Origin of the sequence: Desulfomicrobium macestii (genome assembly GCF_014873765.1) — a bacterium.
GTDB lineage: Bacteria > Desulfobacterota > Desulfovibrionia > Desulfovibrionales > Desulfomicrobiaceae > Desulfomicrobium > Desulfomicrobium macestii.
Genome location: NZ_JADBGG010000012.1, coordinates 1 through 113,585, shown reverse-complemented (window position 1 = coordinate 113,585; position 113,585 = coordinate 1). Strand labels below are relative to the sequence as shown.

The window sequence follows — 113,585 nt, the reverse complement described above, 5'->3', positions numbered from 1 at the left end:
GCGCCGAGCACGGCCACAAAAATTTGGGCCTCACGAACCTCGCCGCTGAATGGGTCTTGAATGGGGATGGTCTGGCCCGCGTAGTCGATGAAGGCTTTCTCTCCGGCCACGTGGACCTGGCGCATGGATGGCTTGAGTTTGCCCACGAAGGCTCGATAGCGAGCGCAGAAGCAACTGTATTGCAGGCCGTCAGGATGCTGCGCCTTGTACTCCTCCCAGAGCAGAAGCAGGGTCACGGAACGACGCTTGCGCTCTATGTGGACGTCGGCCCAGTTCGGTTCCGGTCGCTTCACGGAACTTGGCGGCAGGGATGGAAAGAGCAGGTTTTCAAGCTCTGAGTCGGACAGGCTTGGCGGCAACGGCCAACTGAGGTTGGCAGCCTGAGCCCTGCGTAGGTACTCGGAGGCGGTGTTGTGTGAGATCTTGAGACTGAGGCCGATCTGGCGTGCGGACAAGTCCCGGTCGAAATGCAGTCGTAAAACGTCTTTGATCTTGCGCATGGATAACCTCGAATTGGGCATGGGCACCTCCTGAAAAGGAGTATGCCCGATTTATCCAGCGCCGCATCCGCTGCGAATTTTCCACCGAGTCTGACGCCGTTGGGACTGGTCAGTTTGTTCCGGAATCGGTGGTCAGTTTGCCGTGGAATCCGTGGTCAGTTTCCCATGGAATCGGTGGTCAGTTTCCGCCGGAATCCGTGGTCAGTTTGGACCGGAATACGCAATCAGTTCTATTGAGGCAGATTCACTATTCAACATTGGATGTGAATTAATAAATGTATCTATATAGTTCATAACATCTATATGCTCATTATATAATGAATCAGAATAGCTTATTGAGTCAAAAGCACCAGGAGATGGCTCGATAGGCTTAATTGGGTTCGCACTAATAACACCAGATACTATCAAACTACTAATTACTGGTATTCGTTTAACCTCTTCATATATACAAGAAATTATTTTTACTGAATTTATCATTTTTGACAAATGCTTTGCCAATTTTGATTGTGCGCTAGTGATTTTTTCCCTTTCATCTGAATCAGAAGGAAATACGTTTTTCAGTATAGAGATATCTTGAATATCATTAGTTTTATCTTTGGGGTCACAAATTTTACTGATGTAATTCTGGTCGAGATAATGCGGATGCTGCCCGGTTGGATTATCGAGATATATATTTTCGACCTGGTACCCAGCATTAGTATATACACTACTAGAGAAGTCTTGAGATGTTGATCTCGCAATTGAGTCAACTAAAAGAGATTTACCACTTGATGAACCTCCTATCACAACGTTAAGACCAGGAGTAAACTGAACATCAATATCTATATTCTCGTTTTTTAAATACGCACTTCGAATATATTCAGCCCATAAATCGGGTTTTTTCCCATATTTTAATCTAGATGACTCCGATAATGACAATCTTAAGCCATCAAATGTCGGTCGCGCTAGCATCCATGTAGGAATAAACTCAGAAGCTGCCTCCCCTGCTTTACCATGTGGATAGTTCTCAGGTTGATAATTGTCTGTTGCTGTAACCAGATGAACGATCTCTTTGATTCCTAGTCTTTCGAAATATTCATATGTTCTTTCTAAGCTTTTATCGCTCCTTGCTGTAAACCCATCAAAATGATTATAATATATACTTCGCTCAAGAGTTTTGTCGAATTTTACGCCTTTGGGTATGGACTCATTAAAGGTTGAATGATTTTGACCTCCATGTGGTAAAAGTAAGGAGTCATAATCGTCAAAGCTATCCATTATATCTTGAAGCCTTGGAATACTATCAGCATTTGTTACTCTTTTTTTAGGGTATAGCTTATCTAATATCGTATTGATCTTCCTAATTTCATCTGTATTTATTGACTGAATGTTAAAGAGAATATGGCAATGATATGGCTGGGCATCAGGATAGTTACGAATATGGAGTTCAGCACCAAGAATCAAGTTTGAAAATAAAACGGTAGCATTTAAATATACCGTTTCATTTATGAAATTATGATCAGTAATTGAAATTAAATAGTCTCCTCCACACGCAAGACTTTCAACACCCGATTTTAGGGCCATAAGGTTGTAATTTATATTTGGCGAGTCGGGATCATCAGAAGTGTGGATATGCAAATCTAAATATATTGGGTTCATTTTTCCCTCAACTATTGATGATTATGTATCATAACGGCCATAATCAGCGGTGGTGGCTTCAATGTGCTTTCCGCGTCAGAGCCGCCAACGATAACGCCATCCGCTGAATTAATTTGTTAAGTGCTTGTCTGCGATATTACTTTTTCTATCATTAACTTCTTGGCTTCATTCAACAAGTGGTATATTTTCTCTCCTTCCTCTTTGCCTTTTGTCGATACTTCATACTCTTTAATTTCGAATTTGTTCCAACCAGCGACGCCAATGCATTCACTGATTTTTTCCTCAACTTCTTCTCCCAAAATAGCACCGTGGAGTGAAAGATATTTTTCTAACTCTTCTTCGATTTTTTGAGATGAAAACGCATAATGATCCACAACATCTTCCCAATCCATGTGGGCAAAATTTATTTGTGGGATAAAGCTACGTTGTAACGCTACTAACTCCGAAGCAGCCTCAAATTGTTTTTCAAATATCAGTTCTGATTTTTTTAGTTTTATTTTGTAACTTTCAGTTTCTTGGTGAAAGCTATTCTTGAGAGCTTCTAATGCACGTGAATGTTCATTTTTTTCATTTTCCATCAGCCTGTTAGCCCAGACTTTTCCTAACCAGGTTGAAAACCCAAAAACAATAGCTGTTGCCCCACCGATTGAGGTCAAAATGGCACCAGCAATTGCGAATATGTCGGATAATTGCATTTGTTTTATCCTGCACTTAACAAGTAATTAACAAGTTTTCTGATAATAACGACAACTCGTAAAAAAAATCTGGGGTCAGATCTTGAATCTTGAATCATCCAATTTTACAGATGATTTGACTCACTGTTGAATAGTACAATCCTAGATGGGGAAAAGGACCAAGCCCCGTTTTGGCTTTTTTTGTTATTGCCGCACCTTCTTCACGCTGATGGCGCAGTCAGCATTGTCTTTCACCTTTTTTGAGCGCGCTATTTCTTTTTGCATCTCCGCTACAAGAAAAGTTGCATCAACGGCAAGTTCTTCTTTTGTCATACATATTTATGCAGAAAGACGGCTGGGGCTGCGGCTGGGTCTCTGAGACCAAGAGTATATTGAAATAATTTATTTTTTCTTCCAAAAGTAGCCCTTTTTGAGCCTTAGAATGGATTGTATCTTTCAATAATCGAGCTTTTTTGTATCCATCTACTCGAAATATAAGCTTAAAACTTGTCAACAAGGTGACGAGTATGCTCATGCGAGCAAATTGGAGGGTTTGTCAGTAGTTGTGAGCAGCGACCTGGCGCCCAAGTCGTCATGACGATGCATCCTTACGTCCCGGAAATGTTTCCGTCAGGTTGAACGCCAAGCCCGGTTCGGTCTCGGCTGGGTCTCTGAGACCAAGAGTATATTGAAATATTTAATTTTTTCTTTCAAAAGTAGCCTTTTTTGAGCCTTAGAATGGATTTTATCTTTCAATAATCGTGCTTTTTCGCATCCATCTACTCGAAATATAAGTTTAAAACTCGTCAACAAGGTGGCGAGTATGCCCATGCGAGCAAATTGGAGGGTTTGTCAGTAGTTGTGAGCATCGACCTGGCGCCCCAGGTCGTCATGTCGATCATACTTGCGGCCCGGAAATGTTCCCGTCAGGTTGAACGCCAAGCCCAGTTCCGGCTGTGCCGAAGTGAGACGTGCGGAGAGGGCAAGTCTGCCGTTGGATCAATTTTCTAGCGACTGCTTCTGAACACCGAGCACCAATTCTTTTTGCGAAACCGCTACAAGGAAAGTTTCGTACACGACAATTTTTTCTTTTGGCATGGGTAATTATAAGGTCACAGCCAGCACGTACGTACATAAAACAAAAGCCACCCGTTGCCGGATGGCTTCATATTGAATGGTCGAGTCTTGGCCGCCGAATCCCATAAAGAAAAAAGGGATTTCAGCCTTTCGACTGAAATCCCTTACTTTCTAATGGCGGGGCCGATGGGACTCGAACCCACGGCCTCCGGCGTGACAGGCCGGCGTTATAACCGACTTAACTACGACCCCGCATTTGTTTTCGTGGTGGGCGGTACAGGGATCGAACCTATGACCCTCGGCTTGTAAGGCCGACGCTCTCCCAGCTGAGCTAACCGCCCAGTCCCGTCCAACGAGAAACAGTCTTTATAGAGCCACATGCCTGCTGTCAAAGACTTTTTTCAAGAAAATTGAAAAAAGTTGAAATTAACCTGAAAGCGCTCCGGGCAGGGGAGGGGAGAGCGGAAACTCGGGTAAAAAAAAGGGCCGTCCGTGAAGGACAGCCCTTAAGGTCTTCGAAAGCGAGAGTCTTAACCGCAGGATGTGCAGGAAGAGCATCCCGAAGAAGACGCCTTGAGCCCCGACTTGATGTTGAAGCCCATGTGCGGATGAAATTCCACGGAAATGGGTTTCGATTCTTCCATCAGAGCGGTTTCAACCAGGAATTTGTATCCGTCAATTTCGTGTACTACGTCGTTGTCTTTTTGCTCATCCAGAGCAAGCGCCAAGCGAGGCCCGCCTCAGCCGGCAGCCATGTAGACCCGGATTGGGGACACTTCTTTGCCAGCGAAGTGCATATCGAGCTGCTCTTTGGCAGCCTTTGTAAGTTCGAACATGGAATCCTCCTTTGATGTGGGAAAGGACGTAGTTATTGATTTTATCGATGTCAATGTCCGGAGCCGCGTGTTTTTCGTGATGGATCTTCGTGAAATCCCGAGAAACGCCGTCAGCCGGGAACATCGTCATCTCCGAAAAAGATGCTTGTGTCTTACAGTCAAGAAAGTTTACAGTGAATTCACTCTTGATCACCAGAACCCCGGTCCGGACATGTGCCCACAAAATGCCCGCATCCTGCTTGTCGACGACGAGACGACCCTGCTTGAGCTGCTCGGAGATTTTCTGCGCGAACAAGGTCACGAGGTCATCCTGGCGGACTCAGGCATCAAGGCCCTTGATCTCTACAATTCTGAACTTCCGGATCTTGTGCTTCTTGATCTGAAGCTGCCGGACCTGTCCGGGCTGGACGTGCTCAAGCATATTTCATCCAGGGATGACGAAACGGGCCTCATCGTCATTTCCGGGGTCGGCTCCACGGACGACGCCATCGAGGCCTTGCGCCGGGGAGCGTGGGATTTTCTGGTCAAACCCTTCCTCAATCTGGAGTTCGTACTCCATGCCGTGAACAAAAGCCTGGAAAAAGTGCACCTCAAACGGGAGAACAGGCTTTATCGTGAGCATCTGGAAGAAGAGGTACAGCGCCGAACCACCGAATTGCGGCAGGAGATCATCGCCCGCAAACGCATTGAGGAGGATCTGCGCCGCAGCGAGATGCGCTACAAGGAACTGAGCCTGACCGACGAACTGACCGGGCTCTATAATGCCCGCCATTTCTTCAGGCAGGTTCAGGCCGAGGTGGAACGGGCCATGCGCTACAAAAGCCCGCTGTCATTGTGCGTCCTCGATATCGACAATTTCAAGCAGTACAACGACACTTACGGCCATCTGAATGGCGACGCCGTACTCTCGGAGCTGGGGCGGATCATCCAGAAACTGATCCGCGATGCGGACTCGGCCTACCGTTACGGAGGCGAGGAATTCATCATCGTCCTGCCGGAGACCAATCGCGAAGAGGCCGCCCGCGTGGCGGAGCGCATTCGGATCAGCTTCTTCGAACACGCCTTCTATCCCAGAAAAGGGTCCGGTGTCCATGTTTCGATCAGCCTTGGCGTGACCAGCTATTGCCCGGGGGAAACCGTTTCAGACCTTGTCGACCGGGCTGATCAGAACATGTACGCAGCCAAGAAATGCGGCCGCAACACCACGGTTTGCAGATGATGCGCTAAAGCGCGCACATCCCGTAGCGGCCGCGGCAGCCTGTCCGCAGAAACTCCATCGTTCACGATGCCGAATCGGCATCGCCGTCAGTCCATCCTCATCGCAGACGCAATCATCCTTCGTCGTTCATAAGCGCGGTCAGACGACAATAGCCGCATTCACCGGCAGACGTCGGATAGCCGCAGGTCGTGCAGGGCTGGATGTCCACGCTTGTCTCGCCGCGCGGGGCAAAGCCTTGCCGGCCGTCCTTGAGGAACCCGTCATAAAAGCGGATCTTGCGGCCCGGCTGAATGTCTTCGAGGTCCGCCAGCAGATTTTTGTAGATGGGGAAGCTGGCCTTGGAGCTGTATGGGCACGGGGCGTAGCCGTAGTCGATCCCGGCCAGGAAACACAGGTTTGCGGTCTCGAACTCGGTCAGGCGGAAAAGTGGCTTGACCTTTTTGGCAAAACCCTTCTCGGCATGCATGACCGGCCCCTGGTCGCTCAGAAATTCCACATCCCAGCGCATGACATTGGCGAAAAGCCGCGAGGTCTCGTCATCAAGATTGTGTCCCGTGGCCAGCACCGTGAATCCGTTCTCCTGGGCGAACTTGTTGAACAGGTAGCGCTTGGTCTGTCCGCACACGGAGCAGATGGGGCGCTTGACCCGGCGTTTGACGTCGCACATGGCCAGTCCCAATTTGGCAGTCTCGATGACGTGCAGGGGGATCTCGCTTACCGTGCAGAAACGCTCGGCATAAGCCCGCGCGATGGGTGAGGATTCGGGGATGCCAAGATCGATGTGCAGGCCTTCGATGATGTAGCCGAGGTCCTTCAATTGCCAGGACAGGGCCAGGGAGTCCTTGCCGCCGGAGATGGCGACGAGGATGCGATCATCGAAGGTGAACATCGCGTGTTCCTTGATGGCCCGTTCCACCAGGCGACGGGCGAAAACAAGGAAGCAGTCCTTGCAGAAAGCGGTGTGGTGACTGGGCAGGGCGACCACGGCGGGGATCTGGCAGCGTTTGCATTTCATGAGGCTACCCCTTTGATCCGACGTCGCGCACAATGACGTGATCGCCGTACTTGAGGTTCAGATCCGGAGTGAGCAGGCCGCCGTCGCGGATGACGAGAGCCCGTCCGGGCTTGCGCCCGAGTTTGTGCAAGAGTTGCATGACCGTGGCGGCACGGTCGATGGTCAGTTCCCGATTTTCGGGTTCAAGGCGGACAGTTATCATGGTGCTCCTGTGCTTTTGCTGTCGGTGTCGGCAGGTGCGTGCCCTAAATCGATGCGTCGCAAAATTCAAGACCGCTCTTGTCCGATTTCAAGAACCAGAAAGCCGTCCTCGTCGAGCCTGCCCCGGTCCGTGGTGACGAACCAGCGGATGCCGTCCGTTTCGATGACGGCCTTTTCGGTCAGGTCATCCCGGCCCAGATAGCCCTGCATGACCTGGGTTCCGCCGATGAGGATGCGGCCGCTCTCGCCGTGGGGCAGGTCGGTCAGGGTTTGCGGATGCACGATGCGCAGGGCGGAGCCGGGCAGGGGCAGGCCCACGGTGCCGGGTTTGCGGCCCTGCTGCACGCTCAGGTCCAGGGGATTGAGCACGTCGGGGGCGTTGACGGTGGCCACCGGGGTGGTCTCGGTGGTGCCGTAGCCGTCATGGACTATGAGCCCGAACTTGTGGCGGAAGGCCTGCACGCAGTGATCGGAAAGGGCCAATCCGCCCGACAGGACGGAGCGCAGCGACGCGAACATGAGCGGATGCAGGACGGGACTGACTACGTACGCTTCCAGCATCGCGGGATCGGCGCAGAGCATGGTCGCCTCGAAATCGACGCACATGCGCCCCATCTTACGGGCCTCAAAAGGGTCATGGGCGCAGGCCATGGGTACGGATTCAAGCAGCGGCAGGAACATGGTCGTGGTCAGCCCAAGGGCGTCGTACAGGGGCATGGCGGTCAGCAGCACGTCGTCGCCCCGGGGCGGAAAGAGGGACGCTATCTGCCGGGCGTTGGTGATGATGCTGGAATGTCCAAGGCGCACGCCAACCGGCATCCGCTCCTCTCTCTGCACGAATATCATGGCGGCCGTGGCCTCCGGCTTGACGCGCAGGGGCAGGATGAAACGCAGCAACGCCACCGGCAGAAGGCGGATCAGGGCGCGCGCCGGAGCCGTGCCGCGCAGGTATGTCCGGCAGTCATCCACGAACATGAAGCTCATGTCGTCTCGAAGAGCGGCGCATCCCCGGCCGCGCAACCTTTCAAGGTGCTCGCGGGTGCTGAGCACCGTCTCGATCCCGGCCTGATGCAGGCAGCTCGCAAAGGCCTCGGCGGACAATCCCGGATCAAGGTTGACGGTCGTCTTGCCGGCCATGAGCACGGCCATGTTCGCCGCCGCGCCCCTGACACCCGGCGGCAGCAGGATGCCCACCGCCGTTTCGGGCAGGGTCTTGAGCTTGCTGGAAAGCTTCAGGGCGCAAAGAAACAGTTCTTCGCCCGTGGCCTGGGCTCCGCTGGAGTCGGCCACGGCCAGCCTTGCCGGGGCGCGCTTGACCGCGCGCAGCCATTTTTCCGGGATGGAGGTCTGGGTGCGGGCAAACTCTTGCCAGGCCAGGATGGACTGACGATGCACGGCGTCCTTGACCTCCTGGGGAGTGGCCGAGGCCGGCAGGGCGGGGCCGAAGCACAGGTTGACGTCCCGCGCCAGGACTCCGTTGGTGTTGCGGCGGAAATGCCTGCTCACGGCGGACCACCTGCTGCCCCACAGGCCGCGCAGGTAGAAGGGCACGATGACGCATTCGCTCTGGACCGCCGGAATGCAGTAGCCGCGCCTGAAGGCCCCGAGCTGGCCGTTGCGGCTGATGGCGCCCTCGGGAAACAGGACCACGCATTCCCCGGCCTTGAGATTCTCGGTGATCTTGCGCAGGGCCGAGCTGCTGGCGGCGGATGAGATGGGGATGACGCGGTAGAGGTCCAGAAACCAGCGCAGATACCAGCGGCTGTAATAATGACGCGACATGACGAAACGCACGGGCCGGGGCACGGCCAGGTGCAGCACGGCCCAGTCGATCCAGCTGGTGTGATTGCCAAGAAGCAGCACCCCGCCCTGGGACGGAATGTTCTCCAGACCGCTCACGACCAGCCGGTAACGCTGCGCAAAGACGATTCGCAGCAAAAAACGCATGAAGGCCTGGGGCAGCTTGCGCAGGGTGTGCACAGATCCAAGCCCCATGATCGCGGCCAGGGCCAGGATGATGGGCACGCTCGAAAGTCCGGTCAGGGAAGCCAGCACGGTCACGCACAGAAAGCACAGCATGAACACGTTCTGCAGAAAATTGTTTCCGGCCAAAATGGTGCCCAGGTCCGAATCCTTGGCATTGAACTGGATGAGCGCGTTCAGCGGCACCACGTAGAGGCCGCCGAAAAAGCCGTACACGGCCAGCAGGCTGCCCAGGGCCGGAATGTTGCTCATGCCGGGAATGATGGCCAGACAGAGGGTCATGCCCAGGGCGGCCAGCGGGATGATCCCGGTCTCGATGTAGGTCCGCGACAGCCGCCCGGCGGTGATGGAACCGGCGATGATGCCCACGCCCCCGATGGCCAGCAGCCCCTGGGCGACAACGGTGGAGGTCACGCCCGCGAAATCCTTGAGATGCGCGCCGAAGGCGGCAAAAAGGACCTGATTGACGGCCCAGAAGAGCGACAGGCCGAGCACGCACAGCCAGATGGTTTCATGGCCGTGAATGTTCTTCAAGTTTTCCTTGAGATATGTCCCTTTGGCATATGTCCTGAAATCGAGGCGCAGTGAGGCGTCGCCCGGCTTGTATTGCGGGATGCGCAGAGCCGTCAGGGTTTGCGCCACGGCCCCGGCGATGAGCAGCAGGCCGCTTGGAGCGATGGCTTGCAGGATGCCTTCCTTGGTCGTCGCGTCGCCGATGAGGGACTCGAAAAGCAGGGAGAAGAGCACCCCGCCGAGGAGTATGGCGACAATGGTCACGGCCTGGACCACGCCGTTGGCCATGCCGAGGTTGTCCTTGCCCGCCATCTCCTTGATGTAGCCGTACTTGGCAGGAGAATAGAAGGCCGACTGCGCGGCCAGGATCAGGGTCAGGACAAAGGCCGCCTCGAACCAGCCCAGCAGATAGCTGCCGTAAATGAGCACGGTCAGCGGTATGGCCAGGCCCGCGGTCCAGCGCATGACCCGGTGCTTGGAGAAGCGGTCGGACAGAAAACCGGCGGGAGTGAAGAACATGATGAAGGGCAGCAGGATGCAGGCGTTGACCAGGGCGGTCAGCGCGATCTGCGTGGACCCGTCATAGCATTTGAAGACCGTGTTCTGGATGATGATCTTGTGCCCGAGGTCGAGCATGGCGTTGATCAGAACGACCATGAGGTAGGGCATGAACCCACGGATTCCCAGAAGACGGCGATGGCTCGATTTGACGGCTTCCATGGCTCAGCACAGACCCAGCATGCGCAGGCAGGAGGTGGTGACCAGCGCGGGTGTTTCGGGGGTAAGTTCGAGCTTGCCGTAGCGGTGCAGAACCAGAGGCTGCAGGATGGCGCCCATGAGCAGCCCCGCATGCAGGTCGGCATCGCAGGGGGGAATCTCGCCCGCACCCACCGCCTGACCGACGAAGCGTTCGGCCATGGCCATGGGCTCGGTCTCGCGGCTCAGGAGCTTGTCCTCGGGAAAGCCGTGCTGGGTCAGCAGGATGAAGGCGAACTGGTCGCCATTGTATGTGTAATAGTCGTAAATGGTCTGGATCGCGAGCCCCAGCCGCAGATCGAAAGGCATGCGGTCGTCGAAGAGGACCTCGGAAACAAGATGGGTGAACTGGTCCAGCTCGCGGTTGAAAAGCTTCCAGGCCATCTCTTCCTTGCCGGAGTAATAGCGGTACAATGCGCCTTCGGTGACTCCGGCCTCGCCCGCGATATCCTTTATGGTCGTGCGGGCCAGCCCTTTGGTGGCAAAGAGGCGGATGGCCGAGTCTTCTATGGTTTCGCGCTTCATGACTGGTCGTGACATGGTGGTCCTCCTTTATCGTGTGAGTATTTATTTACTCATTCCGTGCTCAGGTCAAGAAAAAGGGCGTGCCCAAAAGGACACGCCCGCGAGGGAGGTGCGACCGGGGCCTGGGGTTAGTTGTGGCGTCCGGCGATCAGGTCCTGGATGACGGAAGGATCGGCAAGGGTCGAGGTGTCACCGAAGTCCTCAAGGGCCGTTGAGCCCGAGGTGATCTTGCGCAGCACGCGGCGCATGATCTTTCCGCTGCGGGTCTTGGGCAGGCCCACGGTGAACTGGATGACTTCGGGAGAGGCCAGCGGCCCTATCTCCTTGCGCACATGATTGCGCAGGGCTTTGATGAGTTCGTCGGATTCGTCCGCGTCGGCGCGCAGGGTGACGTAGGCATAGATGGCCTGTCCCTTGATCTCGTGGGGCATGCCGACCACGGCGGCCTCGGCCACGGCCGGATGGGAGACTAGGGCGGACTCGATCTCGGCCGTGCCCAGACGATGCCCGGAGACGTTGATGACGTCGTCAAGGCGGCCCATGATCCAGAAGTATCCGTCCTCGTCCTGGCGCGCGCCGTCACCGGCTTCGTATTTGCCGGGAAAGCGGTCGAAGTACTGCTGCTTGAAGCGCTCGGGATCTCCGAACACGCCGCGCAGCATGCCCGGCCAGGGGCGTTCGATGATCAGATGCCCACCTTCGTTGGCAGTGGTCGGATTGCCTTCGGCGTCAACGATGCGGGCATGTACGCCGGGCAGGGGGCGTGTGGCGGAGCCTGGCTTGAGCGGCGTGGCGAAGGGCAGGGCGGAAATGAGGATGCCGCCCGTTTCCGTCTGCCACCAGGTATCGACCACGGGCAAATTGGATTTGCCGATGTTCTCATGGTACCACATCCAGGCTTCGGGATTGATGGGTTCGCCGACGCTGCCCAGCACACGAAGCGAGGAGAGGTCGTTCTTTTTGGTCCATTCGGATCCGTCGCGCATGAGCGCCCGGATGGCCGTGGGGGCCGTGTAGAAGGAAGTGATCTTGAATTTTTCGACCAGTTGCCAGAAGCGCGACGGATCGGGATAGGATGGCACGCCTTCGAACATGACAGAGGTCACGCCCAGCGCAAGAGGGCCGTACACGATGTAGGTATGCCCGGTGATCCAGCCGATGTCCGCCGTGCAGAAATGAATGTCGTCGTCATGCAGGTTGAAGACCAGCTGCGTCGAGTGGGCCGCGTAGGTCAGATAGCCGCCCGTGGTGTGCATGACGCCCTTGGGCTTGCCCGTGGAGCCGCTGGTGTAGAGAATGAAGAGCAGGTCTTCGGAGTCCATGGGTTCGCACGGACAGGTCGGGGCGATGTTCGGATCGGCCACGACGTCGTGCCACCAGAGGTCCCGGCCCTCGACCATGTTGATGTCGATGCCGGCGCGCTTCAGGACCACGCAGCTGGTCACGGTGGGGCAGTCGGTCAGGGCGTCGTCGACATTGCCCTTGAGCGGAATCTTCTTTCCTGCGCGGAGCACCGCGTCGGCGGTGACCAGCACCTTGGCCTCGCAGTCCTGGATGCGGTTCATGAGGCTTGCGGCCGAGAATCCCGCGAAGACGATGGAATGGGTGGCGCCGATGCGCGTGCAGGCCAGCATGGCCACGGCCAGCTCCGGAACCATGGGCATGTAGAGGGCCACGCGGTCGCCGCGTCCGACACCGAGTTTCTTGAGGATGTTTGCGAAGCGGACGACATCGGCCAAAAGCTCGCGGTAGGAAATGTGCCGGACGTCCTCTTCGGGCTCGCCCTGCCAGATGATGGCGGTCTTGTCGCCCAGGCCGTTCTCCACGTGCCGGTCGAGACAGTTGTAGCTGACGTTGAGCTTGCCGTTCACGAACCAGTTGATTTTCGGAATGTTGAAATCGCAGTCCATGACCTTGTCCCAGGGCTTGCTCCAGCTGAGAAGTTCCTTGGCGCGGTCGGCCCAGTAGCCTTCGGGATCCTGGTCGGCGCGGCGATAGTGCTCCTCGTAGGTGGCCATGTCGGGGATATGGGCGCGCTTGGCGGCGGGTGGGGTGAAGAGGCGCTGTTCGTGCTGCAGGCTCTGGATATTGTCAGGTGTCATGGTGATTCCTCCTTTACTGTTGAATAGGCGGTGTCCTTGTCGAGGACTTCATCTGGCAATAGTGTGTAGAAGAAATGAATTTTGTTTTCCCCCCTTTTCTGGTAAATGGCTGATATTGGCGGTTAACGGAAACGCCACCACCTTCATGTCGGTAAACGGAGCTTTTCGGACGATGAGCGTCAAACACCTGGATCTGTTGTTCAAGCCCAATTCCCTGGCCATCATCGGTGCGTCCCGCGATCCGAATTCAGTCAGCGCCATCCTCATGCGCAACCTCATGTCCGGCAAGTTCCTCGGACCAGTGCTGCCTGTTTCCGGAGCGCAGGAGGCCATTTTCGGCGTCCTTTCATATGTTGACGTGGCTTCCCTGCCGCTGACGCCGGACATGGCCATCATCTGCTCTCCCGCGCACGAAATCCCGGATCGTCTCGTCGAACTGGCCGACAGCGGCACCCACGTAGCCGTGATCATGGACCCTGGTTATGCCTTGCTTGAAGCCAAAGAGCGAGCGCAAATGGACGAAAAGATCCGCACCGTGCTGCGAGAGAAAGACATCCGCGTGCTCGGCCCGGGCAGCCTGGGCATGATCGTCCCGGCGAGCGGAGTCAACGCGAGCCTGTCCCGGGTGGGGGCCAAGGAGGGACGCATCGCCTTTGTGACCCAGTCCGACAGCCTCTTCGAATCGGTTCTGGACTGGGCCAAGACCAACAACGTCGGCTTTTCCCACTGCATTTCGCTTGGCCGCCAGCTGGACGTGGATTTCAGCTGCGTGCTCGACTATCTTGGGTCCGATCCGGCCACCAAGGCCATCCTGCTCTATGTTGAAAACATCCAGGACGCACGCCGCTTCATGTCCGCGACCCGGGCCAGCGCCCGCAACAAGCCCATTCTGGTCATCCGTCCGCGCCGTCTGCCCTGCGACCTGCGCGACGCAGCCAGCGAACTCACGGAGATGGATCAGGATCAGATCTACGACGCCGCCTTCCGCCGGGCAGGCATGGTCCGCGTGGACGACATCGACTCCCTGTTCGAGGGCGCGCGCACCCTGGCCAACTACAAGCCGCTGCGCGGCAACGGCCTGGCCATCATGACCAACGGACAGAGCATCGGACTGCTGGCCGCCGACACCCTGACCAACGGCGGGGGAGAGCTCGCCTCCATCACCGAGGAAACCCAGCTCAAGCTGGAGGAGATCCTGGGCCATGAGCGCTGCTCCGACAACCCCGTGACCCTGCCCTACAATGCCACGCCCGACACCTACGCCCGGGTCCTGAGCGTTCTGGTCCGCGCGGCGGATGTCGGCTGCGTGCTCATTCTGCATGTTCCGTTTCAGGGCACTTCCAGCCTTGAAATCGCCCAGGCCGTGACCCAGGTCGCCAAGACCAGCCGTTGCCTCGTGCTCGCCAACTGGCTGGGCGAGGAGACGGTGCGCGACACCAAGGACGTCTTCGAGGAGGCGGCCATTCCGGTTTTCGACCGTCCGGGCAAGGCCATCATGGCCTACCTGCACATGCTGCGCTACAAGCGCACGCAAAAAATCCTGATGCAGACCCCGGATTCGCTGCCGGCGGACTTTTTTCCGGATACCGAACACGCCCTGAAGATCATCAAGGACGCCCTCGAAGATGGCCGCAACCACCTCACCGAGGACGAATCGCGTCAGGTCCTGGCGGCCTACGGTGTGCCCGTGGTCGAGACCAAGATCTGCAAGTCGGCCATGCAGGCCGTGGAGGCGGCATCCGAGATCGGCTTTCCGGTGGCGCTCAAGATCCGTTCGCCTCAGATCAGTCAGCCTTTCGACATTGGCGGCATCGCCCTGGACCTGACCACGCCCGATCTGGTTTTCGAAGCGGCCGCCAACATGTCCGCGCGCGTCCATGCCCAGGTCCCTAACGCCTACATCGAGGGCTTCACCGTCCAGAAGATGGGCCGCAGGCCCGGCGCCCACGAGCTTTTCATTTCCGTCTTCACGGACAAGATCTTCGGTCCGGTGCTGCGCTTCGGCCACGGCGGCGTCTCCGCGCCGGTCATCAACGACCACTCCGTGACCCTGCCTCCGCTGAACATGGGCCTGGCCAAGGAACTCATCTCCCGCACCCGCATCTATAAACTTCTGCAGGGCTCAAGGCGGCAGGCTGCGGCGGACATCGACGACATCTGCCTGGCCCTCATCCAGATCAGTCAGATGGTCATAGACCTGCCCCAGATCGTGACTCTTGAAATGAACCCGATCTTTGCCGACGACCTTGGAGTGCTGGCGCTGGGCGCCCGGATCTGGATTCAGCCCACGCAGGTCTCGGGCCCGGAAAGGCTGGCCATCCGTCCATACCCGCGCGAGCTTGAAGAGTGCGTGCGCCTGAAAAACGGCGAGCAGGTCCTCCTGCGGCCCATTCGCCCCGAGGACGCCCAGGCCCACCTCGATTTCATCCACAAATTGCCCGAGGAAGACCTGCGGCTGCGCTTCTTCGGCCTGATCCAGAACTTCGTCCTGAGCGACATGCCCAAATTCACCCAGATCGACTACGACCGCGAGATGGCCTTCATCGCCACGCAGAATGTCGACGGGGTGCCAAGGACGCTCGGCGTGGTGCGCACATCCACCAAACCCGACAATTCGTCGGCCGAATTCGCCATAATCATCAGCGCGGACATGAAGGGAACCGGCCTTGGCTCGGTGCTGTTCGAAAAGATGATCCGCTACTGCAAGGGACGCGGAACCCGCTACCTCGAAGGCCAGACCATGCCCCGCAACAAGGGCATGATCGGCCTTGCCAAACGGTTTGGCCTGACCATATCCCATAACTACGAGGAGGAGCTGGTCGAAATGCGCCTTCCCCTCTGGGAGTGGGAACCCGGAAGTTGAAATATTCCCGTTTTTTCAGCGCCTCGGGACATCTGGATAATTCAATCGATTTCCGTTAAACGATTTCTTTACGAGCACGAGCCTGTCCCCGCCTGAGCGAGGACAGGCTCGGAACGTGTTCAAGACTGGTCTTTTTCCTGGCGAGGGGAAAGATTGCAGGAGGATTCATGCAAAAAAAAGATACAGCCACTTTGACCATTGACGGCAAGTCCTACGAGCTGCCCATCGTGCGCGGCACCGAGGGCGAAGTCGCGGTGGACGTGAGCTGTCTGCGCAGCCAGGCCGGGGTCATCACCCTGGACCAAGGCTACGCCAATACCGGATCATGTTACAGCGCAATCAGCTTCGTGGACGGAGAGAAGGGAATTCTGCGTTATCGCGGCTACCCCATCGAGCAGTTGGCCAGGCAGAGTTCCTTTGTGGAAACGGTCATGCTCCTCGTTTTCGGCGAACTGCCGACCCGCGAGGAACGGGCCGCCTTCCGGACCATGCTCGGCGATACGGCACTGCTGCATGAGGATCTCATGCACCACTTCGAAGGTTTTCCACCCAACGGGCATCCCATGGCCATCCTCTCGGCGGTCATCAATTCCCTGGGGGCCTACAACCCTGATCTGCTGGACATCCAGACCGAAGCCGTGTTTCGCAAGGCCGTGGCCAAGCTCGTCAGCAAGGTGCGCACCATCGCGGCTTTCAGTTATCGCAAGTCCGCAGGGCTGCCCATCATCTACCCGGACCCCAGCCGCTCCTACTGCGAAAACTTTCTGCACATGATGTTCTCCGTGCCTTACAAGGAGCACGTGCCCACTCCCGAAGCGCAGAAGGCCCTGTCGCAGTTCCTGATGGTGCACGCCGATCACGAGCAGAATTGTTCCTGCTCCACGGTGCGCATGGTCGGATCGAGCGAAGCCAACCTTTTTGCCTCGGTTTCCGCCGGAATCTGCGCCCTGTGGGGCCGGTTGCACGGAGGGGCCAACTCCGCCGTGGTGCACACGCTTGAAAACATCCGCGACGGGGATCTCACGGTCAAGGAGTGCATCGAGAAGGTCAAACGCAAGGAATTCAGGCTCATGGGCTTTGGGCACAGGGTCTACAAGAACTTCGACCCCCGGGCCAAGGTCCTGAAGGAATGCGCCACGAACCTGCTGGCCTCCCTGCACATCAAGGACCCGTTCCTCGACATCGCCCAGGAACTTGAAGAGATCGCGCTGCATGACGATTATTTCGTTTCGCGTAAGCTCTATCCCAACGTGGACTTCTATTCCGGGCTGATCCTGCGCGCCCTGAACATCCCGGTGAACATGTTCCCGGTCATGTTCGCCATCGGCCGCCTGCCGGGCTGGATCGCGCACTGGCACGAACAGCATCTGGAAGAGAACACCCGCATCCATCGCCCTCGCCAGGTTTACGTGGGGCCGAACATCCGGGATTACATACCGATGAAGGATCGTTGATCAAGAGGGCGGCCACGCAGGGCCGCCCCTACGGAAATGGTGTGGTCCATTGAACGATGCGTCGCCACACCGCCCACCACGGCACGATATGGTTCATTGAACGATGCGTTGCCACACCGCCCAATCTTAGGGGCAGGCCTTTTGTGCCTGCCCCTTTTTTTGGTTCCTGCGGCTGGCGTTTTTATGGTGTGTTAAGAGGGCGGCCACGTAGGGCCGCCCCTACGATTTCTGGGTCATGAGGACCGAGAAGAGGACCACGCAGGCCGCGGCCATCTGCAACGGGTTCATGGTTTCGCCCAGAAAGGCGAATCCGCAACCCACCGCGACCACGGGAATGAGATTGATGTGCGCCGAGGCCGTGCTCGCGGGCATGCGGGTGATGGCCCAGTTGTAGAGGGAAAAAGCGCCCAGTGTCACGCCCGCGCCGAGAAAGACGAGGATCAGGATCAGCTGCATGTCGAAAGTGCCCGCCGGAACATCCAGCAGGTGAACGATGCCCGGTGAAAAGAAAAGACAGCCCGTGACGACCTGCATGACCGTCAGCGTCCAGGCGTCATAGCGCCTGCCCAGAATGCGGATGATGATCATGTTCGCGGCCGCGCAGACCATGGCCAGAAATTCCATGCTGTTGCCAAGAAGCGGAGAAGGGGCGGACACGGTGGCTTCCCCGCCGAGGGTCAGGACCGCGACACCCGCCACGGAGAGAAGCAGGCCGCCGACGACGCGCGTGCTCAGGGGCTCTTTGAGGATCATCCAGGCGGCCACGGCCACGAGCAGGGGGACAGAGGCGGAGATGATCCCGGCCTGGGCCGAACTGGTCAGGCCAAGGGCCGCGGATTCGAGCCAGAAGTAGAGGCAGGGCTGAAAAACGACGGCGGCCAGGAGCAGTTTCCAGTCGCCCTTGCGGTATGCGGACAGGCTCACCGTCCGGTACAGCGGCAGGATGCACGCAAGGGCGATGATCATGCGCAGCCACATCACGCTCATCGGATGCAGGTCCTGCAGGGCGATGCGCATGGTCGAGAAGGATGCCCCCCAGAGCACCACCGCACCCAGCACGGCCAGACGAGGCAGAAGGGCGATGGGGCTTACGGCGGTCATGGAAAGGGATTCGGATTTCATGCAGGCTCCTGAATTGATGAAGATGAGCGGACCGGAAAGCCTCAGGGCAGAAGCGCGTACTGCCCCGGCGTGGCTGCGGTATAGAGCTTGAACGTGTTGCTGAAATGGGATTGATCGGCAAAGCCCGTGACCTGGGCCACTTCGGACAGTACCATGCCTTGCCGGATCAGGGACTTGGCTCGTTCCACGCGCTGCTGGGTGCGGAAGACATGGGGAGGAATCCCGGTCTGCCGCTTGAAGGAACGCAGCAGGTGGTACTGGCTCACCCCGAGCACGGCCGCCATGTCCCGCAAGGTTAATTTATGGTCCAGATTCGAGCGCAGCATCTCCTTGGCATGCCGGACGAGCATGGGAAGAGCCGGAGACTCGCTTTTCACTCCGCAGTGCGCCCCCAGAATGTCCCCCAGGGTTCTGACCAGCGCCGATTCCCGCGCCAGTCCGTGACTCGCGGTCAGGTTCTGCGCCAGCCTGTACAGGGACATGACAAGATCCGGGCGGTCGCAGATCAAGATCGTGAATTCGGGAGCCGCTTCGGGCCGACGGCTCATGTCTTCCGCCATGCTCCGCACCAGATCCGCGCGCAGGTAGAACATGGTGTAGGATATGGTGTCGTCCGAAATCGGCACGCCGGAGTGGACCTGCCCTGGATTGATCAGACATGCCTGTCCCTGCCGCACGGTGGCTTCGGAATGCGACGGGCCGAGGCAGTAGCTTGCTCCCTGATGCATGAGTCCTATGGCGTAAAGATCGTCATGGAAATGGCGGGGGAAGACATGGCTGCTGCGCGCGACCTGGCTCATTTCAAGACCGGGCTGGACATGAAGGAAATTGATGGACGGGCAGGACATGGGCAAGCTGATAGACCACAGAGGGGGAGGCCGTCTTGGAAAAAATTGCGCCTTCTCCCGGATTTTTTTTCAAGCCGAAATCATGCGTGTGTTCGCAGCACTGTCACCCCTGACAGGAAATTCAAACGATCCAGGGTGAAGAGCCCCGGACGCAATTTCGACCTTCGGACTTGGCCCGGTACAAGGATGCATCGGCCAGACGCAAGAGTTCGGCCGGGCCCTGATCCTTGCCTGGCGTGCTCGCCGCCACCCCCAGGCTGACCGTGACCCTGCCGAAGTCCGACTGCTCGTGCGGCATGTTCAGCTCTTCCACTTCACGCCGCAGCCGTTCGGCGATCTCAAATGCCCCGTCCAGGCTGGTATCGGGCAGGATCATGCAGAATTCCTCGCCACCGTAGCGCGTCGCAAGATCCCCCTGACGGCGTGCGCCCGCCCGCAATACCTCCGCCACCCGCTTGAGACAGTCGTCGCCCTGCTGGTGACCGTAATGATCGTTGTACTTCTTGAAGTGATCGATATCGAGCATGACAAGCGCCAGTGTCGATCCCGCGCGTACAGCCCGGGTCCATTCCTCGGCCAGCACGACATCGAACTTGCGGCGGTTGGCGATGCCTGTCAGCCCGTCGGTGACGGACAGTTCGGCCAGCCTCTTGTTGGCCTCTTCGAGCTCAATGGTGCGCTGCAGGATCTTGGCTTCGAGCTGTTCGTTCAGATGCACCAGGGCGTTCTGTGAAACCAGAAAGCGCGTCAGGTCGCGCGCCATGCCCCAGATATGCGTGATGTCGCCGGTGTCGTTCTTCACCGGCACGAGCAGTGTTTCAAACAATCGCCGGCTGCCTTGCAGGAGGGGGCGCTGTTCGAAGGTCACGGCTTCGCCCGAGAGCATGCACTGGTGATATCCGGAAATGAGTTCGTCGCCCTCGGGGCCGTACCCGACGATGGTGCGCACCGTGTTTCCGGCGATTTGCCTGGCGTCAAGGCGCAGGGCGGCATCGTTGGCCAACAGCAATTCATAGTCGTCGCCAGCGGGCGTGCAGATCCAGAACGGATCGCTGGAATGTTTCCAGAGCTGCTCAAAAACATGCACCAAGGCCTTCGTGTCGAGGGGCGGTGCGGAGGGCTGGGCCGATTCCGGAGAGTTCATCTGCACTCGTGTTCAATGAAAAAATGTTATCCGTCCTATTCCGGACGAGAGGCCGGGATGCGCCCGGGGCCAGACAATACGGAAAAGAGCCTCGCCTTGAAAGAGGAATCTGGCCCACCCCTTGCCCTTGACCTGGACGTTTTAAATCAATATTTGAGCAACTGTTCAACTATTGACCGGATTATTGACCCAACATTGATCCAATGAAGAGCCGCTTAGTCCGAACATAAAGGGAGTTGCCATGAAGGATGTCTGCGAAGTCCGCTGTATCCATGAAGAAAATGTAAACAGAGCGCTGCTGGGCAGGACCGACGATGGCGTGCTCGAAGAAGCCGCCGGGCTTCTGGGTGTCATTTCCGACCCGACGCGGCTCAAGATCATGGACGCCCTGCGTCTTGGGGAGCTGTGCGTGTGCGACCTGGCGGCGGTGCTGGGCATGACCATTTCGGCCGTGTCCCACCAGCTGCGCCTTTTGCGCACGGCCAGGCTTGTGCGCGGCAGGCGGGCGGGCAAGGTGATTTTTTACACGATCCATGACGAGCACGTCGAAAAGCTCATGGACATGGCCCTTGATCACTGTCGGCAGAGGTGCGGGGAATGAACGAATTCTTGTGGGCATGCTGGGACATCCTGGTCGATTCGTCGCTCTGGATGCTGTTCGGTTTCTTCATGGCCGGACTGCTGCGGGCCTTTGTGCCGTCCGATCTGGTGGCGCGGCATCTGGGCAGGAATCAGTCCGGAAACATCTTCAAGGCGGCGCTCTTCGGCGTGCCCCTGCCTCTGTGCAGCTGCGGGGTCATCCCGGCGGCGGCGGGGCTCAGGCGACAGGGAGCCGGCAAGGGGGCCACGGCCTCGTTTCTCATTTCCACACCCGAGACCGGCGTGGATTCCATGGCCGTGAGCTGGGCGCTTCTCGATCCGCTCATGACCGTGCTGCGCCCCGCTTCGGCCTTTCTGACGGCCATGGTGACGGGCGTGCTTATCGACGCGGCAGACAAGGATCCAGGCAAGGAACCAGTCAAGGAACCCGGCAAGGATGCTGAGCATGGCATCGGCAAGGGCGCGCTTCAGGATCTCCGGACGACTCCGGACCTTACGCCCCTCGGCGCCGCGTCGGCCTGCGCTTCCGGCTGCTGTTCCTGCGGCGGCGATCCGGCCGCGCCATCGCGCTTCAGGCGTTTTCTGGGCGGCCAGCGCTTCGCCTTCGACGATCTGCTGGCGGACATCGCGCCCTGGTTCACGCTTGGCATCCTGCTGGCGGGCGTCATCACCGTCTACCTGCCCGACGACCTGGGACGCATGTTGCCGGGCGGCGGGCTGACCGCCATGCTGGCCATGCTGGCCGTGGCCCTGCCCATGTATGTCTGCGCCACGGCCAGCACGCCCATCGCGGCGGCCCTGGCCCTCAAGGGTTTCTCGCCCGGCGCGCTGCTGGTCTTCCTGCTTGCCGGACCGGCCACCAACGCGGCCACCATGGTCATGGTCGGCAGGATGCTGGGCAAGAAATCCGCCATCATCTACGTAGGTTCCATCATCGCCGTCACCCTCGTCTGCGCCGTGGCGGCCGATGCCCTCTATTTTTGGCTCGGCTACGAGGTGCACGCCTGGCTCGGTGACTTGGGATCCGAGGAGGGCGGTCTGCTTTCCGTCGTGGCCGCCCTGGTCATGCTCGCGATCCTGGGGCGCGCGCTTGCGCTGATGGCGATGCAGAAATTCGGGCGGCGCGGTTGAAAGGTCGCATGGCTTGAAAGATCCCATGGACGGGAGCAAGGGCATGGACTGTCCACATTCATCTTCCGCCCGGCCCTCCTGAATAAGCTTTCCGCGCTTTCACAAAAAAATCCCCCCGGCCGCCTGAAGCTGCCGGGGGGATTTTCATTCAAGCCGCAAGGCTATTTCTTCAGTCGGCCGATGCACGCCAGCCCATCCTCTTCCAACGCCACAAGGTCGTTGTAGACCTCGCGCTTGCGGATAACCACGTGCTTGTCGCCCTCGACCATGATCTCGGCGGCGCGAGCCCTGGAATTGTACTGCGAGGACATGACGAACCCGTAGGCTCCGGCCGAAAAGGCGGCCAGCAGATCGCCCTGGCCGACCTTGGGGAAGGTGCGGTTCTTGGCCAGAAAATCGCCGGATTCGCAGATGGGGCCGACCACGTCGGCGGTCATTTCCTCGCCGTTTCCTTCACGCACCGAAGCAATGCGGTGGTAGGAACCGTACAGGGAGGGACGAACCAGGTCGTTCATGGCCGCGTCGACGATGACGAATGTCTTGTCTTCGTTGGTCTTGGTGTACTGCACTTCGGTCACGAGGATGCCGGTGTTTCCGGCGATGACACGGCCGGGCTCGAGGATGAGGGTCACGTCCAGATCCTTCAAAGACTCGACCAGAGCCTTGCCAAGCTCCTCGGGGTGGGGCGGGGTTTCCTCGTTGTAGGTGATGCCAAGGCCGCCTCCTAAGTCCATGTACTTGATCTTGATGCCCATCTCCAGCAACTGGCCATGAAACTCCTTGAGCTTGTCCAGCGCTTCCATGAAGGGGGAAAGCTGGGTCAGCTGGGAGCCGATGTGGCAATCCATGCCGATGGGTTCGACATTGGGCAGGCTCTTGGCCAGGGCGTAGGCTTTCAGGGCATCGGGGCGGGACAGGCCGAACTTGTTTTCCTTGAGGCCGGTGGAGACGTAGGGGTGGGTCTTGGGGTCCACGTCGGGGTTGATGCGCAGGCTGACACGCGCGACCTTGTCCAGCCCGGCGGCCACTTCGTTGATGCGCTCAAGCTCCTGCACGGACTCCACGTTGAACATGAGGATGTCTGCGAAGAGGGCTTCCTGGATCTCGACGACCTTCTTGCCCACACCCGAATAGACGATCTTCTTCGGGTCCACTCCGGCCCTGAGCGCCCGGAAAAGTTCGCCCCCGGAGACGATGTCCGTGCCCGCGCCTTCCTGGGCCAGAATCTTGAGGAAGCTCAGGTTGGAGTTGGCCTTGACCGAGTAGCAGGTCAGGTGGTCGATGCCCTCGAAGGCGGAATCGAAGGCCTTGTAGTGGCGCTTTAAAGTCGTCGCGGAATAGATGTAGAGCGGAGTGCCGTATTCATAGACCAGATCGGCCACGGCGATGTCCTCGGCGTGAAGTTGACCATTCTTGTATTGAAAATAGTGCATGTATGTTCTCCTTTGGGGGATTAGGGGGCGGATGGGGTCAGGGTGATGATTTCGGACAGCGCCGGGGAGATGATCTGGTGCGTGTTGTCCGCCTTGAGGCGGATGCGCAGGGTCTGGCCCGGCAGCGGTTCGCAGATGGTGAAGATGTAGCTGTTTTCCTGGCGGTACACCCCGGAACTGTAGGGGTAGTATTTGCGCACGAAGGACGGGGTGAACGGGCAGGTGGGGCAGCCGTCCTGCTCGATCTCGACCATGAAATATTCGAGGTTGACCAGCCGTCCGCCCAGCTTGGCATTGATCAGCACGCAGCCCTCTTCCATGCGGGCCTCCATGTGATTGATCTGGATCATCTCATCGCTGACGATGGGCTGCGGCCATTCCTTTTTGCCGCAGGCGGCGAGCACGAGAACAAGAAACAGGAAAAGAGTGCGTTTCATGACAATCCTGCCATTGCTTTCCACTGGTGGAGCAGGGTGAGTGCGTCCAGGGGGGAAAGCTCGTTGACGTTGAGTTTTTTCAGGGCCTTCAGAACCTCGTGTTCCTCGGGCTGTTTTTGTGGAACCGCCGCCTTGGTCAGGCCGGGCAGGGAGACCTGCCGACTGATGAAGTCGTTGCGTTTGGCCCCGCCGGGAGCGTGTCGCTCCAGCACCGCCAGGATCTCCTTGGCCCGGGTCACGACCGAGGCCGGGACGCCTGCCAGCCGGGCAACCTCGATGCCGTAGCTGCGGTCCGCGGGCCCCGGGACCATGCGGCGCAAAAAGACGATGTCGCCCTTCCATTCCTTGATGGCGATATTGTAATTGCGCACCCCGGGCAAGCGTTCCTCAAGGACGGTCAGCTCGTGGTAATGCGTCGCGAAAAGGGTGCGGATTCCGCCCTGACGACGGGCCAGCTCCTCGGCCACGGCCCAGGCCAGGGACAGACCGTCGAAAGTGCTCGTGCCCCGTCCGATCTCATCCAGGATGACCAGGGAGCGCTTGCCCGCCTGCCGCAGGATGCGTGCCGTCTCCGTCATTTCGACCATGAAGGTCGATTGGCCCATGGCCAGGTTGTCCGATGCGCCAACCCGGGAAAAAATGCGGTCGCAAAGTCCAAGCCGGGCCTTGGCGGCGGGAACGAACCCGCCCATCTGGGCCAGGATGCAGATGAGCGCCACCTGCCTCAGCACCGTCGATTTACCGGCCATGTTCGGTCCGGTGATGAGCAGCACCCGGCCCGAGTCGTCCAGGGTCAGGTCGTTGGGGATGTAACCCGAGCGGCCCTGCACCGCCTCGACCACGGGATGGCGTCCGCCTTTGACGGCGATTTCAAGCCCGTCGTGCAGTTCGGGCCTGCTCCATTCCCATTTGCGCGCGGCATGGGCGAGCCCCTGGGCGCAATCAAGCTCGGCCAGAATTTTGGCCATGTGCATGAAACGGGAGCGGTGTCCGGCCACTTCCTCGCGCAGGGCGAGAAAAAGCTGGTATTCGTAGGTCTTACGCCGGTCAGAAGCGCTCAGGAGCTTCTCCTCCAGGAGTTTGAGCTCCTCGGTGATGTAGCGCTCGGCGTTGACCAGGGTCTGGCGGCGTATGAAGTGGGCAGGCGGTTCAGCCGCCACGGCCCGGCTCAGTTCGAAATAGTACCCGAAGACCTTGGTGTACCCGAGCTTGAGCTTGGGGATGTCGCAGGCCGTGCGCTCGCGTTCGAGCATGTCCGTCAGCGCCGTCTCACCGTGATCGGTCAGGTCCATGAGCTCGTCGAGGGCCGCGTCATAGCCCGGCCTGAAGAGCCCCCCTTCGGTGATGACCGGCGGCAGGGAATCGGCCAGCGCGCGGGCCAACAGAGCGTGCACGTCGTCCAGATCATCCCAGTCGCGCAGCAGTGCGCCAAGGCGTGGCGGCGGGGACTCAAGTTCAAGCAGAGCCTGATGCAGACGCGGCAGCACGCCCAGCGACGCCTTGAGCGCGGCGAAATCCTTGGGTGTCGAGCGGTTGACGACAATGCGCGTGCACAGGCGCTCCAGATCGTAGACCTTGTCCAGCGCCCGGCGCAGATCCTCGCGGATCATATCGCCGTCGTGCAGATAGGCGACCAGCTCCTGCACGGGCAGGATGCTTCCGAGATCCTTGAAGGGCTGGTGCATTCTGGTTTCCAGCAGCCTGCCACCCATGGGGGTCTGGGTCTGGTCCAGGACCTGCCACAGGGTGCCGCGTCCCTTGCTGCCGTCCATGGTTCTGAAAAGCTCCAGATTGCGCTCGGTGACCTCGTCCAGAAGCAGGGTGGCGGAGAGATCCAGAGGGGTGAAGGGCGCAAGATGGCTCAGGTCGCGCTTCTGGGTCAGCTCCAGATAGGTCAGCAGCGCGCCGCAACAGCGGATCAGGGCGGGCTTGTCGTCAAGGTCGAGGGTCTGCAGGGTTGGGACGGCCTGCGCGCGCAGGATCTTGTCCCGGGCCCCGCGCTCGTCGAAATAGGATTTTTGCGGATAGCGCGAAAGCTTGGCCTGCCACTGCTCAAATCCCTTGGGCAGGGCCTGGGTTTCGGTCAGGAGCAGTTCGCGCGGGTTCATCTTGACCAGCCACTGCCAGAGCACGGCCTCGCTTTTGGTCTGGATGCCCGACCAGGCCCCGGTGGAAAAATCGACCCAGGCCAGTCCGCCGCCAAGGTCGGCTTCCCAGTACAGGGCGCCCAGAAAATTGTGGCCTTTGGCGTCGAGGTTCATGTCCTCGACCACGGTGCCGGGGGTCAGCACCCGGGTCACTTCGCGCTTGACCAGTCCCTTGGCTTGCTTGGGGTCCTCGACCTGATCGCACAGGGCCACCTTGTAGCCCTTGTCCAGCAGCTGGCGCAGATATTCGTCGATGGCGTGGTGGGGCATCCCGCACATGGGCACGGGATTTTCCGCGCCGGGGTTGCGGCTGGTGAGCGTGATCTGCAGCTCCCGGGCCGCGATTTCGGCGTCCTCGAAGAAGAGTTCGAAAAAATCTCCCATGCGGAAAAACACGAGGGTGCCCGGATATTCTCCCTTGACCCGCAGGTACTGCTCCATCATGGGCGTGACCTTGACCGTGTTCATGACGCTTCGTCGCTGAGGAGCTGGCGGATGGTTATGGAGTGCCAGGACATGCACTTGGGACAGCAGAAGAAGATCTGGCCGCGTTTCAATCCGCAGCGGGCGCAAACAAAGCGTTTCGCCTCGCGTGCGCGGCGCAGCAGGAATTCCAGCTGAAACTCGAACACCGGAGTCATCTGCTGCTCGGGCAGGGACATGGTCAGAAGCTCCAGGCGGGCAGGCCAGAAGGCCGGACTCATGAGCAGGGTTTTCTCCTGCCAGGTCTTGGCCTCCTCGACGCGGCCGTGGGCGCGCAGCAGGCATCCGGCGTAATGCAGCGGGGCAAGTTCCGGAGGGTGCCTGTCAATGACGGCCAGCAAGGCGTCCAGATGCGCCGCGGGCAGGATGGCCTTCACCGGCACGCCCGAATCCTCGTAGTCGAGCAGGGGATCGAGCAGCACGAAGCCCAGATGCGTGCCGACCGATCCCAGTCCCTGGTCGAGCAGCGCGATGACATCGTCCCAGGATTCGCGGCTGATCTGAAACATGATCCCTTCCAGCCAGGCCTCGGGAGAGGCGGGATAGATCTCCCGGGCTTCCGCCAACAGGCCCTGGTCAGCGGCCTCGGTTCCGGTCGTGGCGGCCCGGACCAGGTAATGCGCAGCCTGCAGATCGAGTCCCATTTTCCTGTATTGACGGCTGGCGGCCAGAAAATCCCCGCCCTTGGCGTGCAGAAGGGCCAGCTCCAGCTCCAGGGCGGGATTGTCGCCGCCGATATCGCGACATTTGCGCAGGGCCTCCTGGGCGCGGTCGAGGATGCCCGCCCGGGAATAGTCGCGGCCGAGCTCGAAATAGATCCGGGACTGATCCTCGCGGCCGAGATCCGCGCGTTGCAGAAGGGAGCTGCGCATTTGAATGGCCCGGTCAAGCTCCCCGCGCATGCGGTAGAGGTTGCCCAGTGCCGAGCAGATCTCGATCGCTCCATGATGGTTGCGCATGGCCCGCGAAAGGTCGTCGATGGCGGCCAGGGCGTCCAGGGCCGGATTGGGCGGCACGGGCGAAAAGAGGTCGGCGTGGTCGTCGCGCAGTCCCAGGAGGGACCTTAGCCATTGCATTTGTTTGCCCCCAACGTTTTTTTGCAGTCCAACTCGTTGTAATTTTTCAATCAATCAGCCCAGGTGCCGGGCGTACCACTCTCCGGCCCGGGCCAGTCCGTCGCGGACGCCAAAGGCAGGGTCGTAGCCGAGCAGCCGGCGGCTCCTGGAAATATCCGCCAGGGAATGGCGCACATCCCCGGCCCGGAAATCCCTGTGCGAGGGCTGCGCTTCGGCGCAGGCCGGCTTGAACTTGGCGGCCTCGTCGCGGATGAGATAAAAAAGCTCGCCAAGGGTGGTGCGCTGGCCAAAGGCGACGTTGAACACGCTCCCGGCCACTTCAGGAGCCGTGGCGCATGCTGCCAGGATGTTGGCCTGCACGCAATTGTCGATGAAGCAGAAGTCGCGGCTCGTTTCGCCGTCGCCGTTGATCCACACGGTCTCTTCACGCAGCAGCCCCGCGAACCATTTGGGGATGACCGCCGCGTAGGCGCCCTCGGGATCCTGCCGCTTTCCGAAGACGTTGAAGTAGCGCAGGCCCACGCTGTCCATGCCGTAGGTCTTTAAAAACACCTCGGCGTAGAGCTCGTTGACGTACTTGGTCACGGCGTAGGGAGACAGCGGCTTGCCGATGGTCTCCTCGACCTTGGGCAGGCCGGGATGATCGCCATAGGTGGAGCTTGAGGCCGCATACACGAAGCGCGTGACCTTGCTGTCCTTGGCGGCGACGAGCATGTTCAGAAAGCCGGTCACGTTGTTGGCGTTGGTCAGCAGGGGATCGACGATGGAGCGGGGCACCGAGCCGAGCGCGGCCTGATGCAGGACGTAGTCCACGCCCCGGCAGGCTTCCATGCAGGTGGGCAGGTCCCGGATATCGCCTTCGATGAAGCGGAAGCGGGCCCACTGTTCGGGAGTCATGCTGCCCTGGACTTCGCCTAGATTGTGCCTGTGGCCGGTGGAAAAATTGTCCAGTCCCGTGACCTGCTGATCGTGGCGCAGCAGGGTTTCCAGCAGATTGGAGCCGATGAAACCGGCAACGCCGGTGATGAGCCAGTGGCGTTTGGATTCAAGAGCGGTGAGTGTTTTGTTATGCATGAGCTACCCGGTATGAGGAAAAAAATTGCGTCCCGAAGGGATGATCCTTGGGACGCACGACAGCAGAGTGGACGACGGATCGTTCCAGATGTGCTAGTTCTGGATGTTTTCGGTGGATTCCGGGGTGGTGTACTCATCCATGGTCTTGGGACGCAGGGATGCGACTTCACGCTCCAGGGCGTCCATTTCCTTCTTGTACTGGCGGCACTGCTTGGACAGGCGGATTTTTTCCAGGAAGAAATAGAACGTGCAGAGCAGGGAACCGATCACGAAAGCCATGAGGATGATCAGGTAGAAGGGCACAGCCTCGGTCTGGTAGTGCCAGCCGAAAACCTTGAGCTCCAGCGCCAGTTCCTGAATCAGGATGTCATGGTTCTGAACAAAGAAGAGCATGGAGAAAAAGAAAAGGGCTACCAGGCCCAGCACTTTGAGATATCGCATCCGTATCACCTCTACCGTTGAAGGTTGTTGAAATAGGGCTTCAAGCGCTTGTATGTCGAGCGCAGATGCTCGGGCAGAACGCTTGTTTCCGACATGACGGCCATGAAGGAGTGGTCTCCGTTCCAGCGCGGCACAAGGTGCACATGAAGATGCTCCTTGATCCCGGCGCCGGCCGCCTCGCCGATGTTCACGCCGATGTTGATTCCGTGCGGATTGAAAGCCTGCTCTAAGATAAAAGAGCACTTTTGTACATAGTCCATGATCTCATGACTTTCCCTCGTGTCGAGCTCGGTGATGTTGCTGACGTGTCGATACGGGGTGACCATGAGGTGCCCGCTGGAGTAGGGAAAGATGTTCATGATGACGAAACAGTTCTCGGCGCGGTGCAGTACGAAGCGATCCTCGTCGCCGTCCGTGGATTCGGGCAGGCAGAAGACGCAGCTGTCGGGCTTTGGGCCGAGAATGTAGTTGATGCGCCATGGCGCGTGCAGTGTTTTCATGTCTACAGGATCTGGCTCAGGAATTTTTTGGTGCGCGGATGTTCGGGGCTGGTGAAGAAATGCTCCGGAGTTCCGGTCTCGACGATCTGGCCGTGATCCATGAAGATGACCCGGTCCGCCACTTCGCGGGCAAAACCCATCTCGTGGGTCACGACGACCATGGTCATGCCCTCTCTGGCCAGGGTGACCATGACGTCCAGGACCTCACCGATCATCTCGGGGTCCAGGGCGGAGGTCGGCTCGTCGAAGAGCATGATCTTGGGGTTCATGGCCAGCGCCCGGGCAATGGCCACGCGCTGCTGCTGCCCGCCGGAAAGCATGGCTGGATAAACCTCGGCCTTCTCCCGGATGCCGACTTTGTCGAGCAGGGCGAGAGCCCGTTTCTTGGCCTCAAGCTCCGGCACTTTTTTCAGCTTCATGGGTGCCATGGTCAGGTTGCCAAGCACCGTCTTGTGCGGAAACAGATTGAAGCTCTGGAAAACCATGCCCAGCTCCTGGCGGATCAGGTTGATATCGTTATCCTTGGCGTTGATATCCTGTCCGTCGACCACGATGCTTCCGCTGTCAATGGTTTCGAGGCGGTTGATGGAACGCAGCAGGGTGGACTTTCCCGATCCGCTGGGACCGATGATGACCACCTTTTCTCCGGAATTGATGGACAGGCTGACGTCGTTTAATGCCTGCAACTGGCCAAAGAACTTGTAGACGTTCTTGATTTCGATGATGGGCCTAGTCCCGTTCATAATAATTCAACCTCTGCTCCATTTTACTGACGGCCTTGGACAAGAAGAGCGTGATGACCAGATAGACAAGGGCCACCATTGTGTAAGCCTCGAAGTACAGAAAGGATTCGCTGGCGAATTCCCGGCCTCGGCGCAACAGGTCCGACACGGCCAGAATGGAGACCAGGGAGCTGTCTTTCAAAAGAGCGATGAACTCGTTGCCCACCGGCGGCAGGATGGTCCGCCAGGCCTGAGGCAGGACTACGTACATCATGGTCTGGAGACGATTGAAACCCAGGGATCTGGCCGCTTCGGCCTGTCCCTTGTCGATGGAGTCGATGCCTGCCCGGAATACCTCGCCCATGTAGGCGCCGTAACAGATGCCCATGGCGAGCACAGCCGCGGCCATGGGCGGAAGATCCTTGAAGAGCTCAAGCCGTCCCAGGGCGAAATAGATGTAGAACAGCTGCACCAGGAGCGGGATTCCTCGGATGACTTCCACGTAGGTCGAGGCGATCAGGTTCAGGACCTTGTTGCGAGACAGCCGGCCAAGACCTGTAATGAGCCCAAGCACAAGGGAAAGCATGATGGACAGGAACGTGACCTGGAAGGTGACCAGGACGCCGTCGGGAAGAAATTGCAGAATCCGCCAGTATGGCTCGGGCTGTGTCACGCACAGATAGATGATGATGCCGATGGCGCCGAAAAAGGTGAGCCACCATGCGTTGAAGAGGCCCGAGTCCTTTTTCAGGGGGATGGCCGCGCCGTCGCCGATGTCGATCTTGACAGCTTTTGTGGAATATTGTGGGTTCATGACTGGCCTTGTCGTAATCGCTGAAAAAAAAGGAAAACCGGGGCGTTTGCCCCGGTCATGACATTATTTGGCTCCGAACCATTTTGCGTAGATCTTGTCGTACTCGCCGCTGGCCTTGATGGCGGCCAGGGAGGAGTTGATCAGATCGACGATTTCCTTGTTGCCCTTGTTCACGGCAAAACCCAGGTATTCCGGGGATTCGGGGGCGATCAGAAAGGCCAGGGTCAGCTTCTGGGAATACTGCTCATGCTGCAGTGCGTAGTTGGAGGCGACGGCGTCGTCGGCGATGACGGCATCGATACGGCCGTTGTAGAGATCTTCCACGGCCAGGCCGATCTCGTCATAGGACTTGGCGGTGGCGCCTTCGATCTTCTTGCACAGAAAGTAGCCGGTGGTGCCCATCTGGGAGGCAACGGTCTTGCCGGCAAGGTCGGCAACGGAAGCGATGCCCGAGCCCTTGGGCACGATGACGCCCTGCTTCACTTCAAAATAGGGATCGGAAAAATCCATGTTCTGCTTGCGCTCGTCGGTGATGGAGACCGAGGAGGCGATGGCGTCGTACTTGCCGGAAGCAAGTCCCGCGAAGATGCCGTCCCATGCGGTGTTCTTGAGAATCGGGTTGAATCCGCCGGCCTTGCCCATGGCGATAACGACCTCGGGACCAAAACCGACGATGTTCTTGTCGGCGTCGATCATTTCCATGGGCGGATAGGTGGCATCCACCGCAAAAACGACATCCTTGGCCAGGGCATTTCCGGCCATGAGCAAAAGAGCCAGCAAAACAAGTGCAATCCGTGTACGCATACGTCCTCCAGAGCTGGTAAAATGATGATTTCCCGAAAAATTGTCCGACAGACCAAAATGACATAAAATCGTTAAAGAATTGCCCCGCTTTGGTCAAGAAACGGCTTTGGGCTCCTGCCCCTGGAGTGATGCGGCCATACGCCTGGCGTACTTCAGCTGATCTTCACGGGTGCGCACTTCCCCGTTCAGGACGGCCCGCTTCACCGCACGCAGAATGTTCGCGAACCTGGGACCAGGTTCCAGACCCATTTTCTTGATATCGGATCCGGTGACCAGGATGCCCACGTCCTGCAAATGAGTCAGGTAGTGGGAGACGGCTTTTTTAAGCTCCAGCTTGCGCTGCTTGGCCATGGTGTACAGGAGGCCCTCCAGGGACAGGGGGGAGAGGATGTCGTACAGGTCGGCCGCGGACCCACCGTTCTTTCCCCACTGCGCCAGCTGCATGGCCACATAGCGCAACTGGCGACGGGTGGACTCCACCAGTTCGATGCGCTTGGGCGGAAACCTGAGCCGCGAGGTCAGGGCCTGGACCTGATGTGTGTCGAAGCCCGACACCAGCCCGAGAAAATAGACGATCCAGATGTCCGGGGCCTCCTCGCGGAAGAGCAGCTTGTACCAGGTGATGACCCGCTCGATCTCTTCCAGCAGGGCTTCCTTGGTCTGCGGGAAATGGAGCAGGGGGTGGATCTCCTGCAAAAGGCCCAGGTCACGCATACGGATGAAGGCGTCCAGCGGCGCGCTGTCCTCGGCCAAAAGGCGCAGTTCGTGCCGGATGCGCGCTCCGGAGAGCTTCTGAAAGATGTTCAGGCGCACGGCATTTTTGATGAGCCGCTCGGTCTGTCCGCCGATCTTGAACTGGAAACGCTGCTCGAATCGGATGGCGCGGATGATCCGCGTCGGGTCTTCCACGAAAGACAGGGAATGCAGGACCCGTATGACCCCGTCCTTGATGTCCTGCTGCCCTCCGAAAAAATCCACCAGACGCCCGAAGTGGGGCGGGCAGAGGTGGATGGCCAGGGTGTTGATGGAAAAATCGCGGCGGTACAGGTCCATCTTCAGCGACGAGAGTTCGACGATGGGCAGGGCGGCCGGATACTCGTAGTATTCGAGGCGGGCCGTGGCCACGTCGATCTTCTGGCCGCCGGGCAGGATGAGCACCGCGGTGCGGAATTTCAAATGTGGGCGTACCCGCGCCCCGAGCTTGCGCCCGAGATTCTGGGCAAAGGCGATGCCGTCGCCTTCGACCACAAGATCGATGTCATCGTTGGGGATGCCAAGCAGCATGTCGCGCACGAATCCGCCCACGGCGTAGACCGCTACGTCAAGCTCCTGTCCGGTCTGCCCGGCAAGCTGAAGCAGGGAAACGATGTCCTTGGGCAGGCGCTCCAGCAATATCTGGCGGATGTTCTTCTCCTGGCGCTTGTCCGAAAGCAGGGACTCGGGAATGCGGGCCGGCTCCTGGACCATGAGATTGATCAGGTCCGTGCGCGTGATGACCCCGACCAGTTCCTGGCCGCGCAGCACAGGGACCAGACGCTGGCGATGCCCAAGGATGATCTCCATGACCTGGTAGAGGTCCTGGTCCTCGGTCACGAAATGAAAATCCTCGAGCATGTACTCCGTGACCCGCTCGTCTCCAAGGCCGTGCCCGACGGCCTTTTCGGCCACGCTGTTCTCGATGATGCCGCAGACCTGGTCGCCGTATTCGACCACGGGCAGGGCTTTTAGCCCGTAACGGACCATGACCTCCGCCGCCTGGACCACGCTCTGGGCGGCCTTTATGCGGACCACGGGCGAGGACATGAAATCCCTGACCACCATCTGGGGATTTATGAGCGAATAGAGTAGTGCAAAAAGCTCATCCTTTACCTGAGAAATGGTGCGGTCCTTGATGGAGGCCGACGCCGCATAGGCGTGGCCGCCGCCGCCGAAAGACGAACAGACCACGCCCACATCCACTTCCTGAACCTTGCTGCGGGCCACGAGCTGGATGCGGTCGCCCATGTGGCCGATGGCAAAGAGCACGCGGATGTTCTCCATGTCCATGAGCTTGTGGGTGAGCAGGGCGAAATCTCCGACATACGTGTCGAGCACGACCTCGGCGATGACGATGTCGACGCCGTTTATGGTATGGGTGGTGGCGGAATCGATGAGCTCGGACAGGATGGCGACCTGTTCCGTGGACAGTTCGCGGCTCATGATGTCGCGGATGACGTCAAGGTCCATGCCCATGGTCCGAAGCCAGGCCGCGGCCTCGAAATCGTGCTCGGTGGTTGACTTGAAAGTGAAACCGCCCGTGTCCTCGAAGATGCCAAGGCCCATGATCGTGGCTTCGTCGGGGCTGACCGTCAGGGCTTTTTCCTTGAGTTTCGCGACGATGATGGACGTGGTCGCCCCCCAGGCCTCATAGATGTCGAGGCTCGCATCGAGCGCGTCATCGGTGGCCGGATGGTGGTCGTAGAGATGGATCTGAAGGTCCGGCAAGGCAAAAAGAGGCTCCACGTGCGCGAGCCGCGAGCGTTGCCTGGTGTCCACGACCACCAGAAGCCGCACCGCATTCAGGTCAAGATCCTTGAGGCTCTTGAAATTGAAGAGATACATGGCGCTCTGGATGAAATAATCCTTGAGCGAACTCTCCTGGGTGCCCGGGAAGACCAGAGCGGCGCCTGGATAGAGCTTGCTGACCGCGATCATGGCGGCCAGGGCGTCGAAATCCGCGTTGGCGTGGCAGGTGATGACCGTGTTGAAAGGGGTTTCGGGGGGCATTTCAGGACCGGGGGTGAAATTTGCGGTGCAGGGCGGCCATGCGGGCGGACTGCACGTGGGTGTAGATTTCCGTGGCCATGATGTCGCTGTGGCCGAGCAGGATCTGCAGGGTGCGCAGATCGGCACCGCCTTCGAGCAGGTGCGTTGCAAAGGAGTGGCGCAGGGTGTGCGGCGAAACCGGACGGTTTATCCCGGCCTCCAGCGCGTAGCGGCTCAAGAGCTTCCACACGCCCTGTCGGGAAAGCCCCAGACCCGAACGATTGAGAAATATCGTGTCGGTCTTGGGACCGAAAAGAGGGCGCCAGTGCTGCAGGTAAGCGAGCAGCAGGCTGACCGCGGACTCGTGCAGGGGCACATAGCGCTCCTTGCTGCCCTTGCCGAGGACGCGCAGCAGCCCGGCCTGGGGATCGAAGTCGGGGAGCGCAAGAGAGACCAGTTCGGACACGCGCAGCCCGCAGGCATAGAGCAGCTCAAGCATGGTCCGGTCCCGAAAACCCAGGCGGACGTTCATGACAGGGCGGTTCAAAAGGGCGGTGACCTCTTCCCGGGACAGGACTTCGGGCAGTTTGCGGACCAGCTTGGGGCTGTCCAGCAGGGCGGCGGGACTGGAATCAAGCAGGCGCTCCTGCACCATAAAATCGAAAAAACCCCGCAAACTTGAGAGGTTGCGGGCCATCGACGTGTTCTTGAGCCCTTTTCGCCGCAGATGCACCATATAAAGGAAGAGGGTGTGTTCATCGACCTTGCCGAGGCTGCCGCCAAGATCAGTGAGAAATTCCCGGAAGAAAAGCAGATCCGAACCATACGCTTCGACGGTTTTTTCGGCCAAGCCGCGAATGACGGTCAGGTGCTGGAGGTAAGCGTCGATTTCTTCGTGCATTCCCGGCAAGGTACATCTGGCCTCTTGCCTGCACAAGCTGAAAAAGGTAGCTTTTTCAACCAATGCCCAAACCAAGCGCCTCTCACGCATATATCGGCCTGGGGTCCAACATGGGGGACCCGGTGGCCAATGTCCATCAAGCCGTCAAGGCCCTGCATGATGCCCCCGGTCTTGAGGTGGACGCCGTGTCCCCGATTTTCCGGACGGAGCCGCAGGGGATGCGCGATCAGGACTGGTTTGCCAACTGCGTGACGCGTATTTTCGTCCGCGCCCCGTATTCCCCCGAAGAGCTGCTTGACGTCCTGGCCGACATCGAATCGCGCATGGGCCGAATTCGCACGACTCACTGGGGGCCACGAATCATCGATATCGACCTCCTTCTCTACGGTGACGTGGAGTGGGATTCGCCGCGCCTGCAGATTCCTCATCCACGAATGCTTGAAAGGGCGTTCGTGCTCGTTCCGCTCATGCACCTGGCTCCGGAAATCCGCATCCGGGACCTTTGTCCATCACAGTGGCTGTCCCGGCTTCCGTATCGCCTTGATGGCGATCGGATTCTGCAGGCCACAAACGCCATTCCCCGAGGTGAATAATGCTTAAATTTGTCATTCTGGCTGCCGTGTGCTTCATCCTTTACAAACTCGTGACCAATGACAAGAAGAAGAAGGTCGAGGTCAAAAACAAGCAGGAAGAGAAGCTGGCCAAGGAAGGCGTTCTGGTCAAGGATCCCATCTGCGGAACCTACGTTTCCAAGGATTCGGACATCCGCATCAAGGAAGGTGAAGAGGTGCGCTGTTTCTGCAGTTATGAATGCCGGGACAAATATCTGAAAATGATCGACTAGCTGGCTGTTGAAAAAATCCAAATTCTCAGGCCCTTGAAAAAGGCGAGCTGCTGCGCCAGGGAAAAAATCCAGACCGCTCATGTATGCGCAATCCGCTGCGAGTCCTGGATTATTTGGCTTCCATGCATCTCACCATTTCTTGAACGGTCTGCCAGGGGGAGGTAAGCATGCAATTCTTCATTGATACCGCTAACTTGACCGAGATCAAGGCCGCCATGGAAATGGGGCTCGTGGATGGAGTGACCACCAACCCTTCGCTCATGAGCAAGGAAGCCGATGACTGGCGGGACATCGCCGGACAGATCTGCAAGCTGGTACCGGGGCCTGTCAGCCTTGAGGTCATCGCGCTCGATGCCGAGGGCATGGTCCGTGAAGCCAAGGAGCTGATGCAGTTTGGACCCAATGTCGTGGTCAAGGTGCCCATGACGGCCGAAGGCCTCAAAGCCGTGCGCATCTTGAAATCCAAGGACATCGAGACCAACGTTACCCTCATTTTTTCCGCTGCCCAGGCCTTGCTTGCGGCCAAGGCGGGTGCGGCCTACGTCAGCCCGTTCCTGGGACGCCTCGATGACGTCGGTCAGGACGGCATGGAGCTGGTGCACCAGATTTTGGGCATCTACGCCAATTACGGCTTTTCAACCCGCATCATCGCGGCCAGTATACGCAGCCCGTTGCATGTCCTGGACGCGGCCATGGCGGGAGCCCACATCGCCACGGTGCCATTCAAGATCTTAAAGCAACTCATTGACCATCCCTTGACGGACAAGGGCATTGCCGCGTTTCTCAAGGATTGGGAGAAGAAAGCCGGGAAATGAAGCCCGGAGTGAATTTGGTGAACTGGACCTGATGGGTTGATCCGATGGGTGGACCTGACGGACTGAAATGAACTTGCACGGACCGGGATGGACTGATGGACCCGGGACATGACAGGCACGTAAAAATATCCTGATCAACCGGATCGGCGCAGAAACGCCGATCCGGTTTTTTTGTCTGCGCCTTTCAAGGAAGTCCATTTGTTCATTCCAGCCTATTTAAGGCCATCAAAGTCCAATCGAGGACTCCCGAACCACTCCACGCAGTCGTTTTCTTTTGTCTCATAATGAAAATTATGTTAACTTTAAGAAAACCAAGGTTGAGCAATGTCAGGCCATTGCCTATGTCGCTTCTCTTTTGTTATGAACTTGAACCGTGACTTGATGAATCCACAACACGAGGTCTTCCCATGAAATGCGCTCCGACCCTCTTGATCGTCTTGACTGTGTTGTTTGTCGCCTTGCCCGTGTGGGCCGAGACCCAGGACAATTCAACCCCCGGCATCGCACGGCCCGTGCAGGAACAACAGCCCAAGACCATACCGGCGGCCGACATCCCGAAGGATGACTCGTCGGGCAAATTCCCCCTGGACATCCAGAGTCGGGGCTCCGATCAAAGCGGCACCCTGCTTTCGTACAAGCTCAAGGAAGAGGTCATCGCCAGCAAGCTTTTTGAACTCAAAGTCTCGAACAAGAAGAAATTCGTCCTCAATGTGCTTACCCAGGCCGAATTTCCGGATCGCCCGGGCATAGCCTCTCAGTATTCAATTGTTCTGGTATATCAGGAAGATGCGGGAACGCTGGCCTATTATCTGAACCATTATCAGGGCCAGGTTCACACCGAGGGGGTCACGGCGGAAATGCAGAAAATTCTGGAATGGACCTACTCAAATCTCAAGCGGTATCATTACCTTCTTGAGGAATGACGCTCAGCTTTCGCACGAAAAAAGGTTCCCGGACCTGGCCATGGCGTGCCGACTGGCGCAGAAAGACAATGGTCGTCCGGGACAACTCGTATCCTTCCGGAACCATGACGACTTCAACGGCGTCCCGGGTGCCGATGACGGCCCTGGACAGCACCATTCCCGGCGCCAGACTGTCCAGACCGATCTCGACCTCGTCCTGATCAAGCGCCATAAGCACCGTTTCCAAGGCCTTGACCTGGGCCTTGGAATAGATGCTGCCGCGACGCATGCGGTCCAGAATCCCGGCAGTCTCAAGCCGCGCATAGCCGCCCAGGCGATATTCCATGACCATGGCCAGAAGCGTGCCTTCAGTGGATATGACCGGCCGCTCCAGCGGTTCCGCGGTCTCGGGCAGCAAACTCAGATGCAAGGCGTTGGCGTAATCCCGGAGAACATCCGCGACTTCCCGCAATTGCGGCAAATGCCTGACCCATTCCACCGCATGTTCCGGATGGCCCGCGAGCGCCAGCAGTTCATCGTCACTGAGTGATCCGCCCTGGACTATTTTCTCCAGCAAGGCCGGGGGCAGGACGATAAGCCCGATGATCGAAAGCAGAAGCGCGGTCTCGGTGACCGTGGGTCTCGGATTGCCCGCCTTCTGCCCAAGGTCTCGGAGCAGGGGCAGCAAGGGACTGATGACCCCGCGCACGTCGGCACGCAGCCAGCAGACAAGCTCATGCACGGCTTTGGCGAAGATGGCATGGACCTCCTGCATGTTCCCGATCGAAGCCGATATGCGATTGTATCGGTTGACGCCTTCCTGGACGACGCCGATCAGCGCCTCATCCTCGCAGGATGGGGACAGCACGTGCTGGATCTTTCCCTCGTTGATCGCCCGCACCAGATTCGCGACGTCCATGGGAGTGCGGCTCATGAGCACGCGGGCGCTCTCCGGACTCAATCTTCCCACCTCGGCCAGAAAATCGACACCGTCCATCTCCGGCATGGAAAATTCGGCCATGACCAGCGCATACGGCCCCTCTTCCCTGATCCGCTGCAGGCCGCTGCGTGGTCCAAGGGCGATGTGAGCCTCGAAATTCCTGCGCAGCCTGCGCTGCATGACGGACAGGGCCTTGCCGTCCGAATCGACGATCAGAATGGAACTCATGGGTTCACCTCTTTGTTCGTCCGTCTGTCCGAAACCACCGGACACGCGGGCGGGCGTGCGTTGCTGCCCTTGACCCGGTTCACTCCGGTACTGACCATCTCCCGAACCTGATGCATGAAGACGCCATACGCATATCCGCCCTGCTCCATTTCCTTGAGTCTCTTTTCCCATTCGCCGGTCAGTTCGGGCGAAGCCACCTGCGGGATCATGGAGCAGACCACGTCCACCGCCCAGCAGCCAAGATCCGTAGCCACGAGACGCTTGCCGTCCTTGCCGATGTATTTCCTGGCGAGCAGGGTCTCGATGATCTGGGCGCGAGTGGCCGGAGTGCCGAGGCCGCGCTCTTTCATGGCGTCCCGGAGCTCCTCGTCGTCGATGAGCTTGCCCGCCGTTTCCATGGCCGCAAGAAGCGTGGCGTCGGTGAAATGCGCCGGAGGCTTGGTCTTGTGCGCGACCAACTCCAGGTTCTGGGCCGTGACGGCCGCCCCTTTGCGCAAATTCGGCAGGGGGTTGTCCTCGGAGGCGCGCCAGGGTTCGGCTTCAAGCCAGCCCTTGTCATGGAATATCTTGCCCGTGGCCCGGTAGCGATGCCCTTCCACCCCGATCCACAGGGTCGAACCGGAAAAGGTGGCGTCATCCATGAAGGCCGCCGCGAAACGTCTGCAGATCATTTCGTAGATGGCCCACTCCTCCTTGCCCAGCGTGGCCGGGTTGGCGCGCAGGGCCGTGGGGATGATGGCGTGGTGATCCGAGACCTTCTTGTCGTTGACGCATTCGAATTTTTTCTTTCCAGCCTTGATGTTGGCGGCGGCCGCCTGGGAAATTTCAGGAAAATGGGCGTACACCGCGCGCATGTTGTCCAGGCATTCGGCGAAAAGCTCCCGGGTCAAATACCGTGAGTCCGTACGCGGATAGGTGATCAGCTTTCTCTTCTCGTAGAGATCCTGGGCGATGGAGAGCGTCTGCTGAGCCGAAAAACCAAGACGCGAGTTGGCTTCTTTTTGCAGATTGGTCAGGTCAAAAAGAAGCGGCGGCTTTTGCCTGCCCTTCTTCTTTTCCATTTCAAGGACCTCTCCATCCCTTCCGACGCAGGCCTGGACCACCGTCTGCCCTTCCTCCACCTGCCAAATCTTGGAATCCTTGAAATCCGGAGCCGCGAACCAGGTCGCCTTGAACGTCTCGGCCTGATGCGCGAATTCGCCTTCCACGGTCCAGTAATCCCGAGGCACGAAATTTTCGATCTCGCGCCTGCGTTCGACCAGCAGTTTGAGAACCGGCGTCTGAACCCGTCCGACGGTGATGAGGCTGCCCGCGCGCAGGGTGAAGAGTCGGGAGAAATTCATGCCCACCAGCCAGTCGGCCTCGGCCCGGGCAAAGGCGGCGTGTCCCAGATTTCTTTTTTCCTCTCCGCTGACCATGTTCGCGAAGGCCTTTTGCAGGCCTTTTTCGGTCATGTCGTTGGCCCAGAGGCGCTTTATCGGCTTGGTGCTCCCGGCCAGCAGATAGATGCGGCGGAAGATGAGTTCCCCCTCCCGCCCCGCGTCCGTGGCGTTGACCACGGCCTCGATGTCGTCATCGAGCAGAAATTTGCGGATGATCTCGTACTGCCTGGCCGTGGTCGGAAGGATTCCCAGCGTGAAGCGGGAAGGCAGCATGGGCAGTTGGCGCATGGACCAGCGCCCGGACCAGGCCTGGTTCTGCTCGGCGGGTTCGGCGATGTTGACCAGATGCCCCACGGCCCAGGTGACCACATGCTCCGGCCCTTGCAGAAATCCCTCCCCACGTCCCTTGACGCCAAGGACACCGGCCAGTTCGCGGGCCACGGAGGGCTTTTCGGCTATGATCAAAGTTCTGGGCACATCAACCTCTTGGCCCGCAAAAGGGGGGAAACCCCGTGCGGCGATCCGGCAACAGGCCGGTTTTCATGAAGCAAAAATCCCTGCGCACGCGAATACGCAGGGATTTCAAATGCAATGCGGCACATCTCAGGCGAACAGTTCCGGACGTCCGGTGATCTTGCGCACCAGGTCACGGTAGTCCTGCGAACCGTGGGAACCCGGGGCGTATTCGAAAATTGTCTTGCCGTACGCCGGGGATTCCGAGAGCCGGACATTGTAGCGGATGGGCGTGCAGACATATTCCCCGTACAGGTCCTTGAGTTTTTCCAGGATGGCGTCGGGATTCTTGATGCGCTTGTCCAGAAATGTCGGCAGGATGTAGTTCAGGGTCACTTCGGTGCGATATTTCTGGATGGACGAAAGGCTCTTCAAGAATTCAACCAATCCTTGAAGTGTCATGACTTCAAGGGATACGGGGGTAATGAGTTCATAGACATAGAAAAGGACATTGACCGTCAGCGGATCCCATCCCGGCGAAGTGTCCACTATGACGAAATCATAATCCTTTTCAATGGGTTCCAGAGCCTCGACCAGGGTCAGCTCGCCGCCGAAATCCTTGCGGTCGATCATGCGCTTCACGCCTGCCAGGGCTCTTCCACCGGCCAGCAGCCATAAATTTTCCCGAGCCTGGACAATGGTTTCGGAGGCAGGCAACTCGCCCGTGACCAGTTCCGTCAGTCCGACCTGGGGCTTTTGCCCCAGCAGATAGGAAGCCTGTCCCTGGGTGTCCGTATCGACCAAAAGCACCTTGTACCCGGCCAGGGCCAGGCCGGCGGCCAAATTGACGGAGGTGGTGGTTTTGCCCACCCCGCCCTTGCTCAGGGTCACGCCGATCCTGCGCGGTCCGGGTTTTGGCGCTTGCTCTTCAGGGGCCGGTTCAAAAAGCGAAAATCGATGGCCGCAGGCCCTGCACTGCGCCACCGTGGCGCCCGCAGGGATCTTTGATTCATCGATGTTGTGCTCTTTCTTGCACTGCGGACAGATCACCTTCATTGACAGCCTCCTGCCGTTACTTCATTTTTTTTCGAGGATTCTCTTGATGATGGGGCTATCAACGCCCTTTTCCTCGATTTCCCTGAGCAGAGTATTGACCGCATAATTGACCAGATTGGATTTGGACGCCCTGCCTTTGGCTCCTTCGGGCAGCAACCGCTTCAGGATCACCTTGGCCTGGGTCAAGCCGTCGAACACGTCTTCGCGCAGATAATGGGTCGTCTTTTTTCTGCTCGCCCCGGCCTTGGACTTGAGCGGCAGGACTTTTTTTCCGGTCGCGGGGCGCGGAGCCGTCGGCGCCAGGCAGGCGTGAATCAGAGAATCGAGTTCTTCGAGGCCGGGCACGGCCGCAAGGTTCCTGTCTTCCCGAAAAAGTTCGCCGAGAATGTCGTGTTGCTCGCTTGTGCTCATCTGCTTTCCCGCTTCAGGAAGGTTTGGTGACGCTTGAAAGGACGGAACTCTTGATTTCGGAGACCACCCGCGTCATCCAGTCTATATAACCGGAATCATGGGTATTAATTATCTCCATGCCGCAAATGAGAGTCTCTCCTTCGTAAGGGGAGATATGCACGATGCGGACATCTACGTGAAACGAACGGTCGGGAAAGACGATCTGCACGTCGCTAAGAACGCTGCCGATCACGAAGGCGTCGGGACTCGTCACGGAGAGCCCGATTCCGTACATGGACAGGTCCTTGACGGAGTGCTTCAGTCCGTCATGGTTCATGGTCACCAGCCCGTGAGGCACCGGCACGCGAAAAGATTTGCGCACGACCTTCTTGCCGTCGTTGTCGCAGGCAATGAGCAGACTGGAATCTTCCGCTGTCCGCTCAACTTTCACGTCCTGATCGCCTTGTCCTACCTTGCTGTTCATGCAACACCTCCAAAGACCGTGGCTGGAAATTTATCCATGACCCGCTGCCGGACCGGAATATTCCGGGAGGCAACGATAGGCAATGCTGTATCATTGCCCTTGATTTTATTGAAAATCAATCCCTCGACGCAAACGCAAAAAAACATGAAAAGCCCGATTCGACGGTGAAGAATCCGCAGAAATCCCGGAGGAACATGTACAGACTCAAAATCATAACTGTCGGTAAAATAAAGAAAAAATACTACCTTGAGGCGATAGCCCACTACGCGAAAATGCTTACGCCTGTCGTGCGCATCGATGTCCAGAATGTCAAGGATTGCCCGCAGGCCGAGGGAGCGGAAAGAAAACGCCTTGAATCCTTGCGCATTCTTGAAAAAATTGGCCCCAAGGACGCCCTCGTGGCCCTGCACGAGACGGGCAGGCTTTTCACTTCGGTGGATTTCGCCTCGTTTTTGCGCCCGCTGCTTGAAAATCCCGTCGGGGATTGCTGCTTCGTCATCGGCGGAGCCATGGGGCTGTCGCCGGAGCTTCTGGCCAGGTCCCAGGTCCAGCTCAGCCTGAGCCCCCTGACCATGCCCCACGAGCTGGCCCAGGTGGTGCTTTACGAGCAGCTCTTCCGGGCCACGACCATCATGGCGGGCAGGACGTACCATTATTGAGCGTCATTGTCCGGCAGGTCGGGAGGATGGATCCCCGCCTGCCCATGCCGGGCAAACATTCGCGGGGATGACGCCGTGGTGGCGTGCCGGGGCAGCTCCCGGACCGACTGCGTATTCACGTGTCGCTGCCGTGTCATTCCCGCGAAGGCGGGAATCCATGCTTTTTTCCGCTTTTTTCCGGTTCACGCCCTTTCCCTGAACCCGATCCCATCCTCCGTCAGCCCCCGGGACAACTCCTCCACCGCCGCCTTCAGAAGCGCCGTGCGCTCTTCAGCCCTGCCGCCGGTGACGGTCAGGGTGATGTCCAGTTCCGGGGTCATGCCCACGGTCGAGGCCAGGGACTTGATGTAGACTCCGGGATGCCTTGGAACCACCCTGCCAAGGACCGGCTCCAGAATGGATTCGTCGTTACAGAGCACGCGCAGCGCCGTGCCGAGGGAGCCTCCGTCGCCGAAGGTCTGCTGCATGAAATCCTGCAGGGAGACTTCGATGATGCCTTTGAGTTCCGAGGGCACTCCCGGCAGCGAGATGACGCAGGTCCGGCCTTTTCGAACCAGCACGCCGGGCGCGGTCCCTCCCGGATTGAAGAGCGGCACGCCACCCTTGGGCAGCCAGGCCATTTTTTCGCGGCCGGGGTTGAGTCCGCCCTGGGCCATGATGCCCCGGGCGTGAAAATTGTCGTACTGCTCCTTGACCATGCGCAAGGCTTCGGGGTGCAGCTCCAGCGGCAGCCCAAGGCCCCGGGCCACCGCGGCCAGGGTCAGATCGTCGGCCGTGGGGCCGAGCCCGCCGGAAGTGAAGATGACGTCCGCCCCGCGTTCAAGGGCGCGCCCGACCTCTGCCGCGATCTCGTCCACGTTGTCGCGCAGCATGGTCCCGCGCGCCACATGCCCTCCCCTGGAATTGATCAGCCCGCACAGCCAGCTCGTGTTGGTATCCTGGATGTCGCCAATGAGAATCTCGTTGCCGATGACCAGGATTTCCGCAATCGCCGAATACGTCATGCTCTTCCCCCGTGCCGAAATTTTGTCGCGTCCGCCGCCCCGCCGCCTTGGCCTGCATACCCCCTCGCCCATGCCCGCGAATCGGGTAGGAGGCGGGGTCACCCCCGCCGTCCTCCCACACCACCGTACGTACGGTTCCGTATACGGCGGTTCATGTAACACATTGAATTTTATGGTAGTGATCCAGCAGAGACACGAGTCCTAATTTATCGAAGTAGTTCTTGGGGAAGGCCGCGTTCATATGCGAGGCTCCCGAGTTCCACCATGGCCCATGCCCATTGGTGGCTGACTTCCACGAACGAGCCTCACTTAAGCCCCTCTGCATCAGCTTCCTGGCCCGAGTGTGCGACCTTTTCCACTGACGCCAAAGGATCAAGCGCAGGCGACGCCGAACCCACCCGTCAAGTTCCTCGAACACGTTCTTCACTTCGGCCAGCTTGAAGTAATTCACCCAGCCACGCAGCTTCAGCGAGAGTGAGTCAATCACCGTTTGTAGGGAGCCACCGCGCCCCTTGCGCCAAGCCTCGCGTACCGATTCTTTCAACCGGGCGACCACCGCAGGAGCCACCTTCAGCCGCGGTTGTTTGTGAAACGTCATGCTGTACCCAAGGAATTTACGGTTCCAGGGGCGGTCCACCGCGCTCTTGGCGGCGTTCACCTGAAGCTTCAACCGGGTTTGCAGATACCGGCTGATCGAGGCCATGACGCGCTCCCCCGAGCGGCGGGTGCGCACATAGATGTTGCAGTCATCCGCGTATCGGCAGAACGCATGACCTCGGCGTTCGAGTTCCTTGTCCAGGTCGTCCAGCAGGATGTTCGACAGCAGCGGGGAGAGCGGCCCTCCTTGCGGAGTGCCCTCCGACCGCTGACTGCACAGCCCGCCCGTCATCAACCCCGCTTGCAGGAACCGGCGGATAAGGCCGAGCACCCGCTTATCCCCAATCTTGCGGCCCACGCGCGCCATGAGCACGTCGTGGTTCACGCGATCGAAGAACTTCTCCAGATCCATGTCCACCACGAATCGTTTGCCGGCGGCGACATGCTCCCGTGCCTTCTGCACGGCCTGATGCGCGCTTCTACCGGGACGGAATCCGTAGCTTGAGTCGGAGAAGCCCGAATTGAAGATCGGCGTGAGCACCTGATGCAGCGCCTGCTGGACCAAGCGGTCCATGGCCGTAGGGATACCCAATTGCCTGGTACCGCCTCCGGGCTTGGGAATCTCGACCCCCAGGACCGGTTGCGGTTCGTAGCTCCCGTCCAAAAGTAACCTCTCGATATGAGGACCGTAGTACCCCCAAACATCCTCGACACGCATGCCGTCTACGCCGGGGACACCCTTGTTGCTGCGCACACGCTTTGCTGCGGCGCGCATGTTCTCGCGTTCGACCACCGCTTCCATCACGTCCATAGCCTTCGGCCAGGAGAGCCCCGTCCTTGCCGTGACCACATCCGCACCACAGACCTGCTCTCGGGGATTCCGTCCCCTACCCTCGGTCATGGCGACAGAATGTCTCTGCCCTTCTGCGTTACTGCTGGTCATCGAAATTCAGGCTCCTGCCCCATGTTACATGTTCGGTCCTTCAGTCCGGTCGAGGGACCTACTATGACCTCTGCTGACTTCTGGGCGCTCATCCCCGCGCCTCTCGACGCGGGTAGCACATGGCAAACGCCCAGACCTCCCCGGGTAATGCACACCCACCTTCCCCCTTATGCCCGCCGCATTTACGTCCGCGCCTTCCGTACAGGTATCGGACTTTGAAGATATTGGCCTTCTCATCCGGCGCGGCCGCCTCATATGCGGTTTCTGTTCGTCGAGCCAGGGTTTTGCCTGCGGCTTCCTTCAGATTCCACCTCGCGATGGACACCCTTGCCGTCCAGCTAGCGCTTCCCCCTGTCGGGTGCGCAGAGGACTTTCACCTCCAAGTGGGTGCGCCCTGCCGGGCGCACCAACAAAAAAGGGAGCATCCGAAGACGCTCCCCCGTGTGTTGCCGTGCCCTGGAGGTTATTTGACCTTTCCGGCCTTCCAGGCCTGGATCAGCTGGTCGTAGTCGACCGTTTCGCCCTTGGGCTTTTCGTTTTCGAGCTTGGGCTTGGGAGCGCCGGGCTGGTCGAGCCAGTACTGCTCGTCCCGGGGCTCGTTCATCTTCGGACCGCATTCGCCCTGCACATTGGCGCGCTCAAGGCGTTCCAGAATCTTGTCCTGTTCGGCGGCCAGGTTGTCCATGGCGGTTTCAGGGGTGACTTCGCCGGAGACGGCTTCACCGATGTTCTGCCACCACAGCTGTGCCAGTTTGGGGTAATCGGGCACGTTGGTGCCGGTGGGCGTCCAGGCCACGCGGGCCGGGCTGCGATAGAACTCAACCAGACCGCCGAGCATGGGCGCGCGGTCGGTGAAGGACTGGTGGCGGATGTCGGAGTCGCGAACAGGGTTCAGGCCGACATGAGCCTTTTTCAGAGAGGTGCTCTTGGCCACGCAGAACTGGGCGAAGAGCCAGGCGGCCTTGCGGCGGTCAACAGGAGTGCTCTTCAGGAGAGTCCAGGAACCGCAGTCCTGATAGCCGAGCTTCTGTCCTTCTTCCCAGTATGGGCCGTGGGGTGAGGGAGCCATGCGCCATTTCGGGGTGCCGTCTTCGTTGACAACCGGAGTGCCCTTTTCGACCATGGAGGCGGTGAAGGCGGTGTACCAGAAGATCTGCTGGGCGACGTTGCCCTTGGCCAGACTCGGCAGGGACTGATAGAAGTCCATGCCCAGGGCGCCGGGAGGTGCATAGAGACGCAGCCAGTCCATGTACTTGCGCAGGGCGTACTTGGCGGCCGGGCCGTTGGCGGCGCCGCCACGTGAGACGCTGGCGCCGACGGGACGGCAGCCGTCCACGCGGATGCCCCATTCATCGACAGGCACGCCGTTGGGGATGCCCTTGTCACCGGCGCCGGCCATGCTCAGCCATGCATCGGTGAAACGCCAGCCAAGATCGGGAGCCTTCTTGCCGTAGTCCATGTGACCGTAGATGGCCTTGCCGTCGATTTCTTTCACGTCGTTGGTGAAGAACTCGGCGATGTCTTCGTAAGCGGACCAGTTGACCGGCACGCCCAGTTCATAGCCGTATTTGGCCTTGAACTTTTCTTTGAGCTCGGGCTTCTGGAACCAGTCGTAACGAAACCAGTAAAGGTTCGCGAACTGCTGGTCGGGCAGCTGATAGAGCTTGCCGTCGGGACCGGTGGTGAAGGATTTGCCCATGAAGTCGTCGATGTCGAGGGTCGGCAGGGTCACGTCCTTGCCTTCGCCAGCCATCCAGTCGGTCAGGTTGACCACGGCGCCATAGCGGAAATGGGTGCCGATGAGGTCCGAGTCGTTGACGTAACCGTCAAAGACGTTTTCGCCGGACTGCATCTGAACCTGCAGCTTTTCGATGACGTCGCCTTCCTGGATCAGGTCATGGGTGACCTTGATGCCGGTGATGTCATAGAAGGCCTTGGCCAGGACCTTGGACTCGTATTCATGAGTGGGAATCGTTTCGGAGACGACTTTGATCTCCATGCCCTTGAACGGGGCGGCAGCCTTCATGAACCATTCCATTTCCTTCATCTGCTCATCCTTGCTGAGCGTCGAAGGCTGAAACTCCTCTTCGATCCATTTTTTCGCCGCCGCCTTCTGGGCTGCCTCGTCGGCAAAGCCAAGGGTGGTGACGCCCAGGAACGCCACGATGAGCATTCCGGTTAAGAGTACACGTCGAACTTGCATACGGACCTCCATTTGCGGTTATTCCAACAAACCCCAAAACGCCGTTTCCGCCTTCCTCGCTGCACCGCGCTGGTGTCCTGATCTCAACCCCAGCGCATGACGGTGACAAGAAAAAGCACGGATATCATGGTAGCGATCCAGACAGCCAGATCCGTCAGGCCAAGCCAGGCCAGATGGATGTATGCGCTGCCCAGAAGGCTTATGAACAGACGGTCTCCACGGGTGGTGACGATGGGCAGAAATCCCCGGCGGGCAATGCTCGGAGAGATGATCTGCCAGATGGTCATGCTGATGAGCATGAGCACGATGAACGTGAAAAAACCTGCCGTGACAGGCGTCCAGGCCATCCAGGCGATATTCATGGCAGCCCTCCTAAACCCGGCCCAGGGCGAAGCCCTTGGCCAGATGGTTGCGTACAAACCAGATGACCAGCGCGCCGGGCACGATGGTCAGGATGCCGGCCGCTGCCAGCAGACCCCAATCAAGGCCGGAGGCGCTGACCGTGCGGGTCATGGTCGCGGCGATGGGTTTGGCCACGGTGGTGGTCAGGGTGCGGGCCAGAAGCAGCTCAACCCAGCTGAACATGAAGCAGAAGAACGCCGTCACGCCGATGCCCGCCCGGATGAGCGGGATGAACACGGCCAGGAAGAAACGCGGGAAGCTGTACCCGTCGATGAAGGCCGTTTCGTCGATCTCGCGAGGCACGCCGGACATGAATCCTTCCAGGATCCAGACCGCCAGCGGCACGTTGAACAGGCAGTGCGCCAGGGCCACGGCGATGTGCGTGTCGATGAGATTGAAGGTCGAATAGAGCTGGAAGAACGGCAGCAGGAAAACGGCCGGAGGCGCCATGCGGTTGGTCAGCAGCCAGAAGAAGACGTGCTTGTCGCCGATGAAGCGGAAGCGCGAGAAGGCATAGGCGGCGGGAAGCGCCGTGACCAGGGAGATGACCGTGTTGATGCTGACGTAGATCATGGTGTTGATGTAGCCCGAATACCAGGACGGATCCGAGAAGATCTTGGCATAATTGTCCAGGGTCATGGAACTCGGGAAGAGCTCGAAGGAGCGCATGATGTCCGCGTTGGTGCGCAGGGACATGTTCAGCATCCAGTAAATGGGAAGCAGCAGCAGGACGAGATAGAAAACCAGGATGAAATGACGTTTTCTCATGATTTGTCCCCCGTGCCCACAGCCTGCAGAGCCTGATAGAAAAGCCAGCAGAAAAGCAGGACGATGAGGAAGTAGATGATGGAAAAGGCCGCGGCGGGCCCAAGATCCATGGCCGTCGAGAGCTTGACCAGATAGATGGACAGGAAGGTCGTGGCGTTGCCGGGACCGCCTCCGGTCAGCACGAAGGGCTCCGCGTAGATCAGGAAGCTGTCCATGAACCTGAGCAGCACCGCGATGGTCAGCACCCCGCGCATCTTCGGCAGCTGGATGTAGCGGAACACGGCCCAGCGGCTGGCCCCGTCGATCTTGGCGGCCTGGTAGTATGCGTCGGGGATGGAGCGCAGGCCCGCGTAGGCCAGCAGGACCACCAGCGGCGTCCAGTGCCAGACCTCCATGAGCATGACCGTGATCCAGGCATGCAGGGGGTTGGCGGTGTGATCGAAGCCCAGTCCCAGACTGTTGATGGCCGCTCCGAAGAGGCCGATGTCGGGCCGGGTGAAGATGATCCAGATGGTCCCGATGACGTTCCAGGGGATGAGCAGCGGCAAGGCCAGGAGCACCAGACAGGCCGAAGCGGTCCAGCCCTTGTGGGGCATGGTCAGGGCGATGGCGATGCCGAGCGGGATCTCGATCAGGAGCACCAGACCGGAAAAGATGAGCTGCTTCACGAGTGCGTCATGCAGGCGGGAATTGGTCAGCATTTCGCGAAACCATTCCGTGCCGACAAAGACGCTCTGCCCCGGTCCGAGGATGTCCTGGACCGAGTAGTTGACCACGGTCATAAGCGGGATGATGGCGCTGAAGGCCACGATGACAAAGACGGGCAGGATAAGAAACCAGGCCCTGTTGTTCTCCCATTTTTCCACGCCCACCTCCTACTTGACCAGATACTGGTCGCGAAAAAGCTTGGTCCGCCGAGGCGGAAAGACAACCCAGCAGCTGTCGGCCGGGATGGGCCGCCCTTCGGGGACTCTGACCTTGAGCTTGGATGAACCCGATTCCACGGTCACGATGCGGCTGCTGCCTTCGAACTCCACGGAGACGATGCGTCCGGGCACTGCTCCGTCACGGGGTTCGTCCGTCAGTTCGAGGTACAGCGGACGGATGCCGATCTGAAATTCGCCCTGCCCCGCCCTGGCGGCCACGGCCGGATCAAGGGGGATGCTGCCGCAGTCGAGCACGGCCTGGTTCCCGTCCACCTTGCACGGCAGGAGGTTCATGCCCGGACTGCCGATGAAATACCCGACAAAGGTGTGCGCCGGGTCCTCGAAAAGTTCATCCGGGGAACCGATTTGCAGGAGCGCGCCATCGTACATGATGACGATCTTGTCGGCAAAGGTCATGGCCTCGGTCTGATCGTGGGTCACGTAGATGAGGGTCAGGCCGAACTGGTGGTGGATTTCCTTCAATTTGCGGCGCAGCTGCCATTTGAGATGCGGGTCGATGACGGTCAGGGGCTCGTCGAAAAGAATGGCGGCGACGTCCTTGCGCACAAGGCCCCGCCCCAGCGAGATCTTCTGCTTGGCGTCCGCGGCCAGGCCGCTGGCGCGCTTGTTCAGGTAGGGACTCAGGTCCAGGATCTCTGCGATCTCGTGCACACGCGAACGCACCTCGCTCTCCTCCACCTTGCGGTTGCGCAGCGGAAAGGCCAGGTTGTCGAAAACCGTCATGGTGTCGTAGAGCACCGGAAACTGGAAGACCTGCGCGATGTTGCGCTTTTCCGGCGGCAGCTTGGTCACGTCCTTGCCGTCGAAGAGCACGCGCCCCTGGCTTGGGGTCAGAAGGCCCGAGATGATGTTGAGCATGGTGGTCTTGCCGCAGCCACTGGACCCCAGAAGCGCGTAGGCGCCGCCGTCTTCCCAGACCGTCTGCACTTTCTTGAGTGCGAAATCGTCATCGCTCGCGGGCTTGGCCCGATAGCTGTGGGCGATGTTCTCAAGTTCAATTTTGGCCATGAAAAAATCCTTTAGTTGACGCTATGGGCGCAAGTGGCGGGACATGCAGGCGCCTTGACCAGGCGGTCGTCCTCTCCGAACACGTAGACATCGCAGGGCCGCACGAAGACCGAAATCTCCTGCCCGGCCTTGAAGGTCCTGACCCCCTGTTCCTGCAGGACCAGGGACCTGTTTCGATAGTGAAAATGCACAAAGGTTTCGGAACCGTTGATTTCTGCCAGCTCGACAATGGTGCGGATCTCCACGTCATCGGGAGTCTTGCGGTTCAGATTGAAGTGGTGCGAGCGGATGCCGAATTTGTAGGCGCCAGGCGGCAGATCACACAGATGTCCGGTCAGGGGCAGATCGATGCCGATGCGCAGATGCGCCTTTTCGGTGTCGACCTCGGCGGTGATGAAGTTGATCGGCGGGTCGCTGAAGACTTCGGCGACCTGCGTCGTGGCCGGATGATGATAGACGTCGGCCGTGGGGCCGGTCTGCAGCACCCTGCCCTCGTGCATGATGATGATGTTGCCGCCGAGCATGAGGGCCTCGGTGGGTTCGGTCGTGGTGTAGACCACGACGGACTCGCGCTGGCCGAAGATCTGTTGCAGTTCGTCGCGCAGCTCCTCGCGCAGCTTGTAGTCCAGGTTGACCAGGGGTTCATCGAGGAGCAGGAGCTGGGCCTCCTTGACCAGGGCCCGGGCAATGGCCGTGCGCTGCTGCTGTCCGCCGGAAAGCTCGGCAGGCAGGCGCGAAAGCAGGGGCTCCAGATGCAGCATCCGGGCTGTCTCCATGACCCGCCGTTCGATCTCGGCCTTGGGCATCCCCGCGATGCGCAGGGGCGAGGCGATGTTTTCGAAAATCGTCTGGGATGGATAGTTGATGAATTGCTGGTAGACCATGGCAATGCTGCGGCGGCGCACCGACATGCCGGTCACGTCCTTGCCGTCGGCCAGGACCTTGCCCTTTGACGGACGGTCGAGTCCGGCCATGATGCGCAGGAGCGAGGTCTTGCCGGCCTGGGTGCGACCCAGCAGCACATAACGCCGGCCGGTTTCGAAATTGAGCGAAATGTCCTTGAGGTGCGTTTCGCCGTCCACTATTCTGTCAATGAAATCAAGCTGAAGCCCCATGCGGCTCCTCCATGGCAGGATATGAATTCCGGCATCTGGATGAGGGCCGGATCGTGTTCAAAAGCCCATAGCAGACGAAATCTTTTTTCTCAACTGAAAAAGAAAATTGGTCAGCCAACCTATTTTGTTCGTAAACGCTCAATCTTTCGTCCCTTCATCGACGTGCAGTTTGACGTTCCCGCGCTTCATCTGGTCGAGAACGCCGACCGGCGGGGTCTTGTCCGTGAACAGGGCGTCGATTTCCTCGATGTTGCCCAGACGCACCATGGCGTTGCGCCCGAACTTGGTGTGGTCCGTGACCAGGAAGACCTGCCTGGAATTTTCCATGATGGCCCGGGCGGCGCGCACCTCCCTGTAGTCGAAGTCGAGAAGCGTGCCGTCCATGTCGATGCCGCTGATGCCGATGATGCCGAAATCGACCTTGAACTGGCGGATGAAGTCGATGGCCGCCTCGCCGACGATGCCCCCGTCGTGATGACGGATCAGGCCGCCGGCCACAATGATCTCCACCTCCGGATTTCCGGTCAGGATGGAGGCGACGTTGAGGCTGTTGGTGATGACGCGCAGATTCTTGTGTCCGCCCAGGGCCCGGGCCACCTCTTCGGTGGTGGTGCCGATGTTGATGAAAAGCGACGACTTGTTGGGAATGGCCCGGGCCACCATCTGGCCGATGACTCTCTTTTCGGCCAGGCAGAGTACCTTGCGGTCCAGATAGTCCAGGTTTTCGGTGCTCAGGCATGGCCCCGCGCCGCCGTGATAGCGTTGCAGGAGGCCCTTGGCGTTCAGGGTGTTGATGTCCCGGCGCACGGACTGGGGGGTGATGCCGAAATGGTCGGCCAGGGACTGGATGGTCGCGAATCCCGTCTCCCGGACCATGCGGATCATTTCGGCATGGCGTTGCCGGACCGTGACATGCCGGGCCCCCGTGTCCTGGGCTTCGGCTTTGCCGGTGCGAGCGTCATCCATAGATTCTCCTTTCGTTTTCGAAAAAAAAATTGCGCTATGTGTCGTTTTAAGAAAAAAATTCTGGTGGAATGTAACGGCTCATGATAAAAAAACTCCCCAGAAGGCGGCATGCTCCGCGAAAGCTGTTACCATGGCTTGCTCCTCATTGCCAGCATGATTTCACCCGCCTCCGGCTGTACGACAAAAGTGCGCGCGGAAAAGTTCACTTTTTCGTTTCCTTTCGTTTTTGTTGACGCTGCAAGGACACCCATGACCATACTCACAACCCGGGTTCTCATTATCGGCGCCGGCGTCACCGGCGCGGGCTTGCTGCGCGACCTGGCCTTGCGCGGGGTGCAGGCGCTCCTGATCGAGCAGCGCGACGTCAATTCCGGCGCTTCCGGGGGAAATCACGGCCTGCTGCACAGCGGCGCGCGCTATGTGGCCTCGGATGTGGAGGCCGCTGTGGAATGCCGGGAGGAAGGCGACATCCTGCGCCGCCTCGCTCCGCAGTGCATCGAGGATACGGGGGGACTTTTTGTCGCCGTGCGCGGAGACGACGAACGCTACGTCTCCGATTTTTCCGGGCTCTGCGCCAAGAGCGGCGTGCCCTGCCGGGGCCTTGAGCTGCGCACCGCCCGCGCCATGGAGCCCGCCCTGTCGGAGAATCTCATCGCCGCCTTCGCGGTGCAGGACGGCGCGGTGGACCCGTTCATGCTCTCGCTGGACAACATCGCCCAGGCCATGAGTCTTGGCTGCTCCATGCGCCGCAACCTCGCTGCCGTGTCCATGGAAGTCACGGACGGCCGCGTCACCCTCGTGCGCTGCCGGGACATAACCACCGGCGGCGAAGTCCTGATCGAGGCCGAGCTGGTCATCAACGCCTCCGGGGCCTGGGCGGGACGGATCGCGGCCCTGGCCGGGGCGCACATCAACATCCTCTATTCCATGGGCAGCCTCATCATCACCCAGGACCGCATCGCCACCCGGGTCATCAACCGCCTGCGTCCACCCTCGGACGCGGATATCCTCGTGCCCGGCGGAACCGTGTCCATCCTCGGCACCACCTCCATCCGCGTGCCCACGCCCGACGGATGCCGCCCGAGCGTGGCGGAAACCGACCGCATCATCGACGACGCCAGGGACATGCTGCCCATCCTGGATCGCACCCGCTACATCCGGGCCTACGCCGGAGTGCGGCCGCTGGTCTCCCTGGGCCCGGCCGGTGACGACCGCGCGGTCAGCCGGGGCTTCTCGCTCATCGACCACGCGGGCGAGGGCGTGGAAAATTTCATGACCATCACCGGCGGCAAGCTCACCACATATCGGCTCATGGCCGAAAAGGCGGCGGATCTGGCCTGCGCCAAACTTGGCGTCGCCGCGCCCTGCCTGACCCGCACGGAACCGCTCCCGCCTTCCAGCATGGGCAAATGGACCGAGCCCGGCCGGGGGCCGAAAAGCTGGGTGGAGAACCGGGCCGAAGACGACATCGTGCTGTGCGAGTGCGAGATGGTCTCGCGAAGCGTCATCGACGCCATCGTGGACGAGGCCAAGGACATGCGCGGCCGCTCCATGCTCAAGGCCATCGGCATGCGCAGCCGGGTCGGCAAGGGCCCCTGCCAGGGCGGTTTTTGCGGACCGCGCATCACCGGCCACCTCTATGATCGCGAAGTCTCCACTGGCACCCAGGGCCTGGCGGAGCTCAAGACTTTCACCGAGCGCCGCTGGCGAGGCTTTTCGCCGATACTCTGGGGCGTGCCGCTCATGCAGGCCGACCTGCAGGAGGCCCTGCACTGCGGAGCCATGGACCTGGAGTTCGGCCCCGCCCCCTCGACCAGAGACGAAGAGAGCGAGAACTGTCCCGCCACCGCCTTCAAGGAGCCGTCATGAAAACCTATGATGTCATGGTCATCGGCTCGGGCTTTGCCGGCATGGCCGCGACGCTGTTCGCCGCCGAGCGGGGGCTGTCCGTGGCCCAGACCGGAGCCACGGGCGGCATCGATTTCAGCACCGGCTTCATCGACCTTCTAGCCGTGCACCCCATCGCCGAGCAAAAGGTCTGGGAGGACCCCTTCGCGGCCCTGGTCGCCCTGCGCCGGGATCTCCCCGATCATCCCTACTGCCGTGTCAGCGACGATGAAATATGCCGAGCCCTGGAGCAATTCACCACCTTCCTGGGCCGCCACGGCCTGTGCTACCGTGGCCGCACGGGCAAAAACACCCTGACCCTGACCGCCGCCGGGACCATGAAGCCGACCTATCTCTTGCCCTGCACGGCCTGGAACGGGGTCAAGGCCTGGGAAACGAAGGCGCCCACGCTGCTCGTCGATTTCAGCGGACTCAAAGGCCTGAGCGCCAGACAGATCGCGGAAGTGCGGAAAGATTCCTGGCCGAACCTGAAGGTGGCGCGAATCAAATTTCCCGGCATGGGCGGCGAACTCTATCCCGAACACATGGCCTGGAGCATGGCCGACCCGGCACGCCGGGCGGAGCTTGCCCAGACCGTCGCACCGTTCGTCGCCGACGCCGAATATGTTGGTTTTCCGGCCATTCTGGGCATGACCGACACCACGGCCGTGCTCAGTCATCTGGAAGAGCTGCTCGGCAGGCCGGTCTTTGAGATCCCCACCCTGCCACCGTCCATTGCCGGTCCCCGGCTGCGCGCCGCCTTCGACCGTGGCCTTCCGGCCCTCGGGGTGCGCACCTATACGCAGAAGCTGATCACGAAAGCCGCGTGTTCCGAAGAGGGATTTTCATTCACCGCCGGAAGCGGTTCGACATCCGTGGAGATTTTCGCGAAGAGCGCGATCCTGGCCAGCGGCCGCTTCTTCGGCAAGGGTCTGAAGGCGAACCGCCACCGCATTTTCGAGGCGGTCTTCGATCTGCCCGTCAGCCAGCCCGAAAACCGGGCCCTGTGGCATCGGCCCGAATTTTTCGACCCACAGGGACACGAGGTCAATCAGGCCGGAATCGAGACCGACGAGAACCTGCGCCCTCTTGACGCGCAGGGCCGGGTGTTTCATCCCCGCCTGCACGCCGCCGGAGCGATCCTGGCCCACCAGGACTGGATGCGCATGAAGTGCGGAGCCGGGCTGGCCATAGCCACGGCCTACAAGGCGGTGGCCTCCCTGTAATTTTCAACCACAGGAGCCTGCATGGACTTTTTTTCCATCGGTCTCGTTCTTGCCTGCGCAAGCGCGGGCCTCGGCGCTCTTTGGCGCATGCGGGGATGGTTCAGGCGCGGCGCGGCCATGGGACGGCCGGAGCAAGGCAGGCCGCGCCCCGGCATCCTTGGGTTCCTTGGCATGCTCGGCGGAGGGCTTGCGGATCTCGTCCTGCTCCGCCGCACCCTGCGCAGCCCCTTGCGATGGACCGGCCACACGCTCCTGATCCTTGGCTTCGTGCCCCTCATCGTCCTGCATGCCATGGACGGGGTCGTCACCCGCCCGCTCTTTGCCGGATACGAACCGACCCTCGATCCCTGGCAATTCCTGCGCAATCTCTTCGGACTGTTCTCCGTCCTCGGCCTGCCGCTCCTGTTCCTGAATCGCTACATGGCACTCAAGAAGTTCAGCAGGTTGCAGGATTGGACTCTCCTTGCCGTGGTCTTTGGCGTGCTCGTCTCCGGCTTTTTCCTGGAATCGTTCAAGATCATGTCCGCCGGAGATTTCAAGCGCATGACGGATGATTATTTCGTCGATGCCGAACCAGAAGAGCTGATTTCCCTCAAGGCGTACTGGGCCAGGGAAAACGGCGTGCGCTTCCGGGAGTTTCTGCCGACGGCCCCCGAAATGCTCGAACTCGGCGCCGAACTGCACGAGGATCGCTGCGCCGGATGTCATTCCCCCACGTCCTCGGCCTTCGTTTCGCGCTCCATGACCGCGCTTGTGCCCGCGTCCCTGCACATCGCCGATCAGGGACGCGACCTCTTCTGGCATGTGCATGTCGGCCTCGCCTTTCTGGGCCTTGCCCTTCTGCCCTGGGGCAAATTCTTTCATCCTGTCGCGACCGGCATCAATCTGCTCTCGCGCGGCGGATCACGAGCCACGGACACACCCAAACATACCCTGGCCCGGGGGCTGGCCCTGGACGCCTGCACCCGCTGCGGGCAATGCAGCCTGCATTGCAGCGTGGCCCAGGCGCACCGGGTGCTTGGCAACCCGGACATCCTGCCCATGGACAAGCTGGCCGACCTGCGCCGCCATCTGGACGACAGGCTCCCGCCCGACCGTTCCGCCGCGCTGGTCGAAGGCAGCCACATCTGCACCGAATGCCTGCGCTGCACGCAGGTGTGTTCCGCCGGCATCGATCTGCAAGACCTGTGGATGGCCTCGAAAAAGGCCCTGACCGAGGCGGGCCGGGCCGGAGTGGACGGGGAAATCCGCAAGCGCACGGCCGGAGAATGGGCCAGGGAGCTTGCCTCGCGCGATCTGGGCAGGGTCGGCGGTACGGGGGCCGGTCTGGCGGACCGGGCCGAATCCTTCTGGGGCTGCGTGCAGTGCACCACCTGCACGGGCGTCTGCCCGGTGGTCGCGGTCAGCGAGGACCCGTCCCGGGATCTGGATCTCGCTCCGCAACAGATCATGAACCTGCTGCGCATGGGCCTCAAAGCCCAGACCCTTGGCGCACGAATGGTCTGGAGCTGCACCACCTGCTACAAATGCCAGGAACACTGCCCCCAGGGCGTGCCCGTGGCCGACATCCTGTACGAGCTGAGGCAACTGGGAGCGGAAATCCTGCGCAAGAAAGAGGGCCGGTCATGAAATACGCCTATTTTCCGGGCTGCAAGATCGCCCATCATCTGCCGATCCACGGCCGGAGCGTAGAGGCCGTCTGTACCCGCCTCGGAGTGGAGCTGCTAAGGCCCGAGTTCAACTGCTGCGGCTATCCCGTGCGCCACGAGAGCCGGGACGCATCCGTCTATTCCGCCCTGCGCAACCTGGCCCTGGCGGAAAACATCGGTCTCGATCTGATGACCCCCTGCAAATGCTGCTTCGGCAACCTTCAGCAGGCGCGGCATCAGGCTGGTCAGGACGAAAAGCTAAAGCAACGCATGAAGGATTTGCTTCATGAAGAAGGGCTCGAATTCCCGGAAAAAGCCCGCGTCCGTCATTTTCTGCAGATCCTCGACGATCTGCCCGGCGGTGTGGTGAGCGCCGTGAGCCGCCCGCTCAAGGGGCTGAAAATTGCCTGTCATTACGGCTGCCATGCCCTGCGTCCCGAGAACATCACCCACTTCGACGACCCGCTGGCGCCGACGATCTTCGAACGCCTGGTCGCCGCCACCGGCGCCGCTCCCCTGCCCTGGGAACTGCGCCTGGAGTGCTGCGGGTATCCGCTTCGCGGCCGTGACGAAAACATCGCGGATCTGCTGGTGGCCAAAAAAATGGCCGGCGCCAGCTCGTCCGGCGCGGATCTGCTGGCCACGGCCTGCACCTATTGCCAATTGCAGTTCGGCAGCGAGAATCAAAAAAGACCCCAGACCATACCGGCCGTCCTCTTTTCCACAATTCTGGGCCTGGCCCTGGGACTGAGTCCGGACGAGGTCGGCATAAAGCCCGGCGACGTACTGACCCGCTTCGTGGTTTGAGAACGCATGAAAATTCTGTAGGAAGAGTGAAACACCCAGCAGGAGGAGAGCACATGGCCCGCTACGTAGGCGCAGTCGATCAGGGGACCACCAGCAGTCGCTTCATCATCTTTGACGAACGGGGCCGCATCGTCGGCATGGACCAGAAGGAGCACGAGCAGATCTATCCGAAGCCCGGCTGGGTCGAACACGATCCCATGGAAATCTGGAACAACACCCAGGATGTCATCCGGGGCGCGCTGGCCAAATCCGGGATCAAGGGCTCGGAGCTCTCGTCCATCGGCATCACCAATCAGCGCGAAACCACCGTGGTCTGGGACCGCTTCACGGGCAAGCCGTACTACAACGCCATCGTCTGGCAGTGCACCCGCACCCACGAACTGTGCAAGCAGCTCATCGCCGACGGCGGCCAGGACCGTTTCCGGCCCGTGACGGGGCTGCCGGTCGCGACGTATTTTTCCGGCCCCAAGATGCGCTGGATTCTGGACAACGTGCCCGAGGCCAGGGCCGCCGCAGACAAGGGCAACGCCCTTTTCGGCACCATCGAGACCTGGATCATCTGGTGGCTGACCGGCGGTCCAAGGGGCGGCGCGCACGTGACCGACGTGACCAACGCCAGCCGGACCATGCTCATGGACCTCAAAACCCTGGCCTGGGACGAAGAAATCCTGAGGATCATGGACATTCCGCTCCAGGGCCTGCCGCGCATCGTGCCGTCCTCGGACAGCGACACCTGGGGCCCCACCAGCGAGGACGGGCCCATCGGCGCGCGCGTCCCGGTCTGCGGAGCCGTCGGCGACCAGCAGGCGGCCCTGGTGGGCCAGACCTGTTTTGCCCCCGGCGAGGCCAAGAACACCTACGGCACGGGCTGCTTCCTGCTCATGCACACGGGTCACGAGCCCATTCCGTCCAAGCATGGACTCATCACCACCCTGGCCTACCAGTTCAGCGGTCGCAAGCCGTCCTACTGCCTGGAGGGCTCCATCGCCATCGCCGGGGCCCTGGTGCAGTGGTTGCGCGACAACCTGCAGATGTTCTCCTCGGCCCCGGAGATAGAGACCCTGGCCAGAAAGGTCGAGGACACGGGCGGCATGTACATCGTTCCGGCCTTCTCCGGCCTCTACGCCCCCTACTGGCGTCCCGACGCGCGCGGCGTCATGGTCGGCCTGACCCGCTACATCAACCGCAACCATTTCGCCCGGGCCGTGCTTGAAGCCACCGCCTACCAGGCCAAGGACATCGTGCTGGCCATGAACAAGGATTCCGGAGTGGAGCTTAAAACACTCAAGGCCGACGGCGGGATGGTCTACAACGAACTGCTGATGCAGTTCCAGGCCGACATCCTGAACGTTCCGGTCATCCGCCCCAAAGTGGCCGAAACCACCTGCCTCGGAGCAGCCTACGCGGCGGGCATCGCATCTGGTTTCTGGTCCGGGCGCGAGGAATTGTACAACAACTGGGAAGAGGACAAACGTTGGATTCCGGACATGGCCGAAGAAAAACGCACCGAATTGTTCGCGGGCTGGCAAAAGGCCGTGACCAGGACGTTCGATTGGGTGGATTAGGATTTTGTGGGATCAGTATGGAGGGGGCGGGCGTTGGGAATGGCGCGTGGGTGGCGCATGGGGAGGGCAAAAAATTTTTTGCCCCTACGGTGTCAACTCTTGCATTCTTTGCAGGTGGTGACGATGAAACGCTTTTGCAGCACCAATCCCGTGTCCGTTCTGAAGAACAGCTTGCGGCCGCCGTTGCCGCCGACGCTGGAGGCGCTGACCGTCACCCCCTCCTCGGCCAGGACTTCCATGGCGACCTTGACGTTGCGGTTTCCGGCCGAGGCGTCGCAGTTCTGATGTAGCGGCGAGGCCCCACCAAAAACCTTGCATTCAATGCTTTTTGCTGAAATCCCCGCTTTCGCGAATTCCCGGAGCAGACTCCAGATCGAAGAATCGACGTAGCGGTACTGATCGCCGCTTGTCCTGCCCCCCGAGAAATCGCCGATGCGCGGAAGCAACGCGTGAAAAATTCCGCCCCAGCGATATTTTGCGCAATACATGGTCACGGAAACGCACGAACCGAGCACCGTCTGCACCAGCGTCGGGGTGGAATATATCCCTCCCTGGCCTACCAGAAGGTAGTCATGAGGCAATTCCCGGCAATCTTCGAGACCGTCGATGGCCTGTGCCGGAATGATCATCCTGTTTTTTGCGATTCTTTGCATTGCCGACTTGTGAACCTTGTGTGTAAGTTGCAGAAATTATCCACGTTGTAAGTAAAAGTAACCTTTCTCCATGCAGATGTCATCAGAAGAAAACACCTTTCGCTCGGGCCTGCGCCTGGAACTCCCCTATCTTGTCGATGCACTTGGCAAGGACCACGGTTTTTTGCACGACGCCCGGCAATTTGAGTTCCTGGCGGAAATCGTCGCCGATCATCATCACCACGGCTCAGCCCGGCTCTCCTCGTTTCTGGTGGCCGGATGCGATCGCGGGCTCGACGCATACAGCCTGTGCATCACCCTGCTGGAAGAAGCCAGGGAGCGCTCCGGACTCGAGTTTTCCATTCTGGCCACGGACTTTCTGCCGGCCAACCTGGATCAGGCCAAACGCGGCGTGTACCCTTCAGCCAGCGTTCGCAGTCTGTCGCCGGCCCTGGTCAAACGCTATTTCCTGCGCAGCCGCGACACCGGCAAGAACCTGGTGCGGCTGCGGCCCGGAGTGCGCGAAATGGTCAATTTCAGGTGTCAGGACATTTTCGATTCCTTTTCCCTGCGCGAACCCATGGATGTCATCGTCTGCCGCCAGGTGCTGCACCATTTTCACCCTGCCCTGGCGCAGGCTCTGGCCGGACGTCTGCGGCAATATCTGACCCCGGGCGGCATCCTGGTCCTGGGGGCACGCATGCCGCGCATGCCGGGTTTCAGGCATCTGGACCATGCACTGTATCAGGCGGTCTAGTCGCTTTACCTCCACTTCCTGATTTACTCTCTGATCCTGACGGTATATAGCCAAAAAATTCACGTTATTGAATGCAAATCAGGAGTCCGCGTGCATGAAAGATAAAATTCGCATCCTCATTGTGGATGATTCGGCCCTCGTTCGCCAGACTCTGACCTCCATCTATTCCTCGGATCCGGAAATCGAAGTCATCGGCGCGGCGGGAGACCCTTTCGCGGCGGCCGAGATCATGCGCGACCAGACGCCGGACGTCCTGTCCCTGGATGTGGAAATGCCGCGCATGGACGGGATCACGTTTCTCAAGAAGATCATGACCCAGCACCCCATCCCGACCATCATCTGCTCCACCCTGACCGAGAAAAACGCCGAGACGACCATGAAGGCCCTGGAATACGGGGCCGTCTCCATCATCCAGAAGCCCAAGGTGGGCACGAAGCAGTTCATGGAAGAGTCGCGAATAATGCTCTGCGACGAGGTCAAGGCTGCGGCCAAGGCCAAGGTGAAGCAGTACGTGCCCCGGACCCTCAAGATCAGCCAGAAACTGACGGCCGACGCCGTGCTGCCGCGGGCCGCGTCCAACGCGATGATCCAGACCACGGAGAAGGTCATCGTGGTCGGGGCCTCCACGGGTGGCACCGAGGCTCTCCTGACCCTGCTCCAGTCCATGCCGGTGGATTGCCCGGGCATCGTCATCGTCCAGCACATGCCGGAAAAATTCACGGCCGCCTTTGCCCAGCGGTTGAACACCCTGTGCGACATCGTGGTCAAGGAAGCCGTCGACAACGACACCGTGCTGCGCGGCCAGGCCCTCATCGCTCCGGGCAACCTGCACATGCTCCTCAAACGCAGCGGCGCCAGATATTACGTGCAGGTCAAGGAAGGGCCGCTGGTCTCACGGCACCGTCCCTCGGTGGACGTGCTTTTCCGTTCGGCCGCCCGGTATGCGGGCAAGAACGCGGTGGGAGTGATCATGACGGGCATGGGCGACGACGGCGCCAAGGCCATGCTTGAAATGCATCAGGCGGGAGCGGTGACCGTGGCCCAGGACGAACAGTCCTGTGTCGTCTTCGGCATGCCCGGCGAGGCCATCAAGCTGGGCGGCGTGGACAAGATAGTGCCGCTGACCCAGATCACCCCGCTGGTCTTGCAGTTGTGCCGATCCTGATTGCCGGATCGGCACAAACACATCACACCAGGCCCAGTTTTCGAAGCTCTTCAATGACCTTGCGCCGCTCGATGGGCTTGACCAGATAAGCCGACGCGCCGCCCTGAAAAAAGGACTGGGTCACGTTCTTCACGTCGTCCAGGGCGCTGGTCATGATGACCCTCACTTCGTTCTGCGGCGTCACGCCGCGCTCCTTTTCCTTGTCCCTGATGATCTTCAGGGCTTCGTGCCCGCTCATGTTCGGCATCATTATGTCCAGAAACATGACATCATAGGGCTGATTCGCCTCCCAGGCCAGATCAAAAGCCTTCACGGCCTCGACTCCATCCACGGCGACATCGCACTCTCCGTACTCGAGCAGCAACTGGTGCATCACCTTGCGGCCGACAAAATCATCTTCCACTATCAGTATTCGCATGCAAACCTCTCTGTATCGTGCTGTATGTCATTGCTTTTATTCATGTTGTTCTTCGCCCCTCGATCACCGGTCGGCTCTTCTAGCATGGGTGAACCCGTCTGAAAAGAACCGGGGCCCAACTCAACATCCCAGAATCCTTGCATTTCAATCTTCCTGCCGCGCCCCCCTGCGCGGCAGGGAGATGACCCTGGCAATCTCCTGGTTGATCTTGCAAAGGTCAAAAGGCTTGCTCAAATAGCCATCCATCTCGGCATCCAGGAATTTTTCCTGATCCCCGGCCATGGCGTGAGCGGTCAGGGCGATGATGGGAATGTCCGACACGTGCGCGAAGGAAGCCGCGTGCCGGATGGCTCGGGTGGTCTGGATTCCGTCGAGCACGGGCATCTGGATGTCCATCAGCACCAGATCGAAATCCTTGCTCAGGAGCGCTTCAAGAGCCTCCTGGCCATCGCGGGCCGCAGTGACCACATAGCCGGCTTTCTCCAAAAGGCGCTGACCGCAGAGCAGATTGACCGCGTCGTCCTCGACCATGAGCAGTCGCAGGCCGGGCAATCCGTCAAACTGTCCGCGAGAGGAAAGTTCCTGCCCTGTGCGCTGCGGCGGCAGTCCAAAGGGAAGGGAAACATAAATGGCCGTCCCCTGCCCGGACGCTGAATCCAGACAAAGGCTTCCGCCCATGCGCTGCACCAGCTTGCGCACTATGGTCAGCCCCAGTCCCACACCCTGATGCCTCCTCGTGTAGGATCCGTCGCTCTGAATGAAGGGCTCGAAAATGTCCTTCTGGGTCTGTTCAGACATGCCCAGCCCCGTGTCGCTGACCGAAAAAAGCAGCCGAAGAGGTGCCCCGGCCGTGAATGGCAGGACCGAGATCTCCACACGCACATGGCCTTGATCAGTAAACTTGAGAGAGTTGCCGACCAGATTGAAAAGCACCTGCACCAGCCTCGCCTCGTCGCCCATGACCTGTTTGGGAAGACGGGGGTCGACCCTGAAGTCGTAGGCAACGTTCTTTTCCTTCACCGCCTGCCCGAACAATTCCGCGAGCGCTTTGTCCACATCCATGATGTCGAAGGCGTGTTCGCGAAAAACCAGCTTGTCGGCCTCGATTTTCGAGATGTCGAGGATGTCGCTCAAGAGCCGGGTCAGTCGCCTGGATGATTTGATGGCCGTGTGCAGGCACAGGCGCTGCTCCGTATCCAGCGTAGTGGACTGCATGAGCTGCAACATGCCGAGGATGCCGTTCAGGGGCGTGCGGATTTCGTGGCTCATGTTGGCCAGAAATTCGGACTTGAGCTTGCTCGCGGCTTCCGCCTCGTCCTTGGCCCGGCGCAGGGAATCCTCGATTTTCTTCAGATGGGTGAGATCGTTCAGGATCGCGTAATAGCCGCCCACGACCCCATGGCTCGAATAATACGGGATGAGATAGACATCGACAAAGCGCTCGCCCATGATCGGATACGTCAGGGTGGCGCCGTAATGCACCGTCTTGCCCTGAAAAACCTGCTCTATATGCCCCCGTGTGGCCTCGAATGCCTTCTCGCCGATGACCTCCGGGACGGTAAGCCCGATGAGATTTCTGTCCGAAAAAAAGCTGGAATACGCAGCATTGACAAAACGGTAGCAAAGATCCTTGTCGATATAGGAAACCAGCTGCGGCAGGATGTCCACGATCTTCTTGAAGTTGATGTCGCGCTTGCGCAACTCCTCTTCGGCATGGCGGCGTTGGGTGATGTCTTCCTTGATTGCCACATAATGGGTGATTCGCCCTTCGGTATCGAGGATGGGCGCTATGAGGGCGGACTCCCAGTACAGGCTGCCGTCCTTGTGGCGATTGCGGAACTCGCCCCGCCACTGTCTGCCGGACTCGATGGTGCTCCACAGCTCCTGATACTCCTCGCGCGATTTGTAGCCCGAACCGAGAATCCGGGGATTTTCCCCTCTGACTTCGTCGAAGGAATACCCTGAAAGCTCCGTGAACTTGGGATTGACGTATTCGATGTTTCCCTGCGGATCGGTCATGACGATGCAGGCCGGGCTCTGCTCGACCATCTGCATCAGGGTGTGCATCTTCTCTTCGGTCCAGGCGCGCTCGGAGATGTCCCGCACGATGCCCCAGGCGTATTTGACGGCGCCGTTCTCCTCATGGACCGCGAAATCGCGTATTTCCACCGGAAAGACATGTCCGTCCCTGTGGATGTACTCCTTCTGGTAAACCCCGGTGTCGCCGGTCTTGAACAGCCTCGGCCATATCTCGCCGTGTTGCCATTCATGCCATTTTTGGGGTGTGATGGCGTAGAAATCGCCAAGAGTGCGCAGTTCCGGCAGCGAATAGCCCGTCATGTCGCAGTACGCCTTGTTCGCATCCAGAAACCGGCCTTCGGAGTCGGCCAGGATGAACCCGTCGCGGCTCAGCTCGAAAAGCGCCCGGAAATGCTGTTCGCTTTGACGGAGCCTTCTCTCGGCCTGCTTGCGCTCGGTGATGTCACGGCTGAAGGCGATGATACAGCAGTGGCCGTCGATGTCGGCTCCAGCCGTGCTGACCTCGACATCAAAGACCGAGCCGTCCTTTCGGCGATGTCTGGATTCGAAAACGGAGTTGACTTTGGACAGATCGGAAAAAAGCTCCCTGATCATCGTCTCCGTCATGTTCGCTTCAAAATCCCAGGTCCGCAATTCGAGCACTTCGCTGTCGGAATAGCCGAGCAGCTCCGCAAATCGTCTGTTGGCTTCAATCACGCGATGGTTCTGATCAATGATGACTATGGCGTCCAGACTGCGGTCCATGAGCATCTTGCGCATGGCGTCCATCTTCTGCCGCTGCCTCTTTTCCTCCAGAAGCATGGCCTGCTGATAGGCCTTTTCGGACAGGGAGTTGGCGATGACGAAGAGAGCGTCCGCGATGCGGCGGAATTGCTCCTCCTCCATGAAGGGGACCTGTTCCATGGCCTCGCGGTATTCCAGAGGGTCGACGCCGATGGTCCGCGCATAGCCGAGCATGGCCTCCTCGTCCGCAAGGCTGGAGCGCACCTGTCCGATGAGCCAGTTGGCGACATGCCTGCCGCCCACGGTGATGCTGACCCCTGCGTCCCACAATCCGCCGCTCATGCAACGCCTTATGTTCGGACCGGCGGGGTTGTATGCGCCTAGCAGGGTGTCGGAGCGCATGCAGTTTTCACGTCCCGTCCGGGAAGCCCGGATGACTTCGCCGCAGAGGCGGGTGAAATTGCTGGGCCGAGTCAAAGGAACCCCTTCCGGGGAGGTTATGAGGGATGCGACGCCCGTGGCCAAGGCAAAGCTGTCTTGGATACTCTGGACCTCCTGCAGGTCGAAGAAATCCTCGAAACGCAGGTCCGCGTTGTTTTTCAGGCGCGTGGTTTTGGTCATGGGCGGGTCATTCCCGAAATTGATTGATGAGAGTGTTGATTCATTGTTTTCCCGCCGAAAGGGCTCCAAGCCTGTCCAGCACGGCAAGCAGTTCCTTGGCGTTGATGGGCTTGGCAATATAGTCGTCCATGCCCGCTGCCAGAAATTTTTCCCGGTCGCCGCCCATGGCGTAGGCCGTCATGGCCACGATGGGGATGCGGGATTTGTCCCCGAGGGAAGCATCGCCGCGCACCAGGGCCGTGGCCTGTAAGCCGTCCATGACCGGCAGTTGCACGTCCATGATGACAAGATCGAAGTCGCCCTCCCTGAGGGTCGGTACAACTTCGCTGCCGTCGCCGACTCCGGTGACCGTGTGTCCTGCGTTTTCAAGCACGCGCCGGGCCGCGAACATGCTCACGGCGTCATCCTCCACGAGAAGAATGTTAAGCCCTTCGCGGACGCCTGGCGCAGCAGTCGCCTTGTGAACACTGGGCGTCCTGGCATCGGAGGCCACGGGCATGACGATGGAGAAGCACATGACGGTGCCCTTTTCCGAACTGTCCACGCAAAGAGAGCCACCCATCAGGGTCACGATGCGTTTGACGATGGCAAGGCCAAGCCCGGCACCCTGGTGGTTGCGCACATAGGAATCCTCGCCCTGCACGAATGGGGAAAAGATTCCATCCAGCTGATGGTCGGGAATGCCCGGCCCGGAATCGCTGACGCAAAAGAGAACCTTGGATGACGTGCAACCCGGCACGGGGCTGACATCGACGCGCACGAAACCTGTCCGGGTGAACTTGACGGAGTTGCCCACCAGATTGAAAAGCACCTGCCTCAACCTGGATTCGTCCCCGACAACCATGGTGGGCAGAGCAGGATCAAGGACAAACTCAAGCCGCAGTCCCTTGCTTCGGGAGGTCGGGGTAAAAAGTCCCAGCGTGGATGCCCGCAGCTCCTCGGGCTTGAAAGGCATGGCCTTGATGGCCAGCTTGCCGGATTCGATTCTGGCCAGATCCAGGATATCCGACAAAAGAACGTTCAGGCGATCGGCCGAGGTCCCGGCCAGTTCGACCAGATTTTTATGTTCTTCGGAAAGTTCCATGGAGTCAAGCAGTTGCAGGATGCCTATGATGCCGTTCAGCGGTGTGCGGATCTCATGGCTCATGTTGGCCAGAAATTCCGATTTGGCCACGTTGGCGGCTTCGGCGGCTTCCTTGGCATGGCGCAGATCCCGCTCGTGACGCTTGCGTTCCGAAACATCGGAGAAAATGCAGGCGAATTGCATGGGCGCCGGGCGGAAGGCGGTAACGTGAAAATACTTGTCCTGGGCTGCCGCGTATTCCTCGAACAGCACCGGTTCACCCGTCAGGGCCACCCGGCCATACGTGTCGATCCAGACCTGCTCGATGGCGGGCATGACTTCCCGCGCCGTTCTGCCCTTGATGTCCGAAGCCATGAGGCCGGTGTGCCGTTCAAAGGCCGGATTGACCTCCAGAAAACGGTAATCCACAGGATGACCTTCTGCGTCGCAGATGATCTCGTGCAGGGCAAAACCGTCCAGCATGTGCCAAAAAAGGGTTTCGTAACGCTGTTCGAGAATCCTGCGTTCGGTAACATCCTCGAAGATGCCGACCACCTTGGACACCTCGCCCCCTTCCAGGATCGCCTCCGCCCTGGTGCGAATCCGCATCCGTTTTTCCGTGGCCGAAACGAATGGCATCTCCAAATCGAAAGAAACGCCATGTTCGACACAGTTGTCGAAAGCGGCGAGTATCCTGTCCCTGTCATCGGGCTCATAGCAGGCCAGGCTGAGCCGGATGTGCTCGGATGATCCCGGCTCGACCTGATCGGGAGTGAATCCGTGCAGACGATAGAGTTCCCGGGTCCAGATCATGCTGTTCTGGCGGACATCCCACAGCCATCCACCCATTCCGCTCAGACGCTGGACCATGTTGAGCAGGGCTTCGCTCTTGGCCAGCTCTTCCTGGGCGCGTTTGTGCTCCAGAATGTCCCACAGCAGGTTGCCAAGCTCAATGAGGACCTGCACATCCTCATCGGTGTAATCTGTTTTCTTGTTGGCCACTGCCAGAATGGCCACGATTATTTTGGCGCGCACGATGGGCAGAAGCACCAGGCGTTTCAGGGGAGGATGCCCTTTTGGCAGCCCATTTTCGCGATCGAGCGTGGCCTGATCGTTCAGAATGACGGCCTTGCGGGTGCGCAGGCATTCCGCCCAGATTCCGAATTGCGTTATTTCCAGATCCGGATTGTCGCGCGGGATCGAAAAACCGGTTTGCAAGGTCATTGTGGACCAGGCCTGCATGGATAGAATTCCCTGATCCTCGTTCAAGAAGTGCAGAAAACTCAAGGTGCTTCCGGTCAGGCTCTCGGTCTCGTCGAGAGCCATGCGCAGCAAATCGCTCAAGGAATGGTTGATGGCGTACTCGACAATCCGCTGACGCGCGACGAGCAGATTCTCGCGCCGCTTGCGCTCGGTTATGTCCACCGCAAAGGTGGCTATGGCCACCACCGACCCGTCCGGCGCGAGCACCGGACTCAGGCTGTGCCGCATCCACAGACCCTCCCGCTCATCTTCGAAAACCAGGGGCTGCGCGTTGCGCACCAGATCCTCGACCAGGCGCTTGCGTGACAGGGCCACCTCGGTGGGAATAAACTCGTAGATGGAGCGGCCCAGGCATTGTTTCACCGTCTTGCCGACACGGCTGGCAAAGGTCCGGTTGGCCGTTATGACCGTGCCGTCCAGCTCCAGAAGCGCGGCGGATTCATCGATGGAATCGAACAGCGAGGCCAGGTTGGCCTGGCTGGCATGCAGGGCGCGGATGCTTTGAACCTGCTCCGTGATGTCGACATTGGTCCCCAGAATTCCAAGCAGCCCTTCTCCCATGCGGATCGGCGCGACTATGTCGCGATAGAAGCGCGTCTCGCCGGAGGAGAGGACATACTTCTTTTCGCCCTCCACCACTTCACCTGCGTAGACCCGGGCATTGATGTCCTCCCATGCGTTCCGGATTTCATCTGGAACATCTCTTTCCTCGACACGGCTCGCGGCCATATCCCCCCAAAGGCGCACGGAAGCGTCGCTTTGCATGATGATCTTTCCATCGAGATCCCGCGCCCAGAAATCAAAAGGCAGGTTGCGAAGAATGGCCTGCATCAACGCGTCCTGACGAGCCAGCCTCTCCTCGGCCCTCGCAGCCGCGTCGGCCCTGCCCTCCAGTTCGGCCACCCGGCGACGCAGCGTTTCGAGCTCGCAGGGCTGCTCGGCGGATTTTTGCCCCTGCTCCTGACTGAGTGCTTCAGCTTTTTCTTTTGTGGACATCATGCTTTCGTGGGACCGGGGGCCAAGGCGTCGCTACTGGCGAGGACGTCGGCGTCCGGTGTTTTTTCTTTACTTTTACGGGAAACGACACGGAAAATGGTTTTGTGGAGAGTCGCGCTGTCCAGGGGCTTGGCGATGTAACCGTCCATGCCTCCTGCCAGAAATTTTTCCCGATCGCCGCTCATGGCGAAGGCGGTCATGGCCACGATGGGAATGCCGGATTTTTCCCCGAGGGTCTGGTCGGCTCGGATCGCGGCCGTGGCTTCCAGGCCGTCCATGACCGGCATCTGAACGTCCATGAGGATCAGGTCAAACTCCGCCCCCCGCAGCAATTCAAGGGCCTGACCGCCGTCCGAGGCCGGGGTGACGACATGTCCCGCCTTGGCCAGGATGCGCTGGGCGGCAAACATGTTCACCGGATCGTCCTCGGCCAGCAGAATGTGCAGGCTCCGGTGTCCGGATTCTTCAGGCCGAACGTGTTTGACGCCTGTTTTCTTGGCATCCTCCGGAGTCTTGAAGCTCATGGAAAAACATATCGTTGAACCCGAGTCCGAACTGTCGATGGCCAACGCCCCGCCCATCATGTGCATGAGCCGCCCGACAATGGCCAGACCGAGCCCTGCCCCCTGATGCCGGCGCACATAGGACCCCTCGCCCTGCACGAAAGGCTCGAAAATGGTGGGCAGAAGTTCATCACTTATGCCCTCGCCGCTGTCACTGACGCAAAAAAGAAGCCGGCATTCGTTATCCGGCAGACAGGACAGCAAACTGATCTGCGTGTGTACAAAACCTTCGCCGGTGAACTTGATCGCATTCCCGACCAGGTTGAAAAGGATCTGCCGCAGCCTCAGGTCATCCCCGACCAGACTCGAAGGAAGATCCGGGGCCAGTTCGACATCGAAACGAATGTCCTTCTTCCGTGCGGGGAGAGAAAAAAGGGTTATAATGGAATCACGCATCTCTTCAAGGTCAAAAGCGCGCTCCGTGAGCACCAGCTTGCCGGCCTCGATCCGGGAGATGTCCAGGATGTCGGCCAGCAGCGCGGTCAGACGCCGACCGGAAAGCTCGGCCATGCGCACGTAATCCCTCTGCTCTCCGCTCAGGGAGGAACAGTCCAGCAGCTGCAGCATGCCCATCATGCCGTTGAGCGGCGTGCGGATCTCGTGGCTCATGTTGGCCAGAAAGGCGCTTTTGGCCACACTTGCGGCCAGGGCCGCGTCGCGCACGTTCACAAGTTCGAGCTCCATGGCCTTACGTTCGGTGATATCCGCGTGCGAACCGGCCATGCGGTAGGGCACGCCGTCCTTGTCGCGCAGGCAGGTTCCGCGTCCCATGACCCACCGATAGGACCCGTCCTTGTGCCGCAGCCTGTATTCGATGACGAAGTGGGACGCGGAACTGGTGAAGAACTGGTTGTTCACGTCGAGCACCCGCGCCCTGTCCTCGGGATGAATTCTGCTCCGCCATTCCTCCAGATCATTGCGCAGCTCGTGGTCTTCGTACCCGATGATCTCCTTCCAGCGCGGCGAAAAATAGACCTGGTCGGACACTCTGTCCCAATCCCAGATTCCGTCGTTGCTGCCGGCAATGGCCAGGGACAGGCGCTCCTGGGCTTGACGCAGGGTATCAAGAATCCGGCTGCGCTCGGTCACGTCGCGAAACAGCCCCACGGCGCAGAAAGTACCATGGAAATCGAGCAGAAAACTGCGGATATCCGCCGAAAAAACGCTCCCGTCCCGGCGCAGGCAGGGTAGCGCTTCCGCTGTGTCTTGTTGCCCGGAGGCCTGGGCGGTGAAATTGCGCAAAACCTCATCAAGATGTTCGGGTGGGTGAATATCGTCCACCGTCAAAGCGCGAAAATCCTCTTCGGAACACCCGAACATCCGGCAAACGGCGGGATTGGCGAAAACAAAGCGGCGGGTCGCGACATCGGCGGCCAGAATTCCATCGGAGTTGGCATCGAAGAGCGCCCTGTAGCGCTTCTCGCTGTCCTTGATTCGGGCCTGGGCACGGCGCAACCTGGATATGTGGCTGATCAGGGCGCCCACCAGAATCATCTGCACGCCAAGGACCACGATGGCGACAAGGATTTCCGCACCATATTGGGAAAAGATCGAAACAGGCTTGCCCCGGACTTCACTGCCCGGAGGCAGCAGGGACTCCCTGATGCCAAAACGGGTCAGAACCGCATGGTCAAAGACATAACGGTTGGCCTCGCTGCCCTCGACCACCGGTATTGAATGGGCAGGCGTTCCCGCCAGTATCTTCCGGGTCAGTTGTCCCGCGATGCGCCCCTGCTCCAGGTGCGAAATGATCCTGCCGCCGAGGATTCCCTGCCCGAGGCCATGTTCCCAAAGATGCAGCACCGGGACATCCGCGTGCTTCAGGATGAACGCCAGGGCGTCTTCAAACGATCTGGAGACCTGATCCCGGTCGCGATATGCGGACAGGAGCAGGATGGCCTCATCCGGTCCCAGGACGGACATCCTGCCCCGAAGCTCGTTCCAGGTCATGTCGGAAAGGTCGAGGACCTGAAGGCTTTTTCCGGCAAAAAATTCACGCTGCTCCAGGTAGGTGCGCAGATCCCCCTGACCGCCCGGTTCCCCGTCGACCAGAGCGTGGACGGTTTTCAGTCCGGGCCTTAAGCGCCACAAGGCTTCAAGGGTCTCGCGCATCGAAATGGATTCGATGACGCCGGTGATGTCAGGAGTGCCGCTCAATTCGTGGGCCAGTTCCTGGTTGTTGACGCCGCAAAAGATCACGGGCCTCCCTGCGAACAGCTCCTGACGATGGTCCAGGGCGAAGCGCAATGCCGCGTCATCGGCGACGATGAAGGCATCGTAGGCAGGGACTTTTGCCAGCTTGAATCGCAGCTGTTCCAAAAAAAGCGCCTCGTACCCGGTCCCGGAAAATCGCTTGGTATCCATGAATTCGACATCAAGGGTGATGCCCGCCGGTTCAATTTCCGAGCGCAGGCCCTCGACTTGCTGAAAAAAGGTCGGGAAACCGGGATGATAGGAACTGATGAAGAGCACCCGCTCCCCTGCCGCAAAGGAAAGAAGAGGGAACAGGCAAAACAGCAGCAGGGGAAGAAAACGTCGCGAAACGCCCCGCCTCATCCGGGTGAATGCGTTGTCGATCGACCTTGAAAAGTTCATTTCATCCCCCCAAAAAAAGCTGCCTTCACATCGTCTTGAATTCCGCCACCCTGTCCATGGCTTCGAGAAGTGAATTCATGTTCACGGGTTTTGGAATGTAGTCGTCCATGCCCGCGTCCAGAAAGCGCTCTCTGTCTCCGGTCATGGCGAAAGCGGTCACGGCGATGATCGGAATCCGGGACTTGTTGCCAAGGGACCGGTTCGCCCGAATGCGCCGGGTCGCCTCGACCCCGTCCATGAGTGGCATCTGGATGTCCATGAGGACAAGATCCAGGTCCTCGTTTTCCAGGATCCGCACCGCTTCAAGGCCGTTGACGGCCTGGGTGACCTCACAACCGAGCTTTTCCAGCAGGCGGGTCAGCATGGCCATGTTCGTCACGTCGTCCTCGGCGAGCAGGATGCTCAGATTCCGCTCCGCCCCGCGCGCCCTGTTCCCGATGTTTCGGGCACAGCCTTCGCCCTGCTCCTGCACCGTCGGCGGCAAATGGACCAGCACGTGAAAGCGCACCGTTGTTCCCTTGCCCAGGGAACTCTCAATCTCGACATCTCCGCCCATGAGATGAACCAGGCGCTTGACGATGGTCAGCCCCAGACCCGTGCCCTGGCAGGTGCGAACCAGCCCTTCCCCGCCCTGGATGAACGGATTGAAAAGATTCGGCAACTGCTCCGCGCCGATGCCGATCCCGGTGTCCGTGACCTCGAAATCAAGTCGCGCCGCATCGGGGGGAAGTCCTTCCGTCGTCGCGGATATCCTGATCGAGACGCCGCCCTCGCGCGTGAACTTGACCGCATTGCCGACAACGTTGAGCAGCACCTGCCGGATACGGCTCGGATCGCCCACGACCATATGTGGGACATCCGACGCCATTTCAATGGAAAGTTCAAGGTTTCTGGCCAGGCTCTGTTCCTTGAAAATGGCCGGAATGGAGCGGCAGAGTTCATCCAGGGCAAAAGGAGTCCGGGCGATTTCGAGCTTTCCGGCCTCGATCTTGGAGAAATCCAGGATATCGTTGATGAGGGTCAAAAGACTCTGCAGGGCCGAGGAACCAATCTGGACATACTCCTCTTGCTCCGCGTCCAGCTTCGTGCCTTCGAGCAATTGCAGCATCCCGTGCACCCCGTTCATGGGGGTGCGGATCTCATGGCTCATGGTCGCCAGGAACTGCGACTTGGCCTTTGTGGCCGACAGGGCGGCATCCTTGGCCTTGAGCAGATCCGCCTCGGCCTTTTCGCGCCGGGCGATGTCGCGCTCCATTTCCGCGTTCATGCGCCCAAGCTCTTCGGCCTGGATCAGGATTTTTTCCCGTCCGCGCAAGAGATGAAAACACAACCCCGCGACAACCATTCCGAACATGGCGACAAGAACGTATCCACCAAGGGCCACGCCCCAGAGACGATCTTCCCGGGGCGAGACGGTCAGTAGCCACTCCCCGCCCGGAATGGCCAGGGCCCGTGTCAGGGCAAGATCCTCGACAATGTCCGCCTCGGATCGGACAATGAGCGTGGCGTCCTTGTCCGTGCTCAGCTTTCGGGAAAGAGCGTAGGAATAGCCATCCGCGTCCAGGGACTTGAAATCAAAGGTTTCAAGCACGGTTCCCCAATGGATCAGGGCCACGACCAGCCCCCAGAAATGCCGCTCCCCGTTGTCATTCCAGAACACGGGCTTGCGGGCGAAAAGCCCGACTCCGCCCTGACGCATCTGCACCGGCCCGGCCAGGACCACCTGATTGGTGTTTATGGCTTCAAGGACCTCGGTCTTGCGTGCCGGGTCTTTGAGCAGGTCGTGACCGATGGCGGCTTCATTGCCTGCCAGGGGATAGGCCGTGGCGACCACGCCGTCCGGGACCAGGAACAGGCCGCCGACAAAAGGATTTTCGTGCAACAGATGTTCGGCATGCTTTTCGAAATCATCGAATTCCCCGCGATCGACAGCCAGAATGTCGGACAGGGTGAAAAGCGGGGATTCGGCGTTGTGGAGCGCGGCCTGGATGGCGCTGAGTTGCTGTGAAATCCTGTGGGTCAGGGCCAGGCGCTCGCTTTGCCGGGTATTGTCCACAAGGATGCTCAAATAGCAGTGCCCGAAAAAAAGGACTAAAATTAAAGCGAAGGCTGAACAAAGAGTGGAAATTTGTCGTCTCGTCATTGGGCCTGCTTCCTTACTTGAGTTCCTCGTCGCCGCATGAATTTTTGCAATCACCGTGAATTCTGTCCGAGCAAGCGCCGCCTGTAGACAATAATTTTTTATTCAAACATAATATCGATGCCTTACGCAAGAACGATTTCAAACAAATTCCAAACCTTCCCTCCAAAGTTTCTTCCGGTTTGAACCGGCTGCGGGCCTTTTCGGGGTTATTCCTCGGCACGTCATCCGGCACATCATTTTTGAACTCGGCCGCACGCGGACTCAAAAATTCGAGGACTCACATGGCGAGTATGAAATAGCCACGCTTTTATGGTCAACACTTTTTTCCGGACATACGCAACACGTTCGACACAAAGACTATTTGAGGTATGAGCCGCTCCCCAGGACACTGCGGCCCGGCAAACCAATGGGTTGAAAGCATTTTTTTTCGTCCGTCCGACACTCATGCGCCCATGGGAATTCCGATTTTGTTGCAAGAGTGCATTTTTAAGCGCAGAAAAAATATTATGCGTGTCCGACATAAAATGCTTGCACCAAAAAAACTGACTACCATATCATAGACACATGAGCGCACTAGGAAGTTATCTCACCGAGCGCAGAAAAGCACTCGCCGCCAAGCATTCGGGCTATTCAATCCGGAGCGTGGCCAAGCGTATCGGCATCCATCATTCCTATCTGAGCAAACTGGAGCGTGGCGAGAACGCGCCCCTGACCGAAGAGCGCATCCACGCCCTGGCCCGCCTCCTGGGAGAGGATCCCGACCTGCTCATGGCCCTGTCTGGCAAATTGTCCGACCGCATCACCGGACTCATCCGCTCCAATCCCCTGCTCTTCCTCGGCAGCCTTGAGACTCTCGAAAAGCAGGGTGCAAGCTCCTCGGACACCGCGCCCATGCGCCAGGATCAACGCAAGAACGAACTTGAGGAACTGACCCGGCTGCTGCGCGACGAAATACGGGAACGCCAGGTCCTTGAGTCCCAGCTGCGTGAACAGCAGCGGGTGCAGCGCACCATCCTTGAGAACCTGCAGGACGTCTCCGTGACTCTTCTGGACTCCCAGTTCCGCATCCTGTGGTCGAACTCTCCGGTGACCGAGAGCCCCGCGCATTATCTCAATCAGCATGATCACAAGACCAGCGGCGCCGCGTCCGCAAACGGGCGTAGCGAACCCGAATCCGGAGCTTTTTCCACGGCCTGGCGGGCCATGAAGACCCGCACGGTACAAAACGGAACCTACAGATCCCCGGACGGCAAGCACTGGCTGGTGCGCAGCGCTCCGGTGCTCGATGCCAATGACGCCGTCACCCAGATCGTGCACATGCAGTTCGAGGTTACGGAACTCATGCATGCCAAACAGGCCCTGGAAGCCAGCGAACAGCGCTGGAAGTTCGCCCTTGAGGGTGCCCAGGAGGCTGTATGGGATTATGATGTGCCCTCGGGAAGGCTGCAATGTTCGCCCACGTGGTACACGATGCTCGGCTACAGGGATGGCGACCTCGATCCGACCATCACGCAGTGGGAAGCCCTGCTGCATCCCGAAGACCGTGTTCCGGCCCTGAGCATGCTCTCGGCCCACTTTCGGGGGGAAACGGATTTTTATGATTTTGAATACCGTCTGCGCTGCAGCGACGGCTCCTACAAATGGATCCACTCCCGGGGCAAGCTCATGGAAAAGAGCAGCATCGGGACACCCATGCGCATCATCGGCACGCACTACGACATGAGCGAACGCAAGGCGGCCGAAGAACAGATTCTCGCCAACGAGGCTTTCCTGGAAAATCTGCTCGGGAGCATCGAGGAAGGCATCAGCGTGCTCGCCCCGGACATGACCGTGCGCTACGCCAACCCGACCATGACACGCTGGTATGCCGAGGAAATGCCGGTCGTGGGCAGGAAATGCCATGAAGCATTCCATCGTCTGGGCGAATGCTGTTCCCGCTGTCCGGCGGTCCGGACCCTGCGCACTGGTCGCAACGAATTCGAAATACTCGAGATCATGTCCTCCACCGCCTCCCGCGCCATCGAATTCAACGCATATCCGATCAGGGATGCGCAAAGCGGCCAGGTCACCGGGGTCATCGTCTTTGTGCGCGACATCACATCAAAGAGGCAGATCCAGCAGGCCCTGACTGAAATTGAGGACAAGTATCACACCATCTACCAAGGCGCGCCCATCGGCATGTGCACGCTAGACGCCCACGGCCGCTTCGTGTCCATGAACCCCAGTTATGCCCGACTGTACGGATACGCCTCGCCGGGCGCGTTGATGAATTCGGTGCGCTCGGCTTCCGAGCTTTTCGAGTCACCCGAAGATTGGGAACGGCTGCGCGCGTTGATCGGTACGCAGGACGAGATCTTCGGGTTCGAATGCCGCATCCGACGCCCCGACGGATCAACGATCTGGACGTCGCGCACCGTCCGGGTGGTCCGCGACGCCCGGGGCCAGCTTTTGCATTATGATGTTTTTGTCGAGGATATCGAAGCCAGAAAGACTCTCGAACTGCTCACGGGGGCCCCAAAATGAGTTCCCGATTCATTTTTTTTCTGGCTTTTGATGAATAAATCCGTGTAGGAAGGGCAGGACCGTCCTGGGTCTATCCAGACGTTCAAGTCCATCCACCCGGAGCGTGGCAAAGCCTCACAGGCGAATTTTCGCCGTTTCACTCACAAGGAGGGGGGAATGAAAAACATCAAGTTGGGGATCAAGATCGGCGGAGGTTTCGGAGTTCTGATTATTATCGCCTGCGCTTTGGGTGGTCTGGCCGTATTCAACATGAAAGCCGTGGAAACGGATTCCATCCGGCTGGCCAAGGAGTATGTGCCTGAAGTGGGCATAGCCAATGAACTGGAACGCTCCTCCCTGCTGACCATGTACGCATGGCGCGGCTATGCCTTCACGGAACAACAGTCCTTCCTGGACGAAGGGCGCAAGCAGCTTGCCGCGGTGCAGGATGTTTTGACCGATGCTGAAAAGCATTCCCTGGCCTATCCTTCCCTGGTCAAACTCAAAGAGCAGCTGGTGCAGGCCAAGGCAGTGGTCGCCTCATACGCCGCCCAGTCCGACCAGACCGTTGAGCTGATCGAAGCGATGAATGGGGACCGCAAGGCCTTGGACCAGGGCGCGGCCGCCTACATGAAAAACTGCGTGGATTTTCTCGATAGCCAGAACGTGGCCATGAAGCGCGAGTTCACCGCAGGAGCCACCCCCGAGGCGCTGACCGAGCGTCTCGACAAGATCACCTGGGTCAATGAAATCATCGACCTCGGTAATGATACCCGCATAAAGGTTTGGCGCGCCCAGGCGGAACGGGATCCGAAGATTATCGAGGACGCCCTCAAGAACTTCCCGAAAATGGACGAATTTTTCGACAAGCTCAAAGCGGTCACGAGACAGGAGGCTAACCTCAGGCAGATCGCAGCCACAAAAGATGCGGCCATGCAGTACAAGACGGCCATGACCAGTCTGAACGGACACTGGAAAGAGCTTGCAGACCTCAACACCCAACGTACGAAAACCGGCGAAGATGTCCTCGCCGTCGCGCAAGATACGGCCGTGGCGGGCATGGAAGGCACCCAGAATATCGCCGACGAAGCCGTGCTGAACCTCAACTCGGCTTCCACGGTCATGATCGGCGGCTTGAGCTTTAGTGTCATCATCGGCATTCTTGTCGCCATATTCCTGACCAAGGGTATCACCGGCCCGGTGCAGCAGGGCGTGGAATTTGCCCGCAAGCTGTCCCAGGGCGACCTGACCGCCAAACTGGATGTGGATCAGAAGGACGAAGTCGGCATCCTGGCCCAGGCACTGCGCGACATGGTCGCCAAGCTGCGCGAGATCGTGACCGAAGTGCAGTCGGCTTCCGACAACGTGGCCTCGGGCTCCGAGGAACTGAGCGCCTCCGCCGAGCAGCTCTCCCAGGGCGCCACCGAGCAGGCCGCCTCCGTTGAAGAGGTCTCGTCGAGCATGGAAGAGATGGGTTCCAACATCCGCCAGAACGCCGACAACGCCTCCCAGACCGAAAAGATCGCGCTGAAGGCCGCGCAGGACGCCGAGGCCGGCGGTCAGGCCGTGGTCCAGGCCGTGGGTGCCATGAAGAACATCGCCGAGAAGATCTCCATCGTCGAGGAGATCGCCCGCCAGACCAACCTGCTGGCCCTCAATGCCGCCATCGAGGCCGCCCGCGCCGGCGAGCATGGCAAGGGCTTCGCAGTGGTCGCGGCCGAAGTGCGCAAGCTGGCCGAACGCAGCGGCACCGCCGCGGCCGAAATCAGCGAGCTGTCCTCCTCCACCGTGAGCGTGGCCGACCAAGCCGGTCAGATGCTGACCAAGCTCGTCCCGGACATCCAGCGCACCGCCGAACTGGTGCAGGAGATCTCCGCCGCATCCAACGAACAGAACGCCGGCGCCGAGCAGATCAACAAGGCCCTGCAGCAGCTTGATCAGGTCATTCAGCAGAACGCCTCGGCTTCCGAGGAAATGGCCTCCACATCCGAGGAACTGTCCAGCCAGGCCGAACAGTTGCAGTCCTCCATCTCCTTCTTCCATTTGGGCGCCACGGCGGCCCGCGTCACCCGGCAGACCGCCCATCGGGGCAGCAGCAGGCCGCAGCCCGCGCGCAAGGCCCCCAAGGCCCTGGCCGCCAAGGGCTCGACCAGCGGCTTGGCCCTTGATATGGGGCGCGACGAAGAAGATGATGAATTCGAACGTTTCTAACCAAAGGTCGAGGTGACTCATGAGTGACAACACTACCCTGCAGTACCTGACCTTCGGTCTCGGCGAGGAGGTCTTTGCCCTGGAGACGGGTTCCGTGCGCGAGGTCATCGAACTCGTGTCCGTGACCCGCATCCCGAAGACGCCGCCCTACATGCGCGGGGTCATCAATCTGCGCGGCCACGCCGTGCCCGTGGTCGATCTGCGCATCAAGTTCGACATGCCCAAGGCCCAGGACACGGTCAACACGTGCATCATAATAGTTGATGTGGAAGTCGAAGGAGAAAACTGCTACATGGGGGCGATAGTCGATTCGGTACGTGAAGTCTTTGAAATGACAAGCGACCAGATCAACCCGCCGCCGCGCATGGGTACGTCCATCAGGGCGGACTTCATCCGGGGCATGGGCAAGCAAAACGAGGAGTTCATCATGATCCTCGATATCGGCAAGGTCTTCTCACCCGAAGAATTGCAGGTCTTGCGCAGCACGGAAGAACTGGAAGCATAAAATTGGAACCAAAGCGGGCCGGAACATCAGCTCCGGCCCGCATCACGAACAAGGACCGGTCCATGCCTCAAGACGAAATAGCGCCTTCTCTCCAGGAAATTGTGTCCGTGATGGAGGAATGCGCCAGCAGCCTGCCCGCGCTTCTGTCCCGCCTTGCCGGTGTCATCAAGGATAGAGAAGAGGATTTTCTCGGACTGGGAGCCACGATTTTCGGCATCAACTCGCAGGCTAACACGTTTTCGGCCACGGCCTCGGCCATGGCCTCCTCCGTTGGCGAAGGAGCCCTGCTCGCGGCCATCGGGGAACTGCAGACCCGGGCCGACGAGGCAAAGGCCGTGTTTTCCTCCGTCTCCTCCACGGAGCAGCAGGAAGGAATGTCCGAGGTGCTCGGACTCATCCGCGGCCTGGACCAGGCCATGGCCCAATTTTTCAACATGGTTCAGACTCTGAAGGTGCTCGAAATCACCACGCGCATCGAGAGCGCCCGTCTGGGCAGCGCCGGTGCCGGATTCACCACCCTGGCCGACGACGTCAGGGCCCTGGGCACGATCATCGACGAGCACACTGAAAAAATCAGCGAACATTCGCACCTGCTCATGAATCAGGTGGCGTCGGCCAGCGAGCGCAGCAAAAAGCAGCTCGCCTCGCAGAATCGCATCGTCGAGGACATGTTCACGGAACTCTTTGCCGGAATTTCCGAGCTTGAGGACATGCGCAACCATTCGGCCGCCCTGGTGCAGGATTTGGCCAAAGGATCCCGCCAAGTGACCGAGAGCATGGGACAGGTCATCGCCTCGGTGCAATTTCACGACATCACCCGCCAGCAGGTCGAGCATGTCGAGGAAATTTTGGACCAGGCTGTCCGGGAAATCAGCGCGCCGGAAAAGGAAGGCGGAGAGCTCGGCCTTGGAGCCTGGGTGCGGGACGTGCTCAAACTCCAGGCACCGCAACTGCGCCAGGCGCAGGAAATGTTTTCCGGAGCCGTGGACGAACTGATCGACAATTTGCGCTCCATCGGACACGGCATCGAGGACCTGCACGGCAAGATCACTGCCGTGGCCTATGCGGACCGCAAGGGCGGAATGTCCATTCTCGACGCCATCCGTCACCACATCGGCGACGTCATGAACGCCATGCGCACCACCAGCGGGCACATCTCCGAGACATCGAAGACCATGTCGCACATGGCGGAAACCATCTCCACGGTCAGCACCTTCGTGCATGGCATCGAGGACATCGGAGCAGAGATCGAACTCATCGCGCTGAACGCCCGGGTCAAGGCCGCCCACACCGGCGATCAGGGCCGCACCCTCGGGGTCATCGCCATGGAAATCCAGAACCTCTCCGTGGACGCCCGCACCCGTACGGGAACCGTAGCCGAAATCCTGAACAATATTTCCACCGTGGCCGACCGCCTCTCAACCTTGGCCCGTACCTCGGACGTATCTGAAATGGTGGACGGCATCCAGGGTCGCTTTGAAACCGTGCTCGACCAGCTGGCCACCCTTGACGCTGAACTGGCGGCAAACATCGCGCACCTCTCGGACCTCGGCACGGGACTTGTCTCACAAATCAGCGCCGTGACCTCTTCCATCCATTTCCATGAACTGGTATCGGATCAATTATTGAGTTTGGAAAAGGAAATCACGGTGTTGAAAGACAGATTCGCCCCCTTCTCGGCGGAACTCGACGCGGCCAGACAACCCGAGAAACTGCGCGAACAGCTTTCCCGATACACCATGGACAGCGAACGCCTGGTCCACCTGTCCGTTCTCGGACATCACGGGGACGCTCACGACGGTGGCGAGGCGGATCTGTTCGACGACAATGACGTCGAGCTTTTCGGCGACGACAATGTGGAATTCTTTTCCGATGACAACGTGGAACTCTTCGACGACGGCAATGTCACACTTTTTTCCGACGACAATGTGGAACTTTTCGGCGATGACAATGTCGAACTTTTTACCGACGACAACGTGGAAATTTTCGAAGAGCAGCCGACGGCGGCCAACGCGAAGCCATCGTCAAAAGCCGCTACCGCCAAGAAGGCTGAGCCTGAAGATGATCTCGGCGACAATGTGGAACTTTTCTAAAACCAGGAGCCTTTCATGTTTTCATGTACCGTCCAGGGCCCCCCGGAACATCCGGTCATAAAACTTTCCGGCAGTCTCACTCTTGAACATTCCAGGGAAATTCACGCCGAGCTGCTGGCCCGTTTGCCAAAGGCCGCTGTCATTACCCTTGATCTGGGTGATTCGGAAAAATCGGACCTCTCTTTTGTCCAGATCCTCTGCTCCCTCTTGAAGGAGCAGGACAAGACAATCAGTTTCACGAGTCTGCCCCCTCACCTGCTCGAAAACGCGGCGAGCCTTGGGGCGGACAGTCTCATCAAGGAAATAACGAATCGCACAGAGGATAACCCATGAGTAAAACCATAATGACGGTTGATGACTCAGCCAGCGTCCGTCAGATGGTCAGCCTGACCTTGAAGGACGCGGGGTACACGGTCATCGAGGCCTGCGACGGCAAGGATGCCCTGGCCAAGCTGTCCGGACCGGTGGACATGATCGTGACCGATCTGAATATGCCCAACATGAACGGCATCGAACTTATCCGCGCCGTGCGCGCCACGCCTCAATACAAGTTCGTGCCCATAATCATGCTGACCACGGAATCCCAGGCATCCACCAAAGAAGAAGGCAAGGCGGCCGGAGCCACCGGTTGGATCGTCAAACCCTTCAAACCGGATCAGCTCCTGGCGGTTGCCAAGAAACTGCTGCGCTAACCCGCCACCCTTGGAGCAAAAATGTCCAGAGAAGAACTGAACCGTCAGGCATTTAAAGAAGAAGCCCTGGAACTTTTGGGCGAACTGGAAACCTCCCTGCTTGAGCTCGAAGAAGATCCGGCCAATGACGATGTCATCAACCGGGTCTTTAGAGCCATGCATACCATCAAGGGCTCGGGGGCCATGTTCGGCTTCGAGGATATCGCCTCCTTCACCCACGAGGTCGAGACGGTCTTTGATCTGGCGCGTAACGGCCAGATTTCCGTATCCAAGGAACTTCTCGATCTCACGCTTCTGGCCCGGGACCACATCCTATCCATGCTCGAAGGCGAGGAACAGGGCCTGGGCGCACGCGCCGCGGAAGTCATCCAGGGACTCAAGGCACTGACTCCAAGCCGGAAGGAGCCCGAAGCCGCCCCTGCGGGCATGGAAACCGCGACGAACTGCGCCACGAATTCGAAAATGAACACCTGGCGCATCCGCTTCGCCCCGCCCAAAAACCTGTTCATGAGCGGGACCAACCCCGCCTCCCTGCTGGAAGAGCTGTGCGAGATGGGCGAGCATCACGTCATCATGCACACAAAGGACATCCCCGCCCTGCCCGAACTCAATCCCGAGGACTGTCTGGTCTGGTGGGACATCATCCTGACCACGGCCGGCAGCGAGGACGAAATCCGTGACGTCTTCATCTTCGTGGAGGAAGACAGCGACCTGACCATCCAGATGGTCGGAAGCTGCCAGGGCATCGACGAGGAATCCTACAAGCTTATCGGCCAGATCCTGGTCGAAAAAAACGACATCACCAAGGACGCCCTGGAGCGTATTCTGCTGGAGCGCAAACCCATCGGCCAGCTTTTGTCAGAGGCGGGACTGGTCAGCGCAAGTCAGGTCGAGGCGGCATTGGTCGAACAGCAGGAGGTCAAACGCCTGCGCCAGACGGCCAGCACCGAGGCACAGGCGTCGAGCATCCGGGTTCCGGCCCAGAAACTGGACTTTCTGGTTGACCTGGTCGGCGAACTGGTCACGGCCCAGGCGCGCCTGACCCAATTCGCCAGCGAGCAGAGCGACGCAAGGCTGCAAGCCATTTCCGAAGAGATCGAACGGCTCTCCGACGAGCTGCGCGACAATACGCTCGGCATCCGCATGCTGCCCATCGGGTCGACCTTCAGCCGCTTCAAGCGCCTGGTGCGGGACCTCTCCCAGGAACTCGGCAAACGCATCGTGCTTGAAACCCACGGCGAGGACACCGAGCTGGACAAGACCGTCATCGAGCGCCTGAACGACCCGTTGGTGCACCTGCTCAGAAACAGCATCGACCACGGCATCGAGAGCCCCGAGGAGCGCATGGCCCAGGGCAAGAATCCCGAGGGCCGGATAGAGCTTTCGGCCGAGCATTCCGGTGGCGAGGTGCTCATCCGCATCATCGACGACGGCGCGGGCATCGACCCCGAACGCATCCGGGCCAAGGCCGTGGAAAAAGGTATCATCGCCGCGGACACGCTCATGACGGACAAGGACGCGCTGATGCTCATCTTCGCGCCGGGCTTCTCCACGGCCGACAAGGTCACCAGCGTGTCCGGGCGCGGCGTGGGCATGGACGTGGTCAAGCGCAACATCGACGCCCTGCGCGGCCGCATCTCCCTGGAGAGCGTTCCCGGCCAGGGCACGACCATCTCCGTGCGCATCCCCCTGACCCTGGCCATCATCGACGGTTTGCAGGTTCAGGTCGAGGACAGCTACTTCATCATGCCCCTGTCGGCCGTGGAGGAATGCGTGGAACTCATCCGCAAGGACAAGGACCGCGCCGATCTCATCAACCTGCGCGGCCAGATGGTGCCCTACATCAGCCTGCGCGCCGGTTTCGAGATTCCGGGGCAGACCCCGGAGATCGAGCAGGTCGTGGTCTGCAACTCCCAGGGGCGGCGCGTCGGCATCGTCGTGGACAGAGTCATCGGCGAGCACCAGACCGTCATCAAGAGCCTGGGCAAGGTCTATCAGGACATACGCGGGATTTCCGGAGCCACCATCAAGGGCGACGGCAGCATGGCGCTCATCCTCGACATCGCGGCGCTGGTGGCCTGATCCATGTACGACGCAAACGGCCAGGCCGCTCCGCTCATGACCGACAAGGAACTCAAGCAGTTCAGCGAGTTCATCTATTCGGAACTGGGCATCAAGATCACCCAGACCAAGAAGACCATGTTGCAGGCGCGTCTGCAGCGCAGGCTGCGCACCCTGAGCATGAGGTCCTACGGACAGTATCTTGAGTATCTGCAGACCCTCAAGGGACTGGAGGTCGAGTTGCCCCAGATGGTGGACGCGGTGACCACCAACACGACCAGCTTCTTCCGGGAACCGAAGCATTTCGAGTACTTGTCTCAGAACATCCTGCCGCAGTGGCAGAAAAAACATCCCGGCCAGACCTTCGCGGTCTGGAACGCGGGCTGTTCTTCAGGGGAAGAGCCCTACACCACGGCCATGACGCTCATGGATTACCATGAGCGGGTAAACCCGTTGCGCTTCACCATAGTGGCCACGGACATCTCCTCGGACATTCTCAGGAAGGCAGCGCGCGCCGTTTACGAAGATGAAAAAATTGGGACAATTCCGGTGGAGTTCAGGCGCAAGTATCTGCTGCGCAGCAAGGACAGGAGCAAACGGGTCGTGCGCATCATCCCGGAACTGCGCGAGACGGTCAGCTTCCGGCGGCTCAATTTCATGGATGACTTTCAGTTCCGCGAAAAAATGGACCTGATCTTCTGCCGCAACGTCATGATCTATTTCGACAAGAAGACCCAGCATGAACTGGTCATGAAGTTCTGTAACCACCTTGAACCCGGCGGGCACCTGTTCATCGGCCATTCCGAGAGTCTGGCCGGCGCCGACCTGCCGCTTAAGCAGTTGGCCCCGGCCACCTACATGCGCATCTGACCGCCCAGGTCAGGGCTGGTCTTCCCGGGCGGGCAACTTCACCCAGAAGGTCGTGCCCGCCCCTTCCTCCGAGGAAAACCCGACCTCCCCGCCGAGATAATTCTCCGTCAGCAGCTTGATGGAATACGTGCCAAGCCCCCGATCGCTCCCCTTGGTCGAAAAAGATCGTTTGAACACCTGAAGCTTGACCGATTCGGGCATGACGGCCGCATTCGAGATCCAAAACACGGCCGCCCCCTCGTCGCGCCGCAGGCCGGCAGTGACGATCCCGCCCGAAGGTGTGGCTTCAAGGGCATTGATGAGCATGTTGACCAGAATCCTGCGCAATAGCGAGAAATCCGAAAACACGGGCACGTTGACGCTGTCCGCTTCAAGATGGATGTGCTTGTCGATGGCCTTGGGGTGCGCTCGAAATTCATCGACCAGTGAATGCATGATCTCAAGTCCCTGCAACGTGATCCTGGAGATCGCGTATTCTTTTCTCTCCAGGGACAAGAGCTGTTTCTGCTTCTGGATCTCATCGACCAGGGCAAAGAGCGAGGACCGCGCCATGTGCGCAATCTCGCGGGCTTCCTCGGGAACTTCGTCCATGAGAATGTCGACCAGGTTTCTGGCCCCGCCGGCGGAATTCAAAATGTCGTGAAAGAAAATGCGCTCCAGGGCCTGGCGGCGTTTTTCATCACTGATGTCAAGGAGAGTCAGGACGTAGTATGTTCCTTCCCCGGTTTCCCAGGGCGAGGCAAAAATTCGCAGGTCCCGGGCCACGGTGGCACCGTGCTTATCCTTGCACAGCAGCTGGCACTCGTGCTCGGCCTTTTCCCTGGTGCCCATGGCCTCAATCATGGCCCGCAGCGCTCCGCATTCACGGCAGTGCAGGGACGTTCCACAGCCGTTTTTTCCGGCTTCGGAATAGACGCAAGCCATGGCCTCGCCAGGACGCCTGGCCAGAAACGAGCTCACATCACTGGTCCCCAGAAGGTCGGTAAAGGCGTTATTGCTGAAGATGATCTGACGAAAGGAGTTGAGCACCAGAAGCGGCAGAGGAAAGAAATTGAAATACTGCGAACACAGATGACTCCCGATTCGGGCATTCTGCGCCAGGACATCGGTCAGGGGCATGCGCTCGCCGGGAGCGCACAGGGTTTCACATTCTTTGTTCATTTATATCCGTTTATGTAAGGAGTGTTGGTGTGAAAAGTCACTGCACTTTCAGATCAGCGAATACTTCAGAAGTGTTTGTTCCAATTCCGCCACATGCTTGCGGAAGCCCCGTCAACAGGTTGAAGTGCCGCCATTTCTGTCCCCGACCGGGAGGGTGAAATAAAATGTCGCCCCCTGCCCCGGACTGCTTTCCGCCCAGATTCTGCCGCCGTGCTTTTCGACGAATTCCTTGCACAGGATGAGTCCAAGGCCCGTACTGGCCTCATCCTCGGTGCCGAGTCGCGTGATCTTGTTGTCCAGGGAAAACAGCTTCGACAAGGTAGCTTGGTCCATGCCCACTCCGTCATCCCGCACCGCGACGGTGATCGTGTCTGCGCTTTGCGTGGCCGTGATGAGTACCTGCCCGCCCCGGTTCGAAAATTTCAGGGCATTGGACAGAAGATTGCGCAGCACGGTGCCGATCATGGGCGGATCGATATCGGCAATCAGTCCGTCCGGGACATCGTAGAGCAGGGTGATTTCCTTCTGCTCTGCGATGGAATGCTTGAAATCGATGCTCGACTTTATGAGCTCCTGCAAAAGAAATGGGCCGCGCGAACAGGTCAGCATGCCCTGCTGCAATTTTGCCCACTCCAGAAGATTCTCCAGCAGCGCAAACACACGCACGGAACTTTTGTACAATGCATTCAACGAGATGTTGACTTCTTTCATGGTCAAACCCTCGAAATCCTCGACCAGGATCTTGGTCAGTGAAAGAAAACCGGATATGGGCGATTTGAGATCGTGGGCGATGATGGAAAAAAATCTGTCCTTTTCGGCGAGCGCATTTCGAAGTTCGGCGTTGACCCGCGCAATTTCCTCCTCGGATTTCTTGCGCTCGGTGATGTCGCGCACCGAGGCCACACGCATGGTTTCGCCGTTGATCTCGAAGTTTCGGGCCTCAAGCTCGACAAAAATGACCTCGCCGTTTTTCTTCACAAACCTGACCACGTACGGCCGTGCGTAATCCTTGACCACGTTCTCGCGCACAATGTGTCGGTCGCGTTCATGAACAATCAGTTCCAGCATGTTCCGCCCGAGTATCTCGTACGGTTCATATCCCAGCAGTCTGGCCAGGGAAGCGTTCAAGTCAACGGCGACGCCCATTTTGTGGATGACGATGCCTTCCATGGTCAGGTCGGAAAGCAGCCGGTAGCGCATTTCGTTCTCGCGGCAGGCCAATTCCGCTGATTTGCGGCCGGAAATGTCGCGGCAGAAACAGACAAACATGCCCCCGTGCTGGCTGAGAAAGGACACTGAGATTTCCACATCGAAAACGCTGCCGTCCTTTCTGCGGTGTCTGGTTTCAAAAAGTTCGGAACCGTTTTCGACGATGCGCGCAATTCGCTCGCCGGTCATGGCGTCATCTTCCACGGCATCCAGTTCACTGATGTTCAGTCCTTCGAGTTCCTCTTTCGTGTAACCTGTCATGCGGCAATAGGCGTCATTGACATCGGTCAGGAGCCCGTCCGCATCAATGACCCAGAACCCGTCCTGGGTGGTTTCCAAAATGGAAGTCAGGAAGCGCTCCCGCTCCAGCAAGGCCTTTTCCGCCCTGGCCTGATCAGTGATGTCGCTCAGAACCAGGAGCAGGCGACGCTTTTGGGCCGGTTCCTGACGCTGATTCTCGATTTTGCCCACGCAGCGCACCCGGCGATGGCTGCCCTGCAAGGTAAAGCTCAATTGCTTGCCCTCGGGACTCTTGAAAAAGGCCTTGAACCGCCCCAGAAAAGCTGAACGGTCCGCCGTGGCTATGAAATCGACCAGCGCCTTGCCGCCAAGCAGGTGCGAGTCCCTCTCGACCATCTCGGCAAAGGTCTGGTTGGTCTGAGCGATGATCCCGCTTTGGTCGATGGTCAGATATCCGACCGGGGCGTCGTTGAAGAGACGCGCAAAGCGGTCCCGCGCGATTTCATACTGCTTCTGGGTGTCGCGCAACTCCTCGTTCTGAAGCTCAAGCTCGATCTGGTGCACCTGATATTCATGGAACAGGGTCTTGATCTCTTCCAGGGAAAGATTTTCGACCTTGCTCACGGAATGCGCCAGGCGTGCCTCGGCCTGCTCGCGTAGAATCCTCTTCTTGGCTTCAAAAGTATCTGTCATATCCGGCATATCCTGATTGGCGGTTATCATGTTCAGACAACTGAAGAAATGCTCAGCCCAAAGCGGCGGTCAAGAGTCCCTGTCATCCGGATGAGCTGATTTTCCGGCCTCATCACCACCCGTGACTTCGGCAAAAACACAGGCAAATTGATTGCGCGCCGGTCTGAAGGCGGTGACCTGAAAACTCTTGCCGAGTTGCGAGGAATGTTTTTCAAACCTTGTGGGCTTGCCGCTCAACGCCACCTCTCCAAAAGATTCGATCCAGAACTTTTCCGTGTCCGGCATGACTTCAAGAACCGTCTTGCCCAAGATCTGTTCGCTTTTAAGGCCCGTCATCCTCTCGAAAGCCGGATTGACGGCCAGGAAGCGGTAATCAACGGGCTTGCCGCTTTCGTCGCAGATGATTTCATGCAACGAAAATCCGTTGAACATTTCCCGGAAAAGGGCCTGATAGTCCTGCTCCGTCTGACGTTTCTCGGTTATGTCCTCGAATGTCGCATAGACCTGCGTAGGCATGCTCGCGCCGGATTGGAACAGGGGGATGGCTGTTATGGAGAGCCAGATGTAGGCGTTCTTTTCGGGGTGAAAAACCCCGCGCACCACCGGCCCTTCCCTGTGTCCTGTGCGAAGGGCGATCATGGCCGGATGGTGCTCTCCGGACACGCTGGAGCCGTCCTCGCGGATCATCTTCCAGCGCGGGTCCATGGTTGTCTTGCCCATTATCTGATCCAGGGAGAGGCCAAGTATGCGAGCCGCCGCGTTGTTGGCGGAGATAATGGAACCATCGGCCTCATGGTAGACCACGCCAAGCGGGAGGGTTTCAAAGAGGGCCCGGAATTCTTCCTCACTCGCGCGCAGGGCTTCCTCCCCGAGCTTGATGCGGGTGATGTCCACAAAGGAGACCAGGGTGCCAGAGAAAACCTTTGGCCCCACGGAGTAAGGAATTACCCGCATCAGATACCAGCGGCCATCCTTGGCGCGAACCTCGTGCTCGGCCATTCTGCCTGCCTTGTGCACCGTCTCGATGATCCGGACCGGATCGATATTTTCCAGCTGATGCGAAATGTCCGACAGGGACCGCCCCACATCCGAGGCGAGCACCTTGAACACATCGGCGACCTTGGGCGAAAAGCGCCTGATCTCCATGTTCTCGTCCAGCAGAAGCTGCCCGATCTGGCTGACGTTCAGGAGGTTGTCCACGTCATTGTGCAGCTCGCTCAGTTCCACGATCTTGGACTGATATTCGGAGTTGACGGAGTAAAGCTCCTCATTGGTGGATTGCAACTCTTCGTTGGTCGATTGCAGCTCCTCGTTACTGGCCAGAAGCTCTTCGTTGGTGGCCTGCAATTCCTCGTTGGCTGTTTCCAGCTCCTCCACCGTGGCTTGCAGATTCTCGCGGGTGAACTGCAGTTCCTGCTCCAGGTCGGTGATCCGCTGCTCGGCCTCAAGAGACAGGTCGTAGGCCTGGATGCCCTGGGTCTTGTCCAGAATGTCGGGCCTTTCGACCTCTTCCAGAAAGACGGCCACCAGGGGCTCCTGACCTTTCTTGCGGGGCAGGGGCAAAATTCGCAGGTCCACGATCTTGAGCGTTTCCATGTCGCGCAGCTTTATGTTGGAAAAACGAAGCGCCTCGTTCTTGCGGAAAACCTTCTGAATGCCAGTGGAAAGGGGAATGGCCAGATCCTTGGCAGCCATCTTGGAAATGTCCCGCGAAAGCTTGCCGGAGGGCAGCTTGAAATACCCTTGTGTATCCCCGAAGATGTGCAGCACTTCCATTTGCTCGTTGACGACAACCGCCAGCGGAAAATTGTCCGCGCTCAGGGCTTCCAGGAAACGCTCCAGAATGCGCTCGTCGCCGACGTGAAGATCCCTGCGCGCCACCGGAAAACGGGTTTCCAGCTCGCGGTAGGTCGAATTCGGTGCCTGGGGCAGTTCGCGGGCATCGATGCTGTGCTTGAAGCGTCCCCTGGTGCGGTAGATCTTGTTTTTGTGATCGAGGCTCTCGAAGCAATCGCCCATCTCGCCGATGGTCTCGCTGGTGCCGAGCAGCAGAACGCCCTGGGCATTGAGCGAAAAATTGAAAAACTCAAGCACCTTGCGCTGCAAGACAGGCTGGAGATAAATGAGCAGGTTGCGGCAGGAGACGAGGTCGATATTGGTGAACGGCGGATCCTTTATAAGGTTGTGCTGCGCAAAGACGACCATCTCGCGGATGTTGCGCGAAATCTGGTAGCTGTCCTGCTTGCGGTAGAAATACTTGCTCAGCAGTTCCTGGGGCACATCGGCGGCGATGCTGTCGGGGTAGACACCGTTGGCGGCGAACAGGACGGCGTCGCGGTCGATGTCCGTGGCGAAGATTTTCAGGTCGCGGTTGATTCCCGATTGCAGCATGTACTCCTTGGCCAGGATGGCCAGGGTGTAGGCCTCTTCGCCCGTGGAACACCCGGCGATCCAGAACCGGCTCTCCTTTCCGGAGGCGCGGTCCAGAATATCGGGCAGCCAGTTCTCTTTGAGCAGATCAAACACCTCACGATCGCGAAAGAATCTGGTCACGCCGATCAGAAACTCGCGAAAGAGCGTACCCGCCTCGCCGGGATAATTCTGCATGAAGGCCACGTAATCGCGAATCTCGTCGATGCGATTGATGGACATGCGGCGTTCGATGCGCCGGGTCACGGTGCTGGGCTTGTAATAGGTGAAGTCCGCCTTGAACTTGTCGCGCAGGATGGCGAAGATGCGGGTCAGGGCGTCCTCGTCGCTGATGACGGTCTCCGAGCGCTCGGCTTTTATGACGAAGGGATGCTTGGCATAGGACAGCAGTCGTTCGGGCATTTCCTCGGGCGGCAGGATGAAGTCCACAAGGCCCGTGGAGATGGAGGCCCGGGGCATGCTGTCGAATTTTGCCGTGCTTTCGCTCTGGACCATGACCATGCCGCCGAATTCCTTGATTGCCCGGACCCCGCGCATGCCGTCGCTGCCCGATCCCGAGAGGATGACCGCCACGGCCTTGTCCCCCTGATCCTCGGCCAGGGAGCGCAGGAAAATGTCGATGGGCAGATTGATGGTGCCTTTGACGTGCTCCTGATCGTTCAGGAGCAGCTTGCCGTGAAATATGGTCAGGTTCTTCTTGGGCGGGATCAGATAGACGTTATCCGGCATGACGGGCATGCCCTCTTCGGCCCGGTGCACCTTCATCCTGGTTTTCTTGGACAGGATCTCGACCATCAGGCTCTTGTAGTCAGGGGAAAGGTGCTGGATGACGATGAAGGCCATGCCGCTGTCCGAGGCCATGCCCGTAAAAAAGGCCTCGATGGCCTCAAGGCCCCCCGCCGAGGCTCCCACCGCCACATACAGCGATGGCCTGATCACGGGCCGCATGGCAGAGGAATTGGCTGATGCGGGCATTTTCGGCTTGGGGGAATATTTTCTGGGCATCAAGTGACCTCGTGCAAAAGATTATACGATGGGCTTCAAGGAAGCCGGATAAACGGTAGTGCTAAAGATTTTCCAAGGAACGCAACGCGCCCATGCGAGCATGCTTGTCGATCATCCCATCCAGATTCTCGCGGCTGAACGGTTTGCAGAGATAATCGTCCATGCCCGAATCAAGAAACTTCTCCCTGTCACCGGCCATGGCGTAGGCGGTCAGGGCGATGATGGGAATGTCCTTGCGCAAGGCCAGTTCGGGCTCACCGCGAATGGCCCGGGTGGCTTCAAGGCCGCCCATGACGGGCATCTGGATGTCCATGAAGACAATGTCGAAGTCCCCCTCGCGCAGGCGTTCCAGAGCCTGGCTGCCATTTTCGGCCAGGGTCACCGCATGTCCTGACTTTTCCAGCAATTTGCGGGTGGTGATCTGATTGGACAAATCGTCTTCCACCAGCAGGACGTGCAAACCCGTGCAGACTTTTACGGGCGGTTCAACGCGCACCTTTGCGCAGGCGCCTCTGTTCATGGGTCTAAACGGCAGGACCACATGCACCTCGGTGCCCTCGCCGAGAACGCTTTCAAGGTATATGTGCCCACGCATGAGCTCGACCAGCCTGCGCACGATGGCCAGCCCCAACCCCGCGCCCTGATACTTGCGGGTGTAGGAGCCTTCGACCTGGGCAAAAGGCCTGAACAGGTATTCGAGCTTGTCCTCCGGGATGCCGATTCCCGTATCGAAAACGGAAAAAAGAAGCCGCTGCTCGTCATCACGTAAGGAAGCAAGCGGGACCATCTCCAATCGGACCTTGCCCTGATCGGTGAACTTCAGAGAGTTGCCGACCAGATTGAAAAGAATCTGGCGCAGTCTGGCCACGCCGCCGACCAATACCGGCGGCAGCGCGGGATCGATGACATACTCAAGCGAAACATTTTTCTCGGCGGCGTTGACGGCAAAAAGTTCGGTCACGGAATCACACAGCTCGCGCAGGCTGAAATCCTCCTCGACGACCTCCATCTTGCCCGCCTCGATCTTGGAGATGTCGAGCAGATCGGTCAGCAGTCGTGCCAGGCGGTCCGAGGATCTGATAGCCATGGAAACGAACTCGCGCTGCTCGTCGTCCAGGCGCGTGGTCTGCAAAAGCTGCATGAGTCCCATGATGCCGTTGAGCGGAGTGCGGATCTCGTGGCTCATGTTGGCCAGAAATTCGCTCTTGGCCTTGTTCGCGGTTTCGGCGGCATCCTTGGCCCTGATCAGTTCCATCTCGGCCTGTTTGCGGGCCGTATCGTCCCTGAACTCGACGCTGCGGACCGATTTTCCCTTGTAGGGGATGTTTCTGGCCTCAAGGCGTAACGGATATTCCTCGCCGTTTTTACGCACGCCGTATGCGTCGTACGGCTCTTCATAACCGGTCAGGATGTTCGCCATGACCAGCGCCCGTGACCTTTCGGCGATAAGATTGAGACCGTCCATGCCGATCAGTTCGTCCACGCGGTAGCCGGTGATGTCTGACAAACCCTGATTGCAATCGAGAATGATGCCCTTGTCGTGGATTGTAATACCTCCGAAAGAGGCATTGTGCAGGGCTTTGAAGCGCGCCTCGCTCTCAAGGAGCGACTCCTCGGTGCGTTTCCGATCCGTGATGTCGCGGTAAATGGCGTAGGCGCCGATGATGTTATCATCGAAGAGAATGGGATAGCCTATGAGGACTACATCGAGGGGGGTGCCGTCTTTTTTGCAGCGTACCGTTTCCGTCTCGATGATTTCGCCTTTTTTGAAAACACGATCCGAATATTTTCCCGCTTCGTCATGATGGCTCCCCCGGCAAATCAGATCGTTTATCTGCCTGCCCTGAGCCTCTTCCCAAGCGTAACCGTACAGATTGACGAAGGATTTGTTGATCTGCAGAACGCTGCCTTCGTTATCGACAATGGCGATGGCCTCCGGAGAACTCTCGAACAGATGCTCCAGCATTACCTTTTGTTTTTGCAGGGCCGCTTCTGATTGCTTGCGTGCTGTGATGTCCGTCGTGAATCCCTGATAATGGGAGACCTGGCCCTGGGCGTTGCGCACGGTCCTGGCGGTTCTGGATGCCCAGACAAGGGAACCGTCCCGGCGCCTGAACCTGCTTTCGAAGTTGACGACTTCGCCATGAAGCTCAAGCAGGCGCTTGAACTCCTCCCTTTCGGCCGGGTCGACGTAAAGCTGCGACGCGATGTCGGTAATCGAGGCCAGGACATCCTCGGGCGATTCGTAACCAAACATCCTGGCCCAGGCCGGATTTACGAAGAGGTAGCGGCCCTCCGGGGTGGACGAGAACACACCGATGGGGGCGCTCACCAGAAGATCGTCCACATCCTGCAAGCCGTGGAGCTGCGAGACTTGGCGAGAAGTCGGATCAAGAGCCATGGAAGGCTCCGCAAAGCTGCGACATCACCATCATGGGCTCCAAATATTAGAAGTTTTTCGGCAAAAAACAGAGAATGGTTCCAAACACGCCTCGCTGTAAAAAAATGAACCTGCGACAAGAACCCCAGATAGAAATCACTGATGGCCGCTTTCTTGTCCTACCCCTCGACTCCAAGCTCGAATGACGACACTGCAAAAGTCACACGAGAACCTGAGTGCCATTCGCCTCAAAGAGGAAAATCCATTCTTTTCAAAGAGTTAAAAAGACTTGGCTCCCTTTGTTCAAGGGAATGACGACTTTTTGCAGTGACGTCTTGAATAACGATGTCAAACAGACGAACAGCATGATTTAAAACCGAAAAACGCCTATGACTATTTTATAGTAGCCGACTTTTTGCGGGCAAGCATTTTATGTATGACATTTTTTCCCAGGATGCTCGGGAAGTCAAAACATTTATCCTAGAGAACTTTTTTCAGGGCCATTTCTTCAGGACAAATTAGCGTTGCTCTCAGAAAAACCTCAATAGCAACTTTTGATAACCCAAAAATTCATCCACGGCAGTGTCATACATTATATGTAGGACAAAAAAAATGCGCATTATCATCGCCCTGCATCGTCTCGGAACCATGACTCTCGTGTCGCCAATTTCCGGATCAGGCCCGGCAAGTCGATTCGGACCTGTGGAACCCGGCGAAGTTGCGCAGTTTCAGGCAGGCGATGATCCTTGAAATTCGGCTGCTTCTCGACTACGTTGCCTCACCTTCACATTTCAAGCAGTTGGAAACAATTTTGTACACGGATCTCCTGCAGTATATTTTCAGCGGCCTGACGGGCGGAGCCATCTATGCGCTCATTGCGCTGGGCTTCTGCGTGGTCAGCAACACCATGGGCATCGTCAACTTCATCCAGGTCGATTTCGTCACCCTGGGCGGAATGTTCATGTTCTCGGCGCTCTTCGCCCTCGGCCTGCCGACCGTCCCGGCGCTCGTCCTGGCAGTCTGTCTGGTGGCCCTTGTGGCGATGGTCGTCGAACGGGTGGGATTGCGTCCGGCCAGATCGGACAACCATCTGGTGCTCATCTTTTTGACCGTGGGTCTGTCCATCATCCTGCGCGGCATCATAAAGATCGTATGGGGCAAGAACCGCATGGCGCTCCCCCCGCTGACCCCGGACGTCCCGGTCCAGATCCTGGGCGCGAGCGTGCTGCCGCAGGCCTTGTGGATTCTGGGCCTGACCGTCGTGGCCATCGCCATTCTGACGTGGTTCTTCCACAAGACGTCGTTGGGCCTGTGCATGCGCGCCGTGGCCTCCAATCCTACGGCCGCGGCCGTGGTCGGCATAGCCTCGGGCCGCATCCGCCTGACCAGCTACGCCATCGCCGGGGCCCTGGGCGGCCTGGCCGGAGTGCTGGTCACGCCCATAACCACCCTCAATTACGACGTGGGGGTGCTGCTGGGCCTCAAGGGCTTCGCCGCCGCCATTCTCGGCGGCTTCGGCTCCTTCCCCGGAGCCATCCTCGGCGGCCTGGGCCTTGGACTGCTGGAATCCCTCTCGGCGGGCTATCTTTCCAGCGCCTACAAGGATGTCGTCGCCTTCGTGGTCCTGCTCCTGGTCCTCTTCGTCCGCCCCAAGGGTTTTTTGGGGAAATAGTTTTTTTTCCAATTCGTGGCGCATGTCCAAGGCTTGCCGGGATGGGTTTTCCGGTGGCCGACTGTCTGACCGAGCCAGGCATCGTTCGTTGAACCGTTGCCGAGCGAACTGCACCAATTTCAGGCCCTGCACGCAACGGTTGAACGTTACGAGGCCCGCGAGGGAGTTTCGGCCGCCGGAAAACCCATCCCGGCAAGCCGCTCACCATCAGCTCTATACTTCGGACTTTACCCCCGGCCAAATCGATTATACTTTCCCGGCCCAGACGACACCATTCTTCAAGGACGCTCATGACCGGCAGACAAAACCTTCTCTACTTCCTCTCCCTGCACCGGACAGGCCTATTCGCAACCCTCATGGCCGCGGCTCTGATCCTCTTCCCCTACATCGAGGACAACCCCTACACCCTGGGCCTGACCAATCTCATCGCCATCAACGCCATCATCGTGCTGGGCCTGAACCTGTTCATCGGCTATGCCGGACAGATCTCCCTTGGGCATGCCGCGTTCTTCGGTCTTGGCGCCTACGGTTCGGCCATCGCCACCGTCACCTTCGGCCTGCCCCCCTGGCCGTCCATGTTTCTGGTCGCGGCGCTGGTGGGCCTTGTCGCCCTGGCCGTGGGCATCCCTGTCCTGCGCCTCTCCGGCCACTATCTGGCCATGGCCACCCTCGGACTGAACTACGTCGTGCACACCGTCCTGTTGCAGTGGGACGAGGTCACCGGCGGACCCAGCGGATTCGCCGGCATCCCCAGCCTGTCCGTGGCCGACGTGGTCTTCGATGACCCGGTCAGCCTGCACTATCTGCTGTGGGGCTTCACCATGGTCTGCCTGCTGCTGTGCCTCAATCTGGTGCGCAGCGGCGTGGGGCGGGGCCTGGCCGCCCTGGCCGGAGACGAGACGGCGGCGGCCAGCCTGGGCGTCGACACCCGCTCCGCCAAGGTCAAGGTCTTTGTGCTCTCGGCCGTGCTCGCATCCCTGGCCGGAAGCCTCTTCGCGCACTGCTATTCCTACGTGAGCCCGGACACCTTCGGCATCTTCACCTCCACGGACATGGTCATCATGGTCGTAGTCGGCGGGATGGGCTCCATTTGGGGTTCGGTTTTCGGCGCGGCCTTTTTGACCTTGCTGCCGGAATGGATGGAGATCTTCGACACCTACAAGGACTTCGTGCACGGCGGCATTCTCGTGCTGGTGCTCATGTTTTTGCCCCAGGGCCTGATCACGGGCCTGACTGACATGATCCGGGTGCGGATGGCCCTGTGGAGGCGCGACCATGCTGCGGCTTGACGGTTTGAACAAATTTTTCGGAGGGCTGCCCGCCCTGCAGGACGTGTGCATGAGCGTGCCCGCCGGACAGCTGACCGCGCTCATCGGTCCCAACGGCGCGGGCAAGAGCACGCTCATCAACTGCATGACCGGCGTGCTCTCCCCCACGAGCGGGTCCATCCGCTTCATGGATCAGGAAATCGCGGGGCTTCCGGCGCACCGCATCACGCGCCTGGGCATTCATCGCACCTTCCAGAACCTGCGTCTTTTTCCGCGTCTTTCGGTGCTGGACAACGTGCTGACCGGCCTGACCCGAGAAGGGGGTGAGTCCATGTTCATGGCCATGCTGCGCCTGCCCTATCTGCGACACCGCGAGCGTCGGCTGCGGCTCAGGGCCCTTGAGGCGATGGACCAGTTCGGACTGGCCGACAAGGCCGGCTGGCCTGCCGGAGTGCTTGCCTACGGCGACAAGAAGCGGGTCGAACTGGCCCGGGCCATTGTAGGCAGGCCTAAGCTGCTGCTCCTGGACGAGCCCGTGGCCGGGCTCAACGCCGAGGAAACCGCTGCCGTGGGCGAGCAGCTTCGAAACCTGCGCCGCGCGGGCCACACCATTTTACTGGTCGAACACGACATGGATCTGGTCATGAACATAGCCGATCTGGTGGTGGTCCTGGACAGCGGATGCTGCATCGCCACGGGCACGGCCGACGAAGTCCGCCGCAATCCGCTGGTGCTTGAAGCCTATCTTGGAAGAATGGAGGCCACGGCCTGATGCTGACCATAAAGAATCTGACGGCGCACTACGGCGCGGCCCAGGCCCTGTTTGGCATCGACATGGAGGTCGCGGCCGGTCAGACCGTGGCCCTGGTCGGGGCCAACGGAGCGGGCAAGAGCACCCTGCTCAAATGCGTGATGGGTCTGGTGAGGCCCACGGGCGGAGAGATCCTCCTCGACGGCAAGACCGTGACCGGCTCAAGCCCGGCGCGCATGGTCCGCCACGGTCTGGCCCTGTCCCCCGAAGGGCGCGAAGTGTTCGCCCAGCTCTCGGTGCTTGAAAACCTGCAACTCGGAGCCATCCCCCTGAATCTGGCCAGGGCCGAGGAAACCAGGCGTATGGAAGAGATTTTCGCCCGTTTTCCAAAGCTCAAGGAGCGGCGGCAACAGCTTGCTGGAACCCTGTCCGGCGGCGAACAGCAGATGCTGGCCATGGGCCGGGCGCTGATGGCCGCGCCGCGCCTGCTGCTTCTGGACGAGCCGAGTCTGGGCCTGGCCCCGCTCATCACCGACGAAATTTTTTCCATCATCCACCAGCTGGCCCGCGCGGGCACGACCATCTTCATTGTCGAACAGAACGCCGCCCGCGCCCTGTCCGCCTCCGACACGGCCTATCTTCTGGCCGGGGGCAGCATTGTCGAGCAGGGCAAGAGTCGCGACCTGCTCCTGGACCCGTCCCTGCGCGCCGCCTTCCTGGGCGCGGCCAGTCACGACAACCCTTCCGCCAGCCGCCTGGGTGCGGCCGGGCTGACCAATATCCGTCTGGAGAAACCTCCCATGCACAAAAACTTCATGCCCTCCTTCAACTCTACGGACGAACTCAAGGCCCATCAGCTCAAGGGCCTCAAATGGACGGTGCGCCATGCCTTCGAAGGCTCTCCGGCCTACCGCGCCAAGCTTGAGGCGGCCGGGATCACGCCCGATTCGATCCAGAGCCTCGACGACCTGCAGCGCCTGCCCTTCACGACCACCGACGATCTGCGCGACGGCTATCCCTTCCCGCTCAAAAGCGTGCCCTTCGAGCAGCTTGTGCGCGTGCATGCCAGTTCCGGGACCACGGGCAAGCGCAAGGTACTCTGCTACACGCAAAAGGATCTGGACGACTGGACCGACATGTTCGCCCGCTGCTACCAGAGCGCGGGAGTCAATACCCTGGACCGGGTCCAGATCGCCGTAGGCTACGGAGTCTGGACGGCGGGCATGGGCTTTCAACTCGGCTGCGAGAAGGTCGGTGCCATGGCCGTGCCGGTAGGGCCCGGCAACATCGACATGCACATCCAGTTCCTGCTCGACTTTCAGTCCACGGTCTTCTGCTCCACGGCATCCATGGCGCTGCTCATGGCCGAGGAGATCCACAAGCGCGGCATCGCGGACAGGATCGCGGTCAGGAAGATCATCTACGGCTCCGAGCGCTCCAGCCGCTCCATGCGCAAGAAGATCTCCGAACTCTTCGGCGGGGCCGAGCTTTTCGACATCACCGGCCTGACCGAGCTCTACGGGCCGGGCGCGGGCATCGAATGCTCCGATCACGACTGCATCCATTACTGGAGCGACTACTACCTGATGGAGATCCTCGACCCTGAAACGCTAAGGCCCCTGCCCGACGGCGAATGGGGCGAGATGGTCATCACCACCCTGTGCAAGGAGGGCGCGCCGCTCATCCGCTACCGCACCCGCGACATCACGCGCATCATCCCCGAGCCGTGCACCTGCGGCAGCATCATGCCACGGCATTCGCGCATCAAGGGCCGCTCCGACGACACCATCAAGTTCAGGGGCGTGAACATCTACCCCAGCTCCATCGACACAATCCTTTCGGGGGTGCCCGGCCTTGGTTCCGAATACCAGATCCACCTGACCCGAGACGACGGGGGCCGCGACAGTCTGCGCCTTGTGATCGAGCGCGCCGAGGGCGTCCCCGCGGGCCGCGGACCGGAACTGGCGCATGAGGCTGGACATCAGATAAAGAAACAGCTCATGGTCACGGTGGACCTGGAGCTGGTGGACTACGGCAGCCTGCCCCGCTCGGAACGCAAGAGCCAACGGGTTTTCGACAGCCGGATTCAGGACGAGATCGTTTGATTTCAGCAGGTCGCTCAAAAAACAGCGGCCTGCGGATTTTGAATATTTCAACAGTCAGCCAAGACCGGGCCATCACGGCATCAATCAATCTGAAGAGGAGAAAATGACATGCGCAAGATTTTCGGTTTTCTGAGCTGTCTCATGCTGCTGGCTTCCCCGGCCCTGGCCGAGGACACCATCAAGCTGGGCGCTTTTTTCGACCTGTCGGGTCGGGCGTCGTTCATAGGCACACCCAGCAAGCTGGTCGCCGAGATGCTGGTCGACAAGATCAACGCCGAGGGCGGGGTCGGCGGCAAGCAGATCGAGCTGATCATCGCCGACACCGAGGGAGATCCGGCCAAATCCGCCAATATCGCCACCAAGTTCATCTACAAGGACAAGGTCGTGGCTCTGGTCGGACCGACCCTGACCGACACGGGCATGAACGTGAAGAAAATCATCCACTCCGCCAAGATCCCCATCGTCATGACCGTCGGTGGTGATCCGGTCATCATGGGCGGCAAGTTCGGCCCCTTCGACTGGGTCTTCAAATCGCCCCAGCGTTCCAAGATCGCGGTTGAGCGCCTCTTCACCTATCTCAAAGACAAGGGTCTGACCAAGATCGCCCTGCTCTCGGCTGACGACGGCTTCGGAAAGGACGGCATGCGCTGGATGGAGCAGCTTGCCCCGGAATTCGGCATCGAGATCCTCATCAAGGAATCCTTCGGCGCCCGCGACACCGACATGACTGCCCAGCTGACCAAGGCCAAGAACGCAGGCCCCCTGGCCCTCGTGGTCTGGACCACCGGCCCGGCCGGCGCCATCAGCGCCAAGAACGTGGCTCAGCTTGGCATCGACCTGCCCCTCTTCCAGTGCCACGGCCTGCCCGATCCCAAGTACATCGAGCTGGCCGGGCCCGCGAGCGAAGGCAACCGCATGCCCGCCACCAAGCTCATGGTCGTGGACGAGCTGCCGGACACGGATCCGCAGAAGGCCGGTATCCAGGAATTCGTGAAGCTGTACATTGAGAAGGGCTACGACAAACAGTTCCCCATCAACACCCACTCGGGCTACGCTTGGGACGCCATCATGCTCATCGCCAAGGGCATCGAAAAGGCCGGCACCGAACCCGAAGCCCTGCGCGCAGCCATCGAGAGCACTCAGAATTATGTCGGCATCTCGGGCATCTACAACCTGACCCCCGAGGATCACAACGGCCTGGACGTGGACTCCATGGTCATGGTCCAGGTCAGGGACGGCAAGTTCGTCCTGGCGGATTGATGCGGATGGGCTAAAAGGCATCCTGCCGAAGAGAAGGCGCGGTTGAAAGGCATGGATCCCCGCCTTCGCGGGGATGACATCGTTGTTTCGCGTTCAACGTGCGAAACGTGAACAGCCGTTCCAAGGTCTCACAAAAGGCAGGGGCCCCGCTGATCCTGATGGACCCTGTTTCGCGGGATGATGCACAGGCGGAGCGCCCCGCATCAGCGTCATTCCCGCGAAGGCGGGAATCCATGCCTTTCTGACTTCACACCACGGCCCATCATCGGCACGGCCTCCCGCAGGCACATGAAGCCTCCTCTTTCCAGGGGAGGCTTTTTTCGGCCTAGTAATAATACCAGATGCTCGAATACTCCGCCGGATCCTCACCGATGGCAGCCAGACGCTCCAGATATGTAAGAATCGGCACGTCTTGCCCGATGTAGGAGTCGCGTTCGACGATGTTCTTCTCCCAGGGGTGGAACTCGTAGACCCGCGAGCCGTCCGGGAGAATGGAAACCACGTCGCGGTTCTGGGCCGCGCGCAGATGGTTCTTGCCCAGACCCGGCACGTTGTACACGGGCGCGTCGGTGCGACGCATGCCGGGCAAGAGCCGTGCCTCCTCCTGCTGTTCCTGCATGATGCGCGCGATGGGCACGCGGTATTCGTCCATCTCCTCCTTGGCCTTGGGCGCGAAGGTGTAATAGGGCTCCACCCCGCATTTGCGCAGCAGTCGCCGCAGGGCCGCGGATTCGAAGCGCCTGGAGACGTAAAACGTGAAGACGAGCTGGTTGTAGACGCTCAGTCCCCTTCGCCTGAGGCGATCCACGGCCGCCACGAACTCGGGCGTGACCTCGGAGACGTGCTCCACATGGGTCACCAGGCAGACCTCGCGCACACCGGGCTCGCGGAAGGAGCCGAGCATACGGGCCAGAGCGGAAGTGATGCGCATGGGCAGGGTCACGGGCGTACGCGTGCCGATACGGATGAGCTCCACATGCGGGATGTCGGCGACCCCCCTCATGATACGCTCCAGGGGACCGTCGCCCATGGCCAGGGGATCTCCGCCCGTGACCAGTACTTCCTTGATGGCCGGATGCTCCCTGATCCAGCCCAGGGCCTTTTCCAGATCCGCCCTGGAGGCCATGGCACCGGGAGCCATGGCCCGTTCGATCTCCCAGTTGCGCTGGCAGTACACGCAGATCTGTGGACAGGTGTTGAAGGGCTTCAGTATGGCTATGGCCGGATAGCGGCGCGTGACGAGATCCACGGGGGAGGTGTCGGCCTCGCGCATGAAATCGAAGGCCTCGGCGCGCCTGTCACCGTGAAAGGCCATGCAGTCCACATAGGAAACGGGAGGGATGACTTGGGCGCGCACGGCCCGATCGCGTCCGGATTCGGGATCATCGTCCATGAGGGAGGCGTAATAGGGCGTGATGCCGAAGGGCTGTCCGGAGCCCACCGCCCGCTCAACGGCCGCGCGCTCGTGTTCCCGCAGGGTCACTGCCGCCGCCAGGCGTTCGGAATCCTCGATGATGGCGCGAACCTGCCAGCGCCAGTCCCCCCACTGCTGATCGGTGGCGCCCAAGGCCTCCTGGACCCGCCTGCGTCGCTGGTCCCGACGTTTCATGGCCTCGGGCTCCAATCCGCTCTGGTAGCGCGCCATGGCCGCCTCGATGCCCTCCCATATTCGATCGAGCTCCCGGGACCTGATCAGAGCCGCCTCGCGGCCGCTGATGTCGCCCAAGGCCGAAGCGTCGAGCCCGATACCTTCGGGAGTCCCGTTCAACCCGTGCAGCAGGTGGGAGAATTCGGCGAAGAAGGCCCGGGACAGATCCGGGCGCGCGATCCCCCGCGAGAGGTCCCAGAGGGCCTGGGTCACGCTGAAGCCGACCCGGGCATCGGAACTCCCGGCCAGAACGGAACGCAGGACCCGGGCACAATCGCGGGCCACGGCCATCTCGAAGCAGGAGTGTTCCGGCTCGTCGAAATGAATCTCGTACTGACGCTCGGTCACGTAGTGGTAAAAAGCCTTGCGCGCGGCATCCAGATCGGCGGCGTTCTGCACGGAAGCGAGGACTCGTCGGTGGTCCTCCCGAAAAACGTCAGCGCACCATCGAGAGCTGTTCATGATCATGTCCACCTCGCAGGTATGTCGGAAACAAACAAACCACGCCTGTTCCGGTGGAGCGGGAGCTTGATGGAACGGCGCGGGGAGTGGCGGGACCGCCGACCCCGGAACGGGGCAGGCAGGGTGTGCCGGCGCGGGAGCCGGACTTCTCCGAAAATTGATCCTGTTTTTTGTCTACACCATCCGGACCATCCGGTCCACCCGCACGGCCTCATGTTTCACCCCCGACACGAAGCGTTGCGCCTCGGGTCCTAAATGGGTAGTTACATGTGACACCCAAACCCTCATGACAGGACGAAAATGAAAGAAATCAGCAAACTGCTTGATAACAACAAGATATGGGCCCAGAATGTCGAAAAGAACATTCCCGGCTTCTTCCGCAAGCTGGAGAACCAGCACAGGCCCAAATTTCTGTGGATAGGCTGTTCCGACAGCCGGGTGCCCGCCGACCAGCTCATCGGGGTCATGCCCGGCGAGGTCTTCGTGCACCGCAACATCTCCAACCAGGTCATAAATACCGACATAAACCTGATGTGCGTCCTGCAATACGCCATCGACGTGCTCAAGGTGAAGCACATCATCGTCTGCGGCCATTACGGCTGCGGCGGCATCGAGGCGGTCATGAAAGACCAGACCCCGGGCCTTTTGGCCCATTGGCTGGAGAACGTGCATGACCTGATGGAACGCAAGGGTCGGCCGAACCTCGACGACATGTGCGAACTCAACGTCAAGCTGCAGATCCGCAACCTGGCCCTGAACAGCATCGTGCGCAAGGCGTGGCAGCGTGGCCGCAACCTCTATCTGCACGGCTGGATCTACTCCGTTTCGAACGGCCTGATCCATGACCTGTGCATCACGCGCGGCCCGGACAGGCAGGAAGAGGAAGGCATTGCAGCCGCATTGCAGCCAAAACTATAGGAAAATACAATGAAAAAAATGATCCTGTTGGCAATTTTCGCCTGCACGGCGCTGCTCGGTTGCATGCATGCGCGCGGAGAGCATTCCAGCCGCGATTCACTTGATTGGGCCGGAATTTACGTTGGCACCCTGCCCTGCGCCGATTGCCCCGGCATCCACACCACCATGACCCTGAACCCGGACCAGACCTATGTACTCGTGACCCGTTACGAGGACAAAAAGGACGGGACCTTTGAACAAAAGGGCGTTTTTTCCTGGAGCCCCGACGGAGCTGCCATCATTCTGGACGACGACAAGTCCCCCGCCTACAAGGTCGGCGAAAACGTCCTGTTCCATCTCGACATGACCGGCGGAGTCATCACCGGCGACCTGGCCGAAAACTACCAGCTGCGCAAGCAGGCCGCCACGGCTTTGGACCTGACGGGAAAATGCATTCTCGATACCCGCTGGAGATTGGTGGAACTCTTTGGGAAGCCCGTGACGGAGAATGAACGTGTTCCGTTCATCCACCTTCATTCCAAGGAGGGACGCATCTCGGGTTTCGGCGGCTGCAACAGCATCAGCGGCCCCTATGAACTGAAGGCCGGCAACCGTATCCGTTTCACGAACCTGGCCAGCACCATGATGGCCTGTCCGGACATGGATATGGAGCAGGAGTTTTTCGAGATGCTGGCCATGACGGACAATTTCGCCTGCGATGGGAAAACTCTTGCCCTGCACAAGGCCCGCATGGCTCCCTTGGCCAGATTCATGGCTGTTCCCTGACACACCGAAGACGCGGGCTCCGCATGGAGCCCCTGGTTTTTAGTGCCGACGCGCCTTTTTGCTTGCCCTGTGCTCACGATCTTCCTATTTGTTCGCCCATGCCAGAAAACAGCCCCGTTCGTTTGAACAAATATATTGCCGATGCCGGCTTGGCCTCCCGCCGTGGAGCCGACGCCCTGATCCAGAGTGGACGAGTCTGCGTGAACGGACTCATCCAGCGCGAACCCGGAACCAGGGTCGTACCCGGCCAGGACACGGTGCTCCTTGACGGAGCCGTGGTCATGGCCAAGCAGGACGCTTCCTGTTCCTACATCATGCTGCACAAGCCCGTGCACACCGTGACCACGGTCAACGATCCCCAGGGCCGCAAGACCGTCGTCGATCTGCTGCCTGAAGAGCTGCGCACGCAGCGGCTCTTTCCCGTGGGACGGCTCGATTACATGTCCGAGGGCCTGCTGCTCCTGACCAATGACGGTGAGGTGACCCTGCGCCTGACACACCCCAGCTACGAGCACGCCAAGAAATACGAGGTCCTGGTGCGCGAGGCGGTGACGGAAAAATCCCTGAACATCATGCGCCAGGGCATGCGTCTGCAGGAAGGGGAACGGCTGGCTCCGGTGGAGGTCGATACGGCCCCCGACGCCAATGGGGCAACGCTCATGCGCATGACCCTGCGCCAGGGAGTAAACCGCCAGATCCGCCGCATGTGCCGCGATCTGGGGCTGACCATCCTGCGCCTGCGCCGCGTCGAACTCGGACCGTTGCACCTGGGGAGCCTTGAACCCGGAAAATGGCGCGCACTGACCGACGCCGAAATCCAGATCCTGAAATCAAGCCGTGGTCTTGGCTGACCCCGGAGACGCATGAATAGCATCGCAAGCAAACCCATTGCCGGATTTTTGTGCTCGGTCCTGCTGTTGTTGCTTCTGGAGGCCGGAGCGGCCCTGCTGCTGGTGAGCGGCGTCAACTCGGCCGAGGAGGCCCCAGCCCTGCCGCGCATGACACTCCTGGGCGACCTGCGCGGAACTTTTACCGATCTTGAGGGAAAAAGCTTTGCCCTCGAAGACTTGCGCGACAAGGTCGTGGTCATCAATCTGTGGGCCACCTGGTGCCCGCCGTGCCGGGCGGAGATGCCTTTTCTGGAGAATCTGTGGAAGAAATTTCAGGACGACGACAGGGTTCAAGTGCTCTGCATCAGCAAGGAAACCCTGGAGGAAGTGCGCCGGGACCCGCTGGCAAAATCCCTGACCATGCCCCTCTACGTCTTCACCTCGTCCGTGCCGCCGGAGCTGGATCCTGAAGGATTGCCGACGACATATATCTTCGACCGCACAGGCCGGGTGGTCTTCGGACATACGGGCATGGCCCAGTGGGATGCGCCTGAGATCGTAACCTATCTGGAAGCCCTGTCCAAAGCGAAGGTCGATTAGGAACGGGTGTGGGCCAAAACCTGACGAAACGATTCCCGGTTGGAATCCCAGTGCAGCTGGGAATCGACATCCCGGGCGTCAAACCAGTAATAACCGATATGTTCCGCGGAGAGGACCACCTGCTCGATCCTGACGCGAGCCAGATAGATGGGCTTGCGCAGCTCGATGCGCGCGTCGGGGATGCAAAAAGAAAATTCCGGAATGACGACTTCAAGCTGCTCCTCGCTCAGCGTGACGCCCGTCTCTTCCAGGACTTCACGCAGACAGGCCTCGACACAGGGTTCGTCAGGGCCACGGCCCCCGGTGACGGGTTGCCAGTATTCGTCGTGGCGATGGGTCACGGGGCAGCGCAGCAACAGAAACCTATCTTCCAGATCATTGTAGAGCCAGCATTCGATACTGTATTTTATCATGGGACAACTCTTTTGCACCACCGCCTGCCCCAGTCAAGCAAAACAAGGCCCGCCTGGCCACAGGAACGCCCATGAGCTTCGCGATCCTGACGGAATATGGCCATGACCATTGCGTCATCGACACGCACAATCTCTTCGTGGGCACCACGTTGGAGGATGAAATCCTGCTCCTCGGAGCGGACGACGGACTGTTTTCCGACATCTCCCGGGAGTGCGCGCTTTTTGGCTTGCAACTGGAGCGCGGCCGCAAGCTTTCGTCCTATTCGGGCGGCGAGCAGAGCATCATCTGCTGCCTGCTGCTCATGCACCTGCTCCCAAAAGAAAGGCTCTCCATCCTGCTGGTCCGTGTGCTTGAGACCCTGTCCCCGCGCAACCGCGAACTGCTTCTGGACAGGTTCGCCGCCCTTATTCCGGACGCCTCGCTATTTTTCCTGACCGAAGAAGGACCCAAACCCGTGGCCGATCATGCTTGAACTTGCCGCCCAGACATATTCCGTCCCGCACGCGGGGCTCAGCTTCATCCTGGACCGCGCGCTTGCGCTGCCGAGGCACAGTTGCCTGTATCTGAGCGGCGACAACGGCGCGGGCAAGAGCACCTTTGTGGAGCATGTCCTCATCCCAAGCCTGCGCGGGAAGCACAGCCTGCTCTATCTGGCCCAGGACATGGATCTGCAGCAAAACACCATCCGCACCACGCTTGCGCTGCTGGGGCACGATGTCCCCGAAACCCTGGCGGACATGGCCGTGGCCTGGGTCAGGACCAGCGGGTGCCGGGAGCTCATCATTCTCGATGAGTTCGATAAATATGTCAGCGATGAGCAAATGCAGGCCCTGAACCTGCCCGGATTCGACTGGGTCGTGCAGGTCTCACATCTGCCGCGTCGCGAGAGATGCGCCGAATTTTCCCACGGCTTCGAACTGCGCTTCGACAGGCAGCAGGGAACGGACGTCAACCTGAGGATCACACAGCTATGGCCACGTTGAAACTGCTCGCCATCTTCGGTCTGCTCGGGGCCTATTTCCGCTTTTTCGTCTTCGGCGCCGGATATGAGCAGGTGGACTTGCAGGCCGGGTTGCTGCTTGCATTCCTGGCTGTCAGCGTCTGGAGGAATGGCCTTAAGGGAACCATGCAGGCCGTGTGGTTCATTCTGCCGTTCGTGCTGTCCCTGATCCTTTTCGGCGCGATTTTTCAGTGGGCCGAGCTGCTCGGCCGCAATGACTGGATTCATGATTCACTCATAAAAGCCGTGGTCTTTCCCAACTCCTTCCTGGCGGTGAAGATCGGCCTTGAAGCCATCACCTTTCGCGACCTCGTCCATCTCCCCCTTGGCGCGGGAGGGCGACGCAACGCCATCGTCTTGAAGGCCGTGATGGAAAAATGTACTCCCCTCTTGCACCGTTACCGCTTTTTCATGGACCTGACCCCGCATTTCGACGGCCGACGCTGGAGCAGGTTCCAGCGGCTCTGCGCGGTCATCGTGGCCGCCTACATCAGCATTTACGACCAGGCCGAAAAGACCCAGGCCCTGTTTGACCACCGCACCAGATACCTGAGGAAAGAGAGATGAAAAACATCAAGATCGCCGCCCTGTCCATCGTGGCCCTGACCTGCCTGACCACCCTCTTCGTGCGCATCCCGCTGCCAAGCCGGGGGTATTTCAACGTGGGAGACGTGGCCGTGGTATTCGGCGGACTGGTCCTTGGTTTCATGAACCCGAGACAGGGCGTGATCTGGGCGCTGGGCGCCTGCGGCATCGGTTCGGCCCTGGCCGACATCCTGGGCGGGTTCGCGGTCTTCGCGCCCCTGACGCTTGTCGCCAAGGGCGCGGAAGGAGCGCTGGCGGCGGTGGCCGCAAGCAGGACCGGAACCGCCCGCTACATCATGCTCGGGCTGGGCGGACTGGCCATGGTCGGAGCCTATTTCATCGGAGAGACGCTGATGCCCAACATTGGCCTGCAGGGCGCGGTGGCGGAGATCCTGCCCAACGTGATCCAGGCCGTGGGCGGCGCGATAGGCGGCGTGTTCGCGGCCACGGCGCTCAGAAAGACGGGAATGATCTGATTCATGTGACTACTCGACAGTGACGTGCCGGGATGAAGCAGGGGCCGGATCGTCATTATCGGGCGAGGATGATTTTCGGTTCTGATCCGACTCAAACTTTGTAATGTACATGACTTCAACTTTTTGTTGAATTCATACAGATTACTCAGCTGCGAAAGCACAGTTTCAAGCGTTTTCATGCAATAACCTTTCGATATCGGCCTGATCCACGATCCCCCCTTTTGATAGGCTCCCGCGCGCCTTCAACTGGTATCCGCGGACGACGATGAAGTTAAGAGATTTTCCCCAGGGGTCCAGGATTTACGCGCCTGTTCTTTTTCGGGCTCGGCGGCCGGCTTTTTCAGGACTGGTTCGGCTGATTCCGCAGCCTCTTCGCTTTCTATCATGCGAACAGGCACCCCGTGAGGGAAGGTGACTTCGCGAGCCTCGTCCGGCAGCAAAACTCCCGATTCCTGAAAAGCCCGTGTGTGTTTTCCGCTCAATCTCCTACTCGTCCTTCGCACTCCCAAGGTCACTGTTCGCCGGCCCGGTAATGACCCTGCCATAGCTGTCGAATTGTGAACCGTGACACGGACAATCCCAGGTTTTCTCCGAAGTGTTCCAACTGACGATACCTCCGAGATGTGGGCACACGGCCGAGCGTTCATGCAGGGTTCCTTCCTCATCACGGTAGACAGCAACCTTCGCAATTCCCCGACGAACGATCGCGCCTTCTCCGGGAGCAATCTCTTCGGGCGAGTCAACGTCACCACCGCTCAAATAGCCCTCGAAATACTGCACGGCGACATTGATATTCTCCCGGGCATATTGAAGAGAAGTGCGCAGAGTGATTCGTGAAGGATCGTAAAGCGACTCCCAAGGGCACGGGTCCCCCACAATCAATTCCGTGACAAGAATTCCGCCAATGGTGCCATGCGTCATGCCCATCCCCGAATCACCCGTTATGATGTAGACGTTTTGGTCTCCGGGGTTGCGCCCGATGAAAGCCAGGCCATCAACAGGCTCCATGACCTGACCTGACCAGCGCATTTCTATATTCTCAATCATCGGGAATCGCTCCCGTGCCCAGCCTTCAAGATTTTCGTAGCGCTGGTCGCCGTCGTCAGCCTGTCCCGATTTGTGATCTTCGCCGCCGACGATCAGAAGATCGTAATCGTCTCCATCCTGGGCTGAAACACTCTGCACCCTGATATAATGATACGGATCGTCCGTATCCCAGTAGAGCGCTCTTGTAACAGATCCACGGGGAATCCTCGCTGCAATAACATATGTTGTATAAGAATACTGCTTGGTGTGAATTGTAACAATATCATTGACTGGAGTATTGGTAGCCATGACAATCGCATCGGCAGTAACAGCGAACCCACTGTCTGTTTCAATCCGCGCTCCATCTTCAATTTTTCCGGCATGCGTCCCAGTGAAGATGCGCCCACCGTTGCGCTCAATAGCGTGCTTTAGCCCTTCCAGATACTTCATGGGATGAAACTGGGCCTGCCTCGGAAAGCACAAGCACATACCGGTGTCGAAGTCATCGATTGGTGCCCGCCCGACGCGGTCAATATCCGTGAGTCCGGCGCGATGTGCTGCGTTAAGTTCACGTTCGAGCACATCTTTAGAGCCATTCGGCGGGACAAAGAGGTAACCATCGAGGCGTTCGAATTCACAGTCAATTCCTTCTTCAACGACAATGGCCTCAATGCAATCGATCGCCGCAGTGTGACTCTCGGCCGCCAATATCGCCCCCTTTTCGCCGTGAAGATGCTCAATCTCGAAGTAGCGATCGTCAATCGCATTGCAAAGATGCACCGTCGTACGCTCCGTCATCCCTCCCCCAATGTGCCCATCATCCAGGACAATCACTGTCCTGCCCGTGCGTGACAGTAAGTATGCGGTCGTCATTCCCGCTATCCCGGCGCCAACAATGCACACATCAGCATGCATATTCTCGCTCAGCGGAGTTGATTCAGGCTCTTGCCCTGTTGCCATCCAGATCGATGTGGTTTGTCCGGAATTGCTGTTCATGGTTTTTATCCCCTTGCCGTTCTGGCCTTTTTCGTTCTTCCGATTGGTTGACCTCCGCCTTGAAGCAAGCAACTATATCATTATTATCGAATATTTTAATTGATCAGTTTTTCCGTAATGACGATATTGATGGCGGCCATATGTGTCATCAGCAAGGGCAAGCGTGGAATTGAGTATATTCTTGCTGCGTGCGCTTAGCCTCTTCCTTACGAATCCAGTGAGCCCAGTTTACCATCACAATGCCCCCAAGGACCAACGCAAAACCAACGTGATGTATCCAGTAAAATTGATTTCCAAGCCAAAAATACGATGCAAGCAGACCACTTAGCGGCATAATTCCCATGAATCCTGACGTAATTCTGACATTAAACGATTTTAAACATAAGAACCATGACATCAGTTTAAACGTCCTGACAGTGCTGCAACCTTTCGCCGAGAGGTTGCATGCACTGTCGGTAAGATGTTCAAGTATTCTTCTTGAAGTACGCCCTCAGATCGGAAATAGTATGCATTCCCCTGAAGATCATTTCACCGTCCACCAGGATATTTGGCGCCCCCTTTATGTTGTGTTTATTCTGGAACTCGACGTCATCTTCCGCGTACCGGATGGAATAGGGAATCCCCAATTATTTCAGCTCCGTCTAAATAATCGAACAATGCTTAAATGTAGTAGTTCATACTTGATCTGACAGTCGCCCTTTTAACGGGGTGCAGGTCTGTCGGATTTAGTTCAAGCCAGCGACCTTTTCCTGCCAGATGC

90 protein-coding genes, 2 tRNA genes and 1 pseudogene are annotated in these 113,585 nt (G+C 59.3%); 38 read left to right on the top strand and 55 right to left on the bottom strand.

Going from position 1 to position 113,585, the window contains the following annotated elements:
* From H4684_RS09660 to H4684_RS20630, 7 genes and pseudogenes are all read right to left on the bottom strand, one after another.
* A pseudogene (locus tag H4684_RS09660) lies at positions 1-521 on the bottom strand (IS21 family transposase); the annotation flags it as partial.
* A gap of 180 nt (positions 522-701) precedes the next feature.
* Positions 702-2,138: a hypothetical protein gene (locus tag H4684_RS09655; protein ID WP_192623570.1), complete on the bottom strand. Its 1,437-nt coding sequence runs from the start codon at positions 2,136-2,138 to the stop codon at positions 702-704.
* A gap of 116 nt (positions 2,139-2,254) precedes the next feature.
* Positions 2,255-2,833 (bottom strand): hypothetical protein, encoded by a 579-nt coding sequence (locus H4684_RS09650; protein ID WP_192623569.1) that lies wholly within the window; start codon positions 2,831-2,833, stop codon positions 2,255-2,257.
* A gap of 183 nt (positions 2,834-3,016) precedes the next feature.
* Complete coding sequence (locus H4684_RS20975) at positions 3,017-3,145, bottom strand: hypothetical protein (RefSeq protein WP_264080947.1); 129 nt, start codon at positions 3,143-3,145, stop codon at positions 3,017-3,019.
* A 919-nt stretch (positions 3,146-4,064) separates the two neighbouring features.
* A tRNA-Asp gene (locus H4684_RS09645) sits at positions 4,065-4,141 on the bottom strand.
* Between the two features lie 13 nt (positions 4,142-4,154).
* A tRNA-Val gene (locus tag H4684_RS09640) sits at positions 4,155-4,230 on the bottom strand.
* Between the two features lie 189 nt (positions 4,231-4,419).
* Positions 4,420-4,725 (bottom strand): IscA/HesB family protein, encoded by a 306-nt coding sequence (locus H4684_RS20630; protein WP_092191768.1) that lies wholly within the window; start codon positions 4,723-4,725, stop codon positions 4,420-4,422.
* 211 nt (positions 4,726-4,936) lie between these two features.
* Here H4684_RS20630 and H4684_RS09630 point away from each other — a divergent pair, with 211 nt between their 5' ends.
* A complete protein-coding gene (locus tag H4684_RS09630; protein WP_161949112.1) occupies positions 4,937-5,944 on the top strand; it encodes a GGDEF domain-containing response regulator in 1,008 nt (335 codons plus the stop codon).
* 112 nt (positions 5,945-6,056) lie between these two features.
* Here the strand turns inward: H4684_RS09630 and H4684_RS09625 are convergent, their stop codons facing one another.
* The 5 genes from H4684_RS09625 to acs form a co-directional block, all read right to left on the bottom strand.
* Positions 6,057-6,959: an ATP-binding protein gene (locus tag H4684_RS09625; RefSeq protein WP_192623567.1), complete on the bottom strand. Its 903-nt coding sequence runs from the start codon at positions 6,957-6,959 to the stop codon at positions 6,057-6,059.
* 4 nt (positions 6,960-6,963) lie between these two features.
* Entirely contained in the window at positions 6,964-7,161 is a 198-nt protein-coding gene (locus tag H4684_RS09620; RefSeq protein ID WP_092191762.1) for a ubiquitin family protein, read from the bottom strand.
* A gap of 65 nt (positions 7,162-7,226) precedes the next feature.
* Positions 7,227-10,376 (bottom strand): MFS transporter, encoded by a 3,150-nt coding sequence (locus H4684_RS09615; RefSeq protein WP_192623566.1) that lies wholly within the window; start codon positions 10,374-10,376, stop codon positions 7,227-7,229.
* A gap of 3 nt (positions 10,377-10,379) precedes the next feature.
* On the bottom strand, positions 10,380-10,952 hold the full coding sequence (locus tag H4684_RS09610; protein ID WP_192623565.1) for a TetR/AcrR family transcriptional regulator: 573 nt from the start codon (positions 10,950-10,952) through the stop codon (positions 10,380-10,382).
* Between the two features lie 113 nt (positions 10,953-11,065).
* Complete coding sequence (gene acs, locus H4684_RS09605; RefSeq protein WP_192623564.1) at positions 11,066-13,039, bottom strand: acetate--CoA ligase; 1,974 nt, start codon at positions 13,037-13,039, stop codon at positions 11,066-11,068.
* Between the two features lie 172 nt (positions 13,040-13,211).
* Here acs and H4684_RS09600 point away from each other — a divergent pair, with 172 nt between their 5' ends.
* Complete coding sequence (locus H4684_RS09600; protein WP_192623563.1) at positions 13,212-15,902, top strand: bifunctional acetate--CoA ligase family protein/GNAT family N-acetyltransferase; 2,691 nt, start codon at positions 13,212-13,214, stop codon at positions 15,900-15,902.
* Between the two features lie 167 nt (positions 15,903-16,069).
* The gene (locus tag H4684_RS09595) at positions 16,070-17,356 is read left to right on the top strand and encodes a citrate synthase (RefSeq protein ID WP_192623562.1); all 1,287 of its coding nucleotides are present in this window, start codon (positions 16,070-16,072) and stop codon (positions 17,354-17,356) included.
* 219 nt (positions 17,357-17,575) lie between these two features.
* On the opposite strand, the gene H4684_RS09590 is transcribed toward H4684_RS09595, so the two are convergent.
* From H4684_RS09590 to H4684_RS09580, 3 genes are all read right to left on the bottom strand, one after another.
* Positions 17,576-18,478: a DMT family transporter gene (locus H4684_RS09590; RefSeq protein WP_192623561.1), complete on the bottom strand. Its 903-nt coding sequence runs from the start codon at positions 18,476-18,478 to the stop codon at positions 17,576-17,578.
* A 41-nt stretch (positions 18,479-18,519) separates the two neighbouring features.
* Positions 18,520-19,326: a helix-turn-helix transcriptional regulator gene (locus H4684_RS09585; RefSeq protein WP_192623560.1), complete on the bottom strand. Its 807-nt coding sequence runs from the start codon at positions 19,324-19,326 to the stop codon at positions 18,520-18,522.
* 121 nt (positions 19,327-19,447) lie between these two features.
* Positions 19,448-20,470: a GGDEF domain-containing protein gene (locus H4684_RS09580; protein ID WP_192623559.1), complete on the bottom strand. Its 1,023-nt coding sequence runs from the start codon at positions 20,468-20,470 to the stop codon at positions 19,448-19,450.
* A 241-nt stretch (positions 20,471-20,711) separates the two neighbouring features.
* Between H4684_RS09580 and H4684_RS09575 the strand changes: the two genes are divergently transcribed.
* Both H4684_RS09575 and H4684_RS09570 read left to right on the top strand, forming a co-directional pair.
* Entirely contained in the window at positions 20,712-21,071 is a 360-nt protein-coding gene (locus H4684_RS09575; protein ID WP_092191745.1) for an ArsR/SmtB family transcription factor, read from the top strand.
* Positions 21,068-22,201 (top strand): SO_0444 family Cu/Zn efflux transporter, encoded by a 1,134-nt coding sequence (locus H4684_RS09570; RefSeq protein WP_192623558.1) that lies wholly within the window; start codon positions 21,068-21,070, stop codon positions 22,199-22,201. The genes H4684_RS09575 and H4684_RS09570 overlap by 4 nt, the downstream gene beginning before the upstream one ends.
* 161 nt (positions 22,202-22,362) lie before the next feature.
* Here H4684_RS09570 and lysA read toward each other — a convergent pair whose 3' ends face one another.
* The 12 genes from lysA to xerD all read right to left on the bottom strand — a co-directional run bounded on the left by lysA (position 22,363) and on the right by xerD (position 35,778).
* A complete protein-coding gene (gene lysA / locus H4684_RS09565; protein WP_192623557.1) occupies positions 22,363-23,634 on the bottom strand; it encodes a diaminopimelate decarboxylase in 1,272 nt (423 codons plus the stop codon).
* Between the two features lie 20 nt (positions 23,635-23,654).
* The gene (locus H4684_RS09560; protein WP_192623556.1) at positions 23,655-24,071 is read right to left on the bottom strand and encodes a hypothetical protein; all 417 of its coding nucleotides are present in this window, start codon (positions 24,069-24,071) and stop codon (positions 23,655-23,657) included.
* The gene (gene mutS / locus H4684_RS09555; protein ID WP_192623555.1) at positions 24,068-26,686 is read right to left on the bottom strand and encodes a DNA mismatch repair protein MutS; all 2,619 of its coding nucleotides are present in this window, start codon (positions 26,684-26,686) and stop codon (positions 24,068-24,070) included. The genes H4684_RS09560 and mutS overlap by 4 nt, the downstream gene beginning before the upstream one ends.
* The gene (locus H4684_RS09550) at positions 26,683-27,777 is read right to left on the bottom strand and encodes a tetratricopeptide repeat protein (protein WP_192623554.1); all 1,095 of its coding nucleotides are present in this window, start codon (positions 27,775-27,777) and stop codon (positions 26,683-26,685) included. The genes mutS and H4684_RS09550 overlap by 4 nt, the downstream gene beginning before the upstream one ends.
* Before the next feature lie 54 nt (positions 27,778-27,831).
* Positions 27,832-28,851 carry an SDR family oxidoreductase gene (locus H4684_RS09545; RefSeq protein WP_192623553.1) on the bottom strand — a complete coding sequence of 340 codons (1,020 nt, stop codon included), beginning with the start codon at positions 28,849-28,851 and terminating at the stop codon, positions 27,832-27,834.
* Positions 28,852-28,944: 93 nt separating this feature from the next.
* Entirely contained in the window at positions 28,945-29,292 is a 348-nt protein-coding gene (locus tag H4684_RS09540) for a LapA family protein (protein ID WP_192623552.1), read from the bottom strand.
* Positions 29,293-29,303: 11 nt separating this feature from the next.
* Entirely contained in the window at positions 29,304-29,792 is a 489-nt protein-coding gene (locus H4684_RS09535) for an HIT family protein (protein WP_192623551.1), read from the bottom strand.
* 2 nt (positions 29,793-29,794) lie between these two features.
* Positions 29,795-30,535 carry an amino acid ABC transporter ATP-binding protein gene (locus H4684_RS09530; protein ID WP_092191728.1) on the bottom strand — a complete coding sequence of 247 codons (741 nt, stop codon included), beginning with the start codon at positions 30,533-30,535 and terminating at the stop codon, positions 29,795-29,797.
* Positions 30,522-31,328 (bottom strand): amino acid ABC transporter permease, encoded by an 807-nt coding sequence (locus H4684_RS09525; protein ID WP_192623550.1) that lies wholly within the window; start codon positions 31,326-31,328, stop codon positions 30,522-30,524. Before H4684_RS09525 ends, H4684_RS09530 begins: the two co-directional genes overlap by 14 nt.
* A 63-nt stretch (positions 31,329-31,391) precedes the next feature.
* Entirely contained in the window at positions 31,392-32,132 is a 741-nt protein-coding gene (locus tag H4684_RS09520; protein WP_192623549.1) for a basic amino acid ABC transporter substrate-binding protein, read from the bottom strand.
* 93 nt (positions 32,133-32,225) lie between these two features.
* Positions 32,226-34,898: a CBS domain-containing protein gene (locus H4684_RS09515; RefSeq protein WP_192623548.1), complete on the bottom strand. Its 2,673-nt coding sequence runs from the start codon at positions 34,896-34,898 to the stop codon at positions 32,226-32,228.
* Position 34,899: 1 nt separating this feature from the next.
* Positions 34,900-35,778, bottom strand: a complete 879-nt coding sequence (gene xerD / locus H4684_RS09510) for a site-specific tyrosine recombinase XerD (RefSeq protein WP_192623547.1) — start codon at positions 35,776-35,778, stop codon at positions 34,900-34,902.
* A gap of 62 nt (positions 35,779-35,840) precedes the next feature.
* Between xerD and folK the strand changes: the two genes are divergently transcribed.
* The 4 genes from folK (at position 35,841) to H4684_RS09490 (ending at position 38,360) form a co-directional block, all read left to right on the top strand.
* Positions 35,841-36,371, top strand: a complete 531-nt coding sequence (gene folK, locus H4684_RS09505; RefSeq protein ID WP_192623546.1) for a 2-amino-4-hydroxy-6-hydroxymethyldihydropteridine diphosphokinase — start codon at positions 35,841-35,843, stop codon at positions 36,369-36,371.
* Positions 36,371-36,622, top strand: coding sequence for a transcriptional regulator (locus H4684_RS09500; RefSeq protein WP_092191716.1), 252 nt, complete (start codon positions 36,371-36,373; stop codon positions 36,620-36,622). Before folK ends, H4684_RS09500 begins: the two co-directional genes overlap by 1 nt.
* A 167-nt stretch (positions 36,623-36,789) precedes the next feature.
* Positions 36,790-37,437, top strand: a complete 648-nt coding sequence (gene fsa / locus H4684_RS09495; protein WP_192623545.1) for a fructose-6-phosphate aldolase — start codon at positions 36,790-36,792, stop codon at positions 37,435-37,437.
* A gap of 407 nt (positions 37,438-37,844) precedes the next feature.
* Positions 37,845-38,360, top strand: a complete 516-nt coding sequence (locus tag H4684_RS09490; RefSeq protein ID WP_092191712.1) for a hypothetical protein — start codon at positions 37,845-37,847, stop codon at positions 38,358-38,360.
* On the opposite strand, the gene H4684_RS09485 is transcribed toward H4684_RS09490, so the two are convergent.
* The 5 genes from H4684_RS09485 to H4684_RS09465 all read right to left on the bottom strand — a co-directional run bounded on the left by H4684_RS09485 (position 38,329) and on the right by H4684_RS09465 (position 43,272).
* Complete coding sequence (locus tag H4684_RS09485; protein ID WP_192623544.1) at positions 38,329-39,507, bottom strand: HD domain-containing phosphohydrolase; 1,179 nt, start codon at positions 39,505-39,507, stop codon at positions 38,329-38,331. The genes H4684_RS09490 and H4684_RS09485 overlap by 32 nt on opposite strands.
* On the bottom strand, positions 39,504-41,366 hold the full coding sequence (locus H4684_RS09480; protein ID WP_092191708.1) for a DNA topoisomerase 3: 1,863 nt from the start codon (positions 41,364-41,366) through the stop codon (positions 39,504-39,506). The genes H4684_RS09485 and H4684_RS09480 overlap by 4 nt, the downstream gene beginning before the upstream one ends.
* 126 nt (positions 41,367-41,492) lie before the next feature.
* Positions 41,493-42,398, bottom strand: coding sequence for an AAA family ATPase (locus H4684_RS09475; RefSeq protein WP_092191706.1), 906 nt, complete (start codon positions 42,396-42,398; stop codon positions 41,493-41,495).
* Between the two features lie 21 nt (positions 42,399-42,419).
* The gene (locus tag H4684_RS09470; RefSeq protein WP_092191704.1) at positions 42,420-42,809 is read right to left on the bottom strand and encodes a hypothetical protein; all 390 of its coding nucleotides are present in this window, start codon (positions 42,807-42,809) and stop codon (positions 42,420-42,422) included.
* A gap of 13 nt (positions 42,810-42,822) precedes the next feature.
* On the bottom strand, positions 42,823-43,272 hold the full coding sequence (locus H4684_RS09465) for a PilZ domain-containing protein (protein WP_192623543.1): 450 nt from the start codon (positions 43,270-43,272) through the stop codon (positions 42,823-42,825).
* 194 nt (positions 43,273-43,466) lie between these two features.
* Here H4684_RS09465 and H4684_RS09460 point away from each other — a divergent pair, with 194 nt between their 5' ends.
* On the top strand, positions 43,467-43,931 hold the full coding sequence (locus H4684_RS09460; RefSeq protein WP_092191700.1) for a 23S rRNA (pseudouridine(1915)-N(3))-methyltransferase RlmH: 465 nt from the start codon (positions 43,467-43,469) through the stop codon (positions 43,929-43,931).
* 182 nt (positions 43,932-44,113) lie between these two features.
* Here H4684_RS09460 and H4684_RS09455 read toward each other — a convergent pair whose 3' ends face one another.
* The 9 genes from H4684_RS09455 to H4684_RS09415 form a co-directional block, all read right to left on the bottom strand.
* Positions 44,114-44,935, bottom strand: a complete 822-nt coding sequence (locus tag H4684_RS09455; protein ID WP_192623542.1) for a competence/damage-inducible protein A — start codon at positions 44,933-44,935, stop codon at positions 44,114-44,116.
* 151 nt (positions 44,936-45,086) lie between these two features.
* Entirely contained in the window at positions 45,087-46,343 is a 1,257-nt protein-coding gene (gene ltrA, locus H4684_RS09450; RefSeq protein WP_225940348.1) for a group II intron reverse transcriptase/maturase, read from the bottom strand.
* Between the two features lie 595 nt (positions 46,344-46,938).
* Positions 46,939-48,678, bottom strand: coding sequence for an ABC transporter substrate-binding protein (locus tag H4684_RS09445; protein WP_092191696.1), 1,740 nt, complete (start codon positions 48,676-48,678; stop codon positions 46,939-46,941).
* A gap of 83 nt (positions 48,679-48,761) precedes the next feature.
* Positions 48,762-49,040: a DUF2160 domain-containing protein gene (locus H4684_RS09440; protein WP_092191694.1), complete on the bottom strand. Its 279-nt coding sequence runs from the start codon at positions 49,038-49,040 to the stop codon at positions 48,762-48,764.
* Positions 49,041-49,050: 10 nt separating this feature from the next.
* The gene (locus H4684_RS09435; RefSeq protein ID WP_092191692.1) at positions 49,051-49,848 is read right to left on the bottom strand and encodes a carbohydrate ABC transporter permease; all 798 of its coding nucleotides are present in this window, start codon (positions 49,846-49,848) and stop codon (positions 49,051-49,053) included.
* The gene (locus H4684_RS09430; RefSeq protein ID WP_092191690.1) at positions 49,845-50,714 is read right to left on the bottom strand and encodes a carbohydrate ABC transporter permease; all 870 of its coding nucleotides are present in this window, start codon (positions 50,712-50,714) and stop codon (positions 49,845-49,847) included. Before H4684_RS09430 ends, H4684_RS09435 begins: the two co-directional genes overlap by 4 nt.
* Positions 50,715-50,723: 9 nt before the next feature.
* Positions 50,724-51,803: an ABC transporter ATP-binding protein gene (locus H4684_RS09425; RefSeq protein ID WP_192623540.1), complete on the bottom strand. Its 1,080-nt coding sequence runs from the start codon at positions 51,801-51,803 to the stop codon at positions 50,724-50,726.
* 11 nt (positions 51,804-51,814) lie between these two features.
* Positions 51,815-52,918 (bottom strand): ABC transporter ATP-binding protein, encoded by a 1,104-nt coding sequence (locus H4684_RS09420; protein ID WP_192623539.1) that lies wholly within the window; start codon positions 52,916-52,918, stop codon positions 51,815-51,817.
* A gap of 138 nt (positions 52,919-53,056) precedes the next feature.
* On the bottom strand, positions 53,057-53,884 hold the full coding sequence (locus H4684_RS09415; protein WP_092191684.1) for a DeoR family transcriptional regulator: 828 nt from the start codon (positions 53,882-53,884) through the stop codon (positions 53,057-53,059).
* A gap of 249 nt (positions 53,885-54,133) precedes the next feature.
* Here H4684_RS09415 and H4684_RS09410 point away from each other — a divergent pair, with 249 nt between their 5' ends.
* The 5 genes from H4684_RS09410 to glpK are packed head-to-tail and all read left to right on the top strand — an operon-like array spanning position 54,134 to position 61,018.
* Positions 54,134-55,753 (top strand): FAD-dependent oxidoreductase, encoded by a 1,620-nt coding sequence (locus H4684_RS09410; RefSeq protein WP_092191911.1) that lies wholly within the window; start codon positions 54,134-54,136, stop codon positions 55,751-55,753.
* Complete coding sequence (gene glpB / locus H4684_RS09405) at positions 55,750-56,997, top strand: glycerol-3-phosphate dehydrogenase subunit GlpB (protein ID WP_192623538.1); 1,248 nt, start codon at positions 55,750-55,752, stop codon at positions 56,995-56,997. Before H4684_RS09410 ends, glpB begins: the two co-directional genes overlap by 4 nt.
* A gap of 21 nt (positions 56,998-57,018) precedes the next feature.
* Positions 57,019-58,626, top strand: a complete 1,608-nt coding sequence (locus H4684_RS09400; protein WP_192623537.1) for a 4Fe-4S dicluster domain-containing protein — start codon at positions 57,019-57,021, stop codon at positions 58,624-58,626.
* The gene (locus tag H4684_RS09395) at positions 58,623-59,453 is read left to right on the top strand and encodes a CoB--CoM heterodisulfide reductase iron-sulfur subunit B family protein (protein WP_192623536.1); all 831 of its coding nucleotides are present in this window, start codon (positions 58,623-58,625) and stop codon (positions 59,451-59,453) included. The genes H4684_RS09400 and H4684_RS09395 overlap by 4 nt, the downstream gene beginning before the upstream one ends.
* Positions 59,454-59,506: 53 nt before the next feature.
* Positions 59,507-61,018 carry a glycerol kinase GlpK gene (gene glpK / locus H4684_RS09390; RefSeq protein WP_092191676.1) on the top strand — a complete coding sequence of 504 codons (1,512 nt, stop codon included), beginning with the start codon at positions 59,507-59,509 and terminating at the stop codon, positions 61,016-61,018.
* 92 nt (positions 61,019-61,110) lie between these two features.
* Here the strand turns inward: glpK and H4684_RS09385 are convergent, their stop codons facing one another.
* Positions 61,111-61,671 (bottom strand): chemotaxis protein CheD, encoded by a 561-nt coding sequence (locus tag H4684_RS09385; protein WP_225940347.1) that lies wholly within the window; start codon positions 61,669-61,671, stop codon positions 61,111-61,113.
* Between the two features lie 70 nt (positions 61,672-61,741).
* Here H4684_RS09385 and H4684_RS09380 point away from each other — a divergent pair, with 70 nt between their 5' ends.
* Both H4684_RS09380 and H4684_RS09375 read left to right on the top strand, forming a co-directional pair.
* On the top strand, positions 61,742-62,407 hold the full coding sequence (locus H4684_RS09380; protein ID WP_092191672.1) for a CheR family methyltransferase: 666 nt from the start codon (positions 61,742-61,744) through the stop codon (positions 62,405-62,407).
* 94 nt (positions 62,408-62,501) lie between these two features.
* Positions 62,502-63,572 carry a protein-glutamate methylesterase/protein-glutamine glutaminase gene (locus H4684_RS09375; protein WP_092191670.1) on the top strand — a complete coding sequence of 357 codons (1,071 nt, stop codon included), beginning with the start codon at positions 62,502-62,504 and terminating at the stop codon, positions 63,570-63,572.
* 22 nt (positions 63,573-63,594) lie between these two features.
* On the opposite strand, the gene H4684_RS09370 is transcribed toward H4684_RS09375, so the two are convergent.
* The 5 genes from H4684_RS09370 to H4684_RS09350 all read right to left on the bottom strand — a co-directional run bounded on the left by H4684_RS09370 (position 63,595) and on the right by H4684_RS09350 (position 75,922).
* A complete protein-coding gene (locus H4684_RS09370) occupies positions 63,595-63,990 on the bottom strand; it encodes a response regulator (protein WP_092191668.1) in 396 nt (131 codons plus the stop codon).
* 144 nt (positions 63,991-64,134) lie between these two features.
* Positions 64,135-67,374 carry a PAS domain S-box protein gene (locus H4684_RS09365; RefSeq protein WP_192623535.1) on the bottom strand — a complete coding sequence of 1,080 codons (3,240 nt, stop codon included), beginning with the start codon at positions 67,372-67,374 and terminating at the stop codon, positions 64,135-64,137.
* Positions 67,375-67,414: 40 nt separating this feature from the next.
* Positions 67,415-70,696 (bottom strand): PAS domain S-box protein, encoded by a 3,282-nt coding sequence (locus H4684_RS09360; RefSeq protein ID WP_192623534.1) that lies wholly within the window; start codon positions 70,694-70,696, stop codon positions 67,415-67,417.
* A complete protein-coding gene (locus tag H4684_RS09355; protein ID WP_192623533.1) occupies positions 70,696-73,854 on the bottom strand; it encodes a PAS domain-containing protein in 3,159 nt (1,052 codons plus the stop codon). The genes H4684_RS09360 and H4684_RS09355 overlap by 1 nt, the downstream gene beginning before the upstream one ends.
* 25 nt (positions 73,855-73,879) lie before the next feature.
* Positions 73,880-75,922, bottom strand: coding sequence for a response regulator (locus H4684_RS09350; RefSeq protein ID WP_192623532.1), 2,043 nt, complete (start codon positions 75,920-75,922; stop codon positions 73,880-73,882).
* 639 nt (positions 75,923-76,561) lie between these two features.
* Between H4684_RS09350 and H4684_RS09345 the strand changes: the two genes are divergently transcribed.
* The 8 genes from H4684_RS09345 to H4684_RS09310 all read left to right on the top strand — a co-directional run bounded on the left by H4684_RS09345 (position 76,562) and on the right by H4684_RS09310 (position 86,931).
* Complete coding sequence (locus H4684_RS09345; RefSeq protein WP_192623531.1) at positions 76,562-78,520, top strand: PAS domain S-box protein; 1,959 nt, start codon at positions 76,562-76,564, stop codon at positions 78,518-78,520.
* Positions 78,521-78,676: 156 nt separating this feature from the next.
* The gene (locus H4684_RS09340) at positions 78,677-80,710 is read left to right on the top strand and encodes a methyl-accepting chemotaxis protein (protein WP_092191655.1); all 2,034 of its coding nucleotides are present in this window, start codon (positions 78,677-78,679) and stop codon (positions 80,708-80,710) included.
* Positions 80,711-80,729: 19 nt separating this feature from the next.
* The gene (locus H4684_RS09335) at positions 80,730-81,215 is read left to right on the top strand and encodes a chemotaxis protein CheW (RefSeq protein ID WP_092191653.1); all 486 of its coding nucleotides are present in this window, start codon (positions 80,730-80,732) and stop codon (positions 81,213-81,215) included.
* A 62-nt stretch (positions 81,216-81,277) separates the two neighbouring features.
* A complete protein-coding gene (locus H4684_RS09330) occupies positions 81,278-83,308 on the top strand; it encodes a methyl-accepting chemotaxis protein (protein ID WP_192623530.1) in 2,031 nt (676 codons plus the stop codon).
* A gap of 15 nt (positions 83,309-83,323) precedes the next feature.
* A complete protein-coding gene (locus tag H4684_RS09325) occupies positions 83,324-83,641 on the top strand; it encodes an STAS domain-containing protein (RefSeq protein ID WP_192623529.1) in 318 nt (105 codons plus the stop codon).
* Positions 83,638-84,000, top strand: coding sequence for a response regulator (locus H4684_RS09320; RefSeq protein WP_092191647.1), 363 nt, complete (start codon positions 83,638-83,640; stop codon positions 83,998-84,000). Before H4684_RS09325 ends, H4684_RS09320 begins: the two co-directional genes overlap by 4 nt.
* 21 nt (positions 84,001-84,021) lie before the next feature.
* Positions 84,022-86,082, top strand: a complete 2,061-nt coding sequence (locus H4684_RS09315; protein ID WP_192623528.1) for a chemotaxis protein CheA — start codon at positions 84,022-84,024, stop codon at positions 86,080-86,082.
* 3 nt (positions 86,083-86,085) lie between these two features.
* The gene (locus tag H4684_RS09310; protein ID WP_192623527.1) at positions 86,086-86,931 is read left to right on the top strand and encodes a CheR family methyltransferase; all 846 of its coding nucleotides are present in this window, start codon (positions 86,086-86,088) and stop codon (positions 86,929-86,931) included.
* Positions 86,932-86,940: 9 nt separating this feature from the next.
* Here H4684_RS09310 and H4684_RS09305 read toward each other — a convergent pair whose 3' ends face one another.
* From H4684_RS09305 to H4684_RS09290, 4 genes are all read right to left on the bottom strand, one after another.
* Complete coding sequence (locus H4684_RS09305; protein ID WP_192623526.1) at positions 86,941-88,092, bottom strand: sensor histidine kinase; 1,152 nt, start codon at positions 88,090-88,092, stop codon at positions 86,941-86,943.
* Between the two features lie 111 nt (positions 88,093-88,203).
* Complete coding sequence (locus H4684_RS09300) at positions 88,204-90,234, bottom strand: PAS domain-containing sensor histidine kinase (RefSeq protein ID WP_192623525.1); 2,031 nt, start codon at positions 90,232-90,234, stop codon at positions 88,204-88,206.
* 69 nt (positions 90,235-90,303) lie between these two features.
* Positions 90,304-93,669, bottom strand: a complete 3,366-nt coding sequence (locus H4684_RS09295) for a chemotaxis protein CheB (protein ID WP_192623524.1) — start codon at positions 93,667-93,669, stop codon at positions 90,304-90,306.
* Positions 93,670-93,730: 61 nt separating this feature from the next.
* Positions 93,731-96,070 carry a PAS domain-containing hybrid sensor histidine kinase/response regulator gene (locus tag H4684_RS09290; RefSeq protein ID WP_192623523.1) on the bottom strand — a complete coding sequence of 780 codons (2,340 nt, stop codon included), beginning with the start codon at positions 96,068-96,070 and terminating at the stop codon, positions 93,731-93,733.
* Between the two features lie 790 nt (positions 96,071-96,860).
* On the opposite strand from H4684_RS09290, the gene H4684_RS09285 reads away from it, so the two are divergent.
* The 5 genes from H4684_RS09285 (at position 96,861) to H4684_RS09265 (ending at position 103,105) form a co-directional block, all read left to right on the top strand.
* Entirely contained in the window at positions 96,861-97,721 is an 861-nt protein-coding gene (locus H4684_RS09285; protein WP_225940346.1) for a branched-chain amino acid ABC transporter permease, read from the top strand.
* 290 nt (positions 97,722-98,011) lie between these two features.
* Positions 98,012-99,010, top strand: a complete 999-nt coding sequence (locus tag H4684_RS09280) for a branched-chain amino acid ABC transporter permease (RefSeq protein ID WP_192623522.1) — start codon at positions 98,012-98,014, stop codon at positions 99,008-99,010.
* Entirely contained in the window at positions 98,997-99,761 is a 765-nt protein-coding gene (locus H4684_RS09275; RefSeq protein WP_092191632.1) for an ABC transporter ATP-binding protein, read from the top strand. Before H4684_RS09280 ends, H4684_RS09275 begins: the two co-directional genes overlap by 14 nt.
* Entirely contained in the window at positions 99,761-101,845 is a 2,085-nt protein-coding gene (locus H4684_RS21135; protein WP_192623521.1) for an ATP-binding cassette domain-containing protein, read from the top strand. The genes H4684_RS09275 and H4684_RS21135 overlap by 1 nt, the downstream gene beginning before the upstream one ends.
* Positions 101,846-101,953: 108 nt before the next feature.
* Positions 101,954-103,105 (top strand): ABC transporter substrate-binding protein, encoded by a 1,152-nt coding sequence (locus H4684_RS09265; RefSeq protein ID WP_192623520.1) that lies wholly within the window; start codon positions 101,954-101,956, stop codon positions 103,103-103,105.
* 325 nt (positions 103,106-103,430) lie between these two features.
* On the opposite strand, the gene H4684_RS09260 is transcribed toward H4684_RS09265, so the two are convergent.
* Positions 103,431-105,215 carry a KamA family radical SAM protein gene (locus H4684_RS09260; RefSeq protein WP_192623519.1) on the bottom strand — a complete coding sequence of 595 codons (1,785 nt, stop codon included), beginning with the start codon at positions 105,213-105,215 and terminating at the stop codon, positions 103,431-103,433.
* 300 nt (positions 105,216-105,515) lie between these two features.
* On the opposite strand from H4684_RS09260, the gene H4684_RS09255 reads away from it, so the two are divergent.
* From H4684_RS09255 to H4684_RS09240, 4 genes are all read left to right on the top strand, one after another.
* Positions 105,516-106,133 (top strand): carbonic anhydrase, encoded by a 618-nt coding sequence (locus H4684_RS09255; RefSeq protein WP_092191624.1) that lies wholly within the window; start codon positions 105,516-105,518, stop codon positions 106,131-106,133.
* 9 nt (positions 106,134-106,142) lie between these two features.
* The gene (locus H4684_RS09250) at positions 106,143-106,898 is read left to right on the top strand and encodes a copper resistance protein NlpE N-terminal domain-containing protein (protein ID WP_192623518.1); all 756 of its coding nucleotides are present in this window, start codon (positions 106,143-106,145) and stop codon (positions 106,896-106,898) included.
* A 98-nt stretch (positions 106,899-106,996) separates the two neighbouring features.
* Positions 106,997-107,749, top strand: a complete 753-nt coding sequence (locus tag H4684_RS09245; protein WP_192623517.1) for a pseudouridine synthase — start codon at positions 106,997-106,999, stop codon at positions 107,747-107,749.
* A gap of 12 nt (positions 107,750-107,761) precedes the next feature.
* Positions 107,762-108,328 carry a TlpA family protein disulfide reductase gene (locus H4684_RS09240; protein WP_092191618.1) on the top strand — a complete coding sequence of 189 codons (567 nt, stop codon included), beginning with the start codon at positions 107,762-107,764 and terminating at the stop codon, positions 108,326-108,328.
* Here H4684_RS09240 and H4684_RS09235 read toward each other — a convergent pair.
* A complete protein-coding gene (locus tag H4684_RS09235; protein WP_192623516.1) occupies positions 108,325-108,741 on the bottom strand; it encodes an NUDIX hydrolase in 417 nt (138 codons plus the stop codon). The two genes, H4684_RS09240 and H4684_RS09235, sit on opposite strands and share 4 nt — an antisense overlap.
* A gap of 71 nt (positions 108,742-108,812) precedes the next feature.
* On the opposite strand from H4684_RS09235, the gene H4684_RS09230 reads away from it, so the two are divergent.
* The 4 genes from H4684_RS09230 to H4684_RS09215 are packed head-to-tail and all read left to right on the top strand — an operon-like array spanning position 108,813 to position 110,803.
* Positions 108,813-109,214 (top strand): hypothetical protein, encoded by a 402-nt coding sequence (locus H4684_RS09230; protein ID WP_192623515.1) that lies wholly within the window; start codon positions 108,813-108,815, stop codon positions 109,212-109,214.
* Complete coding sequence (locus tag H4684_RS09225) at positions 109,207-109,725, top strand: hypothetical protein (RefSeq protein ID WP_192623514.1); 519 nt, start codon at positions 109,207-109,209, stop codon at positions 109,723-109,725. Before H4684_RS09230 ends, H4684_RS09225 begins: the two co-directional genes overlap by 8 nt.
* A complete protein-coding gene (locus H4684_RS09220) occupies positions 109,713-110,309 on the top strand; it encodes a hypothetical protein (RefSeq protein WP_192623513.1) in 597 nt (198 codons plus the stop codon). Before H4684_RS09225 ends, H4684_RS09220 begins: the two co-directional genes overlap by 13 nt.
* Entirely contained in the window at positions 110,306-110,803 is a 498-nt protein-coding gene (locus H4684_RS09215; RefSeq protein ID WP_092191608.1) for an ECF transporter S component, read from the top strand. Before H4684_RS09220 ends, H4684_RS09215 begins: the two co-directional genes overlap by 4 nt.
* A 486-nt stretch (positions 110,804-111,289) precedes the next feature.
* Here the strand turns inward: H4684_RS09215 and H4684_RS09210 are convergent, their stop codons facing one another.
* Complete coding sequence (locus tag H4684_RS09210; RefSeq protein ID WP_192623512.1) at positions 111,290-112,825, bottom strand: FAD-dependent oxidoreductase; 1,536 nt, start codon at positions 112,823-112,825, stop codon at positions 111,290-111,292.
* Between the two features lie 148 nt (positions 112,826-112,973).
* Positions 112,974-113,222 carry an EamA family transporter gene (locus tag H4684_RS21240; protein WP_192623511.1) on the bottom strand — a complete coding sequence of 83 codons (249 nt, stop codon included), beginning with the start codon at positions 113,220-113,222 and terminating at the stop codon, positions 112,974-112,976.
* Positions 113,223-113,585 lie beyond the last annotated feature (363 nt).

Bases quoted from the DNA above. Each gene is read 5' to 3' on its own strand.
- H4684_RS09655 (WP_192623570.1), bottom strand. From the start codon at position 2,138: ATGAACCCAATATATTTAGATTTGCATATCCACACTTCTGATGATCCC.
- H4684_RS09650 (WP_192623569.1), bottom strand. From the start codon at position 2,833: ATGCAATTATCCGACATATTCGCAATTGCTGGTGCCATTTTGACCTCA.
- H4684_RS20975 (WP_264080947.1), bottom strand. From the start codon at position 3,145: ATGACAAAAGAAGAACTTGCCGTTGATGCAACTTTTCTTGTAGCGGAG.
- H4684_RS09630 (WP_161949112.1), top strand. From the start codon at position 4,937: ATGTGCCCACAAAATGCCCGCATCCTGCTTGTCGACGACGAGACGACC.
- H4684_RS09625 (WP_192623567.1), bottom strand. From the start codon at position 6,959: ATGAAATGCAAACGCTGCCAGATCCCCGCCGTGGTCGCCCTGCCCAGT.
- H4684_RS09620 (WP_092191762.1), bottom strand. From the start codon at position 7,161: ATGATAACTGTCCGCCTTGAACCCGAAAATCGGGAACTGACCATCGAC.
- H4684_RS09615 (WP_192623566.1), bottom strand. From the start codon at position 10,376: ATGGAAGCCGTCAAATCGAGCCATCGCCGTCTTCTGGGAATCCGTGGG.
- H4684_RS09610 (WP_192623565.1), bottom strand. From the start codon at position 10,952: ATGTCACGACCAGTCATGAAGCGCGAAACCATAGAAGACTCGGCCATC.
- acs (WP_192623564.1), bottom strand. From the start codon at position 13,039: ATGACACCTGACAATATCCAGAGCCTGCAGCACGAACAGCGCCTCTTC.
- H4684_RS09600 (WP_192623563.1), top strand. From the start codon at position 13,212: ATGAGCGTCAAACACCTGGATCTGTTGTTCAAGCCCAATTCCCTGGCC.
- H4684_RS09595 (WP_192623562.1), top strand. From the start codon at position 16,070: ATGCAAAAAAAAGATACAGCCACTTTGACCATTGACGGCAAGTCCTAC.
- H4684_RS09590 (WP_192623561.1), bottom strand. From the start codon at position 18,478: ATGAAATCCGAATCCCTTTCCATGACCGCCGTAAGCCCCATCGCCCTT.
- H4684_RS09585 (WP_192623560.1), bottom strand. From the start codon at position 19,326: ATGTCCTGCCCGTCCATCAATTTCCTTCATGTCCAGCCCGGTCTTGAA.
- H4684_RS09580 (WP_192623559.1), bottom strand. From the start codon at position 20,470: ATGAACTCTCCGGAATCGGCCCAGCCCTCCGCACCGCCCCTCGACACG.
- H4684_RS09575 (WP_092191745.1), top strand. From the start codon at position 20,712: ATGAAGGATGTCTGCGAAGTCCGCTGTATCCATGAAGAAAATGTAAAC.
- H4684_RS09570 (WP_192623558.1), top strand. From the start codon at position 21,068: ATGAACGAATTCTTGTGGGCATGCTGGGACATCCTGGTCGATTCGTCG.
- lysA (WP_192623557.1), bottom strand. From the start codon at position 23,634: ATGCACTATTTTCAATACAAGAATGGTCAACTTCACGCCGAGGACATC.
- H4684_RS09560 (WP_192623556.1), bottom strand. From the start codon at position 24,071: ATGAAACGCACTCTTTTCCTGTTTCTTGTTCTCGTGCTCGCCGCCTGC.
- mutS (WP_192623555.1), bottom strand. From the start codon at position 26,686: ATGAACACGGTCAAGGTCACGCCCATGATGGAGCAGTACCTGCGGGTC.
- H4684_RS09550 (WP_192623554.1), bottom strand. From the start codon at position 27,777: ATGCAATGGCTAAGGTCCCTCCTGGGACTGCGCGACGACCACGCCGAC.
- H4684_RS09545 (WP_192623553.1), bottom strand. From the start codon at position 28,851: ATGCATAACAAAACACTCACCGCTCTTGAATCCAAACGCCACTGGCTC.
- H4684_RS09540 (WP_192623552.1), bottom strand. From the start codon at position 29,292: ATGCGATATCTCAAAGTGCTGGGCCTGGTAGCCCTTTTCTTTTTCTCC.
- H4684_RS09535 (WP_192623551.1), bottom strand. From the start codon at position 29,792: ATGAAAACACTGCACGCGCCATGGCGCATCAACTACATTCTCGGCCCA.
- H4684_RS09530 (WP_092191728.1), bottom strand. From the start codon at position 30,535: ATGAACGGGACTAGGCCCATCATCGAAATCAAGAACGTCTACAAGTTC.
- H4684_RS09525 (WP_192623550.1), bottom strand. From the start codon at position 31,328: ATGAACCCACAATATTCCACAAAAGCTGTCAAGATCGACATCGGCGAC.
- H4684_RS09520 (WP_192623549.1), bottom strand. From the start codon at position 32,132: ATGCGTACACGGATTGCACTTGTTTTGCTGGCTCTTTTGCTCATGGCC.
- H4684_RS09515 (WP_192623548.1), bottom strand. From the start codon at position 34,898: ATGCCCCCCGAAACCCCTTTCAACACGGTCATCACCTGCCACGCCAAC.
- xerD (WP_192623547.1), bottom strand. From the start codon at position 35,778: ATGCACGAAGAAATCGACGCTTACCTCCAGCACCTGACCGTCATTCGC.
- folK (WP_192623546.1), top strand. From the start codon at position 35,841: ATGCCCAAACCAAGCGCCTCTCACGCATATATCGGCCTGGGGTCCAAC.
- H4684_RS09500 (WP_092191716.1), top strand. From the start codon at position 36,371: ATGCTTAAATTTGTCATTCTGGCTGCCGTGTGCTTCATCCTTTACAAA.
- fsa (WP_192623545.1), top strand. From the start codon at position 36,790: ATGCAATTCTTCATTGATACCGCTAACTTGACCGAGATCAAGGCCGCC.
- H4684_RS09490 (WP_092191712.1), top strand. From the start codon at position 37,845: ATGAAATGCGCTCCGACCCTCTTGATCGTCTTGACTGTGTTGTTTGTC.
- H4684_RS09485 (WP_192623544.1), bottom strand. From the start codon at position 39,507: ATGAGTTCCATTCTGATCGTCGATTCGGACGGCAAGGCCCTGTCCGTC.
- H4684_RS09475 (WP_092191706.1), bottom strand. From the start codon at position 42,398: ATGAAGGTGATCTGTCCGCAGTGCAAGAAAGAGCACAACATCGATGAA.
- H4684_RS09470 (WP_092191704.1), bottom strand. From the start codon at position 42,809: ATGAGCACAAGCGAGCAACACGACATTCTCGGCGAACTTTTTCGGGAA.
- H4684_RS09465 (WP_192623543.1), bottom strand. From the start codon at position 43,272: ATGAACAGCAAGGTAGGACAAGGCGATCAGGACGTGAAAGTTGAGCGG.
- H4684_RS09460 (WP_092191700.1), top strand. From the start codon at position 43,467: ATGTACAGACTCAAAATCATAACTGTCGGTAAAATAAAGAAAAAATAC.
- H4684_RS09455 (WP_192623542.1), bottom strand. From the start codon at position 44,935: ATGACGTATTCGGCGATTGCGGAAATCCTGGTCATCGGCAACGAGATT.
- ltrA (WP_225940348.1), bottom strand. From the start codon at position 46,343: ATGGACGTGATGGAAGCGGTGGTCGAACGCGAGAACATGCGCGCCGCA.
- H4684_RS09445 (WP_092191696.1), bottom strand. From the start codon at position 48,678: ATGCAAGTTCGACGTGTACTCTTAACCGGAATGCTCATCGTGGCGTTC.
- H4684_RS09440 (WP_092191694.1), bottom strand. From the start codon at position 49,040: ATGAATATCGCCTGGATGGCCTGGACGCCTGTCACGGCAGGTTTTTTC.
- H4684_RS09435 (WP_092191692.1), bottom strand. From the start codon at position 49,848: ATGAGAAAACGTCATTTCATCCTGGTTTTCTATCTCGTCCTGCTGCTG.
- H4684_RS09425 (WP_192623540.1), bottom strand. From the start codon at position 51,803: ATGGCCAAAATTGAACTTGAGAACATCGCCCACAGCTATCGGGCCAAG.
- H4684_RS09420 (WP_192623539.1), bottom strand. From the start codon at position 52,918: ATGGGGCTTCAGCTTGATTTCATTGACAGAATAGTGGACGGCGAAACG.
- H4684_RS09415 (WP_092191684.1), bottom strand. From the start codon at position 53,884: ATGGATGACGCTCGCACCGGCAAAGCCGAAGCCCAGGACACGGGGGCC.
- H4684_RS09410 (WP_092191911.1), top strand. From the start codon at position 54,134: ATGACCATACTCACAACCCGGGTTCTCATTATCGGCGCCGGCGTCACC.
- glpB (WP_192623538.1), top strand. From the start codon at position 55,750: ATGAAAACCTATGATGTCATGGTCATCGGCTCGGGCTTTGCCGGCATG.
- H4684_RS09400 (WP_192623537.1), top strand. From the start codon at position 57,019: ATGGACTTTTTTTCCATCGGTCTCGTTCTTGCCTGCGCAAGCGCGGGC.
- H4684_RS09395 (WP_192623536.1), top strand. From the start codon at position 58,623: ATGAAATACGCCTATTTTCCGGGCTGCAAGATCGCCCATCATCTGCCG.
- glpK (WP_092191676.1), top strand. From the start codon at position 59,507: ATGGCCCGCTACGTAGGCGCAGTCGATCAGGGGACCACCAGCAGTCGC.
- H4684_RS09385 (WP_225940347.1), bottom strand. From the start codon at position 61,671: ATGCAAAGAATCGCAAAAAACAGGATGATCATTCCGGCACAGGCCATC.
- H4684_RS09380 (WP_092191672.1), top strand. From the start codon at position 61,742: ATGCAGATGTCATCAGAAGAAAACACCTTTCGCTCGGGCCTGCGCCTG.
- H4684_RS09375 (WP_092191670.1), top strand. From the start codon at position 62,502: ATGAAAGATAAAATTCGCATCCTCATTGTGGATGATTCGGCCCTCGTT.
- H4684_RS09370 (WP_092191668.1), bottom strand. From the start codon at position 63,990: ATGCGAATACTGATAGTGGAAGATGATTTTGTCGGCCGCAAGGTGATG.
- H4684_RS09365 (WP_192623535.1), bottom strand. From the start codon at position 67,374: ATGACCAAAACCACGCGCCTGAAAAACAACGCGGACCTGCGTTTCGAG.
- H4684_RS09360 (WP_192623534.1), bottom strand. From the start codon at position 70,696: ATGTCCACAAAAGAAAAAGCTGAAGCACTCAGTCAGGAGCAGGGGCAA.
- H4684_RS09355 (WP_192623533.1), bottom strand. From the start codon at position 73,854: ATGAACTTTTCAAGGTCGATCGACAACGCATTCACCCGGATGAGGCGG.
- H4684_RS09345 (WP_192623531.1), top strand. From the start codon at position 76,562: ATGAGCGCACTAGGAAGTTATCTCACCGAGCGCAGAAAAGCACTCGCC.
- H4684_RS09340 (WP_092191655.1), top strand. From the start codon at position 78,677: ATGAAAAACATCAAGTTGGGGATCAAGATCGGCGGAGGTTTCGGAGTT.
- H4684_RS09335 (WP_092191653.1), top strand. From the start codon at position 80,730: ATGAGTGACAACACTACCCTGCAGTACCTGACCTTCGGTCTCGGCGAG.
- H4684_RS09330 (WP_192623530.1), top strand. From the start codon at position 81,278: ATGCCTCAAGACGAAATAGCGCCTTCTCTCCAGGAAATTGTGTCCGTG.
- H4684_RS09325 (WP_192623529.1), top strand. From the start codon at position 83,324: ATGTTTTCATGTACCGTCCAGGGCCCCCCGGAACATCCGGTCATAAAA.
- H4684_RS09320 (WP_092191647.1), top strand. From the start codon at position 83,638: ATGAGTAAAACCATAATGACGGTTGATGACTCAGCCAGCGTCCGTCAG.
- H4684_RS09315 (WP_192623528.1), top strand. From the start codon at position 84,022: ATGTCCAGAGAAGAACTGAACCGTCAGGCATTTAAAGAAGAAGCCCTG.
- H4684_RS09310 (WP_192623527.1), top strand. From the start codon at position 86,086: ATGTACGACGCAAACGGCCAGGCCGCTCCGCTCATGACCGACAAGGAA.
- H4684_RS09305 (WP_192623526.1), bottom strand. From the start codon at position 88,092: ATGAACAAAGAATGTGAAACCCTGTGCGCTCCCGGCGAGCGCATGCCC.
- H4684_RS09300 (WP_192623525.1), bottom strand. From the start codon at position 90,234: ATGACAGATACTTTTGAAGCCAAGAAGAGGATTCTACGCGAGCAGGCC.
- H4684_RS09295 (WP_192623524.1), bottom strand. From the start codon at position 93,669: ATGCCCAGAAAATATTCCCCCAAGCCGAAAATGCCCGCATCAGCCAAT.
- H4684_RS09290 (WP_192623523.1), bottom strand. From the start codon at position 96,070: ATGGCTCTTGATCCGACTTCTCGCCAAGTCTCGCAGCTCCACGGCTTG.
- H4684_RS09280 (WP_192623522.1), top strand. From the start codon at position 98,012: ATGACCGGCAGACAAAACCTTCTCTACTTCCTCTCCCTGCACCGGACA.
- H4684_RS09275 (WP_092191632.1), top strand. From the start codon at position 98,997: ATGCTGCGGCTTGACGGTTTGAACAAATTTTTCGGAGGGCTGCCCGCC.
- H4684_RS21135 (WP_192623521.1), top strand. From the start codon at position 99,761: ATGCTGACCATAAAGAATCTGACGGCGCACTACGGCGCGGCCCAGGCC.
- H4684_RS09265 (WP_192623520.1), top strand. From the start codon at position 101,954: ATGCGCAAGATTTTCGGTTTTCTGAGCTGTCTCATGCTGCTGGCTTCC.
- H4684_RS09260 (WP_192623519.1), bottom strand. From the start codon at position 105,215: ATGAACAGCTCTCGATGGTGCGCTGACGTTTTTCGGGAGGACCACCGA.
- H4684_RS09255 (WP_092191624.1), top strand. From the start codon at position 105,516: ATGAAAGAAATCAGCAAACTGCTTGATAACAACAAGATATGGGCCCAG.
- H4684_RS09250 (WP_192623518.1), top strand. From the start codon at position 106,143: ATGAAAAAAATGATCCTGTTGGCAATTTTCGCCTGCACGGCGCTGCTC.
- H4684_RS09245 (WP_192623517.1), top strand. From the start codon at position 106,997: ATGCCAGAAAACAGCCCCGTTCGTTTGAACAAATATATTGCCGATGCC.
- H4684_RS09240 (WP_092191618.1), top strand. From the start codon at position 107,762: ATGAATAGCATCGCAAGCAAACCCATTGCCGGATTTTTGTGCTCGGTC.
- H4684_RS09235 (WP_192623516.1), bottom strand. From the start codon at position 108,741: ATGATAAAATACAGTATCGAATGCTGGCTCTACAATGATCTGGAAGAT.
- H4684_RS09230 (WP_192623515.1), top strand. From the start codon at position 108,813: ATGAGCTTCGCGATCCTGACGGAATATGGCCATGACCATTGCGTCATC.
- H4684_RS09225 (WP_192623514.1), top strand. From the start codon at position 109,207: ATGCTTGAACTTGCCGCCCAGACATATTCCGTCCCGCACGCGGGGCTC.
- H4684_RS09220 (WP_192623513.1), top strand. From the start codon at position 109,713: ATGGCCACGTTGAAACTGCTCGCCATCTTCGGTCTGCTCGGGGCCTAT.
- H4684_RS09215 (WP_092191608.1), top strand. From the start codon at position 110,306: ATGAAAAACATCAAGATCGCCGCCCTGTCCATCGTGGCCCTGACCTGC.
- H4684_RS09210 (WP_192623512.1), bottom strand. From the start codon at position 112,825: ATGAACAGCAATTCCGGACAAACCACATCGATCTGGATGGCAACAGGG.
- H4684_RS21240 (WP_192623511.1), bottom strand. From the start codon at position 113,222: ATGTCATGGTTCTTATGTTTAAAATCGTTTAATGTCAGAATTACGTCA.